Genomic DNA, 115,343 nt, shown 5'->3' on the forward strand with positions numbered 1-115,343 from the left:
CATTGGCGGCATTGTTCACACCCATTCGCGTCATGCAACCATCTGGGCGCAGGCGGGTCAGTCGATTCCGGCCACGGGTACCACCCATGCGGACTATTTCTACGGTTCGATTCCCTGCACACGGAAAATGACCGACGAAGAAATCAACGGCGAATATGAATGGGAAACCGGCAATGTGATCGTTGAAACCTTTGAGAAACAAGGTATTGACGCCGCGCAGATGCCTGGCGTGCTAGTGCACTCTCACGGTCCGTTTGCCTGGGGAAAAAATGCCGAAGATGCAGTGCATAACGCCATCGTGCTGGAAGAAGTCGCCTACATGGGGATCTTCTGTCGCCAGCTCGCGCCGCAATTGCCAGATATGCAACAAACCCTGTTAGATAAGCATTACCTGCGTAAACACGGTGCTAAAGCCTACTACGGGCAGTAACCTTTATATAAGCGCGTTTTGATCGTCGCGCGCTTTATTTCTACTCGGCTATATATTCAGCAAAAGCACTTTGATAAACACAGTTATTAGAAGAAACATACTCAATCACATTGTCATAATTCCCATGAGTTTCCTCTCCTTCCAGTGAATGGAAGAAAATATAATCTGTTATCGTTGACTGCCATTTCTGCCCACACAACAAATAATTAATTACCGTATCACGATGACCATTTCTTCTGTCATGCCCCTGCCAGTGAAAAAAAGCGTTTCCACTTTCAATTATTTCAGTCCGCCAAATTTGTCCGGTCCATGTTTTGTACTCAATATATTTGCTCACAGCTTTAATTACTGGGTTTGATAGCTGAGTATTAACAAATAGATAGTGCTGGTATCCAGGCAAAATTGCCTGAGTATAAACATTCATAAAAACTCCATCTCATCACTTTCCCGGATATGTATTAAGAAGCACCCGAACAGTAAGCTGAAAATAAATTATATCCCGAGATAAAAACCAAATTCTACAGAGAGATTCCCGACGAATTCGAACTGAAAATCCGTTTCTATTCGGCAATAAACACGATTAAATATATATTATATTTCAAACTCATATCCGGATGCTTCGAATAAAATCTTTACATCAACCATTAATAAACACAAATAAAAAAAGTAACTTTTCCTGAATCCGAGAAAGATGTAGCAAAAATAAATAAGCACAAATCCGAAAAACAGCAAACATCTGATAATGGACTTTATAATATCAATTCAATACATAACCCAGATGGACAATCGCCATTTAAAACAACAGCCACACCAATAAAATAGTTCACTGCAACTCGTCTTAGGCACGATATTCATATATTAAATACGAAGATAACCCAGGCTGACACAACACATTTTTTACTCAGAGACGCTTTTTACTCCAGCGGGTACCGCGTCTTACGCCGAATAACTGTACAAAATAACAGTACAATCATGTAAACCAGGCTATAATAGTGTCTGGCTTTTTGACGGATACACAGCGTGGCGCAGGCAGGCTTTATTCTAACCCGACACTGGCGGGACACTCCGCAGGGAACTGAGGTCTCATTCTGGCTGGCTACAGACGATGGGCCGCTGCAGGTCACGCTTGCGCCTCAGGAGTCAGTCGCGTTTATTCCCACCAGTCAGGTTCCTCGCGTCACGTCATTATTACGTACTGAAAACGGCTATCGCCTGACGCCTCTTCAGTTGCAAGACTTCCACCGCCAGCCCGTTTCCGGCCTGTATTGCCGCTCACATCGCCAGCTTATGCGGCTGGAAAAACTGCTGCGCGAAAACGCAGTCACCGTCTACGAAGCTGACGTACGGCCGCCGGAGCGGTATCTGATGGAGCGCTTTATCACCTCCCCTGTTTGGGTCGAAGGCGACAGACATGACGAAATGCTGGTTAATGCCCGCCTGAAGCCGAACCCTGACTATCGACCACCGCTAAAATGGGTATCGCTGGATATCGAAACCACGCGCCACGGCGAACTCTACTGCATCGGTCTTGAGGGCTGTGGGCAGCGTATTGTCTATATGCTCGGCCCGGCAAACGGTGACGCCTCTGCGCTGGATTTTGAACTTGAGTACGTTGCAAGTCGCCCGCAGTTGTTGGAAAAGCTTAATGACTGGATTGCCCGTCACGATCCTGATGTGATAATCGGCTGGAACGTCGTGCAATTCGATTTACGCGTCCTGCAAAAGCACGCCGAACGTTACCGCATTCCCCTGCGTTTTGGTCGTGACAATAGCGAGCTGGAGTGGCGCGAGCATGGCTTCAAAAACGGCGTGTTCTTCGCGCAGGCTAAAGGTCGCCTGATTATCGACGGCATTGAGGCGCTCAAATCCGCATTCTGGAATTTCTCGTCATTTTCGCTGGAGACGGTGTCGCAGGAGCTACTGGGCGAAGGGAAGTCAATTGATAATCCCTGGGACAGGATGGACGAAATCGATCGCCGGTTTGCCCAGGATAAGCCCGCGCTCGCCACCTACAATCTCAAAGACTGTGAGTTGGTCACGCGTATTTTTCATAAAACCGAGATCATGCCATTTCTGCTGGAGCGATCGACGGTCAACGGTCTGCCGGTCGACCGGCACGGTGGTTCAGTTGCCGCCTTCGGACATCTCTACCTGCCACGAATGCACCGGGCGGGTTATGTGGCACCGAACCTGGGTGAAGTCCCCGCGCACGCCAGCCCCGGTGGCTACGTGATGGACTCGCGCCCCGGCTTATACGACTCGGTACTGGTGCTGGATTACAAAAGCCTGTACCCCTCAATAATTCGTACTTTTCTAATCGATCCGGTGGGGCTTATCGAAGGAATGGCGCAGCCGGATCCGGAGCACAGCACCGAAGGGTTCCTTGACGCCTGGTTCTCACGTGAAAAGCACTGCCTGCCGGAAATCGTGACCCGGATCTGGCATGGTCGCAATGAAGCAAAACGCCGCGGCAATAAGCCGCTCTCGCAGGCGCTGAAAATCATCATGAACGCATTTTACGGCGTGCTGGGAACCACCGCCTGTCGCTTTTTCGACCCGAGACTGGCCTCGTCCATTACCATGCGCGGCCATGCGATCATGCGCCAGACCAAAGCGCTGATTGAAGCTCAGGGTTACGACGTTATCTATGGCGATACCGACTCGACCTTTGTCTGGCTGAAAAAGGCGCACTCAGAAGACGATGCCGCCCGGATTGGCCGTGAGCTGGTGAGCTATGTCAACGACTGGTGGGCGCAGTCGCTGAAACAACAAAAATTGACCAGCGCGCTGGAGCTGGAATTTGAAACCCATTTTTGTCGCTTTCTGATGCCGACCATTCGCGGTGCAGATACCGGCAGTAAAAAACGCTATGCAGGGATGATTCAGGACGGTGCTGAGCAACGTATGGTGTTTAAGGGACTGGAAACGGTACGAACCGACTGGACGCCGCTGGCCCAACAGTTTCAGCAGGAGCTATACCTGCGAATTTTTCGTAACGAACCTTATCAGGAGTTTGTTCGCGAGACTATTGACCGTCTGATGGCCGGTGAAATGGATGAACAACTGGTGTACCGCAAGCGCCTGCGCCGCCCGTTAAGCGAATACCAGCGAAATGTTCCACCACACGTGCGTGCCGCGCGACTCGCCGATGAGCAGAATGTAAAGCTGGGGCGTCCACCGCAGTATCAAAATCGCGGAACCATAAAATATGTCTGGACGGTCAATGGCCCAGAACCTGTTGATTATCAGCTATCTGTGCTCGATTACGAGCATTATCTGACACGCCAGATCCAACCCGTTGCCGAGGGAATTCTTCCCTTTATTGACGATAATTTTGCTACACTACTCACAGGGCAACTGGGGTTATTTTGACGCGTGACGAAACCGTCGCCATCCAGTACCATAGCGCCCTTTCCATTCCTGGACCCCAATACACTTGCTGCCACTTTACTCTGGCAGAGGGTGAGTATTGCCTGCAACTAAAGATATAGAGCCGAACATATATGCCTTTTACACTTGGTCAACGCTGGATCAGCGATACAGAAAGCGAATTGGGACTTGGTACCGTTGTCGCCATGGATGCGCGAACCGTCACATTACTTTTCTCATCGACGGGCGAAAACCGTCTGTATGCGCGCAGTGATTCCCCCGTGACCCGCGTGATGTTCAATCCAGGCGATACGATAACAAGCCATGAAGGCTGGCAACTGCATGTCGATGAAGTAAAAGAAGAAAACGGCCTGCTTGCCTATATCGGAACCCGCCTGGATACCGAAGAAACCGGTGTCATGCTGCGTGAAGTACTACTCGACAGCAAACTGGTATTCAGCAAACCACAAGATCGCCTGTTTGCCGGCCAGATTGACCGCATGGATCGCTTTGCTCTGCGCTATCGCGCGCGTAAATTTCAGAGCGAACAATACCGTATGCCGTGGAGTGGTTTGCGTGGTCAACGTACCAGCCTGATTCCTCACCAGCTGAACATTGCCCATGATGTTGGCCGTCGTCATGCCCCTCGCGTTTTACTGGCAGACGAAGTGGGTTTAGGTAAAACCATTGAAGCCGGTATGATCCTGCATCAACAGCTGCTGTCAGGCGCCGCAGAGCGCGTGCTGATCATCGTGCCGGAGACATTACAGCACCAGTGGCTGGTCGAAATGCTGCGTCGCTTCAACCTGCGTTTTGCACTGTTTGATGATGAGCGTTATGCAGAAGCGCAGCACGACGCCTACAACCCGTTTGAAACCGAACAACTGGTCATCTGCTCGCTGGACTTTGCCCGTCGCAGTAAACAGCGCCTGGAGCATCTGTGTGACGCCGAATGGGATCTGCTGATCGTCGATGAAGCGCATCACCTGGTGTGGAGCGAAGACGCGCCCAGCCGCGAATATATGGCCATTGAACAACTGGCAGAACGTGTGCCGGGCATCCTGCTGCTAACCGCTACACCGGAGCAGTTGGGCATGGAAAGTCACTTTGCTCGTCTGCGCCTGCTGGACCCCAGCCGTTTCCACGATTTCGCCCAGTTTGTTGAAGAGCAAAAAAATTATCGTCCGGTCGCCGACGCCGTCGCTATGTTACTGGCAGGCAACAAGCTGAGTAATAGTGAGCTGAACATGTTAGGCGACATGATTGGCGAGCAGGACATTGAACCGCTATTGCAGGCGGCAAACAGCGACAGCGAAGATGCCCAGAGCGCGCGTCAGGAGCTGGTTTCGATGCTGATGGACCGCCATGGCACCAGCCGCGTGCTGTTCCGTAACACCCGTAATGGTGTGAAAGGCTTCCCAAAACGCGAGCTGCACACCATCAAGCTGCCGCTGCCGACCCAATACCAGACGGCGATTAAAGTCTCCGGCATTATGGGTGCGCGTAAAAGCGCGGAAGACCGGGCGCGCGATATGCTCTACCCGGAACAGATTTATCAGGAATTCGAAGGCGATACCGGCACCTGGTGGAACTTTGACCCGCGCGTGGAATGGCTAATGGGCTATCTGACCAGCCACCGCTCGCAAAAAGTATTAGTTATCTGTGCAAAAGCCACCACCGCGCTTCAACTGGAGCAGGTCCTGCGCGAGCGAGAAGGTATCCGCGCTGCCGTGTTCCATGAAGGGATGTCGATCATTGAGCGTGACCGCGCCGCAGCCTGGTTTAGCGAAGAAGATAGCGGCGCTCAGGTAATGCTGTGTTCTGAAATCGGCTCCGAAGGGCGTAACTTCCAGTTCGCCAGCAATCTGGTGATGTTTGACCTGCCGTTCAACCCGGACCTGCTGGAACAGCGTATTGGCCGTCTGGACCGTATTGGTCAGGCACATGATATTCAGATCCACGTCCCGTACCTGGAAAAAACCGCGCAATCTGTCCTGGTGCGCTGGTACCACGAAGGTCTGGATGCGTTCGAACACACCTGCCCGACCGGCCGTACCATCTACGACACGGTCTATAACAATCTGATCGGCTACCTGGCTGAACCAGAAAATACCGATGGCTTTGACGATCTGATCAAAACCTGTCGCGAACAACATGACGCGCTGAAAGCTCAGCTGGAGCAAGGTCGTGATCGTCTGCTCGAGATCCACTCTAACGGCGGTGAAAAAGCGCTGGCACTGGCTGAGAGTATTGAAGAACAGGACGATGATACCAGCCTGATCGCCTTCGCCATGAACCTGTTTGATATCGTTGGTATTAATCAGGATGACCGTGGTGACAATTTGATCGTGCTGACACCGTCCGATCATATGCTGGTGCCAGATTTCCCTGGATTGCCGGAAGATGGCTGCACCATTACGTTTGAGCGTGATGTCGCTCTGTCGCGTGAAGACGCTCAGTTTATTACCTGGGAGCATCCGTTAATCCGTAATGGTCTGGATCTTATCCTCTCTGGCGACACCGGCAGCAGCACCATTTCATTGTTGAAAAACAAAGCATTGCCGGTCGGAACTCTGTTGGTTGAGCTGGTGTATGTGGTTGAAGCGCAAGCGCCGAAACAGCTGCAGCTGAACCGCTTCCTGCCGCCAACGCCGGTACGTATGCTGCTGGATAAAAACGGCAATAACCTCGCTGCACAGGTTGAGTTCGAAACCTTTAACCGTCAGCTCAGCGCCGTTAACCGCCACACCGGCAGTAAACTGGTCAACGCCGTGCAGCAGGACGTACATGCTATTCTGCAACTCGGTGAAGCACAGGTGGAAAAATCAGCCCGCGCGCTGATCGACGCGGCGCGTAAAGAAGCGGACGAAAAACTGACTGCGGAACTCTCCCGTCTGGAAGCGCTGCGTGCCGTTAACCCGAACATCCGTGATGACGAACTCAGCGCAATTGAAAGCAACCGTCAGCAGGTGATGGAAAGCCTGGATCAGGCGGGCTGGCGTCTGGATGCCCTGCGCCTGATCGTCGTGACGCATCAGTAACGGAGCCATACATGGGGATGGAAAACTACAATCCGCCGCAGGAACCCTGGTTGGTCATCCTGTATCAGGATGACCACATTATGGTGGTCAACAAGCCGAGCGGTTTATTGTCTGTGCCGGGTCGTCTGGATGAGCACAAAGACAGCGTGATGACGCGTATCCAGCGCGATTATCCGCAGGCTGAATCCGTCCATCGTCTGGATATGGCCACCAGCGGCGTGATTGTAGTCGCGCTAACCAAAGCGGCAGAGCGCGAGCTAAAACGCCAGTTTCGCGAGCGCGAACCGAAAAAACAGTATGTTGCACGCGTCTGGGGGCATCCCGCTCCGGCCGAGGGTCTGGTTGATTTACCGCTGATTTGCGACTGGCCGAACAGGCCAAAACAAAAAGTGTGTTATGAGACCGGGAAATCAGCGCAGACAGAGTATGAGGTGGTGGAGTTCGCGGCGGATAACACCGCCCGGGTCGTGCTTAAACCGATTACCGGACGCTCCCACCAGCTGCGTGTGCATATGCTGGCGTTAGGGCATCCAATCCTCGGCGATCGCTTCTATGCTCCGCCTGAAGCGCTGGCGTTGGCACCCCGCCTGCTGCTGCACGCCGAGATGCTAACCATCACGCATCCCGAATACGGCAACAGTATGACGTTTAAAGTCCCGGCGGATTTTTAAATTCTGAGCCAATTTATGCCGGGGGCGCTTCGCTTGCCCGGCCTACATTCATTACCGTAGGCCGGATAAAGCGCTAGCCGCATCCGGCATAATTATTATTTAAAGCCTTTTTGTTCTTTGATTAACTCGTAAGCCTTCTGGATTTCCTGCGCTTTTTGCTTCGCCATTTCCATCATCTCTGGCGGCAGACCTTTCGCGACCAGTTTGTCCGGATGGTGCTCGCTCATCAGCTTACGGTAAGCGCGCTTTATGGTAGTCGCATCATCGGTCGTTTTAACACCCAGCACATTACAGGCGTCTTCCAGCGTCGGGCCGCGTTGCGCCTGCTGCCAGCTACCGCCGCCAGACTGCTGCTGATATCCGCCGCCAAACTGTGCGCCGCCCTGCATCATGCGCAGGAACTGATCAAATTGGGTACGTGAGATCCCCAACTCTTCAGCAATCACATACAGCACTTCACGTTCGTTAGGATGTAACGACCCATCGGCAAATGCCGCTTGGATTTGAATTTCCAGAAACATGCGGATCAGATCGAATCGACCGAAACAGACGCTGCGAAACTGACGCATCTTTTCACGTAATGGATAATTATCCGATTTTCCTACCCGGAAGGCGTGTTGTGCAGCCGTTCGCGAATCACCGTGCAAATTCATCCGATCCATCAACTGGCTGGCGATATGAATATCGGCTTCCGTGACGCGACCTTTGGATTTGGTCAGATGTCCCATCACCTCAAAAGTGGTGGCAAAAAACAGCGCCTGGCGTTCACGTTGGTTGGCAAACCACGCCATTTTGCGCATGCGGGCTTTGTCGAACATGTGGCCAACTAACAGCCCCAGAACGACACCCCAGAAGCCGCCACCCATCATTAAGGCCACGGCTACACCAATTATCTTTCCCCAATACTGCATAGACTCCCCAAATCTTTATGCTCTCAGCCAGGCTATGTCCCACAATATAAGGTGCTTTTACCGATTTACGGCTGCGGTCAATTGTGGGACATCGCCTATAATTTGCATTATCATACCTGTCATTCAATGCCGTGCCTAACACCACGGATGCCTAAATGGGCAGGATTAACACTAGCGCAGTGAAGATGAGATAAGTTAGGCTGTGACCGTTTGTCACGCGCGACGCTACTGATGATGGAACAATAAATACAACGTATGAAAAAACGTATTCCCACTCTTCTGGCCACCATGATTGCCAGTGCCCTCTATAGCCATCAGGGCCTGGCAGCCGATCTCGCCTCACAGTGTATGCTGGGCGTGCCGAGCTATGACCGTCCTCTGGTACAGGGCGAGACTAATGAATTACCCGTCACCATCAATGCCGACAACGCTAAAGGGAATTATCCCGATGACGCGGTGTTTACCGGCAACGTGGACATCGCACAGGGTAACAGCCGCCTGCAGGCCGACGAAGTACAGCTTCATCAGAAGCAGGCTGAAGGCCAGCCGGAGCCAATACGTACCGTCGATGCGCTGGGCAATGTCCATTATGATGACAATCAGGTTATTCTGAAGGGGCCGAAGGGTTGGTCGAATCTGAATACCAAAGATACCAACATCTGGGAAGGTGATTACCAGATGGTGGGCCGTCAGGGACGCGGGAAAGCCGATCTGATGAAACAGCGTGGCGAAAACCGTTATACCATTCTGGAAAACGGTAGCTTTACCTCCTGTCTGCCAGGTTCCGATACCTGGAGCGTCGTCGGTAGCGAAGTGATCCACGACCGTGAAGAACAGGTCGCAGAGATCTGGAACGCCCGTTTTAAACTGGGTCCGGTTCCGGTCTTTTACAGTCCTTATTTACAGTTACCCGTCGGCGATAAGCGCCGTTCCGGTTTCCTGATCCCGAACGCAAAATATTCCACTAATAACTATTTTGAGTTCTACCTGCCATATTACTGGAACATTGCGCCCAACATGGACGCCACCATCACGCCACATTATATGCACCGTCGTGGCGGGATCATGTGGGAGAACGAATTCCGCTACCTGACGCAAGCAGGTGCGGGCCTGATGGAGTTCGACTATCTGAACTCCGATAAAGTGTATGAGGACGAACATCCGAAGGATGACAATTCACGTCGCTGGCTGTTTTACTGGCAACACTCTGGGGTGATGGACCAGGTGTGGCGTTTCAACGTTGACTATACCAAGGTCAGCGACACCAGCTACTTTAATGATTTCGATAACAAATACGGTTCCAGTACCGACGGCTACGCCACGCAAAAATTCAGCGTCGGCTACGCGGTACAGAACTTTGATGCCACAGTTTCGACCAAGCAGTTCCAGGTCTTCGACGCGCAAAACAGTAACAGCTACTCTGCGCAGCCGCAGTTAGATGTCAACTACTACCAGAATGACGTTGGTCCGTTTGATACCCGTATTTATGGTCAGGCGGTGCACTTCGTTAACACCAACGACAACATGCCGGAAGCGACGCGTGTTCACCTTGAACCGACCATCAATCTGCCATTGTCGAACAACTGGGGAAGTATCAATACCGAAGCAAAACTGCTGGCAACGCACTATCAGCAGACTAATCTGGATTGGTACAACAGCAACCCGCAGAACACCAAGCTCGATGATTCAGCTAACCGCGTCATGCCGCAGTTTAAAGTTGACGGCAAGATGGTGTTTGAGCGTGACATGCAAATGCTGGCGCCGGGTTATACCCAGACGCTGGAGCCGCGCGCGCAGTACCTGTACGTACCGTATCGCGACCAAAGTCATATCTATAACTATGACTCGTCCCTGCTGCAATCCGACTATAGCGGCCTGTTCCGTGACCGTACCTATGGCGGTCTGGACCGCATTGCCTCCGCCAACCAGGTCACGACTGGGGTCACATCTCGCGTTTATGATGACGCAGCCGTTGAACGTTTTAATATATCCGTGGGTCAAATCTACTATTTCACCGAGTCTCGCACCGGCGATGACAACATTAAATGGGAGAATGACGACAAAACGGGCTCACTGGTATGGGCGGGTGACACCTACTGGCGCATCTCCGATCGCTGGGGTTTACGCAGTGGGATCCAGTACGACACGCGTCTGGACAGTGTTGCAACCAGTAGCAGCAGTATCGAATACCGCCGCGACGAAAACCGTATGCTGCAGTTGAACTACCGTTATGCCAGCTCGGAGTATATCCAGGCTACTCTGCCGTCTTACTACTCTACGGCAGAGCAGTATAAAAACGGGATCTCACAGGTGGGCGCAGTGGCAAGCTTCCCAATCGCCGACCGTTGGTCGATTGTTGGCGCTTACTACTTCGATACCAACGTGAACAAAGAAGCAGATTCAATGCTGGGGCTGCAGTACAACTCCTGCTGTTACGCCATTCGCTTCGGTTACGAACGTAAGCTGAACGGCTGGGATAACACCCAGAAACACGCGATTTATGACAACACGATCGGCTTTAATATCGAACTGCGCGGCCTGAGCTCCAACTACGGTCTCGGCACCAACCAAATGTTGCGTTCAAACATTTTGCCGTATCAAAGCTCTTTATGATCTGATTGATTTACAACGTAATCCGCATCGCGGTTAATTGAAATGGAAAAAGTATGAAGAACTGGAAAACGCTGCTTCTCGGTATCGCCATGATCGCGAATACCAGTTTCGCTGCCCCACAGGTAGTCGATAAAGTCGCAGCCGTCGTCAATAACGGCGTCGTTCTCGAAAGCGACGTCGATGGCTTAATGCAGTCAGTAAAACTTAATGCGGGTCAGGCTGGTCAGCAGTTACCGGACGACGCCACGCTGCGTCATCAGATCCTGGAACGTTTGATCATGGATCAAATCCTCCTGCAAATGGGTCAGAAGATGGGTGTTAAAATCTCTGACGAGCAGTTGGATCAGGCTATTGCCAACATCGCCAAGCAGAACAACATGACGCTGGATCAGATGCGCAGTCGTCTGGCACAGGATGGTTTAAGCTATTCGACCTATCGTAGCCAGATCCGCAAAGAGATGACCATCTCTGAAGTTCGTAACAACGAAGTTCGCCGTCGCGTCACCATCCTGCCTCAGGAAGTGGATGCCCTGGCGCAACAGGTAGGCAACCAAAACGATGCCAGCACCGAACTGAACCTGAGCCACATTCTGATCCCATTACCGGAAAACCCAACTTCCGACCAGGTTAACGCGGCTGAAAGCCAGGCGCGCTCTGTTGTTGATGAAGCGCGTAACGGTAGTGATTTCGGCAAACTGGCTATTACTTATTCCGCTGACCAGCAGGCGCTGAAAGGCGGCCAGATGGGTTGGGGACGTATTCAGGAGCTGCCGGGTATCTTCGCCCAGGCGTTAAGCACTGCGAAAAAAGGCGATATCATCGGCCCAATTCGTTCAGGCGTCGGCTTCCACATCCTGAAAGTCAATGATATGCGTGGCCAAAGCCAGAGCATCTCCGTGACTGAAGTTCACGCCCGCCATATTCTACTTAAGCCGTCGCCGATCATGACCGATCAGCAGGCGCGTCTGAAGCTGGAACAAATCGCGGCAGATATTAAGAGCGGTAAAACTACCTTCGCGGCAGCCGCTAAAGAGTTTTCTCAGGATCCAGGCTCTGCCAACCAGGGCGGCGATCTGGGTTGGGCTGCAGCGGATATTTTCGACCCAGCTTTCCGCGATGCGCTGACCAAACTTCATAAAGGCCAAATGAGCGCCCCGGTGCACTCCTCTTTCGGTTGGCATCTGATCGAACTGCTGGACACGCGTAACGTTGATAAAACTGACGCGGCGCAGAAAGACAGAGCTTACCGTATGCTGATGAACCGTAAATTCTCGGAAGAAGCAGCAACCTGGATGCAGGAACAGCGCGCCAGCGCTTACGTTAAAGTTCTGAGCAACTAATGGCTCGTACTCAACGTGTTGTTATCACTCCCGGCGAACCCGCCGGGATTGGCCCGGACCTGGTGGTTCAGCTCGCCCAGCGCGATTGGCCTGTAGAACTCGTTGTCTGTGCGGATGCAGGACTTCTCAGTGACCGGGCAGCGATGCTCGGTTTACCGCTTTCACTCCTCCCCTACTCTCCAGATACCCCAGCCAGACCGCAATCAGCAGGCACATTGACGCTGTTACCGGTTGCGCTGCGGGCACCTGCTGTCGCGGGTCAGTTGGCGGTAGAAAACGGGCAATATGTAGTGGATACGCTGGCTCGCGCCTGCGATGGTTGTCTGCAAGGTGAGTTTGCGGCGTTGATCACCGGTCCGGTTCACAAGGGCGTAATCAATGACGCAGGCGTTCCGTTTACCGGGCATACCGAGTTTTTTGAAGAGCGCTCACAGGCAAAGAAAGTTGTTATGATGCTGGCGACCGAAGAGCTGCGCGTTGCCCTGGCAACCACGCATTTGCCGCTCAGAGCTGTTGCCGACGCCATTACGCCCGCCCTGCTTCAGGAAGTGATCGGCATTTTGCATCATGATTTACGCACTAAGTTCGGCATTGCCGATCCACATATTCTGGTGTGCGGTCTTAACCCGCATGCTGGTGAAGGCGGTCATATGGGAACGGAAGAGATAGACACCCTCATTCCGGTACTCGATGAACTGCGTGCGCAGGGGATGAAATTAAACGGCCCGCTGCCCGCAGATACGCTTTTTCAGCCCAAATATCTCGACCACGCGGATGCCGTGCTGGCAATGTACCACGATCAGGGTCTCCCCGTGCTAAAATACCAGGGATTTGGTCGCGGTGTGAATATCACGCTGGGCCTGCCCTTTATTCGCACATCCGTCGATCACGGCACCGCACTTGAACTCGCGGGCCATGGACAAGCAGATGTCGGCAGTTTTATTACGGCGCTTAATCTCGCCATCAAAATGATTGTTAATACCAATGAATAATCGAGTCCATCAGGGCCATTTAGCCCGTAAACGTTTCGGGCAGAACTTCCTCAACGATCAGTTTGTGATCGAAAGTATTGTCTCTGCTATCAACCCGCAGAAAGGTCAGGCTATGGTCGAAATCGGCCCAGGCCTGGCGGCATTGACCGAACCAGTAGGCGAACGTCTGGACAAGCTCACGGTCATTGAACTGGACCGCGATCTGGCAGCACGCTTACAGACACACCCGTTTTTAGGGCCTAAGCTGACGATTTATCAGCAAGATGCCATGACCATGAACTTCGGCGAACTGGCACAAACGATGGGACAGCCGCTACGTGTATTCGGCAACCTGCCGTACAACATCTCCACGCCGCTCATGTTCCATCTTTTTTCCTATACTGATGCCATTGCCGACATGCATTTCATGTTGCAAAAAGAGGTGGTCAATCGTCTGGTTGCAGGGCCAAACAGTAAAGCGTATGGTCGATTAAGCGTCATGGCGCAGTATTACTGCAATGTGATCCCGGTACTTGAAGTACCGCCTTCCGCATTTACGCCTGCGCCTAAAGTCGATTCCGCCGTAGTGCGTCTGGTCCCTCACGCGACGATGCCGTACCCGGTTAAAGATGTTCGTGTGCTGAGCCGTATTACCACCGAAGCGTTTAATCAGCGCCGTAAAACGGTACGTAACAGTCTCGGCAACCTATTTAGCGTTGAAGTACTGACAGAGCTGGGCGTTGATCCGGCGATGCGAGCGGAAAATATCTCTGTCGCGCAATACTGCCGGATGGCTAACTATCTGTCAGAAAACGCGCCATCGAAGGAGAGTTAAACATGATCAATTCGCCCCGAGTGTGCATTCAGGTACAAAGCGTCTACATTGAGGCGCAATCCTCACCTGATGATGAACGTTACGTTTTTGCTTACACCGTAACTATCCGCAATTTGGGGCGAGCGCCTGTGCAGCTGTTGGGGCGTTATTGGTTAATCACTAATGGTCATGGCCGCGAAACAGAAGTCCAGGGTGAAGGCGTGGTTGGCGTCCAGCCCCATATCGAACCCGGCGAAGAGTACCAGTATACCAGCGGTGCGGTGATTGAAACGCCGCTGGGCACCATGCAGGGTCACTACGAAATGATCGATGAACAAGGCATCGCCTTTACCATCGACATTCCCGTATTCCGACTCGCCGTTCCAACACTCATTCATTAAAACAATAACTATGGCGACATACCTTATTGGCGACGTTCACGGTTGTTACGATGAACTGGTAGCCTTGCTGCATCAGGTAGACTTTAATTCCAAAAAAGACACCCTATGGCTCACCGGCGATCTGGTCGCTCGTGGGCCGGGCTCGCTGGACGTTTTGCGCTACGTGAAATCACTGGGCGACAGCGTGCGGTTAGTATTGGGTAATCACGATTTACACCTGCTGGCCGTATTTGCTGGTATCAGTCGTAATAAACCTAAAGACAGGGTCACATCGCTGCTCGAAGCACCGGATGCCGACGAATTACTTAACTGGCTCCGCCGTCAACCGCTGTTGCAGGTAGACGAAGAGAAGAAGCTGGTGATGGCACATGCCGGTATCACCCCACAGTGGGACCTGCAGACGGCAAAAGACTGTGCTCGCGATGTTGAAGCCGTGTTGTCTAGCGACTCATATCCCTTCTTCCTTGATGCGATGTACGGCGACATGCCCAATAACTGGACCCCGGAACTGACCGGGCTGGCACGCCTGCGTTTTATTACCAACGCCTTTACCCGCATGCGTTACTGCTTCCCGAACGGTCAACTGGATATGTACAGCAAAGAGTCACCAGAAGACGCACCGGCCCCGCTGAAGCCATGGTTTGCCATTCCTGGACCTGTCAGTGAAGCGTACAGCATTGCATTCGGGCACTGGGCATCGCTGGAAGGCAAAGGCACACCAGAAGGTATTTACGCGCTGGATACGGGGTGTTGCTGGGGAGGCGATCTCACCTGTCTGCGCTGGGAAGACAAACAGTACTTTGTGCAGCCATCAAATCGCCATCTGAATCTGGATCCTGGCGAAGCGGTCAACGCCTGAGAGATTTATGCCTGATGGCGCTACGCTTATCAGGCCTACATCTGGCACAAGAGTAGGCCGGATAAGGCGTTTCGCCGCCATCCGGCACTTACAGGATTAACGGCGCTCCAGAATCTCGAAGCAGTAGCTGTGAGAGTTTTGCGCGTCGGCATCGTGGAATTCACTGAACACCGACTCCCAGTCATCCGGTTCGTAGTCCGGGAAATGCGTATCCCCTTCGACTTCAGCATCAATGTGCGTCAGATACAGCTTCTGCGCTTTTGGCAGGAACTGCTCATACACGCGCCCACCGCCAATCACCATAATCTCTGGTTCATCACCGCAGGCAGCAATGGCTTCATCAACAGACTTCACCCACTGCACACGATCGTCAGTGCCAGGCTTGCTGCTGATGACGATATTTTTACGCCCAGGTAACGGTCGCCCGATGGATTCCCAGGTGTGGCGTCCCATGACAACCGGCTTGTTTAAGGTATTACGTTTAAACCAGGCGAGATCGGCAGGGAGGTTCCACGGCATGGCGTTCTCCATACCGATGACGCGATCTACCGCTAACGCCGCAATCAGACTGATCATTGAATATTTCCCGGATACAAAAAAATTGTCGCCACTATACGGAAAGCGCAATCTTTCGTCGACTGGCGGAAAGAGGATGAACAGGAAAATTTTCCGTTCTGCTGGCGAACCGACCTATTTAAGGTGGTACGCCAGCATTACAGTAGTTCAAAAACAGCCAATTAGCAGTAAAGTTTGCAGAACATCACATTTTTTACCCTATGCTGACGGTTTCACTTCCGGCTCATCGGCGACGTCGCCCGTATGCTTACCTTCATCCGTGCCTTGCCAGCCATGGCGTTGAATTAACGATAAGTGCTGACGATCTTCCGCAATAATTTCACTCAGCATTGCGCTGGTGCGTTTATAAACGGCCGCGCGGGAAGTCGCGTCATTTTCCCCTTTCACCATCTCCTCGACCATCATGGTATTGAATCGGCGGAATACGTCGGCCCGCTCACGTGCCTCATAGCGCCCAAGCCCGAGACCCTCCAACGCCAGACGTCCGGTCTTCAGTGCACCTTCAAAGGTTTCGCGTTCCGGCATATCCACGCCCGCCTGGCGCAGGCGGATGTAATGATCCACATCGCGCGCACGAGCAATAATTTGCAGATGCGGGAAATGCTCTTTCACCATTTCGGTTAACTGCAGGCTGGTTTGCGGATCGTCAATGGCATTAATAATGACTTCAGCTTTCGCCGCCCCGGCAGACTCCAGCAGATCCATCCGGGTCGCATCGCCATAGAAAACCTTCATCCCGAATTTACGCAGCGTTTCGATATGGTCCGGGTCATGATCAAGAACCACCATTTTGACCCCACTCGACAACAACAGACGACCGGTTATCTGGCCAAATCGCCCAAATCCAGCGATGATCACCCGCGGTTGCTCCTCATCGATTTCATCGGCTTCCCGCTCTTCCGAAGTCGCCGATTTTTCCAGACGCGTCAAAATCACCAGCAAAATCGGCGTAGCCGCCATCGACAACGCCACCGCCAGCGTCAGCGATTTCGCCCAGTCAGGATCGAGCACATTTGCCATTTGCGCCGCGCCAAACACCACAAAGGCAAACTCACTGCCCTGCCCTAACAATACGGCAAACCAGCGACGCTGCTTGTTCGGTACCTGCAACGGTTTCGCTATCAACCACAGCATGACGGTTTTGATAACCAGGAAACCGACCAGCAAAATGATAATGCGCAAGGGATTATCAATCAGCGTACCAAAGTCGATAGACATCCCCACGCCAATGAAAAACAGTCCCAACAGCAATCCTTTAAATGGCTCAATGTCGCTTTCCAGCGCGTGGCGATACTCAGAGCTTGCCAGCAGCACCCCGGCCAGAAAGGCCCCCATCGCCATCGACAGGCCAACCTCTTCCAGGAGCAGACCGAAGCCAAACACGAGGAACAGCGCAACGGCACTGAATACTTCCCGCAGGCCCGAACGCGCAACAAAACGCAAGGCCGGACGTGTGACATAACGCCCCAATACCACCACCAATACCAGTGCGCCCGCTACCTTCAGGGCTGACAATGCAAACGCCCCAAGCGTAGTCGATGCGCCGCTCGCCGCCAGTAACGGGATCATCGCCACCAATGGAATAGCGGCGATATCCTGGAACAGCAGCACGGCAAACGCGCTGCGGCCCATTTGCGAAACCATCAGGTTGCGTTCATTCATTGCCTGCATAGCGATAGCCGTTGAGGAAAGCGCCAGCGTCATGCCGATCAGTTCCGCTACCTGCCAGCGCAGGCCAAGGAACATACAGAACAAACCAATTAAGCCGCCGCAAACCACCATCTGTAGCGCACCGCCGCCGAACACCGATGCCCGCAATTTCCACAAACGTTGCGGATCCAGCTCCAGACCGATGACAAACAGCATCAGTACCACACCGATCTCCGCAAAATGCAGGATGGATTCGGCGTCCGTCACCAGCCTCAGACCCCAGGGTCCGATAATGCATCCGGCGATGAGATACCCCAGTACCGACCCTAATCCCAGCCGTACGGCGATGGGTACAATCAGCGCCGCCGATCCGAGATAAATCAGCGCCTGTATCAGCGTATGGCTATCCATGGTGTGCCTCCTGCCATTCCATCAGACGCTGTTTGTAGTGACGCGCCTGCGCTTGCAGCGTTTCATCATCACAGATAAACGTACAGTGCATCGCAAACGGCGGCAGCCATTTGAGGCCGCAATAGAGCGCTGTTGCCTGTAAAGGCTGAGAAAGCACATCAAATCCGGGATGGGAGCCAATATCGAAGTGGTTTTCACCGCCGCCGGTCGTCACCGCCCACAGCAGTTGTTTACCGTGCAGCGCAGTACCACCATGGCCATACGCCCAGCCGTGCGAAAGGACTTTATCCATCCACAGCTTGAGTAATGGAGGTGTGCTGTACCACTGCATCGGATGCTGCCAGATGATCAAATCAGCGCGCGCCAGCGCATCCTGTTCAGCGGCAATATCGATATTGAAGTCGGGGTAGAGCTGGTATAGCGAGCGTATCTCCACGCCCTCCAGCGTCCTTGCCTGTTCAAGCATCCGCTTATTCGCATGCGAATGTTGCGGATAGGGATGCGCATAAATGATGAGAATCATGATTAGCCTGTGTCACTGCATTATTGTAATAACAGTGAGTTTAGTCACTTAATCCACAGGCTAACAGTCAATATTATTGAGTGGCTGAATGGAGAAAACTGAACTAGTTGTCCAGTTCGCTCATATCCTTAACCTGATCGCGGTTAATCTGTTCCGTCTTACCCGTCTGGGCATTTTTGTACGACACCAGACCAGTATCATCATCAACCTGCGGTTTGCCGTCAGTGACGATTGTTTTGCCATCGGTGGTTTTAACCGCCTGGTTTGAGGAACAACCGACCACGGTAAACAGTGCTGCTGCGGTAAAAATTGAGGTGATCAGGATATGTTTTTGCATGGTGTTCTCCCTGCTTTTCAGTTGTTTTCAGTGATATACCCAGTTAACTGTAGGCTAACTGACTGAGTTGCAGGGAAAATACAGAACACTCCTAATAGCCTGCCCTGGTCACGGGCTTACTGCGAATCGTCATTTGACTGGTTTGCGCCAGCGTCAGACCTCGCGTTTCCGGGGCGAAAGCGATGGACACAAGCAGGCCAATCAGCGAAATTCCTGCGCCCATCAGCATGACATTGCTGATACCGTATTTGGTGATGAATACCGGCAGCGCCCAGGTTGAAACAATAGTACCGATGCGGCTTAAGGACATAATCACTCCGACGGCAGACGCGCGAATGTCGGTAGGGAACAGTTCGTTTGGGTATAGCCACTGCAGGTTTCCCGGTCCCCCCGAGAAAAACGCGTACACGGCAAACGCCAGCACCACCAGCCACGCCCCCATATCAGGGATTAGCCCCAGTACAGCCAGCGCCAGCGTCATCATAATAAAACTGCCAATCAACAGCGGTCGGCGACCCGCGCTATTGAGCCAGAACATGGGCGGAATGCACCCCAGCATAAAGCACAGGCTTATCACCACATTGCCCAACGCGGCGCTTTTCCCGGCACCAAGCCCCAACAGTCCAACAATCTGCGGACCAAAGGTATAAATGGCGAACATCGGGATCACCTGACAGGTCCAGATAGCGGCAACAAACAGGACAAACGGGAAATGACGGCGGTTAAACAGCTGGAGAAAACGCGTCTCCTGCGGCGCCTCTTCGTCGAACACCACCGGTTCGCCGAACAGTTTGATCATCATCGCTTCACACTCTTTCACCCGACCTTTACGCAGTAGCCAGCGCGGCGATTCAGGAAGATCGAAGCGCCCAATCAGGATCAAAATACAGGGGATCACCGCGCTGCCCAGCATCCAGCGCCACCCTCCCTCAACATCATACAGCCAGTAACCGACCAGATCGGCACAGGTGGCGCCGACATACCACATCGCGGCGATAAAACCGATGGAGAAAGCGCGCTGGCGGGTATTGGAGAACTCGGTAATCATCGAGGTAGCAATCGGATAATCGGCACCAATCACAATGCCGATCAGCACGCGCATCACCAACAGCTCAACGGGCGAGGAAACAAACATAGTTGCTGCCGATATCACGCCAATGGCGATAATATCGATGATGAACATTTTGCGCCGCCCGATCTTATCGGAAATGTAGCCAAACAGCGACGTCCCCACAAACAGACCAGCGAGCGTGCCGGCGCCCAGCAGACCAATCCACTGTGCGTCCAGTTTCAATGCTGGCGTGAGCTGTTCCAGCGCCACGCCAATCATCACCAGCACATAACCATCCAGAAATGGCCCACCGCTTCCCCACAGCATTATCCGGCGGTGAATAGAGGTAAATTTGATGTCATCAAAGTTCCTGGGCTGCTGCATAGCGACTTCCTGTTTCAACACGGGCAAAGCGTCATCTATAGGCCGGATAAGGCGTTTACGCCCCCATCCGGCACTGGCGTCACATGATTGCCGGATGGCGACGCTAGCGCGTCTTATCCGGCCTACGGGTGCACAACCTCGTACTTATTAACCGTAGCGAAACTCCACGCCAAATGTCCCACGCGGGTATTCCCACTTTTCCAGCGCTGTATCGAGTCCGAGAATGCGGCACGTTCCGCACTCCAGACATCCGGCATAATCAAACCGTACGCTGCCGTCGTCCTGCTTTTTATACAGCCCCGCTGGACAGGCCTTAATCAGCACTTCCAGCGCCTGTTTATCAGGATCGGTTTTGAGAATGATATGTGGGCTGTCTTCATCGACATTGAACTTATTGACGCCCAGTTTGACGTCCACATTGACGGGAGATGTCATAATACGGTCACTCCTTTCAGGCCATCTTTCATCAGGTTGATGAAGCCCACTTTCTTCGCATGGCGCAGGATTTTTTTACGCATTGGCACTGGGGCGGAACCATCTACGGTGAACAGGTCGCGTGCGATACTGACCGCCATTTCGGGATAGGCGGTAAACATGCGCGGGTTATCAAGAAAAGCAGGAAGCTTCTGGTACATACGCATATCGCGCATCGGGCCATCGTCCAGATGCTGACGGTATTCACCCAGCGACTGCTTGCTAAAGTCGTCGCGCTTCATCGCTGAAAGCACCGTTTTCGCCGCCGCTTCGCCTGCGGAAATGGCGAGATCCATACCGCGAATGGTAAAGCCGAGGTTCATACACATTCCGGCAGCGTCACCGGCAATCAGCACACCGTCCCCCACCAGTTCTGGCTGCATATTCATACCGGCTTCAGGTACGACGTGCGCGGCATATTCCACCAGCTTGCCACCGGCGATCAGTGGGGCAACCGCCGGATGCTGTTTGAAATCTTCCAGCATTTGCGGGACCGATTTTTTCGCGTCTTTCAGGTGATGAAGGCCGCAGACCAGCCCCAGAGAAAGGGTCGTTTCATTCGTATAGAGAAAGCCACCACCCATCAATCCATCAGTTGGCGAACCGGCAAACAGGCAGGCTGCACCTTCGTTCCCCTGTAACTGGAAACGATCTTCAATTACCGATTTTGGCAGTTCGATCAGCTCTTTTACGCCGACGGCAACATGCGATGCCTCGACGCGCTTTGCCATACCCAGCTTTTCAGCCAGCAGAGAATTCACCCCGTCGGCGAGGATCACCACTTTGGCTTCCAGAATATCGCCGTCGGCTTCCACGCCCACGACTTTACCCTCGCGCTGCACAACGTTATCCACACGAATACCGGTGATGAGCTGGGCGCCCGCCTCCTCGGCCTGCTCCATCAGCCAGGCGTCAAATTTGCTACGTAAGACGGAATAAGAAACCTGCGACGATGCGGCCTCTTCACCATTGCAATAGTCGATGGTCATCGCCCCTTTGTCGGTCATAAAGGCGAGCTTTTCGTGGGTGATTATGCGTTCAATGGGGGCCTGCTCAGCAAAACCGGGAATGATGCGCTCCAGGCTATGCGCATACATGCGCCCACCGGTGACATTCTTCGCGCCAGCAGAATTGCCGCGCTCGATAACCAGCACCTGTGCACCTTCCCGAGCCAGCACCAGCGCCGCAACCGAACCAGCCAGACCTGCACCCACGATGATGGCATCAAAGATATCTTCGGACATACGTACTCCTGTCAGCGGCAGGATACCTTCGCATCCTGCCCGAATGGTTTAACGCGCTAAGGCAGCCGTCAGCGCAGGCAGGATCTTCAGCGCATCGCCAACAATGCCATAATCTGCATACTGGAAAATCGGCGCATTTTTGTCTTTGTTGATGGCGAAAATCGTCTGTGCGCCGTTGGCGCCGACCATATGTTGGATCTGCCCGGAGATCCCCACAGCCAGATACAGTTCAGGCTTAAGCATCAGGTTGGAGATGCCGACGTAGCGTTCATGCTCCATCCACTTCTCGTTTTCCGCCACCGGACGGGAACAGGCCAACTCAGCGCCAATCGTTTGGCACAGCGCTTCTGCCAGCGAGATATTTTCTTTGCTACCAATACCGCGTCCCACGCTGACCACCAGACGGGCTTTGTCGAGATCGACGCTGTTGCTCTGACGCGCCTGAGTTGCCGTACGGGTCACGACAATGGCCGGAGCCTGCCACTGGACGGTGTGCACCTCACCGCTGCGAGCGGTATCCGGTTGCTGCGCGTCAAACGTTCCGCTACTGAGAGTGATCACGGCAAACGGTGAAGCGATTGTTTCTGCTCCCATCGCCAGGCCGCCGTAGACCATATGTTTGACCGCCGCTTTTCCATCCTGCACCGCGACTGCGCTGGCGTCATTTGAGACTGCAGCCGACAAGCGAAAGCCCAGCTTTGCCGCTAACAGCTTGCCCCGACGTGTATTCGGCAGCAGCACCGCGCCGCCCTCGCTGCGCTGACGAATGGTCTGAGCCATCACATCGGCGTAGTCTTCAACCATACGGTCTTCTGGTTTGCCGCTGAGCAGCCAGACATGATCCGCGCCTAAATGACATGCCGTTGCGCTGTCCGCATCGCTGAGCACAAACGTGTTAACTTTTTCACCTAAAGCCTGCGCACCATTCATCAGTTCCGGCAGACGAGAAGGGGTATCGCTGAATACCCAGATACTGGAAAATTTGTTCATAACATCCCCTGATAATTAAATGATTTTGCGAAGATTCTCGACAAACGCGGCAATCTGTTCTTCACCGTCACCTTCAATTACAACGCGCTGACGCTCGCGCTGTTTCGGCGCAGCAACCTGTTGTGCGGAATACGCCTGCACGCTGTTCAGCCCAATGTCTGCAGGTGACCAAACCTGAACCGGTTTTTTCGCCGCGCCAAGAATGGCTTTCATGGAAGGGATTTGAGGGGTGTTGATGTCAGTAGAGACCGCGATAACCGCCGGAAGCGGGATACTCAGGGTTTCAACTTCATCTTCCAGTTCACGCTCTACCGTCAGAGTGTTGTCGGTAAGAGAGAGGATTTTGCTCACGCCGTTTATCGCCGGCACGTCCAGCATTTCGCCCACCAGCAGACCAACCTGCTGAGCATAAAGATCGGAAGAACCGTCGCCGCAAATAAGCAGATCAAAACCGGATTTTTGCACGGCGGCAGCCAGCGCAGTGGCAGTTTGTTGCGGCAGCGCCTGTTCAAATTGATCGTCAATGACAACAATCAGTTCATCAGGGCCACGGGAAAGCACATCTTTGCGCCCTTTTGCATTGGTCAGCGCTTTGCCTCCGACGCTCATGGCCACAACCTGAGCCTCTCCCAACTGCTGTTTTAACTGGCAAGCCGCTTCGATCGCATTCAGATCATATTGGCTGATTTTGCCATCTGCTTTGCTGAAATCGAGTGTTCCATCAGCATTATTAATCGCAATATCCTGCTCATCAGGTACGCATTTGTAGCAAGTAATTATCTTCATTGCATCTCCAGAAATCATGAAGGAAACGTATTTATATCGGCGGTGTTAAATACAGATATCACGCTCTTTAATTCGGAAATAAAACCTTAATCACCAATATTGAAAATGTCACACATTGAAACTCGTAACTTTCAATAGTGTTACATGCCTCACCAATATTGAAAGAATCACGTCAAATATGAAAATTTTCAATATTGTCTGCGGGTTCAACAATATTGAACGCCAGTCACTTAAAAAAGTTAAAAAATCAATATCAAAATCATGATTAATAAGGAAATTCTTTAGATTTCCAGACAAAATAACCAGCATAAAAAAGTGTGACACAGATAACAGAATAGCCGGAAATGAATACCCATTATGAGTTACTCACTGAGGCGCCCCAGAGGTTAAAAAGTCATCAACAAATCATTAATAATAAATAAACAAACGATCACATACGGGCACGCTAAATAAATTTCGTTTTCACACTGGAATTCACTTATGAAAAATGAAAAGAGAAAGTCGGGAATTGAACCGAAGGTTTTTTTTCCGCCATTAATAATTGTTGGGATACTTTGTTGGCTAACAGTAAGAGATCTTGATGCCGCTAACGTCGTTATTAATGCGGTATTCAGTTATGTCACCAACGTCTGGGGTTGGGCATTCGAATGGTATATGGTCGTCATGCTCTTCGGATGGTTCTGGTTAGTCTTTGGCCCGTATGCCAAAAAGAAATTAGGCGACGAAAAACCCGAGTTTAGTACCGCCAGCTGGATTTTTATGATGTTCGCCTCCTGTACATCCGCCGCGGTGCTGTTCTGGGGTTCCATCGAGATCTACTACTATATCTCTACCCCGCCGTTCGCTTTGGAGCCCAATTCCACGGGTGCGAAAGAGATCGGTCTGGCGTACAGCCTGTTCCACTGGGGGCCGTTGCCGTGGGCAACCTACAGCTTCCTTTCCGTGGCCTTCGCCTATTTCTTCTTTGTGCGCAAGATGGACGTCATCCGTCCCAGCTCCACGCTGGTACCGTTAGTGGGCGAAAAGCATGCGAAAGGGCTGTTCGGCACCATCGTTGATAACTTCTACCTGGTGGCACTGATCTTCGCGATGGGTACCAGCCTCGGTCTGGCGACGCCGCTGGTAACTGAGTGTATGCAATGGCTGTTCGGTATTCCGCATACGCTGCAATTAGATGCCATCATCATTACCTGCTGGATCATTCTGAACGCCATTTGCGTAGCCTGTGGCCTGCAAAAAGGAGTCAGAATCGCCAGCGACGTGCGTAGCTACCTGAGCTTCCTGATGCTGGGCTGGGTGTTTATCGTCAGCGGCGCCAGCTTCATCATGAACTACTTCACCGACTCGGTCGGCATGCTGCTGATGTATCTGCCGCGCATGTTGTTCTATACCGATGCCATCGGCAAAGGCGGATTCCCGCAGGGCTGGACTGTTTTCTACTGGGCGTGGTGGGTCATTTACGCCATCCAGATGAGTATCTTCCTGGCGCGTATTTCTCGTGGTCGTACCGTACGTGAACTGTGCTTTGGGATGGTGCTGGGCCTGACCGCTTCCACCTGGATCCTGTGGACAGTCCTTGGCAGCAACACGCTGCTGCTGATGGATAAAAACATTCTCAACATCCCGCAGCTGATTGAACAACACGGCGTGGCGCGCGCCATTATCGAAACCTGGGCCGCCTTGCCATTCAGCACCGCCACCATGTGGGGCTTCTTTATCCTCTGCTTTATTGCCACCGTCACGCTAATTAACGCCTGCTCCTACACCCTGGCGATGTCCACCTGTCGCGAAGTTCGCGATGGTGAAGAACCGCCGCTGTTGGTGCGTATCGGTTGGTCCGTTCTGGTCGGCGTCATCGGCATCGTTCTGCTGGCGCTGGGTGGGCTGAAGCCCATTCAGACCGCAATTATCGCCGGAGGATGTCCGCTGTTCTTCGTCAACATCATGGTGACGCTGTCCTTTATTAAAGACGCCAAAGTGCACTGGAAAGACAAGTAATTCTTATTAACCCAATTGATCAAGAGGCTGAAAGATGGATTTCAACTTAAATGACGAGCAGGAACTGTTTGTCGCCGGTATTCGTGAACTGATGGCCAGTGAGAACTGGGAAGCTTATTTTGCCGAGTGCGATCGCGACAGCGTCTACCCTGAGCGTTTTGTAAAAGCACTGGCGGATATGGGCATCGATAGCCTGTTGATCCCGGAAGAACACGGCGGGCTGGAAGCCGGTTTTGTCACCGTTGCCGCCGTCTGGATGGAACTCGGACGTCTTGGCGCACCAACCTATGTGCTGTACCAGTTACCGGGGGGTTTTAACACCTTCCTGCGTGAAGGGACTCAGGAACAAATCGATAAAATCATGGCGTTCCAGGGGACCGGTAAGCAGATGTGGAACTCGGCGATCACAGAACCGGGAGCGGGATCGGATGTTGGCAGTCTGAAAACCACTTATACACGCAAAAATGGTAAGGTTTATCTTAATGGCAGTAAGTGCTTTATCACCAGTAGCGCCTATACCCCGTACATCGTAGTGATGGCGAGAGATGGTGCATCGCCGGATAAACCTGTTTATACCGAGTGGTTTGTTGACATGAGCAAGGCGGGTATCAAGGTCAACAAACTGGAGAAACTCGGTCTGCGCATGGATAGCTGCTGTGAAATCACCTTTGATGACGTTGAACTGGACGAGAAAGACATGTTCGGTCGGGAAGGTAATGGCTTCAACCGCGTGAAAGAAGAGTTTGACCATGAACGCTTCCTCGTCGCACTGACCAACTACGGTACGGCAATGTGCGCTTTTGAAGACGCAGCGCGTTATGCCAACCAACGCGTACAGTTTGGCGAAACGATCGGCCGTTTCCAACTGATTCAGGAGAAGTTCGCGCACATGGCGATCAAACTGAACTCCATGAAAAACATGCTGCTGGAAGCCGCATGGAAAGCGGATAACGGCACTATTACCTCGGGCGACGCGGCCATGTGCAAATACTTCTGCGCCAACGCGGCATTTGAGGTGGTAGACACCGCCATGCAGGTGCTGGGTGGCGTGGGTATCGCGGGTAACCATCGCATCACGCGCTTCTGGCGTGACCTGCGCGTTGACCGTGTTTCTGGTGGTTCTGACGAAATGCAGATCCTGACGTTGGGTCGTGCGGTATTGAAGCAATACCGTTGATTCGTTCGTTTCGTAGGCCGGATAAGGTGTTTACGCCACCATCCGGCAATATGCCCGGTGGCGCTGCGCTTACCGGGCCTACAAAAAAATGCCAGGAGAAAAATGATGAATCATTTACCAATGCCATCCTTCGGCCCGCTTTCCGGGGTACGCGTTGTCTTTTCAGGGATCGAAATTGCCGGTCCGTTCGCCGGACAGATGTTCGCCGAATGGGGTGCTGAGGTTATCTGGATTGAAAACGTCGCATGGGCCGATACCATCCGCGTGCAACCTAACTATCCGCAGCTATCACGCCGTAATCTGCATGCCCTGTCGCTGAATATTTTCAAAGATGAAGGCCGGGAAGCATTTCTGAAGCTGATGGAAACCACCGATATTTTCATTGAAGCCAGTAAAGGCCCGGCCTTTGCCCGCCGCGGTATTACCGATGAAGTGCTGTGGGAACATAACCCGAAACTGGTTATCGCCCACCTTTCCGGCTTCGGCCAGTTTGGTACCGAGGAGTACACCAATCTTCCGGCGTATAACACCATCGCACAGGCGTTCAGTGGCTATCTGATCCAAAACGGTGACGTGGATCAGCCAATGCCAGCCTTTCCGTACACCGCCGATTACTTCTCCGGGATGACCGCGACGACAGCGGCGCTGGCGGCTCTGCACAAAGTCCGCGAAACGGGTAAAGGTGAAAGCATCGATATCGCCATGTACGAGGTGATGCTGCGCATGGGTCAGTATTTCATGATGGATTACTTCAACGGCGGCGAAATTTGCCCACGCATGACCAAAGGCAAAGACCCGTATTACGCTGGCTGCGGCCTGTATAAATGCGCCGATGGCTATATCGTCATGGAGCTGGTCGGCATCACGCAAATCAACGAGTGCTTCAAAGATATTGGCCTCGCCCACATTCTTGGCACACCGGAAGTACCGGAAGGCACCCAGCTTATCCATCGCGTGGAATGCCCTTACGGCCCGCTCGTGGAAGAGAAACTGGACGCGTGGCTGGCAACACACACCATCGCCGAAGTCCAGGCGCGTTTTGCTGAGCTGAATATCGCCTGCGCGAAGGTGCTGACCATTCCGGAACTGGAAGGCAACCCGCAGTACGTTGCCCGTGAATCCATTACTCAGTGGCAAACAATGGATGGCCGCACCTGCAAAGGGCCAAACATCATGCCGAAATTTAAAAACAACCCGGGGAAAATCTGGCGTGGCATGCCGTCACATGGCATGGATACTGCCGCCATTCTGAAAAAAATTGGTTATAGCGAAGCAGACATAAATGAGCTGGTCGGCAAAGGCCTGGCCAGAGTTGAGGAATAAACGCGACGCGCTGACCCGCGAGTGGGTTAGCGCTCACGCCTGATTTCAGTGGATAAAGCAATATGGATATCGTTGGCGGACAAAACTTACGTCAGATGTGGGACGACCTGGCCGGGGTGTACGGAGATAAAACGGCGTTAATTTTCGAATCCTGCGAAGGAGTCGTTCGGCAGTTTAGCTATGCCTCGCTCAATGAAGAGATTAACCGCACGGCAAACCTGTTCCATTCCTTAGGGATCCGCAAGGGCGATAAGGTCGCATTGCATCTGGATAACTGTCCGGAATTCATTTTTTGCTGGTTTGGGCTGGCAAAAATTGGCGCCATTATGGTACCGATTAATGCCCGCTTACTGGGCGAAGAAAGTGCCTGGATCCTGCAAAACAGCCAGGTAAGCCTGCTGGTCACCAGCGCCCAGTTTTATCCTATGTACCGCCAGATACGGCTGGAAAATACCACACCGCTTAATCATATCTGTCTGATTGGCGAACAGCTTCCGGTTGACGACGGCGTGAGCCACTTTACCCAACTGCAATCCCGCCAGTCGACTACGCTGTGTTATACGCCCGCGTTATCCACTGACGATACGGCGGAAATTCTGTTTACCTCAGGCACCACTTCACGGCCTAAAGGGGTGGTGATTACCCACTACAACTTGCGTTTTGCAGGCTACTACACTTCCTGGCAAATCGCTCTGCGCGATGATGACGTCTACATGACGGTGATGCCCGCTTTTCATATCGACTGTCAGTGTACCGCCGCAATGCCCGCATTCTCCGCTGGCAGCACCTTTGTGCTGCTAGAGAAGTACAGTGCCAGGGCGTTCTGGAATCAGGTGCATAGATATAAGGCGACGGTTACCGAATGCATTCCGATGATGATCAGAACGCTGATGGTACAACCTGCCGCGCCAACCGACAGACAGCATCACCTGCGCGAAGTAATGTTCTATCTCAATTTATCCGCACAGGAAAAAGACGCCTTTACCGAACGCTTTGGCGTCAGGCTGCTGACCTCCTACGGTATGACTGAAACCATCGTCGGTATTATCGGCGACCGTCCCGGTGACAAACGACGCTGGCCCTCCATTGGCCGCGTGGGATTTAGCTATGAAGCCGAAATCCGTGACGATCACAACCGTCCCCTGCCCGCCGGAGAAATTGGCGAAATCTGTATTAAAGGCGTGCCGGGCAAAACAATCTTCAAAGAGTACTATGCCCAGCCGGAGGCTACCGCCAAAGCGCTGGAACCTGAAGGCTGGTTACATACCGGAGATTCGGGCTATCAGGATGCGGATGGCTATTTTTATTTCGTCGACAGACGCTGCAACATGATTAAACGCGGCGGAGAAAATGTCTCCTGCGTCGAGCTGGAAAATATTATTTCTGCGCATCCGAAAATTCAGGACATTGTGGTTGTCGGTATTAAAGATTCAATCCGTGATGAAGCCATTAAAGCGTTTATCGTCCTTAATGAAGGTGAAACATTAAGCGAAGCCGAGTTCTTCAGCTTCTGCGAAAACAATATGGCGAAATTCAAGGTTCCCTCGTTTATGGAGATAAGAACCGACCTGCCGCGCAATTGTTCAGGAAAAATAATCAAAAAAAATCTGAAATAACCCTCCCGGTAGGAATTCCTCCTGCCGGGAAATCTATTTATCTGGAGATGAACTATGAGTGAATCATTACATCTGACCCGTAACGGCCCGATTCTGGAAATTACCCTCGACCGGCCTAAAGCCAATGCCATTGATGCCAAAACCAGCTTTGCCATGGGTGAAGCGTTTCTTAATTTTCGTGATGACCCGGAATTACGCGTAGCGATAATCACCGGCGGCGGTGAGAAATTCTTTTCTGCGGGCTGGGACTTAAAAGCGGCAGCTGAAGGTGAAGCGCCGGATGCCGATTTTGGCCCAGGCGGCTTTGCCGGTTTAACCGAAATTTTCGACCTCAATAAACCGGTCATCGCTGCGGTAAACGGCTATGCGTTTGGCGGTGGTTTTGAATTGGCGCTGGCGGCGGATTTTATCGTCTGCGCGGAAAATGCCAGCTTCGCGCTACCGGAAGCCAAGCTCGGGATCGTGCCTGACAGCGGCGGCGTTCTGCGTCTGCCGAAGCTACTGCCACCGGCTATCGTCAACGAAATGATGATGACCGGCAGACGAATGAGTGCCGAAGAAGCGCTGCGTTGGGGTATCGTCAACCGCGTTGTCAGCCAGAGCGAACTGATGGATAGCGCGCGCGAACTGGCGCAGCAGCTGGTGAATAGCGCCCCGCTGGCGATCGCCGCGCTGAAAGAGATTTATCGTGCGACCAGCGAAATGCCGGTAGAAGAAGGCTACCGCTACATCCGCAGCGGCGTGCTGAAGCACTATCCGTCAGTGCTGCACTCCGAAGATGCGCTTGAAGGACCGCAGGCGTTTGCAGAAAAACGCGATCCGGAGTGGAAAGGACGCTGATAACCGATGAGCTATTACGCCTTTGAAGGCCTGATTCCGGTAGTGCATCCAGAGGCGTATGTTCATCCCAGCGCCGTGTTGATTGGTGATGTAATCGTGGGGGCTGGCGTCTACGTCGGCCCGCATGCCTCACTGCGCGGTGACTATGGTCGCCTGATTCTGGAGGCAGGTTCTAACTTGCAGGATGGCTGCATCATGCACGGTTATTGCGACACTGACACCATCGTGCATGAGAATGGGCATATCGGCCATGGCGCAATCCTGCACGGTTGCGTGGTGGGCAGAGATGCGCTGATCGGCATGAACAGCGTCATTATGGACGGCACAGTGATTGGTGAAGAGAGCATTGTCGCCGCCATGAGCTTTGTCAAAGCCGGATTTCAGGGGGAGGCAAGGCAGATGCTGGTGGGCTCACCCGCTCGCGTATTGCGTGAAGTCACGGACCAGGAACTGCACTGGAAACGGTTAAACACCAAAGAGTATCAGGATCTTGCGGTCCGCTGCCGGGCAGGTTTACGCGAAACGCAGCCATTAACGCGGGTCGAAGAACACCGGCCGCGCCTGAAAGGCACGACGGACGTAAAACCCAAATCAGCACAGTAATTGATGCCGGATTCGCTCACGCTTATCCGGCCTACGCGTCAACCACCGTTTATGCAGCCATCAGGCAACTGACAATTAGCGACGCATACTCTTGGAGAGCATCATCTGCCATTTCTGCTCACGGTTGAGCTCTGTTGGGGGAACGGCAGACAGCCGCGGCGTTTTCGCCACACTCACCTTTTTTTCCTGCAAATTGTGGCTCAATCGGTTGTAGAGGTGAGAATCAATACTGATGACTTTTACCAGACGCTGGCACTGGCAGCCCCGGCCTGCAATCTGATTAGGGATCATCTTAACTTCACAAACAATTTCTCCCACTTCCGACAGAATATAAGAGAGCGTATTAATTGCTTTGCAGTGTTCAATATCAAAATGGCGGGAAATTTCTTTTGCGGTGATCCAACGATCTTCAGCCATCATCCAGTCAGCAATTAACAAATAAAGCGGTCTTTCAACATATTTTTCACACATAAGCACACCATTTCACAAATTAAAAATCTGGCTACGGCCTGTCCAAATTAATAAAAACTAAGCCATATTAAAATTGTGGATATAAAAGATAGTATGCGACTTGAATGTTGATTAGTGTGAGCAATATCGTGCTTATTACATTGAAAATGTGGTTATGAAACTGCATTTGGCCAGGAATGACCTTACGAGAGATAAAAAAAGGGTTTCTTTACAGAAACCCTTTCAAGATTATATTGCAGGTCCGATTAACGCAATTATCACCGGACTCTTTGTTTATGACTTTTTGATCTGCGCGTGCATTTCCTGCACCGAGGTCACCTTCTCAGTGGCATCGGCATTCAGCGCCATCGCCGTCGCGAAACCGCCGTTCAGGGTAGTGTCATAATGCACTTTGTACTGCAGGGCGCTACGGCGAATCAGCTTAGAGTCTTCAATCGCCTGACGACCTTCGGTGGTGTTGATGATGTAAGTGTACTCGCCATTCTTGATACGGTCCTGAATGTGCGGACGCCCTTCATGCACCTTGTTCACCAGACGTGGATTGATACCCGCTTCGCCCAACACAATCGCCGTGCCGTGCGTTGCATCCAGCTCAAAACCAAACTTCAGCAGTTTCGCCGCCAGGTCAACCACACGCTCTTTATCGCCTTCGCGAACGGAGAGCAGCGCACGCCCCTGTTTTTTCATGGTGGAGCTGCTGCCCAGCTGTGCCTTGGCGAACGCTTCCGCGAAGGTACGGCCCACGCCCATCACTTCCCCGGTAGAGCGCATTTCTGGCCCTAACAGCGGGTCAACGCCCGGGAATTTGTTGAACGGCAGCACCACTTCTTTTACTGAGTAGTACGGCGGGATAACTTCTTTGGTTACGCCCTGCTGTGCCAGTGTTTTCCCGGCCATCACGCGCGCCGCAACTTTCGCCAGCGGTACGCCAGTTGCCTTGGAGACGAACGGAACGGTACGCGCCGCACGCGGGTTCACTTCAATCAGGTAAACTTCGTTATTCTTCACCGCAAACTGAACGTTCATCAGACCGCGAACCTGCAGTTCGAAGGCCAGTTTCTGCACCTGCTGACGCATCACATCCTGAATTTCCTGGCTCAGGGTGTACGCTGGCAGTGAACATGCGGAGTCACCGGAGTGTACACCCGCCTGTTCGATGTGCTCCATGATGCCGCCAATCAGCACCATTTCGCCGTCGCAGATAGCGTCCACGTCCACTTCAACCGCATCGTCAAGGAAACGGTCCAGCAGTACCGGCGCATCGTTAGAAACGCTGACCGCAGTCTGGAAGTAGCGACGCAGGTCGGCTTCGTCGTAGACAATTTCCATCGCGCGGCCGCCGAGAACATACGACGGACGCACCACCAGCGGGTAGCCAATCTCTTTCGCCTTCTCAACAGCCTGTTCGATAGCCGTTACGGTAGCGTTCGCCGGTTGCTTCAGCTTCAGACGGTCAACCGCCTGCTGGAAACGCTCACGGTCTTCCGCGCGGTCGATGGCATCCGGGCTGGTGCCGATTACCGGTACACCTGCCGCTTCCAGCGCACGCGCCAGCTTCAGCGGGGTCTGGCCGCCGTACTGTACGATGACGCCTTTCGGCTTCTCAATGCGCACGATTTCCAGTACGTCTTCCAGCGTGACTGGCTCGAAGTACAGGCGGTCGGAAGTGTCGTAATCAGTAGAGACGGTTTCCGGGTTACAGTTGACCATGATGGTCTCGTAGCCGTCTTCACGCAGCGCCAGCGAAGCGTGTACGCAGCAGTAGTCGAACTCAATGCCCTGACCGATACGGTTTGGACCACCACCCAGCACCATGATTTTATCGCGGTCGACGGACGGATTCGCTTCACACTCATCTTCATAAGTGGAGTACATATAAGCGGTGTCGGTCGCGAATTCTGCCGCACAGGTATCCACGCGCTTGTAGACCGGGTGAAGGTTATATTGGTCACGCAGTTTGCGGATTTCCGCTTCGCGAACGCCGGCCAGTTTTGCCAGACGCGCATCAGCGAAGCCTTTGCGCTTCAGTACGCGCAGGAAGTCAGCGTCGAGGCCGTTGATGCCAAGGTCAATGACTTTTTCTTCCAGGCGCACCAGCTCTTCAATCTGCACCAAGAACCAGCGGTCGATGTTGGTCAGGTTGAACACACCATCGACGGACAGGCCAGCACGGAAGGCATCGGCGATGTACCAGATACGCTCAGCGCCAGCGTCTTTCAGTTCGCGACGGATTTTGGTCAGCGCTTCCGGGTCGTCCAGGCTGACTTTCGGGTCGAAGCCGGTCGCGCCCACTTCCAGACCGCGCAGCGCTTTCTGCAGCGATTCCTGCTGGGTGCGGCCGATCGCCATCACTTCACCAACAGATTTCATCTGCGTGGTCAGACGGTCATTAGCACCAACGAATTTCTCGAAGTTGAAGCGTGGAATTTTCGTCACAACGTAGTCGATGGACGGCTCAAACGAGGCCGGAGTACGGCCGCCGGTGATGTCGTTCATCAGTTCGTCGAGGGTGTAACCTACGGCCAGCTTGGCGGCGACTTTCGCAATCGGGAAGCCGGTAGCTTTGGACGCCAGCGCCGAGGAGCGGGATACGCGCGGGTTCATCTCGATGACAATCAGGCGACCGTTTTTCGGGTTTACCGCAAACTGGACGTTAGAACCGCCGGTTTCCACGCCGATTTCACGCAGTACCGCCATCGAGGCGTTACGCATGATTTGATATTCTTTGTCGGTCAGCGTCTGGGCAGGTGCTACGGTGATGGAGTCACCGGTATGGATGCCCATCGCGTCGAAGTTTTCGATGGAGCAGACGATGATGCAGTTGTCGTTTTTATCACGCACCACTTCCATCTCGTACTCTTTCCAGCCAATCAGCGATTCATCAATCAGCAGCTCGTTGGTTGGGGAAAGGTCCAGACCACGTTCGCAAATCTCTTCGAACTCTTCACGGTTATAAGCGATACCGCCGCCGGTGCCGCCCATGGTGAAGCTCGGTCGGATGATGCACGGGAAGCCCACTTCAGCAGCAACCGCCAGCGCTTCTTCCATGGTATGGGCGATGCCAGAGCGCGCGGTGTCGAGACCAATTTTCTTCATCGCGATATCAAAGCGACGACGGTCTTCTGCTTTATCAATCGCATCAGCCGTGGCACCAATCATGGTCACGCCGAACTCAGCCAGCACGCCCTGACGCTCCAGTTCCAGCGCACAGTTCAGCGCCGTCTGACCGCCCATGGTTGGCAGCACCGCATCCGGGCGCTCTTTCTCAATGATTTTGCGTACCACTTCCCAGTGAATCGGCTCGATGTAGGTGGCATCGGCCATTTCCGGGTCGGTCATGATGGTTGCCGGGTTGGAGTTCACCAGAATAACGCGGTAACCCTCTTCACGCAGGGCTTTACACGCCTGTGCGCCGGAATAGTCAAACTCACACGCCTGACCGATAACAATCGGACCCGCGCCCAGAATCAGGATACTTTTTATGTCTGTACGTTTTGGCATGGCTCTTTTACTCCTGATTATTTCGCGGACTGACGGTATTGCTCAATTAACTCGATAAAGTGGTCGAACAGCGGTGCAGCGTCGTGCGGCCCCGGACTCGCTTCAGGGTGCCCCTGGAAGCTGAATGCCGGTTTGTCGGTACGATGAATCCCCTGCAAAGTGCCGTCGAACAGTGACTTGTGGGTCACGCGCAGGTTGGCAGGCATGGAGGCTTCATCTACAGCAAAACCGTGGTTCTGCGCGGTGATCATCACGGTGTTGTTATCAATATCTTTTACCGGATGGTTGCCGCCGTGGTGGCCAAACTTCATCTTAATGGTCTTCGCACCGCTCGCCAGCGCCAACAGCTGATGGCCGAGGCAGATGCCAAATACCGGAATATCGGTTTCGAGGAATTTCTGAATCGCGGTAATCGCATAGTCGCACGGCGCCGGGTCGCCAGGGCCGTTGGACAGGAAGATACCGTCCGGATTCATCTTCAGAACGTCTTCTGCTGAGGTTTTCGCCGGTACAACCGTCAGGCGGCAACCGCGGTCCGCTAACATACGCAGAATGTTACGTTTAGCGCCGAAATCGTAAGCCACAACGTGGAACGGCAGTTCATCGGCAGATTTTGCTTCCGGCAGGTCACCCGCCAGCGTCCAGCTCCCCTGCGTCCAGCTATAAGGCTCCGCGGTGGTCACTTCTTTCGCCAGATCCATACCGTTCAGGCCAGGGAAAGCTTTTGCCTTCTCCAGTGCCAGCGCCGCATCCGGGTTATCGCCCGCGATGATGCAGCCGTTCTGTGCGCCCTTTTCACGCAGCAAACGCGTCAGCTTACGGGTATCGATATCAGCAATCGCCACAATGTTATGGCGCTTCAGGTAAGAAGAGAGGTCTTCGGTATCGCGGAAGTTGCTGGCAATCAGCGGCAGGTCGCGGATGACCAGTCCTTGCGCATGTACCTGTGAAGATTCTGCATCGGCTTCATTGGTGCCGACATTACCGATATGAGGATAAGTAAGAGTGACGATTTGGCGGGAATAGGAAGGATCAGTGAGGATTTCTTGATAACCGGTCATTGAAGTATTGAAAACGACTTCCCCAACCGCCGAACCTGTTGCCCCTATGGCCCGACCGTGAAACTGGGTTCCGTCTTCCAGAACCAATAGCGCTGACTTAATCAAAACACCCTCCAGAGAATATTCACTCACTTTATTTGCATATTAATTCATTAACACCTCATGAATCAATGCAAATTTGCTTACCTATGGATTTCTGGCAAACGGCGGCATTCTAGAGATAGCCCACGTAAAAGTCTACCCAAAAGGGTAATTTTTATTATTATTTTGCGCCACTGGGATAAATCACACGATTTAACAGGCAAAAAGATCAGCTAACTCGGGGTAGAAAACGCTTGCGGTAGGCAAAGAGTGTAAAAACAGAATACGGGAGAGAAAAAAGTGGACCATTTGGTCAAAATTTACATTGAGATAACATAAACACCCAATAAAATATATACAAACACTCATTTAAAAGAAAAAACACATTAAAAAGCGAAAAAATGAAAGGGCAATAAAATATTGCCCCATGTAATCAATTAATTATGATTACAATAACCACATCACGAAGGGTAGAAAAAGCTATAAATTACGTAAATCAAGCACATCTTTCATATCAAAAAGACCATTTGACTTTGATTTTAGCCAAATTGCCGATCTCACCGCGCCGTTAGCAAAAGTCATGCGGCTGGACGCTTTATGCGTGATCTCAATACGCTCGCCAATATCAGCAAACATCGCGGTATGCTCACCAACGATATCCCCCGCCCGCACCGTGGCAAAGCCGATCGTGCCCGGTACGCGCTCGCCGGTGTAACCTTCACGCGAATAGACTGCGCAGTCTTTCAGATCTTTATCCAGCGCCCCGGCAATCGCCTCGCCCATCGCCAGTGCAGTGCCTGACGGCGCATCAACTTTATGGCGGTGGTGGGCTTCAATAATCTCAATATCGGTGTAATCGCCCATCACTTTCGCCGCTTTCTCCAGCAGCTTAAGCATAACGTTCACGCCGACGCTAAAGTTCGCGGCGAAAACGATAGCAATCTCCTGCGCGGCATCACGAATAGCCTGTTTACCCGCGTCATCAAAGCCGGTGGTGCCAATCACCATCCCTTTACCGTGTTGGCGGCAAAACGCCAGATGCGTCAGCGTGCCTTCCGGGCGGGTAAAATCGATGAAAACATCGAAATCATCTTTCACCGCTTCAAGGCTACTTTGTACGGTAACGCCCGTTTTCCCGGCTCCCGCTAACTCTCCGGCATCGCTTCCTAATAAGGAGGAACCTTCGCGCTCCAGCGCCGCGCCCAGCTGTACGCCTTCCATGCCGAGAGTGGCCTGAATCAACTGACGCCCCATGCGTCCTCCGGCTCCCGCGATGGCAACGCGGATTTGTGCATCATGCATAGCTATTCTCTTTTGTTAATTTTACGTAAATCGTTTTCAGATTAACCAGCGCAACGCTGCGCCGCCAGCCGAAAACGTCGATAATTAGAATTTAATGATAAACAGGCAGAGATATCAGTAAAAGGCATGACGATCAGCTAAAACCACATGATTCTCTGACCACCAGCGCAGGCGGCAGAATAATACGTTTCGGTGGTTCGTCATTTCCCTGAATGCGACTGTAAAGCAGCTCCCCAGCCTTGCGACCAATCTCTTTTGCAGCCACCGACACAGTGGTGAGCGCAGGCTGTACCAGCGCCGCTTCGGTGATGTCGTCGAACCCCACCAGCGCAAAATCGCGCCCTGGTTCACGCCCCATTTTACGTAATGCCTGCATGACCCCAAGCGCCACGATATCCTGATAACAAACGGCAGCGGTAATTTGCGGGAAGCGCAGAAGAAGAGACTCCGCCGCTTTTGCGCCATCAATTTGGCTGGCCTGCGTCGCCACTATCCATTCCGGATTAGGCGATATTCTATGCTCCAGCAACGTGCTGGTGAATCCACCTATACGCTGCGCCCGGCTCCCGGAACTTGGGCTCCCCCCAATAAACGCAATATTCTTGTGCCCCATTTTGACTAAATGGGTGGTGGCCATTTGCGTACCGAGAAAGTTATCGGTGCCCACAAAATCAAAATCAGGATCGCTAAGGGGACGGACCACCATGATGGCGGGAATATTGCGCCGTTTCAGCGCTTCGAAGAAGGATGTCGGCGTTTCACGCGCCGCGCAGAGCACCATGCCGCAGGCATTATTGCGCATCAACGAGTCGACAAATTTTTGCTGCCGTTCTCCTGACTCTTCGCTGTTTGCCAGAAACAGCAGCAGGTCATGCCGCTCCATCTCATGGCTCAGCCCTGCCGTCATCTCACCGTAAAAAGGGTTAGTGATATCGTGTAACAACAATCCGACCTGATTACTGCTCCGGTTACGCAGGTTGGCGGCGGTTTGATTATAAACGTAGCCAGTATCGTCCAGCGCTTTGAGCACGCGGTCACGCGTGGCCTGAGAAATGCGTCCCCGGTTACGCAATACCATTGAAACGGTTGCCGTGGAGACTCCCGCGCGTTCCGCTACCTGCGCCAACGTGACTGTTGTCATGACTTCTCCTGAATTTATTGCAAAGGTTAATCGAATAACCGAAATCTTGTCTTTTTACGTGTGATTCACATCACGCTAACGTGCTTTTCACCGCGCTGGATCCTGAATATGGCGGGTTAATCGCGTTAACCACACTATGAAAATAAGGTTAATCGATTAATCTTAAATAAGCCAACACGGAGACAGAAAATGCGTACAACCTATAATAAATTCCCTGAGGTTAGCATTCAGGGCTATGACAACCACGCCTGGCAGGGTTGGTCGTCGATCCATTCAGTGATTAACACCAAAGTATCTGGCGCAGCCAAAACCGTATTGATCGTGGATTGCTATCCGGGCGTGCGGCTTGACGAGCTGGAGCAACAGCTCGTTACGACATTAGATGCCGCACTGGTGCTGAATATTGAATCCGCCCGCTGCGATGAGCAGGCCCTGCATGATTTACTGGCGCGTAACCTGACCGACGATCGCGTATTCGGCGTGCTTTCCTGTCATCACCTGGATGAATTTTTTGATAGCGACAAACTCAGCCAGCTCCGCCAACAGATTGATGCCATTAGTGAAGGGTTGGTCGTGGTATACGGCTCTGGCGCTGCATTGGCACACCCGGGTGACGTGCTGGTTTATGCTGACCTTCCGCGCTGGGAAATTCAGCAGCGCATGCGCCATGACGGGCTGGGTAACTGGGGGGCAAAAAACCAGGATGAAGATATTCTTCGTCGTTACAAACGTGCTTTTTTCATTGAATGGCGGGTCTTCGACAAACACAAAACGCCGTTACTCAAACGTGCCGATTATTTGCTCGATACCACGGTAAAAAATAGTCCCGCGATGGTCAGCGGCGACGCGCTACGCGCCGGTCTGCAACAAACCACCCAACAACCGTTTCGCGTTGCCCCTTTCTTTGACCCTGGCGTCTGGGGCGGGCAATGGATGAAACAACGCTTCGATCTCGATCCCTCAGCCCCCAATTACGCGTGGTGTTTTGATTGCGTGCCCGAGGAAAACAGCCTGTTACTGCGTTTTGGCAACGTGCGGATCGAGATCCCCTCTCAGGATCTGGTGCTGACCTGTCCCCGCCCACTGCTGGGCGAAAAAGTCCATGCGCGCTTTGGCGCGGAATTCCCGATCCGTTTTGACTTTCTTGACACTATTGGTGGCCAGAATTTGAGCTTTCAGGTTCATCCGCTTACCGAATACATTCAGCAGCAGTTTGGCATGCACTATACCCAGGATGAGAGCTATTACATCCTCGAAGCCGAGCCGGACGCCGTGGTGTATCTCGGCACCAAAACCGGGATCGCGCCGCAAGATATGCTCGACGATCTCCGGGCAGCGGGGCGTGGTGAAAAAACGTTTGATGATGAACGATTCGTGAACCAGATCCCTGCGCATAAACACGATCACTTCCTGATCCCCGCAGGAACCGTCCACTGTTCAGGAGCAGGCACCATGGTGCTGGAGATCAGCGCAACGCCGTATATTTTCACCTTCAAACTGTGGGACTGGGGTCGCTTAGGATTAGACGGCTTACCGCGTCCGGTGCATCTGGATCACGGCCAACAGGTTATTGACTGGCAGCGTGACACGCAATGGGTACACGACAATCTGGTCAACCGTATTGACCCCATCGCTGAAGGAGAAGGTTGGCGAGAAGAAAGAACCGGGATGCACGAACGCGAATTTATCGAAACGCGTCGCCACTGGTTTACGGCACCGGTCACTCACCATACCCATGGCAGCGTAAACGTCCTTAACCTTGTCGAAGGAGCTCAGGCCGTTGTCGAAAGCCCGAGCGGCGCGTTTGCCCCGTTTGTCGTCAACTATGCAGAGACCTTTATCATCCCAGCCGCCGTTGGAGAGTATCGCATTTCGCCGTTTGGCAAAGGCATCGGTCAACAGCTTGCCACGATTAAAGCCTGGGTCAGAGGATAAGCGCATGATTAACGTTATTGTTGCCACCCATGGTCCCCTGGCGGAAGCGCTTCTCGCCAGCGGTCGTATGGTTTACGGAGAATTACCGCATGTTTATCCCGTCACGCTGAGTGAACAGGCAGGTATCGAAGGGTTTAAGCAGACGTTTTCTCAGGTCCTCGCCAGAGCCGGGAAAGGCGCTGACGGCGTTCTGGTGCTGTGTGACATGCAAAGCGGTACCCCCTGGAATGTCGCCTGCCATCATGCGTTTTCTGCACAAACGGTTCCTCCTGTTGCCGTGGTAGCGGGAGTCAATTTCCCAATGTTGTTACAAAGCGAAGAGATCTGCCATTTAACGGACGTTCATGCCGCAGCCGTCGAGCTGTTGGCGTTGACGGTACCCACGCTGATTAAAGCCGTCCCGGTTTTATCCGTTCAGTCCGACGATTTTTAAAGGAAACCACTATGAGTATTTCTTTTGTACGTATCGATGACCGCGTAATCCATGGGCAGCTCGTGACACGTTGGGCCAAAGAGCTGCCCTGTGACGGAATTGTCGCTATAGACGACGCCGTCGCGGCCGACCCTCTGCTCTCTTCGGTGATGAAAGGTGCTGTGCAGGACACCAAAGTCTGGTTGTTTGATACGGCCACCGCAATTGAAAAACTGCCGAAAGTCATTGCCAGCGAGAAACGTTATTTCGTCATTGGCAAATCCCCCGTGACGCTCAAACGCATTGAAGAAGCTGGTATCAGCCTGAAAAATGCCAACGGCAAGATTAATGTGGGTCCAATGAGTGCTCGTGCTGATACCACCACCATCGGCCCGAATCAGTCGGTCAACGGGGATGAAATTGCCGCCTTTGACTGGCTGACACAGCATGGCCACCTGGTTGAGTTTCGCCTGGTGCCTGATGCCAGTTGCTACAGCTGGCAGGACGCACGTCAGAAGCTGAAATAAGGAGCGCACGATGATTATCGAAGCTACGTTGATTGGCATACTTTGCTATCTCGGCGCCCTTAGCAGCCCCTGGTTGCTGGGACTGACCGGCGGCTGGTACCTGATCACCCGCCCGCTGATTTCCGGAATGCTGGTCGGGATTATCCTCGGCGACATTAAAACCGGGATCATGATTGGCGTCGCGGTTCAGGCGGTGTATATCGCGATGGTTACACCCGGCGGTTCGATGCCCGCCGACCTCAACTTTGTGGCTTACCCGGCAATTGCTTTAGGGATCCTTTCCGGAAAAGGCCCCGAGGTCGCGGTCGCGCTGGCGGCAACTATCGGTATAGCCGGAACCATTTTGTTTAACGCGATGATGGTACTGAACTCCTTCTGGAATCACCGGGCAGATGTGGCGCTGGAACGGGGCGACGAACGCGGCATTTACCTGAACAGCGCCATCTGGCCACAGGTGACAAACTTTGTCCTGCGTTTTGTACCGACCTTTATTGCGGTTTACTTCGGGGCACAATACATCAGCGGCTTTATGGACAGTTTGCCGAAAATTGTTCTGTCGACGATGAACGTACTGGGCGGCATTTTACCTGCAGTCGGGATCGCGATTTTGCTCAAGCAGATCATCAAAAACTACACCATGCTGATCTACTTCCTCGTCGGTTTTGTCTGCATCGTCTTTTTAAAACTCAACATGGTCGCGCTGGTGATCGTCGGTTCGCTGCTGGCGTTGATCCATTACAACTACAAACCGGAACCGCCGCAGGCCGCGACTGCAAAGTCGGTAGATGATGATGAGGATGAATTCTGATGGAAGAACGTACACTTACGCGTAAAGATCTTCGCCGCTGCTGGCGCGCATGGATGATGCACAACTTGTCATCGATGAGCTTTGAGCGTCTGGAGTCTTTTGGCTTTTGCCTGAGTATGCTCCCGGTGGCGAAAAAGCTCTATCCCGACGCAACCCAACGTACAGAGATGCTGCGCCGCCACGCCTCGTTTTATAATACGGAACCCCAGATAGGCGCGATCGTAAATGGCATGGTGCTGGGGCTGGAAGAGAAAAAAGCGAACGGTGAGCCGATCGATGGCGAGACCATCAATACCTTGAAGGTTGGTCTGATGGGCCCTATTGCCGGGATCGGCGATTCAATGATCCCCGGCATGTTGATCCCTATCCTGCTCAGCATCGGCATGGCCCTGGCGGCCGGCGGTAATATTCTGGGGCCGCTGTTTTATACCGTTGCCTGGCTGGCTATCATAATTCCCGGCTCGTGGTTCCTGTTCCTGAAAGGCTACAAGATGGGTTCCGGCTCGGTGGAAATGCTGGTGAGTAGCAAGTCTGCCCGTCTGCGTGAAGCATTATCGCTGCTGGGCGTGTTTGTCATGGGGGGCGTGGCGGCAAGTTACGTTAAGCTTGGTACCGGGCTGGAATTTATTACCAAAGATGGGGTGAATATCCATGTTCAACAAATGCTGGACGGTATCTTCCCGCAGTTACTGCCGCTGATAGTGGTACTTGGCACCTGGTATCTGATGGCCAAGCGTGGTGTGTCGCCAGTGAAAGCGATGGTATTGCTGCTGGTCCTGGCGGCGCTTGGCGTCGCCACGGGCCTGTTTGCGGGGTAATACACAGAAAACGATACAACCGGGGCTATGCCCCGGCTCTTTATGGGTGAAAGTTTTGCCACAGCTCGGGATATTTGTCCGGGCGTGAGATAAATTGAAAGCGCGCCGGGTCCTCGATGAACTGCTGGTAAACAGGTGCAGAACTAATTGAGAACTCCGTATATTGTCGGGGCGTTACGGCCTGCAATCGTCCGGGAATGTAACGCGGATTATGCTGCCAGATAACGTTGTTTCCCTGCAGTAACGGGTACCACGCCAACCCTTTATGCGCACGCACGGCGTCGTACTCAAAACCATATTCACGATCGCACCACGCACCAAAGGTTAACGGGACATCCGGATCTGCGGATATGGTCGCATGCCCCCAGCCAGGTGGTACCAACACTTTCTCACCGGGTCCGGCAATTACAGCAAAACAGCGACCAGGGTCATCCTCAACATACTCCTGCATATAGATTATCGCTTTTCCCTGCCAGATTTCGTAAAGCTCCGGCGGGGACCAGCCGCTGTGCTGACTGATACGATGAATATGTCCCTGACTACGCACCGGCTCTTCCCCCAGTCGTCCCGCCGCATAAGTCACCACGCCAAATAACAGCATCCGCTTTTTCAACTCTTCGCGATCCTGCATTCGCGCCACATCCATCGCAATGGCATACACCTCTTGCGGCCCTTCACAGTGCGGATCGCGCAGCGAGGCGCGGATGTCATCGAGTTGACGAATTTCCGGCATCGGCCCGGTAACCTCATCCCCATAGCTAAAGCCAAGCGGGCGATGATGAACCGTCATATCGAGGCCGTAAGAATGCGCTAAGTCAGCCATTCTGTACCTCCTTCGCCTGAACCCGATTATTTTCCTCAAAGACTCTTATTCTGAAGCCCCTGGCGAGCGCCGCATAATCATGACCCGCAATCCCCGGCCATACGGCGAGCGCCGACAGTACCTCTTCCCCGGTGTTGATTAACCGGTGCGCGGTAAAGCCGGGGATAATGTGGATGGATCCGGCGAATACCTTTTCCAGCCTCGTGTCGCCCTGTTCGGTTTGCAACAGCAGCAAACCAGCGCCACGCAGACCGAAATAGACTTCCCCCTGTTCGCGGCGCTCATGGAAATGCCCGCGGGTCATAAAATACTCGCAGCCGACCCGGCCAGGATAAAGATGGGTAACGCCGGTGTAGAGTTCACCTTCAGCGGAAGACGTATCCAGCATCTCAACGTCATACACGACCTGCTCACCAGCCAATTGCTGACGGGCGTTTTCATCGGCAAAAACGTCAGTAAGATCCTGAATACGGGTAGATTTGCGCAATAACGGGCCATCGGCCAAAGCGCCGCTTGCCCACGCCACCTGCGGTGGCTGGATAAAAGAAAGGTTCATATGTGTCTCCGGCCCGAGGAGAACAACAGGATCAGATTAGCAGATTAATCGATTAACCTGCTAATTCTGTCTGCATATTGCGGGCCGGATCACAGCCTCAAGGGGCCAGTGCAAGCACCTCTGCCACCCACTGCTGGAAACCTTCAACGTTCAGACCCAGCGCAACCTGCGCATTTGCTGGATGCCCCAGACGTCCTTCGATATCCACCACCGTCGTACCTGAGGTATATTCGCCCTGGGTTTCAACCGCCACGAAACACGACTGCAGGGTAAACAGTTCCGGGCGCACCAGCCAGGCAATGGCACACAGATCGTGCATTCGCAGCCCCGTATTCATACTGCCGCTACGGTAATGGCTAAACAGCGCGTACAGCATTTTTCCCGTCTGGTTAAGCTGGGGGAGCGTCGCCAGATAGTCCGGGGCGAGCATGGCCTGGTTAGTAACATCCAGCCCACACATCACAATATCCAGCCCGCTCTGGAAGACTTTTGCGGCAGCCTCGGGATCGATAGCAATATTAAACTCGGCGTTGGGTGTGAAGTTCCCGCGCCCGGCAGAGCCGCCCATAATCACCAGACGGTGAATGTTGAATACGCATTCAGGATAATGGGTCAGCAGCAGCGCAATGTTGGTCAGCGGGCCAATTGCCACCAGCGTCACGGGCTGCGGGGCATGCATCAGCGCATCGCGAATCGCCTGGAAGGCGGGTTTTGCCATCGCCTGGCGGTCGTGTTCGACAAATTCATACCCTTCCATACCGGACTCGCCGTGCACGGAAGCGGCATCACGCAGCGGCCGCACCAGCGGCATCGATGCTCCCTGCGCCAGTGGAACATCCGCATTCCAGAAGTGCAGCAGTTGCAACGCATTACGGGTGGTTTTTTCCACCGACACATTGCCTGCTACCGTGGTCATCAGTTGCAGATCCAGCTCAGGGGCAAACAGCGCGGCGGCAATGGCGGCGGCATCATCAATGCCGGGATCGGTATCAAGAATGATCGGTAAGCGCATGGTTTCTCCATAAAAAATGCCAGACGTTAAGTCTGGCATCTTCTCATAATCGTAACCGGAAAGACTTACTCTACTTCACGAACATCCACACGCAGCTCTTTCGGCACTTCGAAAACGATGTTCTCTTCGCGGCCTTCCAGCGGAATAGCTTCCCCACCGCCAAGCTCCTGCAGGCGAGCAATCACGTTTTGCACCAGGATATCCGGCGCCGAGGCTCCGGCCGTCACGCCTACGCACTTCGCCTCTTTCACCCACGCTTCCTGGATGTCGGTCGCATCGTCAATCAAATACGCCGCTTTCCCCATTCGCTGTGCCAGTTCAGCCAGACGGTTGGAGTTAGAGGAGTTCTTCGAGCCGACCACCAGCACAACATCAGCCAGTTCCGCCAGCGCGCGAACCGCTTCCTGACGGTTGGTGGTGGCATAACAGATATCGTCTTTACGCGGTCCGACAATTTTCGGGAAGCGTTGACGCAAAGCATCAATAACGTCAGAAGTATCGTCAACGGAGAGCGTGGTCTGCGTCATGAAGGATAATTTGCCTTCATTTTTCACATTCAGTTTCAGCACATCATCTGGTGATTCAACCAGATACATTCCGCCTTGCGGGTTGCTGTACTGGCCCATCGTGCCTTCGACTTCCGGGTGTCCGGCGTGACCAATCAGAATGGATTCTTCGCCACGACGGCTGGCGCGGGCAACTTCCATATGCACTTTCGTGACTAGCGGACAGGTTGCATCAAAAACCGTGAGGTCGCGGCCTTTGGCTTCGTTACGCACCGCCTGAGACACGCCATGAGCGGAGAAAATCAGGATCGCGCCATCCGGCACTTCGCTGATTTGCTCGATAAAAATAGCGCCGCGCTCGCGCAGGCTATCCACCACATAACGGTTATGTACCACTTCATGACGGACATAAATCGGTGCGCCGTAAATAGCCAACGCGTTTTCGACAATGCTGATAGCGCGGTCTACGCCAGCGCAAAAACCGCGCGGGTTGGCCAACAGGATCTGCATTTTACGCCTCCAGTGCCGGTTCGACTTCCAGCACTTCAATATCAAAATGAACGGTATGCCCAGCCAGCGGATGGTTGAAATCAACCGTGATCGAGTCACCGTTGATTTCACGGATCACGCCAGGCATCTCACTGCCGTCCATTGCGGTAAAGAGCATGATAGCGCCAATTTCTGGCTCGCCCGCGTCCATAAATTCCCGACGCGAGAAATACTGAATTAAGTCCGGACTTGATACGCCAAAGGCGGCATCCGGCTCCAGAGCAAAGGTGGTTTTATCGCCTTCTTTTAGCCCCAGCAGGTGTTGCTCCAGTCCTTCAGACAGAGAACCGTCGCCCAGGCGAAACAGCGCAGGCTTGCCGTTATTGCGGGTTGACTCTGCGGTGGAGCCATCGTCGAGCTTAAGGGTGAAGTGCACCAGCACCGCACTGTTACTCTGTACTGATTTAGACATGCAGGTTGCTCTTTAAAATTGCTGCCGCCTGTCTGCCCGGTGGCGCTACGCTTACCGGGCCTACAAGGATCGCAGTAAATTGTAGGCCGGATTAGCATAGCGCCATCCGGCATTTTTTTATGCGGCTTTTTTCTCTTTCGACGGCAGGAAGCCTTCGAGAACAATCAATGCCGCCCCGATACAGATAGCTGTATCGGCCAGATTGAAGGTCGCGAAATGCCAGTCGCCGACGTAAAAGTCAATCATATCAACCACGAAACCGTGCCACAGGCGGTCAAACAAGTTGCCCAGCGCACCGCCAATGATTAACGCATACGCGATGTTGTTCAGCTTCTGCGTCGCCTTCGAGCGATACATCATCACCATAAGGATGACGCAAATACCGATGGCGATACCGGCAAAGAACCAACGTTGCCAGCCGCCGCTGTCAGCTAAGAAGCTAAACGCCGCACCATAGTTACGCGCGTAGTGCAGATTAAGCGACGGAAACAGCGACACCGTATCCCCCAGAGCAAAGTTCTGGAGGATCAGGTACTTGCTGCCTAAATCGATAATCAGCACGACTACCACCAGCCACAGCCAGCGTAGTCCTGTTGAACAAAGAGGCTTACTCATCAGGCAAACTTACGTTGTTCGCCATCACCGGCGATGTTGCTGACACAGCGTCCGCAGATATCTGCATGTTCCGCCACCTGACCGACGTCGGTAGTGTAATGCCAGCAGCGCGGGCATTTCTCACCTTCGGCTTTGCTCAGTACGATTTTCAGACCTTTGAGCAGTTCGCTCTGCTGAGCATCAGCAGGAGCAGCCGCATAATCCGCAACCGTCGCACCAGAGGTCAGCAGTACAAAACGCAACTCTTCGCCCAGCGCGGTCAGTTTCGCCGCCAGCTCAGGTTCAGCGTACAGGGTCACTGCCGCTTCCAGAGAACCGCCGACTTTCTTATCCGCACGCGCCTGCTCGATAACCTTGTTCACTTCGCCGCGCACTTTCAGCAGCTCGTCCCAGTATGCATCGTTCATCGCTTCGGTTTCACCTAAGCCAAACAGACCTTCGTACCATTCACCGGTAAAGACGTACTTCTCACGATCGCCCGGCAGGTAGCCCCAGATTTCATCGGCGGTGAAGGACATGATCGGCGCCATCCAACGAACCAGCGCTTCTGCAATATGGAACAGCGCAGTCTGGCAGCTACGACGCGCCACGCTGTCCGCTTTCGCGGTGTACTGACGGTCTTTGATGATGTCGAGGTAGAACGAACCCATTTCTACGGAGCAGAAGCGCATCAGGCGCTGTACCACTTCGTGGAAGTCATAGGCTTCATAGGCTTTCAGGATTTCGTCCTGCGCCGCTTGCGCACAACCTACCGCCCAACGATCCAGCACCACCATCTCTTCCGGTTTCACCATGTCTTTAACCGGATCGAACCCGTTCAGGTTCGCCAGCAGGAAGCGCGCGGTGTTACGGATACGACGATAGCTGTCGGCAGCACGTTTCAGGATTTCGTCAGAAACGGCCATTTCGCCAGTATAGTCGGTAGAAGCAACCCACAGACGCAGAATATCCGCGCCCAGTTTGTTCATCACGTCCTGCGGAGAAACGGTGTTACCGATAGATTTGGACATCTTACGGCCCTGACCATCAACGGTGAAACCGTGGGTCAGTACCTGGCGATAAGGTGCTTTGCCTTTCATGGCGGTGGAGATCATCAAGGAAGACATGAACCAGCCACGGTGCTGGTCAGAACCTTCCAGATACATATCTGCCGCATGGCCCGCAAACTCAGGACGCACATCCACGACGGATGAGTGGGTTGAACCGGAGTCGAACCACACGTCCAGCGTATCCGGGACTTTGACATACTGGTCAGCTTCGTCGCCGAGGATATCTTTCGGATCGAGATCCCACCACGCCTGGATGCCGTCAACTTCAACGCGTTTAGCCACTTCTTCCATCAGTTCGATAGCGCGCGGATGCAGCTCTTCGGTGTCTTTGTGAACAAACAGAGACATCGGCACACCCCACGTACGCTGACGGGAGATACACCAGTCAGGACGGTTGGCAACCATCGATTCAATACGCGCCTGGCCCCAGTCCGGGATCCACTGTACGCCTTTGATCTCTTTCAGCGACTGCGCGCGCAGACCTTTCTGATCCATGCTGACGAACCACTGCGGGGTCGCACGGAAGATGATCGGTGACTTGTGACGCCAGCAGCATGGGTAGCTGTGCTGCATCTTCTCAACGTGCAGCAGCGCGCCTTTTTCGCTCAGCAGCGCAACGATTTTGTCGTTGGCTTTAAAAACGTTTACACCGTCCAGATCCGGATAGGTACCCGCCAGGTATGCGCCGTCCGGGCCAACCGGGTTAGCGATTTCCAGACCGTATTTCTGGCTGATGACGTAGTCATCCGGACCGTGACCGCCAGCGGTATGGACCGCACCGGTACCCGCGTCCAGCGTAACGTGATCGCCAAGGATAGCCGGCACGTCAAAGCCCATAAACGGATGGGTAAAGCGCAGCAGTTCCAGCTCAGCGCCTTTCACGGTGCCGAGAATGGTGTATTCAGCCGCGCCAATACGCTGCATGACGCTTTCAACCAGATCTTTCGCCAGAATCACAGCCTGGCCGTCAATCTGCACCAGCGCATAGTCAAAATCAGGTGCCAGAGAGATTGCGCGGTTCGCCGGTAACGTCCACGGGGTAGTGGTCCAAATAACCAGAGAGATCGGGCCGTTGACGTCAGAAACGCCAAACTTCGCTTTCACCGCATCCTGATCGGCAGCGTGGAACGCCACGTCGATGGACGGGGAGGTTTTGTCATAATACTCAACTTCCGCTTCCGCCAGCGCGGAACGGCAGTCAACGCACCAGTGTACCGGCTTCGCACCTTTGTGCAGGTGACCGTTGCCGATGATTTTACCCAGCGCACGAATGATGTTGGCTTCAGTTTTGAAGTCCATGGTCAGGTACGGATGCGACCAGTCGCCCAGTACGCCAAGACGGATAAAGTCTTTACGCTGACCATCAACCTGGGTCGCTGCGTATTCACGGCACTTGGCGCGGAACTCAGCAGCGGTGAACTTCTCGCCCGGCTTGCCGTATTCCTGCTCTACTTTCAGCTCGATCGGCAGACCGTGGCAGTCCCAGCCCGGAACGTACGGCGAGTCATAGCCCGTGAGTCCTTTGGACTTCACGATAATGTCTTTCAGAATCTTATTAACCGAGTGACCAATATGAATGCTGCCATTCGCATAAGGAGGGCCATCATGCAGAATGAAGGTTTTTTTGCCTTTTTTGGCCGCACGAATGATGCCGTACAGGTCATCATCAGTCCAACGCGCCAGCATTCCCGGTTCGCGCTTGGCGAGATCGCCGCGCATCGGGAACCCTGTTTCCGGCAAATTCAGGGTTGATTTATAGTCACTCATCAGATTCTCGGTTCCGTATTTAAAACTCGTATAGGCATTAAGCCGGTTTTGTTAGCCCAAAAAATTCACGGGCAGTCAACTCATCACGCGCAATCTGCGCTTTTAGTTCATCCAGCGAGGCAAATCGCTGTTCGCTGCGTATTTTTTTACGCAGTACTACATCTATATGGCGACCATACAGGTCCATTACAACGTCCAATAGATGCACTTCCAACTGCTGGCGTACGCCTGCTACCGTCGGGCGGGTGCCGATGTTGGCGACGCCGGGCAACGGTTTGTCACCCAGTCCCATCACTTCAACCGCATAAACACCTTTCACCGGAGAAACCTGACGACGAAGCGGTAAGTTTGCCGTCGGAAAACCGATGGTGCGCCCTAACTCATCACCGTGAACGACGCGTCCTGAGATAGTAAAAGGATGCCCAAGCAGGCTTTCGGCCAGTTGCAGGTTATCTTCGGCCAGCGCCTGACGTACTGCGGTGCTGCTGATACGCACACCGCCTTCACAGAAGGTTTGGGTGCTGGTGATATCAAAACCATACTCAGCGCCCGCTTCCTGTAATAACAAGAAATCGCCCGCACGGCTAGCGCCAAAGCGGAAATCATCGCCAACGGCAAGAAATTGTACACCAAGGCGCTTCACCAGCAGGTCGCTGATGAAGGTCTGCGCCGTTAATGCGGCGAAACGCCTGTCAAAACGCACACACAGCACGTAGTCCACACCGCATTCGGCCAGATAACGCAGTTTTTCCCGCAGGCGGGTAAGGCGCGCAGGTGACTTGTCCGTCGCAAACAGTTCCAGCGGCTGTGGCTCGAAAATCATTACCACCACCGGTAAATTGCGTTTGCGCCCTTCTTCCCGTAAGCCTTGCAGCAATGCACGGTGGCCACGGTGCACACCGTCGAAATTACCAATAGTCAGCACACACCCATGCGGGGCCTGGCTGAGATTATGTATGCCTCGTATCAGCTTCATGTCTGGCTCAAAACAGTGAAAATCGTGAAAGTATACCCTGTACCGCGGTCAAGGTTAACCGGCGATTGTTTCTACGAAACAGAAAGAGGATGGTTTTCATTGTTATGAAACAAATTGACGCCCTTCACGGGCACACCAATGCAATTTTTCTCGTCGAAAAGCTGTATTCACGCCACGCAAGCTGGTAGAATCCTGCGCCATCACTACGCAACGAGTGCTGGAATTTAAACGGCGCTTATTTGCACAAATCCATTGACAAAAGAAGGCTAAAAGGGCATATTCCTCGGCCTTTGAATTGTCCATATAGAACACATTTGGGAGTTGGACCTTGGCTAATATCAAATCAGCTAAGAAGCGCGCCGTTCAGTCTGAAAAGGCCCGCAAGCACAACGCTAGCCGTCGCTCTATGATGCGTACTTTCATCAAGAAAGTATACGCAGCTATCGAAGCTGGCGACAAAGCTACTGCACTGAAAGCATTTAACGAAATGCAACCAATCGTGGACCGTCAGGCTGCTAAAGGTCTGATCCACAAAAACAAAGCTGCACGTCATAAAGCAAACCTGACTGCACAGATCAACAAACTGGCTTAATCGCCTGCTTGTTGACGCTTTGTGAAAAAACCCGCGAAAGCGGGTTTTTTTATGCCTGCTATCTGGCGTTTTTCTCTTCAACCACTGATGTTGTTCTCACTCGCCCACGCTCTTCCTGACCAGCCTGTTTTTTCAGCTATCCCTCCCTTAGTTAGTCGCGTCGCGTAATACTTGAAAGTTATTTTCTTTCACTGTTTTCCTTTTTTTATTTCATTATTAAAAAACTGTGACCACCTTAGCAAATAGAAACATCGCTCATTCAAAAACGAATAAACGCAATCCTGATGTAAGATTTGATAATTGATTGCTGCGGTAGGGTCAACTACTTTCCATGTACACCTTACTCACTCATTTTAATCTGAGGTTAAATTCAGTAACGACATAAAAAATAATATTTAAAACTTGCTTGGAAAGTAAAAGTTGTTTTTCTGGGCGTATCGCACCAATATCGGAGTTATTATTATGAGTTCTGTTATTGAGGATACCCAGTCTTGCGGGTCAGCATCATTATCTTTACTACAGCGTATTAGCTACGGCTCTTTGGATGTGGCAGGTAATCTACTGTACTGTTTCGGCTCAACCTACATCTTATATTTCTACACTGACGTTGCGGGTATTAGTCTCGCCGTAGCAGGTGTCATCCTGCTGTTGGCGCGTATCGTAGATGGTATAGATGCCCCAATCTGGGGGATCATTATCGATAAAACACGTTCACGTTACGGTAAATGTCGTCCCTGGTTCTTATGGCTGCCGCTGCCTTTTGGTGTATTCAGCGCGCTGTCATTTTGGTCTCCAGATATCAGCATGACAGGAAAAGCCATATATGCAGCAATATCCTACATGATTGCCAGCATTTTATTTACCGGACTCAATACACCGCTCAGCGCAATATTACCTCTAATGACTCTGTCCCCTAAGGAACGGCTGGTATTAAATTCCTGGAGAATGACCGGGGGACAAATTGGGGTTTTATTAATGAATGCCACAGCATTACCCCTGGTTGCATTTTTAGGCAACGGAAATGATCATGCCGGATTTATTTACACGGCAATTCTGTTTGCTGCGATATCCTGTTCGCTAACGCTTTTCGCCTTTAAAAATATCCGCGAAATGGATGCGGATAAAATACAGCAAGAACCCAAACTGCCGATGAAAAAAAGTTTCACGGCAATGAAAGGTAACTGGCCATGGATCCTGATGGTGCTGGCCAATCTGATCTTCTGGATTGCCCTGCAACAGCGGTCCACAACCATTGTTTATTATCTGACCTACAACCTCGATCGCAAAGACCTGGTTCCGCTGATTAACAGTCTGGCGACGATTCAGATCCTGTTCATCATCGCCATCCCTTTCTTTAGCAAATTCCTGGCTAAAACCTGGATATGGGTAGGAGGCTTGCTGGTCGCCACGTTCGGCGGCGTCTTGATGTGGCTGGCGGCGGACAACATACCTTTCCTCATCGCGGCCTGGGTGCTCGGCAATATCGGTAGCGGAATCGCCTGCTCAATGCCGTTTGCCATGTTGGGCTTTGCCGTCGACTTCGGTGCCTGGAAAACGGGCATCAAGGCCACGGGCATTCTTATCGCCTTCGGCAGTACTTTCTGCATCAAGATGGGCAGTGGTCTGGGTACCGCTTTCGCCGCCTGGATCATGAACAGTTTTGGCTATGTCCCGAACCATGCCCAAAGCGCTGCGGGCCTGGAAGGCATTACCTGGGCCTTTATCTGGGCGCCCGCCCTACTCTTCGCACTCGCGGCGATCCCGCTACTTTTCTTCCGTAAGTACGAAGCAATGGAAGAGACGATTCGCCACGATCTGGAAACCATCACCCAATAACTTTCTTAATCTTTACCCTCAAAATATGGGAGGCACCACCATGCCATTTGTGCAACATGACCCGCGTCGTCTGGTCTGGCAGCAAAACGATCGCTATTTGTGGATTGAACCCTGGGGCGAGAACAGCCTGCGCGTACGCAGTGGTCGTCATCTGCCGGTAATGAGAAATGAAGACTGGGCATTGACTGAGCCAGTCGCAGAAAGCCACTGCCACATCGATTATGAACACCACCAGGCGACACTGACCAACGGCAAAATTATCGCTATCGTCAATCAAAAAGGACAAGTTACCTTTTACCGTCATCCACACAAACCCCTGTTGCAGGAGTTCTGGCGCCTGCGGGGCGAAATTGGCGAGGATGAATCTTCTCACGGCCAGTACGTCAGCGCACTCAACCTTGAGGGACGCGAATTCCGCCCTATTCAGGGTGGGAAATATTCACTTAAAGCCCGCTTCGAAGCCACCGAAGGGGAAAAAATTTACGGGATGGGCCAATATCAGCAGGCCAATCTGGATCTCAAAGGATGCGTGCTCGAACTGGCCCAACGCAACTCTCAGGCCTCGGTGCCCTTTATGCTCTCAAGCCTGGGCTACGGATTTTTATGGAACAATCCGGCGGTCGGCCGCGTGACATTCGCCCACAACGTGACCGAGTGGGAAGCTCAAATCAGCGAGCAGCTGGACTACTGGATCACCGCTGGCGATACCCCGGCAGAAATTAGCCGGGCGTATGCGCTCGCCACGGGCACGCCGCCGATGATGCCGGATTACGCCATGGGCTTCTGGCAGTGCAAGTTACGTTATCGCACTCAGGAGGAGTTGCTCGCCGTCGCCCGCGAGTACAAACGGCGCAATCTCCCCATCTCGGTAATCGTGATCGATTTCTTCCACTGGCCAAATCAGGGGGACTGGATGTTCGACTCGCGGGACTGGCCCGATCCCGATGCCATGATCGCCGAGCTAAAATCGCTGGGTATTGAGCTAATGGTCTCCGTCTGGCCAACTGTGGATAGCCGAACCGAGAGCTATCGGGAGATGCGCGAAAACGGCTGGCTGGTGCAAACAGAGCGCGGATTGCCAATTAATATGGATTTCCTCGGCAATACCACTTTCTTTGATGCCACCCATCCCGACGCTCGCGACTACGTATGGGGTAAAGCAAAACGCAACTATTACGATAAAGGCGTGAAGCTCTTCTGGCTAGACGAAGCCGAGCCGGAGTTCAGCGTTTACGACTACGATAATTATCGCTACCACGCCGGACCGGTGCTGGAAGTGGGCAATATCTACCCGCGAATGTACGCCAAAACCTTTTTTGACGGCATGAAAGCCGATGGCGAAGACCAGGTGATCAACCTGCTACGCTGCGCCTGGGCCGGAAGTCAGAAATACGGCGCGCTGGTCTGGTCAGGTGATATCCACTCATCGTTTCGTTCTCTGCGCAATCAGTTTGCCGCCGGGATGAACATGGGTATTGCAGGTATCCCGTGGTGGACAACAGATATTGGCGGCTTTCATGGCGGCAATATTCACGACCCACACTTTCATGAGTTGCTGATTCGCTGGTTCCAGTGGGGCGTGTTTAGCCCAGTGATGCGCCTGCACGGCAACCGCGATCCGCAGATTTTACCAGAACATCCTTACCGTGACGGTATTGCCCAGTGTCCGACCGGGGCGGCAAACGAAGTGTGGAGCTATGGTGAAGAGGTGTGCGAAGTGTTGACCGGCTGTCTGACGTTGCGAGAAAAGTTAAGGCCGTACATCAAAGCGGTGATGGCGGAAACACACGAACGCAATGCCCCGGTTATGCGCACCCTGTTTTTTGAATTCCCAGAACAGACAAGGAGTTGGGAGATTACCGACCAGTACTGTTTTGGCCCCGACCTGCTGGTTGCGCCCGTCATGCTTGAAGGTATGCGCGAGCGTGACGTTTGGCTACCGGAAGGTGAAACATGGACGGATCTTGCAACCGGCGAGAGCTATCAGGGAGGACAAACGCTGCGCTATGACGCTCCCCTGAACAGAATTCCGGTATTTATCCGCGAAGGCGGGCAGTATCGTAATATGTTGAAACTGTAGTCACAGTCCGGCTGCGGTTAGTACACCGCAGCCGGCAACATGAAGGCGTTTAGACCTGTGGCGACTTGAACAGTGCTGAGTAGTCCGTATTGCAAATACGCTGCACCGCCGGATGCTGGATCATCCTTTCAGCAAATATGGCGTGATACTCCTCCATCACATTCTCTACGCGTCCAATTTCAACAATAGAATCATCGGCATAGAAATTGTGTGAATACAGCGTAGGTGCAACGAAAATGGCATTATGCGTTGCGCCAAACGCTTTCATCAGCGCAGCGTCATCAAACTCGCCGAGGATTTCGACATTCAATCCTTGTGAGTTGATCCAATTCAGCAGCTTACGACCGAGCATTGAACGACGTCCAGGGATCAGTAATCGACGCTCCTCAAGGCAGGCCGGGAAGGGTTTTTCAGGCAACGGTTTGGTGCACCAAAAACTCACGCTGCATTCGCCTATCCGCACTGAGAACAGCCCTTCCTGCTGCGTAGAGTCGATCGGGCAGTCGGAGATAATCATATCCAGCTTATGCTGACTGAGTTGATCCAACAGCATCTCATGTGTTGACTCAAAACAACGCAGATGGATTTGTTCATCTTCAACCACAGCGGCATCAAGCACGCTACTGACCAGCTGCTTCGATAGCGCATCCGCCACGCCGACATCAAACAGTAAATTAGACTCTTTGCGGTAGTTCACGATATCCAGCATTTCCTGGCTTAAGGTGAACATCTTATCCGCATAACGAAAAACCAATTCGCCTAACTCACTAGGCTCCAGTCCACGCCCCTTGCGCTTGAACAGCTTTCCCTGCAAACGTTCCTCAAGCGCTTTAATCTGTCCGGTAATGGTTTGCGGCGTCAGATAAAGCGCTTCTGCAGCGCCAACCACCGAACCTTCTTTATAGACATGCCAAAAGTAGTACAGGTGGTTGTAGTTTATATGAGACATACTCACTCCCTGAAAATTGTCACAAAAGGGTTATCCCGTCAGGCTGACGCGTTCAACCGGGTGCGTAACCAGCAGTAACCTATTACCGCCGACAGCAAGGAACCGATCAGGATCCCCAGTTTCGCCCAGTTAATCAGCTCAGGATCGACGTTCCCAAACGCCAGGCTGGCGATAAAAATCGACATCGTAAAGCCAATGCCGCATAGAATGCCGACCGCCATAATCTGCTGGAAATTCGTTCCCTCTGGCAATTGCGCCACCTTAAGGCGTAACGCCAGCCAGCAAAACAGGCTGATACCCAGCGGTTTGCCGATCAACAGGCCGGCAATGATCCCCAGCGGTAACACCGAGGTCAGTCCATCAATAGTAACGCCCTGCAGTGAAACGCCCGCGTTGGCGAAGGCAAACAGTGGCAGGATCAGGTATGCCACCCATGGATGCAGAACATGCTCCAGTCGCTTCGCCGGTGAACGCCCGTGTTTTTCCTTTAACGGAATGAAGAAACCGACGATCACGCCAGCCAGCGTCGCATGCACGCCGGACTTCAGTACCGCAGTCCATAGCACCACGCCCACCAGAATATAAATCCCGGTACGTCTCACACCACACAGATTCAAGGCCGCCAGAACGAGGATCGCACACGCGGCAACGCCCAGCGACAGCAGCGAGAGATCGCTGGTGTAGAACAGTGCGATGATTACGATAGCGCCGAGGTCATCAATAATCGCCAGCGCCATCAGGAATATTTTCAACGCCAGCGGAACGCGGCTGCCCAACAACGCCAGCACACCTAACGCAAAAGCGATGTCCGTTGCCGCCGGGATCGCCCACCCTTCACGGGTGATGGGATCGGCATAGTTGAATGCCAGGTACAGCAGCGCCGGGACAATCATGCCCCCGATAGCGGCAATGATCGGAAATGCTGCCTGACGCAGGCTGGCCAGCGAGCCTTGCATCAACTCACGCTTCACCTCCAGACCAATCAACAGGAAGAACACCGCCATCAACGCGTCGTTGATCCACAGCAGCATATTTTTGTTGATCTCAAGCGCGCCAACCCGCAGTTGAACGGGCGTTTCCAAAAAGGCGTGGTACCATCCACTGGTTACCCCGATGTTTGCCATCAGCATAGCGACCACGGCAGCGATGATCAGAATGATGCCCCCCGAGGCGTCACTACTAAAAAAACGATGCAGATGTTTCACTTTTATTCTCTCTATTGGGTGAATACTTCGTAAATACTATCTTACACCCTCAAAAAGCTCGTTAAAATTAGATTATTTGTGATTGATAGATCGGTTTTTACGATCTATTCAGATAAAGTCGATAAAGATTTTCCAAGCGGAAAACAGAAATAAAAAAGCCTGAGGCTTTTCAGTCCCAGGCTTTTTATTCGAGATAAAACGGCGAATTAGCGAGTCAGATCGTCAAAGAACTTCTTCACACCGTCGAAGAAACTTTTGGAGCGCGGACTGTTTTGTTCACCCGTCGGGCCGCCAAAGCTGTCCTGCAAATCTTTCAGCAGTTGCTTCTGCTTGTCGTTCAGGCCAACCGGGGTTTCCACTACCACGCGGCACAGCAGGTCTCCCTGAGCGCCACCGCGTACAGACTTGACGCCCTTTCCACGCATGCGGAAAAGTTTGCCAGTTTGCGTTTCGCCCGGAATTTTTAGCTTCACGCGACCGTCCAGCGTCGGGACTTCAATCTCGCCGCCCAGAGCAGCCATCGCAAAGTTAATCGGCACTTCGCAGTAGAGGTTATTGCCTTCACGTTCGAAAATTGGGTGTTGTTTTACCTGCACCTGAACGTACAAATCACCTGCTGGCGCGCCATGCTCACCGGCTTCGCCTTCACCAGACAAACGGATACGGTCGCCGGTATCAACCCCAGCCGGGATTTTAACAGACAGCGTTTTGCTCTTCTCAACGCGACCATGCCCGTGGCATTTGTTGCACGGATCTTTGATCAGCGTACCGCGGCCCTGACAGTGTGGACAGGTCTGCTGTACGGCAAAAAAGCCCTGACGCATCTGTACCTGACCAGAACCGTGACAGGTTGGACAGGTCTGCGGCTGAGTGCCCGCCTTCGCGCCGCTACCGTGGCAGACGTCACACTCTTCCAGAGTCGGAATACGGATCTCTTTGGTGACGCCACGCACGGCTTCTTCCAGAGTGAGATCCATGTTGTAACGTAAATCAGCACCACGTGAGGCGCGCTGACGACCACGACCGCCGCCAAAGATATCGCCAAACACGTCACCAAAGATATCGCTGAAGTCAGCCCCGCCGCCAAAACCGCCGCCGCCCATGCCGCCTTGCTCAAACGCAGCATGACCGTACTGATCGTAGGCCGCACGTTTTTGCGCATCGGTCAGGATCTCGTACGCTTCTTTGATCTCTTTAAACTTGGCTTCGGCCTCTTTATCACCCTGGTTGCGGTCCGGGTGATATTTCATGGCCAGGCGCTTGTAGGCCTTTTTGATTTCACGCTCTTCCGCTGATTTGGAAACGCCTAAAATCTCGTAATAGTCTTGCTTAGCCATCTCTTTTTATCTGCCCCTAACATGCGTGCACGGGCGGAGAGGAAACCTCTTCGCCCGTGCCAGTAATTACCCGTTCAAAGGGCGATTATTTTTTGTCTTTCACTTCTTCAAACTCGGCGTCGACAACGTCGTCATCTTTCGCGTTATTTGCAGAAGCATCAGCGCCTGCTGCACCAGCCTGTTGCTGTGCGTGCTGCTGCTGAGCGATTTCCATCAGTTTCTGGGAAACCTGTGCCAGCGCCTGCATTTTCGCTTCGATATCCGCTTTGTCTTCACCTTTCAGAGAAGTTTCCAGCGCGGTCAGTGCAGACTCGATGGCAGTTTTGTCGTCAGCCGGCAGTTTGTCGCCTGCTTCTTCAACCTGCTTGCGAGTGCTGTGCAGCAGATGGTCACCCTGGTTACGGGTCTGAACCAGCTCTTCAAACTTACGGTCAGATTCTGCGTTCGCTTCTGCTTCGCGAACCATTTTCTGAATTTCTTCTTCGTTCAGACCAGAAGAAGCCTTGATGGTGATCTTCTGCTCTTTACCGCTGTTTTTGTCTTTCGCGGAAACGTGCAGGATACCGTCGGCATCGATGTCAAAAGTAACTTCGATCTGCGGCATACCGCGCGGAGCCGGGCTGATACCATCCAGGTTAAACTGACCCAGATCTTTGTTATCAGCAGCACGTTTACGTTCACCCTGCAGCACATGGATGGTTACCGCAGACTGGTTGTCTTCAGCGGTAGAGAACACCTGGCTGTGCTTGGTCGGGATAGTGGTGTTTTTCGCGATCAGCGGAGTCATTACGCCACCCATGGTTTCGATACCCAGAGACAGCGGGGTAACGTCCAGCAGCAGCACGTCTTTAACATCACCGGTCAATACACCACCCTGAACAGCAGCACCGATTGCTACGGCTTCGTCCGGGTTAACGTCTTTACGCGGTTCTTTACCGAAGAACTCAGCGACTTTCTTCTGCACCATCGGCATACGCGTCTGACCACCAACGAGGATAACGTCGTTGATATCAGATACGGACAGGCCAGCATCCTGCAGAGCAACTTTCAGCGGCTCGATAGAACGGTTAACCAGGTCTTCAACCAGGCTTTCCAGTTTCGCACGGGTCACTTTGATGTTCATGTGTTTCGGACCGGTCGCGTCTGCAGTGATGTACGGCAGGTTCACGTCGGTCTGCTGAGCGGAAGACAGCTCGATCTTCGCTTTCTCAGCGGCTTCTTTCAGACGCTGCATCGCCAGCGGGTCATTACGCAGGTCGATACCCTGATCTTTCTTAAACTCGTCAACCAGGTAGTTGATCATACGGCTGTCGAAGTCTTCACCACCCAGGTGGGTATCACCGTTGGTTGCCAGAACTTCGAAGGTTTTTTCGCCGTCAACTTCGTCGATTTCGATAATAGAGATATCGAAAGTACCACCACCGAGGTCATATACCGCGATAGTACGGTTGCCGACTTCTTTATCCAGACCGTAAGCCAGCGCAGCTGCGGTTGGTTCGTTGATGATACGTTTTACTTCCAGACCTGCGATACGACCGGCGTCTTTAGTTGCCTGACGCTGAGCATCGTTAAAGTATGCAGGTACGGTGATAACTGCTTCAGTTACCGGCTCACCCAGGTAATCTTCAGCCGTTTTCTTCATTTTTTTCAGCACTTCAGCAGAAATCTGCGGCGGTGCCAGTTTCTGACCTTTTACGTCAATCCATGCATCACCGTTGTCAGCACCGATGATTTTGTACGGCATGATGGCTTCATCACGCTGTACTTCTTCGTCCTGGAAGCGGCGGCCAATCAGGCGTTTAATCGCAAACAGGGTGTTTTGCGGGTTTGTCACTGCCTGACGTTTAGCCGGCTGACCAACCAGAGTTTCACCATCCTGGGTATAAGCAATGATAGAAGGCGTGGTGCGATCGCCCTCGGCGTTCTCCAGCACACGTGCAGTAGTGCCATCCATAATCGCTACACAAGAGTTGGTAGTACCCAGGTCGATACCAATAATTTTACCCATCTAAACGTCTCCACTAAAAATTCGGTCATCATGTGGTTGTGAATCTGTAATAAGGGCGAAACGTGCGGTTTCAACTACCCTGAATCGTTTTTTTTCAGACTCACCACTGCGGTTGCTTACAAGATGGGGTCGTAACCCACGTCATCAAGGGGGGCATGAAAATTTTTTTTAGCCTTGTGGCAATAAAATCGCAGAAAAAAGGCTAAAAGATTAAAAAATGAATAGTCTCAAATCAAAATTAATTCATAAAACAGATAAATTCAGCACAGCCATTCACATAAAAATTGTAATAAAAAGAAAAGATTACAAGCATGAATCATGATTCTGACAGCGGTAAGATGGTCTGAAACGACACACTTTTACAGCCGTCAAAGAGAAATTCCATGAAATCCGTATTAACCCTTTCCGCCAGCCTGCTTATGGGCCTGCTGCTGAGCAGCGCCGCACACGCTAACGATCATAAAGTCCTCGGAGTGATCGCCATGCCTCGTAATGAAACCAACGATCTAACGCTGAAACTTCCTGTTTGCCGCGTGGTGAAACGCATTCAACTTACGGCCGATCATGGTGATTTACAGCTCAGTGGTGCATCGGTTTATTTCAAAGCTGCCCGCATGTCCAGCCAGAGTCTGAACGTGCCTTCCTCCATCAAAGAAGGGCAAACGACCAATTGGATCAACATCAATAGCGACAACGACAATAAGCGCTGCGTGAAAAAAATTACCTTCTCCGGCCATACGGTGAACTCTTCTGATATGGCGACGCTGAAAATCATCGGCGACGACTAATTCCCCATACTTTTATTCAAAAGCCATAGAAACATGAATGTCACCTATTTGAATGACGACGATCTCGATTTTCTTCAGCATTGCAGTGAGGAGCAGCTCGCCAATATTACCCGCCTGCTTACACATAATGAAAAGGGGAAAGCCCGTCTGTCGAGCGTTCTCAACCACAACGATTTATTTAAATCGATGGAAGGACATCCGGAACAGCACCGCCGCAACTGGCAACTGATTGCTGGCGAACTGCAGCATTATGGGGGCGACAGCATTGCCAATAAACTCCGTGGACATGGAAAACTGTATCGGGCGATTTTGCTGGACGTTTCGAAGCGTCTGAAGATTAAAGCTGATAAAGAGATGTCCACGTTCGAAATTGAACAGTCTCTGCTGGAGCACTTTTTACGCAACGCCTGGCAAAAAATGGATGCCGGACAAAAGCAGGAATTTCTGCAGGCTGTCGATGCAAAAGTTTCTGAACTGGAAGAACTGCTACCGTTATTATTGAAGGATCGTCACCTGGCAAAAGGCGTCTCTCACCTGCTCTCCGGCCAGTTAACCAAAATTCTGCGAACCCACGCCGCCGTCAGCGTAATCGGGCACGGATTACTGCGCGGAGCCGGACTTGGCGGCCCGGTAGGTGCGGCTTTAAACGGGGTTAAAGCGGTGAGCGGCAGCGCTTATCGGGTGACGATCCCGGCTGTACTCCACATTGCCTGCCTGCGCAGAATGCTCAACCACACACAAGCGTGATGCCCATCACAGGGAAAATAATTCGTTTTCCCTTCGTTAGATCATAGACAGTGCCCTCTCCCCTGATTATTATGCCGCGCCCCGAAGACAGTGATCGTTATTTGGGGAAACTATTTCACCATTCAATCAATGATGATTTTGAGGAATTATGGGCAACACTAAGTTGGCTAATCCGGCACCGCTGGGCCTGATGGGCTTTGGCATGACCACCATTCTGCTTAACCTGCATAACGCGGGTTTCTTCGCTTTAGACGTTATTATTCTGGCGATGGGCATTTTCTACGGCGGTATCGCGCAAATTTTTGCCGGTCTTCTGGAATATAAAAAAGGCAACACCTTCGGTTTAACCGCCTTTACCTCCTACGGTTCGTTCTGGCTGACGCTGGTTGCGATTCTGCTGATGCCGAAAATGGGCCTCGCGGATGCAACCAATGGTCAGTTCCTGGGCGCTTACCTGGGTCTGTGGGGCGTGTTCACTCTGTTCATGTTCTTCGGTACGCTGAAAGCCGCGCGCATGCTGCAGTTCGTGTTCCTGAGCCTGACAGTGCTGTTCGCCCTGCTGGCCGTTGGCAACATTGCAGGTAACGAAGCAATCATTCACGTAGCGGGTTGGGTTGGCTTAGTGTGTGGCGCAAGCGCCATTTACCTGGCGATGGGTGAAGTGCTGAACGAACAGTTTGGCCGTACCATCCTGCCGATTGGTGAAGCGCACTAATCTGACAATATCCCCCCTGACGGGGGGATATTCCTTACAAACGCTGTAACTCTCCCTGTACGCTCGTATCGCGATGATAAATATCCTGTCGCAGCCAAATTCCCAAACCTAACCCCACCAGCGATAACGCCAGCACATACCAGGCCGGAGCCATTGGCGACACGCCCATTAACATCGTCACGGCGATTGGCGTCAGACCACCAAAAATGGCATATGAGACGTTATAGGAAAAGGAAATACCGGTAAAACGGACTTCCGCCGGAAACGCCCGCACCATGACATAAGGCACGGCGCCGACTACGCCAACGCATAATCCCACCAGCCCGTATAACAGGAACAAGTGCTGAGGATGGCTGCCGGTCAGGTGATAGAAAAACCAGCTCGAACAGGCCAGCAGCAGGCTGCCGACAATAAAGGTTTTGCTGGCGCCGACCCGGTCGACAATAAATCCGGCCAGCAGACAGCCGACGCACAGCATAATGGTAGCGACACTGTTGGCCTGTAACGTTAGCGCGGGTGCAAAGCCATACTGCTTCTGCAACCAGACTGGTGACATCAGGATCACCACCACAATCCCGGCCGATAACAGCCAGGTCAGCAGCATTGAAATAACCACCGCTTTTTTATGCTTACTCACCACCGACTTCACCGGTAGCTCTTGCGCAAGTGCTTTACGCTGCTGCATTTCGAGGAAGATGGGCGTTTCCTGCAACCAGCGACGCAGGTACATCGCCACCAGCCCAAAAACGCCCCCCAGCAGGAACGGGATACGCCAGCCGTAGTCATGCACCGCCTGTTGCATCAGGTTGGTATTCACCAGCGTCGCAACCACCGACCCCAACAGAATCCCCACCGTCAGCCCGGCGGTCAGCGTGCCACAGGCAATGCCGATGCGGCGCTCCGGTACATGCTCCGCCACGAACACCCACGCGCCCGGCACTTCTCCGCCGATGGCAGCGCCTTGCAAAATGCGCATCAGCAGTAACAACAGCGGTGCGAGGATCCCCATTGAGGCGTAGGTAGGCAAAAGACCAATCGCCAGCGTCGGTATCGCCATCAGCAAAATGCTCAGGGTGAACATTTTCTTACGCCCGACCAGATCGCCAAAGTGCGCCATGATAATGCCACCCAGCGGACGCGCCAGATATCCGGCGGCAAAAATGCCGAAGGTTTGCACCTGACGTAGCCACTCAGGAATGTCTGCCGGAAAGAAGAGTTCACCAACAACAGCGGCAAAGAAGACGAAGATAATGAAATCATAAAACTCAAGCGCACCGCCGAGGGCAGCAAGCGTAAGAGTTTTATAATCCTGGCGATTCAGCGGTCGAGTGTGTTGTGACATAGCAAACCATCAGTCAGTGGAGTTATTGAATCTGTCTGTCGATATATGTAAAGCAAAAATTACTATATCGTAAACAATTCAACACTCCACTGTGATTGGCACTTATGTCACGATCGGGCTACTTTCAGGCGTTTGTATCGCGAATTGCGCTTTTAGGACGAAAAGATGCTACAACAGCCGGTGCGGTTTCCACATACGGCCCATCCAGCAACTGTATACAATACGGTACACTTGCAAAAATACCCGGTACGATAACCTTACCGTCGGCATCTTTCACGCCTTCCAGCGTTTCTTTGATCGATTTCGGCTGCCCAGGCAGATTCAGGATCAACGCCTGTTTGCGAATCACACCGACCTGGCGGGAGAGAATAGCCGTTGGCACAAAGTGCAGACTTATCTGGCGCATCTGTTCGCCAAAGCCTGGCATCTGGCGGTCAGCGACGGCAAGCGTAGCATCGGGGGTCACGTCGCGACGTGCCGGGCCCGTTCCGCCGGTAGTCAGCACCAGATGACAGCTCATTTCATCCACCAGCTCGCATAAGGTCTGTTCGATGATCGCCTGTTCATCCGGGATCAGTCGCGTTTGCACCTCAAAAGGGGTGGTAAGGGCAGATGCCAGCCACTCTTCAAGGGCCGGGATACCTTTATCCTGGTAAACGCCGCTGGAAGCACGGTCAGAAATGGAAACCAGGCCAATGCGTAAAGTATTCATGATTATTCCGTTTAAACAGTCTCGTTAAACAGAATGATACACTGCGAAAGGAAGGACAGACAGGTTTCAGAAGAGGTAGCGTGACCCATATCAGGGCCACGCTTAAATGATTACAGCAGATCGCCGATCATTTTTTCCAGTTTACCCTGGTCTACAGCAAACTTACGGATACCGTCCGCCAGTTTATCTACAGCCATCGGATCCTGGTTGTGCTGCCACAGGAACTCAGCTTCGGTGATGCGTGCAGGACGCGCTTTCACTTCGCCGGAGAAGGACAGTTTACGTTCGATAGCGCCTTCGCTTTCCGCCAGCTCTTTCAGCAGTGCCGGAGCAATCGTCAGACGATCGCAGCCTGCCAGCTCAATGATTTCGCCGATGTTACGGAAGCTCGCCCCCATCACCACGGTTTCGTAACCGTGCTGTTTGTAGTACTCGTAGATTTCCGTTACGGAAACCACACCCGGATCTTCTGCCGGTGCATACTCTTTCTTGTCAGTGTTGGCTTTGTACCAGTCAAGAATACGACCAACGAACGGAGAAATCAGGTATACGCCAGCTTCTGCACATGCACGTGCCTGCGCGAAGGAGAACAGCAGAGTCAGGTTACAGTTGATGCCTTCTTTTTCCAGCTGCTCAGCGGCACGGATGCCCTGCCAGGTTGAAGCCAGTTTAATCAGAATGCGATCGTTGCTGATCCCAGCGTCGTTGTACATCTTGATCAGACGTTTTGCTTTCGCGATGGACGCGTCGGTGTCGTAAGACAGACGAGCGTCAACTTCAGTAGAGATACGACCCGGGACCAGTTTCAGGATCTCCAGACCGATATTTACTGCCAGTTTGTCGGTCGCGTCGACGATCTGCTGTGCGCGGTCGTTGCTCTGCTGCTTAGCCCAGGCTACAGCGTCATCAATCAGCTTGCGGTATTCTGGGATCTGCGCTGCGTTAAGAATGAGAGAAGGGTTAGTTGTGGCATCCTGAGGCTGATACAGCTTCATTGCCGCGATGTCTCCGGTGTCGGCCACTACTGTGGTGAACTGACGAAGGGAGGTCAATTTGTCCGTCATGATAGCGATTCTCTTTAAACAGCTTGTTAGGGGGATGTAACCGATCTTCCCTGATGATAGCACGACGCACTCTCAGCGCAACCGCCTGGATTGTCCGACCCGCTGCTCAGCCCTGATTACGCATCTCAAAGCCTGTGATGCGCAATTGCGGGATATAACGATTGTTATGATAAACTCCCGCAATCACTCTCATGACAAGGTATATACTGGTCGATTATTGGTAGCGCTTACACGGAAATCTTCGCGCTTACCGGCATCAACAAGAGGGATGTTAATGCCTGATTTTTTCTCATTTATTAATGAAATACTCTGGGGATCGGTGATGATCTACCTCCTGCTTGGCGCAGGATGTTGGTTCACCTGGCGTACAGGGTTCGTGCAGTTCCGCTACATTCGCCAGTTTGGCACAAGTCTTAAAAACAGCATTAGCCCGCAGCCGGGCGGTTTAACTTCCTTTCAGGCTCTGTGCACCAGCCTTGCCGCGCGTATCGGTAGCGGGAACCTGGCCGGCGTAGCGTTGGCGATCGCCGCTGGCGGCCCTGGAGCCATTTTCTGGATGTGGGTCTCAGCGGTCATTGGTATGGCAACGTCATTCGCCGAGTGCTCACTTGCCCAACTGTATAAAGAACGCGATAGCAAAGGACAGTTCCGCGGTGGTCCTGCGTGGTATATGGCACGTGGTCTGGGCATGCGCTGGATGGGCGTCCTTTTTGCCATCTTTTTACTGATTGCCTATGGACTGATTTTTAACAGCGTTCAGGCGAACTCGGTCTCTCGTGCGTTGACCTTTGCTTTTGACATCCCTCCCCTCTTCTCCGGTATCGCACTGGCAATAGTGTCATTACTGGTCATCGTCGGCGGTATTAAAGGCGTCGCACGCCTGATGCAATGGTTCGTTCCGATGATGGCACTGCTGTGGGTTGGAAGTAGCATCATCATCTGTCTGTGGCATATCGGGCAGCTTCCCGACATTATCGTCACCATTATAAAAAGCGCCTTTGGCTGGCAGGAAGCAGCAGCGGGTGCGGCCGGATATACGCTAAGCCAGGCTATTGCCAACGGTTTTCAGCGCGGCATGTTTTCTAACGAAGCCGGAATGGGATCTACGCCGAATGCAGCCGCATCGGCCGCCTCCTGGCCACCGCATCCTGCGGCACAAGGCATTGTGCAAATGATTGGGGTATTAGGCGACACTCTCGTGGTCTGTACGGCTAGCGCGATGATTATTCTGTTGGCAGGCAATGGCACCAGTTATGTCCCCATGGAAGGCATCCAGTTACTTCAAAAAGCAATGGTAACGCTGACGGGAGAATGGGGAGCCGGATTCGTGGCTTTTATTGTGATTCTGTTTGCCTTTAGCTCGATCGTCGCCAACTACATCTATGCGGAGAACAATCTCGTCTTTCTGAAACTGGACAATATGCGCGTCATCTGGCTATTGCGAATCGCTACCATTAGCACCATTATCGGCGGAACGTTTGTCAGCTTCCCGCTGGTCTGGCAGTTGGCCGATATCATTATGGCTTGTATGGCCATTACTAACCTGACAGCGATTCTGCTGCTTTCTCCGGTTGTCCATACCATCGCCAGCGACTATCTGCGCCAGCGTAAACTCGGGGTGCGCCCGGAATTCGATCCGCACCGTTATCCTGATATCAGACAACAGCTTGCCCCCGAAAGCTGGGATGAAACGCCGCGCGAATAGCGCGGCAATCGCAACCATCGATCAATTCAGTCGTTTTTTTTGCTAAAGTCGCAGTAAATTTCCTGCAAGGACTGGATATGCTGATTCTGATTTCACCTGCAAAAACGCTCGACTACCAAAGTCCGCTGGCAACAACACGCCATACGCTACCCGAACTGCTGGATCACTCTCAGCAGCTTATCCATGTGGCGCGCCAGCTCTCTGCGCCGCAGATTGGCAAGCTGATGGGAATTAGCGACAAACTGGCGGATTTGAATGCCACGCGTTTCCATGACTGGCAGCCTGACTTCACGCCGGACAATGCGCGCCAGGCCATTCTGGCATTTAAGGGCGACGTGTATACCGGGCTGCAGGCTGAAACCTTCAGCGAGGCGGATTTCGACTTCGCTCAGCAGCATTTAAGGATGTTGTCCGGACTGTACGGCGTTCTACGTCCACTGGATTTGATGCAGCCTTATCGTCTGGAGATGGGCATTCGTTTGGCCAATGCGAAGGGTAAAGATCTCTACCAGTTCTGGGGAGATATCATCACCGATAAACTTAATGAAGCACTTGAAGCACAAGGCGACAGCGTGGTGATTAACCTCGCTTCGGATGAGTATTTTAAATCTGTGAAGCCGAAAAAGCTCAATGCCGAGCTGATTAAACCAGTCTTCCTCGACGAGAAAAACGGCAAGTTCAAAGTCATCAGCTTTTATGCCAAGAAAGCGCGCGGCCTGATGAGCCGCTACATCATTGAGAACCGCTTAACGCAGCCGGAACAGCTGACCGCATTTAACAGCGAAGGCTATTTCTTTGATGAAGAAGCGTCAGGAAACGGCGAACTGGTGTTTAAACGCCACGAGCAATAATTTACATGCCGGATGACGGCTAACGCCTTATCCGGCCTACAGGTTTTGTAGGCCCGCTAAGCAAAGCGCCAGCGGGCACAACCATTACCCGCGGGTCATCATCAGCTTACGCAGTTGCGCAAAATCAGCAGGCAGGTGATGAGAAAGCAGCGGCAAGTCCGCGCGTTCCGCCAGCTCTTTTGGCAACGCCAGCGTCAGATCAAGAATCTCTTCAACGCTTTCTTTAAACTTCGCCGGATGCGCAGTACCAAGGAACAGGCCGTACTCGCCAGGGTTCAGTTGGTCACGCAGCGCACGGTAAGCCACCGCCGCATGCGGTTCTGAGGTGTAGCCTATCTCATGTAACTCACGCATGGTGTCCTGAGTCGTGGCATCATCAACGGCGGCATAACCCAGCTCATTCAGACGCCAGATTTTACGGCGGAACAGTTCTTCCACGCGCGGCCAGTTGTTCGGCTGGCTGACATCCATCGCATTCGATAACGTCGCCTGAGTCGCTTTCGGCGCCCACTCACCTTCAGCAAGGAAACGCGGAACCGTATCGTTAACGTTAGTCGCCGCGATAAAACGCTTCACCGGCAAGCCCAGTGATTTCGCCAGCAGCCCGGCGGTCAGATCGCCAAAGTTACCGCTGGGAACAGAAATCACCAGCTGATTCCGCGCCTCTTGCGGTAGCTGAGCCACAGCCTCAAAGTAGTAACAGATTTGCGCCAGCAAACGGCTGATGTTAATTGAATTAGCCGAGTTCAGTCCCAGAGCCACCTTCAGCTCTTCGTCATCAAACGCCTGTTTCACCAGCGCCTGGCAGGCATCAAAATCGCCATCAATCGCTACAGTTTCAATGTTACCGCCCAGCGTACAGAACAGTTTTTCCTGTAATGGGCTGATCTTGCCGTTCGGGTAGAGGATCACCACGCGCACATTTTTCAGGCCATAAAAGGCATGTGCAACCGCCGCGCCGGTATCACCTGAGGTCGCCGTCAGAATGGTTACCGGCTTGTCGCCGCTGATGTGCGTCAGCATTTGCGCCATAAAGCGCCCGCCAAAGTCTTTAAATGCAAGCGTAGGGCCGTGGAACAGTTCCAGACAGCCGACATCTGCGGCAACCTGAGCAACCGGTGCCGGAAAAGCAAATGCAGCACGCACGCGTTTTTCCAGAATTTCCTGAGGGATCTCATCACCAATAAATGCGGACAGGATCTTCGCGCTGCGGCTAACGAAGTCCTGGTTCAGCATCTCATCCACTTCTGTCAGATTGAATTCCGGTAGATCGTGCGGAAAAAACAATCCCTGATTCTTGCCAAGCCCTTGCGTGACGGCCTGCGCAAAGCTGACCTGCTCGTTATGATCTTTCAGATTATACAGTTTCATTGATTATCCCAGTACCCGTGCGCCCGCCGTGTCCAGCCGGCAAATATGAACAAAGCCTTCCTGATTTTGCAGGTAATTTTTACTCAGCCAATCTGCTACGCGCTGCGCCGTATCCGGCTTATCGCACAAGGCGAACAGCGTCGGCCCTGACCCGGAGATCCCGCTGGCCAGCGCGCCAATTTCTGTTACCGCCTGACGCGCCTGACTAAAGCCTGGCAGCAAGCGGGTACGATACGGCTCAGCAATGACGTCCTTCATCAGCTTCGCGGCAAGCCCAGGCTGACGGGAATAGCAGGCATGGATAAATCCAGCCAGATGTCGCCCGTGGGCGATACAGTCCTGACGGCGATACTGCGCAGGTAGAATCGCCCGCGCTTCTGCCGTCGACACTTTAATCCCCGGATACGCCAGTACCCATAGCCACTCATCAAAGCCTGGCACCTGCTGGCTGATAATGCCGTTTTCTTCGATCATTAACTGCATGCCGCCCAAAAAGCACGGGGCAACATTATCGTAATGAATACTGCCGGAGATACGCCCTTCCAGCTCGCCCATTATCGCCAACAGGCGCGTATCGTTGAGCGGCTTACCGCAGTGTTCGTTCATAGCGACTAACGCCGCCACGACGGAACAGGCGCTGGAGCCTAACCCGGAGCCAATCGGCATATTTTTTTCCAGCGTCATCGCCACCGGAACCGTTTTACCCAGCTCCTGGCAGAATCGCTCCCAACACTGATAGACAATATTTTCGCGCGGCTCTGACGGCAGCTTGTTGGCAAAGCGCCCAAGGTTGTTCAGGCTGAACTGATCAGCCGCCTCAACGGACACCACATCGCCCAACAGCGAACCGTCCACCGGAGTTACCGCCGCACCGAGCACATCAAACCCGACGCTCATATTGGCACTGGAAGCCGGGGCATAAACTCTCACCATGTCAGACTCCTAACTTCCATGAAAGGGTGCGTAGCAGGTCGGCAAAGACGCCCGCTGCCGTCACGTCGTTACCCGCGCCATATCCGCGCAGAACCAACGGTAACGGCTGATAGTAGTGGCTATAGAATGCCAGCGCGTTCTCACCGTTTTTCACTTTAAACAGCGGATCGTTGCCGTCTACTGCATCAATTTTCACGCGACAAACGCCGTCCTCTTCGATATTGCCAACATAACGCAATACTTTTCCCTCATCACGGGCTTTCGCCACGCGCGCGGCAAAGACGTCATCCAGCTGTGGCAATTTCGCCATAAACGCGGATACATCACCGGAATCATCAAACTCTTTTGGCAGAACTGGCTCAATGACCACGTCTGAAAGCTCCAGCTCACGACCTGTCTCACGGGCGAGGATCAGCAGCTTACGTGCCACATCCATGCCGGAAAGATCGTCACGCGGATCGGGCTCGGTATAGCCCATCTCACGCGCCATGGTGGTGGCTTGCGAGAAGCTCATGCCTTCATCCAGCTTGCCGAAAATAAACGACAGCGAGCCGGAAAGAATACCGGAGAAACGCTGTAATTCATCACCTGCGCTGAGCAGGTTTTGCAGGTTTTCAATTACCGGCAAGCCTGCGCCCACGTTGGTGTCGTAGAGGAATTTACGCCGGGACTTCGCGGCGGCAAAACGCAGCTGATGGTAGTAATCCATCGACGAGGTGTTGGCCTTTTTGTTCGGCGTAACCACATGGAAGCCTTCGCGCAGGAAATCAGCATACTGATCCGCCACCGCCTGGCTTGACGTACAGTCGACAATCACCGGATTAAGCAGATGATATTCTTTCACCAGGCGAATTAAGCGCCCAAGGTTGAATGGCTCTTTCGCGCTTTCCAGCTCCGCCTGCCAGTTTTCCAGATTCAAACCATGGACGTTGGTCAGCAGAGCCTTCGAATTCGCCACGCCGCACACGCGCAGATCGATATGCTTCTTTTTGAGCCAGGTTTGCTGACGTTTAAGCTGCTCCAGTAGCGCACCGCCCACCCCGCCTACGCCAATCACAAACACTTCAATCACCTGGTCGGTGTTGAACAGCATTTGATGGGTCACGCGAACGCCGGTGGTCGCGTCGTCGTTGTTCACCACCACTGAAATAGAACGCTCAGACGAACCCTGGGCGATCGCCACGATATTGATGTTCGCGCGAGCCAATGCGGCAAAGAATTTCGCCGAAATGCCACGCAGAGTACGCATACCATCGCCAACAACAGAGATGATAGCCAGACGCTCAGTCACCGCCAGCGGCTCCAGCAGGCCTTCTTTCAGTTCGAGGTAGAATTCATCCTGCATGGCGCGTTGCGCACGCGCGCAGTCGCCCTGCGGGACGCAGAAGCTGATGCTGTATTCGGAAGAGGATTGGGTGATCAGCACTACCGAAATGCCCGCACGCGACATTGCGGCAAAAACGCGTGCCGCCATACCCACCATGCCTTTCATTCCTGGGCCAGAAACGCTAAACATCGCCATGTTATTGAGATTAGAAATACCTTTTACCGGCAAATCGTCGTCATCACTGCTGGCGCCAATCAACGTGCCAGGCGCTTGTGGATTGCCGGTATTTTTAATCAGGCAAGGGATCTGGAACTGGGCAATAGGGGTAATGGTGCGCGGGTGCAGCACTTTGGCGCCGAAGTAAGAAAGCTCCATCGCTTCCTGATAAGACATCGACTTCAGCAGTCGGGCGTCGGGTACCTGACGCGGATCGCAAGTATATACGCCGTCAACATCGGTCCAGATCTCACAACAATCCGCGCGCAAACAGGCAGCCAGTACGGCGGCAGAGTAGTCGGAGCCATTACGCCCCAGCACCACTAACTCACCTTTCTCATTCCCGGCGGTAAATCCGGCCATCAAAATCATGTGGTCCGCAGGAATACGGCTGGCGGCAATGCGGCGCGTAGATTCGGCGATATCAACGGTAGATTCGAGGTAATGGCCGACTGCCAGCAATTTCTCCACCGGATCGATGACCGTCACGTTGTGCCCGCGCGCTTCCAGCAGGCCTGCCATGATGGCGATCGACATTTTTTCGCCACGGCAGATAAGCGCGGCATTGATGCTGTCCGGGCACTGTCCCAACAGGCTGATGCCATGCAGGACGTGTTTAATCTGGGCAAACTCTTGTTCAACAAAGGCTTTGAGCGGGGCCAACGGAAAACCCGGCTGCGCGGCGGCCAAACCCACCAATAGCTCAGAGAAAATACGTTCGGCGTCGCTGATATTGGCTAAAGCATCCTGACCACCGATGGTCTTCTCAATCATCGCCACCAGATGGTTGGTAATTTTTGCGGGGGCAGAGAGCACGGTCGCGACCTGCCCCTGTCTGGCATTGCTTTCCAGAATATCGGCAACCCGCAGAAAGCGCTCTGCATTTGCCACTGATGTACCGCCGAACTTCAACACTCGCATGGTTTACCTCATTGCCTTTGGTCGAAAAAAAAGCCCGCACTGTTTAGGTGCGGGCTTTTTCTTGTGTTTCCTGTACGCGTCAGCCCGCACCGTTACCTGTGGTAATGGTGATGGTTGTGGTAATAGTGATGCTGATGCGTTTCATGATGTTGTGTGCTCTGTAATTATTATCTGTCTGTCTTGTATTCTTTTAGGGTTAAAGTATCTGCTGACCTAAGTCAATAAATTTTTAAATTGATCACATTCCGAAACTTGTTCATGAGCGACTGCTTGCCCTTTTACTTTCAACCAATACAGCATGTCTCGCCCACTTGAAACCAGAGTAAAACACTGCACAACAAACATTGATCAAAACTTTATTTTGTTAGATTTTTTTCTATATCATGTAAAAAACGGTGCAACATTGCCGTGTCTCGCTGCTCTAACAGACCCATTCGCTGTTGCAGCCAGTCCGTCAACTTAATGTCGTCAGAAACGTTCAGCGTGGCTAATAAACGCAAAACACGTTCGCGCAATGCCTGTAGCTGATGCTCATCCGTCATCTCAATGTTTCTGGCCGGTTGTTGTATTAAACCTGCTAATTGATAGCAATACACCATCACTGCCTGCCCCAAATTGAGTGATGGATAGTCAGCCACCATCGGTACCCCGGTGAGGACATCCGCCAGAGCCAATTCTTCGTTGGTCAGCCCCGAATCTTCACGACCAAAAACCAGCGCGGCGTGATCCATCCACGTTGATTTTTCCTGCAACAGGGGAACCAGTTCGACCGGCGTAGCGTAATAATGAAACTTCGCGCGGCTGCGCGCCGTGGTCGCGACGGTAAAATCCACGTCGTGAAGCGCCTCGGCTAACGTTGGAAAAACGTTAATATTATCAATAATATCACCCGAGCCATGCGCAACCCATCGCGTGGCAGGTTCCAGGTGGGCCTCGCTGTCAACGATCCGCAACTGGGTGAATCCCATGGTCTTCATCGCACGGGCTGCCGCACCAATATTTTCCGCTCTGGCGGGGGCAACCAGAATAATTGTTAAACGCATTTCGATACTCTTTTGGCCTGTGTGCAGGTAATAATGTGACGTGCATCAACATATTACGCAGCGCGAATTTACATATTTTTAACAGAAATCACTGAAAAAGCATTTCGCATCCGGTAAAAAATGCTAAACTATTTCCAGGCTGAACTATTGCCTTTTATGTTAACAAAAGTTGCATATCCTTCTGTTTATCCATGATAATTTAATTTAAAATGGATCGCATTGGTTGGATTCATTACATTTATTAATTAGCGCGTGCAACTAGTTGTAATATTGCAATTTTGTGATGAAAGCAAACATTTGGATACGTTGATTTCATCAAACTGTTAACGTGCTACAATTGAACTTGATATATGTCAACGAAGCGTAGTTTTATTGGGTGTCCGGCATGTCTTAGCCTGTTATGTTGCTGTTAAAATGGTTAGGATGACAGCCGTTTTTGACACTGTCGGGTCCAGAGGGAAACTACCCACGACCAAGCTAATGATGTTGTTGACGTTGATGGAAAGTGCATCAAGAACGCAATTACGTACTTTAGTCATGTTACGCCGATCATGTTAATTTACGGCATGCATCAGGCAGGTCAGGGACTTTTGTACTTCCTGTTTCGATTTAGTTGGCAATTTAGGTAGCAAACATGCAGACCCCGCACATTCTTATCGTTGAAGACGAGTTAGTAACACGCAACACGTTGAAAAGCATTTTCGAAGCAGAAGGCTATGATGTATTCGAAGCGACAGATGGCGCGGAAATGCATCAGATTCTCTCTGAATATGACATCAACCTTGTGATTATGGATATCAATCTGCCTGGGAAAAATGGCCTCCTGTTAGCGCGCGAACTCCGCGAACAAGCTAACGTTGCGCTGATGTTCCTGACGGGCCGTGATAACGAAGTCGATAAAATTCTCGGCCTCGAAATCGGCGCAGACGATTACATCACCAAGCCGTTTAACCCGCGCGAACTGACTATCCGTGCTCGTAACCTGCTGTCGCGTACCATGAACCTGGGTACCGTCAGCGAAGAACGCCGTAGCGTCGAGAGCTACAAGTTCAATGGCTGGGAGCTGGACATCAACAGCCGCTCTCTGATTGGTCCTGATGGCGAGCAGTATAAACTGCCACGCAGCGAATTCCGCGCCATGCTTCACTTCTGTGAGAATCCGGGCAAAATCCAGTCTCGCGCAGAACTGCTGAAAAAAATGACCGGTCGCGAACTGAAGCCGCATGACCGTACCGTTGACGTGACTATCCGCCGCATTCGTAAACATTTCGAATCAACGCCGGATACGCCAGAAATCATCGCCACCATTCACGGGGAAGGCTACCGTTTCTGCGGCGACCTGCAGGATTAATTCGATCCTCACAGGTAAAAAAACGGCGCAATATGCGCCGTTTTTCATTTCACCACAACCCTATTTCCATAAGCGAAACTCGTCACTCTGCGCAGGCTGAGACTCCGGAATTTCTGTCGGCTTTGGTTTTGGCTGTGCCAGCGAGTGCCAGTCAAGATGACGCGTCAGGAACATCACGCCACACAACGCGACCAACAGCACGCCGGTTCCCAGCAGTAAAGAGCTGTCCTGTGAACGGAGCAACACCCACATCACACCATCCAGCCCCAGCAGCGCTACGGTGAACAAAATACTCTTAAGCCAACCCTGTAATATCGCCTGCAGATACACACCGTTCATCAACGCCCCCACCAGACTCGCCGTAATCCACGCGGCGGTAAAACCAATATGTTCTGACAACGCCAGCAGCAACAGATAAAACATCACCAGCGATAATCCCACCAGCAGGTACTGCATCGGGTGCAGTCGAAGGCTGGTCATGCTTTCAAGAACAAAGAAAGACATAAAGGTCACCACAATCAGCAAAATGGCATATTTTGTCGCCCTGTCCGTCAGTTGGTATTGATCCGCAGGCGTGGCGACAGCGACGCTAAATGCAGGCATTCCCTCCCAGCCAATCTTTTCGCCATCAAAGCGTTCGCCGAGGTTATTGGCAAACCAACTGCTTTGCCACTGTGCATTGAATCCAGACTCACTGATTTCGCGCTTAGCCGGAAGAAAATCCCCAAGAAAGTTGGGATGCGACCAATTGCTGGTTAAGGTCATTTCACTGTTACGGCCAACCGGAACAACGGAGAAATCTCCTGTTCCGCTCAAATTCAGCGACAGCGTCATGCTCAGGTTTTGCTCCGCCCAGCTCGCGTCGGGTAACGGAATGTGGATCCCCTGCGCACGTCCATCCAACCCCGTCCCCGGCTCAACCGCCAGCGACGTTCCATTGACCTGCGGCGCTTGCACCACACCAATCCCGCGCGCATCCCCCACTCCAACCACGATAAATGGTTTGCCGACGCTGACGTTGGGATGGTTTAAATCACGCAAACGTTCAGCGTTAAACTCGGCCTTCACCGAGAGGTCATTGTGCCAGACCTGGCCCTCATAAATACCGATTTTACGCGCTTCAACGTTCTGACTCCCCTCAACCACCAACGACTCCGGCAGCCAGAAATGGATATAGCTTCGCTTACGCTGGATCTCTTTGCCATCCTCCAGCGAGGTATAAAGCTCTGTCACCGGAATGGCTATCAACGGGCCGACCATCTTTTGCGGTCCGCTGGTGCTCTGGCGGATTGCATCTTCAACGTCATTGCGATAATCCGATCGCTCTACGATTATCTGCCTGACCATTGTCAGGGGAATTAACAACAGCAGCATGGCGCCACCCAGAGTGACGATTTTCCAGAACAGGGGTGATTTCAACATAGCGTTCTCCTTTGCAATATCAGCAAGGTAGAACAGCTATGTGCGGAGAATTTGAAGTTATGTGAAGTGACGATGAAGCGTAAACGAAGCTTGTGCACCGCCTTCTGGTCGGTTAGATAATGTCACCGCGCCTTCATGCAGTCGTGCAACTTCACTGACAAACGCCAGCCCCAAACCGCTGCTCTTGTGTCCATTCTCGCGGGGCAGCGAGTAGAAGCGCTCAAAAATACGCGGCAACGCAAAGTCAGGGATCCCGCTACCGCTGTCGGTAACCTGCAACGTGACCCGATCCTCGTGCTGATGTGCACTCAGAACAATCGTCCCGTCCTGTGGCGTAAAGTCGATAGCGTTGTCGAGTAAATTCCCCAATGCCTGCTCCAGTAACGCGGGATCGGCTGCGACGCTAAGCGATGAAGGCAGAATGGTCAGCGTGATGTTTTTTGCCGCCAGCTGCACGCTACGCGCCTCTTTAAGCTGAGCAAACAGCGCATCTACCGCCACTGGCGTCAACGTAATGTCCTGCCGATTCTCCAGTCGCGCCTGACGTAACAAGGTTTCAACCAGCGCCTGCATGCGCGCATTTTGCGTCAGAATATTATCGGTAAAGCGCGCTACCACGTTTGGCGGCGGACCTTCGCGCAGTATCTCCGCCGCGCCACGAATGGCCGCCAGCGGGCTTTTCAGCTCATGGGTTAACGCGTAGACATACTGCTCAATGTAGTTCTTGCCTTCGAGCTTCAGACGCATACTTTCCAGCGCCTGCGCCAGTTTGCGTAACTCGCTACTGCCTAAATCAGGCAGTGGGACGGGGCGATTCTCAGTAACGGAATCGGCATAACGCGCCAGCCGGGCAATGGAGCGGTTTATCCACCATACCATCCCGAAGCCAATCACCAGGGCAATACCCAGCAATACGGCGCTGGCCCACAGCATTCGCCGTTCACTGCGTTTAATCACCGGCGCCATCGCTGCATTTGGTTTGCCGACACTGAGCACACCGATAATACGACCACCGTCTACAATCGGCGCGGCAACGTACATCACCGAGCTTTCCGGATCATCCGGGTTTTGCGGCGTACTACGAGCGCCATACTGCCCACGTAACGTTAACCACACGTCGTTCCAGCGGGAGTAGTCCTGACCGACGGCCTGGTTAGCTGAATCAAACACCACCTTGCCCTGCGCGTCCGTCATGTAGACATGGTATTCATTACGTACTTTGTTAATGCCGCTGATATTGGCGCGGAATGGGCGGTTATGCAGTTGCGAAAAGGCCTGCGCCAGCTTGCCGTTGGCGGGGGTGTCAGAGAGTAAGTCATCACGCGCCAGCGCAGCCAGCAGCGTGGCGGTATCAATCAATGAGCCTTCAGTCGCTCGACGGACGCCTGGCTTAATTTCCTGCACAAAGATCGACAGAACGAACCAGGCAGCGACGGCAACAATCAGAAAATAGCCGAGCAGCAAACGCATGCCAATGCGCATCAGACGCTCCTCAGGCTGTATCCCATACCGCGATGCGTATTGATGGGGGAAAGCTCTGGGTTGATGGCCCGCAGCTTGGCGCGCAGCGTTTTGATGTGGGTATCGACCGTTCTGTCAAAGGTATCCTGCGCATCGGCCCAGACTAAATCCATCAGTTGTTGGCGGGAGTAAATACGTCCCGGCGACATCAGGAATGTTTTCAGCAGCAGGAATTCATAGCGCGTCAGGTTCAACGGCATGCCGAACCAGGTAATCTGCGCGGCCAGCTCATTAAGTTCAAAATCCCCACAGCGCGTTGTCAATGAAGGCGTGGAGAATTTTTGCACCCGCCGCAGCAGCGTACGCACACGAGCGCACACTTCACGCGGCGAGAAAGGCTTGGCAACATAGTCATCCGCGCCAATTTCCAGCCCCAACAGGCGATCCACTTCATCGCTGCGTGCGGTCAGAAACAGGATCGGCAACGCCGGGTGGCGTTCAAGTAAACGTCGGCACAGTTCAAAACCGCTTATATCCGGTAGCCCAACATCCAGAATGATGGCATCAGGGCATTGCTGGCGAGATTTCTCCAGCACGGGAAATCCGCGCTCAAACGCCTCTACGCTAAACCCCTCTTGCTGCAGCATGTAGATAAGCGTATCAGCGATTCCCTGCTCATCCTCAACCAACCAGATCAACGGCTGTTGCATTGTGCTTCCTTGTTATTGTCGCCACGGCATGATGGGTACCGCGCTAATGGCATTTTTGGGCGATCCATCGACGACTTTATCTGAATAAGCCAGATAGGCCAGCGCATTACGTTTCGCATCGTAAAAACGCACGACCTGTAAAGATTTAAACACCAGCGAGGTACGTTTTTTAAATACCACTTCGCCCTGAGCTTTACCGTTCTTGATTCTGTCGCTCAGTTCTACCGGCCCAACCTGCTGGCAGGAAATGGCGGCATCGGAGGTATCTTCCGCCAGCCCCAGACCACCTTTGATGCCGCCAGTCTTCGCCCGACTCACGTAGCAGGTCACGTTGGTAACATCCGGATCGTCAAACGCTTCGACCACAATTTTATGATCCGGGCCGAACATTTTGAACACCGTATCGACAGATCCAATCTGCTCCGCATGGGCAACCTGCGCCAACATCAGCAGAATTGAAGAAATAACTAAGCTCTTATATTTCATATTGTTACCATTTTTAAAAGTTACTCTGTGCAATTATTCGACATTCTAAGATAAAACGTATACAGATCACAGGATTACAATAATCACGCTTTCGTATGTCCGAAAAAAGCATTTATGAGCAAAAAAAACACTGAATGCTAAAACAGCAAAAAATGCTATTATCCTCATACCTGACGTCAGGTACTCGTTGTTGAAAGGATGAGGATATTTTATGGATCAGGCTGGCATTATTCGCGACCTATTAATCTGGCTGGAAGGTCATCTGGATCAGCCTTTGTCGCTTGACAATGTGGCGGCAAAAGCGGGCTATTCCAAGTGGCACCTGCAGAGAATGTTTAAGGACGTGACGGGCCATGCTATTGGCGCCTATATCCGCGCCCGTCGTTTATCGAAATCTGCAGTGGCGCTGCGCCTGACTGCGCGCCCAATTTTGGATATTGCGCTGCAATATCGCTTCGACTCTCAACAAACCTTTACTCGCGCGTTCAAGAAACAGTTTTCCCAAACGCCTGCGCTGTATCGTCGCTCCCCGGAATGGAGTGCGTTTGGTATTCGCCCGCCAATGCGCCTGGGTGAATTTGCGATGCCTGCGCACGAGTTTGTCACCCTGGAAGATACGCAACTACTCGGCACCACGCAAAGCTATTCCTGCTCGCTGGAACAGATTTCAGATTTCCGTCATGAAATGCGTATTCAGTTCTGGCGCGACTTCCTCAGTCAGGCTCCTGCGATCCCGCCAGTCCTGTACGGGCTTAACGAAACACGTCCGAGCATTGAAAAAGATGACGAGCAGGAAGTGTTTTACACCACTGCACTGACGCCGGAACAGGCCAATGGCTATGTGCCGTCGGCGCAGCCTATCCTGTTACAGGGTGGCGAGTACGTGATGTTTACCTACGAAGGGCTGGGAACCGGCGTGCAAGAGTTTATCCTGACGGTTTACGGCACATGCATGCCAATGCTGAACCTGACGCGCCGTAAAGGACAGGATATCGAGCGATACTACCCGGCAGAAGATGCCAAAGCGGGGGATCGCCCGATCAACCTGCGCTGCGAATTCCTGATTCCGATTCGCCGCTAGCGCTGTAGTTCATCCAACGCAGGGGCGTCCAGATGTGAGATGTCCCCTGCCGTTTCAACGACCCATCCCGGCGCCAGCCATAAGCTTTCCTGGTAATCAACGCGAGAAATAGAACAGTTGCGCAGACGCAAGCGACGTTCAGCCCATGCCGGTAATCCAAGAATTGTACTCACCAGGCAACCCAGCGCGATACCGTGACTGACCAGCAGCGGACGACTTCCCGGCGGCAATTCCAGACAGGATGCCAGCGCTGCGTTGACGCGATCGCTCAATTCCTGCATCGATTCCCCTTCCGGGATACGACCATCCACCGTACCGTTCACCAACTGGCGACGCCAGCCCTCTTCCTCCGGCGTCAGCGTATCGATGTGACGTTTTTCCAGCACACCCATATTTAGCTCGCGCAGACGGGAGTCATAGGTGATATCACAGCCACAGGCCTGGGCGATGATTTCTGCAGTGCGTCGTGTACGACCAAGATCGCTACTGATGACATGCGTAATACCAAACGAGCGAGCGCGTTCACCCACCTGCATGGCTTGCTGTTCACCTTTAGCGGTTAGTGGGCTGTCTGACTGGCCTTGAATACGTCGCTCGGCGTTCCACTGCGTTTCGCCATGGCGAACAAGGTATACCTGTAACATGCTTTTTTTCCGTTATACTGCGATGCGATGAATTTTCAAACTGAGCTTAATTATGCACAAGGTTATCTCTGCGACCACCAATCCTGCCAAAATTCAGGCAATTCTGCGGGCATTTGAAGAGATTTTCGGGGAAGGATCCTGCCATATTGAACCCGTCGCCGTCGAGAGTGGCGTGCCGGAACAACCTTTCGGAAACCAGGAAACGCGCACTGGCGCACGAAATCGCGTTGATAACGCTCGCCGCCAGCACCCACAGGCTGATTTCTGGGTCGCCATTGAAGCAGGAATTGACGACGATGCCACCTTCAGTTGGGTGGTGATTGATAACGGCATCCAGCGCGGTGAAGCCCGTTCAGCCACGCTGCCATTGCCTACTGTCATTCTCGACAGAGTCCGCAAAGGTGAAGCACTCGGCCCGGTGATGTCGGACTATACAGGTATTGATGAGATTGGCCGTAAAGAGGGCGCAATCGGCGTCTTTACCGCGGGTAAGCTGACGCGCTCGAGCGTCTACCACCAGGCGGTGATTCTGGCGCTCAGCCCGTTTCATAACGCGGTATATTTATAGCATTGTGCCGGTTGTTCAATCGTAGGCCGGATAAGGCAAAGCCACATCCGGCGGATCAATTTTTCCCGAGCAACACCTGTTCCAGCCACTGACGCAGATCCACCGGTGCGGATTTGAGGCTGTTCGACCCTCGCGTAATAGTAGCAATCCCCGCCCCGAGCTCGTTTTTAAGCTCACGCTGGCTCATCTCACCGCGCAGCAGCTCTTCAATGATACGCACACGCGTGCCCAACGCTTCACGCTCATCCGGCGTTAACATCAAATTGAGCAGTGGCAGGTGTAAATCTTGTTCGTAGGCGTGTTTAAGCAGATCGACAAAACGTAACCACTCCTGGTGACGTTGTTCTGCCATCTCTGCTGAATAGGGTGATTGCTGAGTCATAAGATATCGCCATCGTTGCGGGGGAAGCGTGCTTGCCTCCCCCTTTTGTACTCTTTAACGAGTACGATAGCATAACACAATCGACACGATCAGTAACGACGTTGCCATTCTGCGTCGCTCATCAACTCCGGTTTATCACCGAGGAAATAGCGATAGTACGCATCGTAAGCCAGCACGTTCTTCACATAACCACGCGTCTCTGAGAATGGAATGCTCTCGACAAACGCGACGGCATCAATGCGGCCAGCGCTATTGCCAAGCCAGGTGCGAACGCGTCCCGGACCGGCGTTATAGGCTGCTGACGCAAAGATGCGGTTATTGCCAAATTGCTGATACACGTACTGCAAATAGCTGGTTCCGATGTTGATGTTGGTATCAGGATCCAATAGCTGGCTCGGACTGCTGTAACCTGGAATCGAGAACATTTTCACCGTATGCGTCGCCGTACCCGGCATAATCTGCATCAGCCCGCTTGCGCCAACCGGTGATTTCACTTTCGGGTTCCAGGCGCTTTCCTGACGCGCTATCGCCATCGCATAGCTTGGCTGAATATCCTTGCCGCTGGTGTAACGGGTAAAAAGATCTTTATAGGCCAATGGGAAGCGCTCTTCCAGATGATCCCACAGTTTTCCGGCGATCGTCGCCTGAACGCTTAGATCCCACCAGTGATTATTGAACGCGTAACGCGCCAACTGAGCCTGCTCGGACTTGGTACGGCTGGTGACCAGATTAGCCCATTCACTGCGCGCAGTATTATCCATGTTCCAGTACATTAGCTCGCGTACGCGTGCCATTTCCGGGCCCTGAGTCAGCGCAGAATCAACGTTCGCTGGTGCTTTATCCACTTTCAGCTCGTACTCTTCGCCCAGGCGCTGTGCCGCCACCATCGGATAGAAACCGCGCTGCTGCATGAGTTGGTGCAGGATCTCTTTGGCTTCCGCATCGCGTCCGCGCTCCAGCAGCAGATCCGCTTGCCAGTAGCGCCACTCATCTTTTTCTTTGGCTTCCATTGGCAGACGCGCCAGCCAGGTATTCAGGCCACGACGATCGCCGGTTCCCAGCGCCATGCGCACCCGGCGCTCCACAAGCGAGGTGGAGTTGGAGCGCATAATCGCATCATCACGCCATTTGGCCTGCTCGTCGGTAACGTCATTGCCCATCAGACGCCAGGCGACAATGTCGCGCAGCTCCTGGGTTTGCTCGTCATTAAGCTGTTGCGCCTGCACCAGGGAAGGGATCATCAGGCGGGCATTCTCCACATCCTGACGCGCCACGCTGGCAAAGGCGACCGCCGCCATCTGTCGGGTGAAATCCGTTGCGCCGGTGGTGCGAGCAAAGGTCATTACCGAATTCGGATCGTTGGCCAGCGCGATGATCGCTGAAGCAATGGTTTGGTATTGCGCGGGCATCTGTCCGGCCAACGCCGTGACCAGTCCGGTATTCCCGGCTTTCATCGCCAGACGAATACGTTCCAGATACGCCAGCGGATCCTGAGTGCCTGAGGCACGCCATACGCCGAATAATTTGTCACAGGCGTTCGGCTGACTTTTTCCGCTCAGCCACAGTTCTTTCGCCCCCTGCCAGGCTTCTTCAGTTTGCCCGGTACTCCATTTCGCGAAGTAATAGTTACATTGCGCTTCGGTGGTGCCCGGTTTTTCCGGACTGAACGCCAGCAGCCCACGCCAGTCTTCGCGGCGCGCCAGTTCATTCACGAAACGAGATTGCAGAGTACGCGCCGGGGGCAGCGTCGGGTTGGCGCGCACAAAATTGGTGACGGTAATGGTGGGCTGATTCATCAGATCGTCAGTGATCTGGCGATATTCCAGATAAGGATACAGAGGATAGTTCTTCAGGCCAGGCATCATCTGCTCTACGACATCCATCTGTCGGTTATCCCAGGCCTGCTTAATTTGCGCATAGCGATTGCGCTGCTCATCCAGGGAATCCGCTCGCGCTACTTGACTGACCGTCAGCAGACATACGCTGGCAGCCAGCAGGCGCCAGGTAAATTGTTTGGCTTTGTCCACAAGCTCTTCCTCTTCTCATGTTACGTCTGTGCAGCATCATGCCGCTTAATTCATTCATGCTAACCAGACATTGCAGAATGCGCCACGTCACGGACACTTTTTTACTTTTGTTGCGAGTGGGATCTGCTGGCTGGGATTGGACAATGAAAAAGGCTACACTTCGCCTTTGATAACTATTTACCAATAATTAGCCCTAAATAATTCAAGTTGCAGCAAGGCGGCGAGGAAGTGAATCCCCTGAGCGTACAAAAGTACGTGACTGGGGTGAACGACACAGCCAACGCATCTGCGGCTTGAAGTATGACGGGATAAACATAGAGGCGAGTCCAACGTGGCCCAATTCGTTTATACCATGCATCGTGTCGGCAAGGTCGTTCCGCCGAAACGTCATATTCTTAAAAACATCTCACTGAGCTTCTTCCCTGGCGCCAAAATCGGTGTTCTCGGTCTGAACGGCGCGGGTAAATCTACCCTGCTGCGCATCATGGCTGGCATTGATACCGAAATTGAAGGTGAAGCTCGCCCGCAGCCAGGCATTAAAATCGGTTACCTGCCGCAGGAACCAAAACTGAACCCGGAACATACCGTTCGTGAATCCGTGGAAGAAGCGGTTGCCGAAGTGGTTAACGCGCTGAAAGGTCTGGATGAAGTGTACGCCAAGTACGCCGAACCGGACGCTGACTTCGATAAGCTGGCCGCGCAACAGGGCAAGTTTGAAGAGATCATTCAGGCGCACGACGGTCATAACCTGAACGTGCAGCTTGAGCGTGCCGCTGACGCTCTGCGTCTGCCGGACTGGGATGCCAAAATTGAAAATCTTTCCGGTGGTGAACGCCGCCGCGTCGCGCTGTGCCGCCTGCTGCTGGAAAAACCAGACATGCTGCTGCTCGACGAACCGACTAACCACCTGGACGCCGAATCCGTCGCGTGGCTGGAACGCTTCCTGCACGACTTCGAAGGTACCGTAGTGGCAATTACCCACGACCGTTACTTCCTCGACAACGTTGCCGGCTGGATCCTGGAGCTGGACCGTGGTGAAGGTATTCCATGGGAAGGTAACTACTCTTCCTGGCTGGAGCAGAAAGATCAGCGTCTGGCCCAGGAAGCCTCTCAGGAAGCGGCTCGCCGTAAATCCATTGAGAAAGAGCTGGAGTGGGTTCGTCAGGGCGCGAAAGGCCGTCAGTCTAAGGGCAAAGCCCGTCTGGCACGCTTTGAAGAGCTGAATAACACCGAATACCAGAAACGTAACGAAACCAACGAACTGTTTATCCCACCTGGACCACGTCTGGGCGATAAAGTCGTTGAAGTCACTAATCTGCGTAAATCTTACGGCGATCGCGTGCTGATCGACGACCTGAGCTTCTCGGTACCGAAAGGCGCTATCGTCGGCATCATCGGTCCGAACGGTGCGGGTAAATCAACCCTGTTCCGTATGATGTCCGGCCAGGAACAGCCTGACAGCGGCACCATCACGCTGGGTGAAACCGTCAAACTGGCCTCCGTTGACCAGTTCCGTGACGCAATGGATAACAGCAAAACCGTGTGGGAAGAAGTGTCCGGCGGGCTGGATATCATGAAGATCGGCAACACCGAAATGCCAAGCCGTGCCTATGTGGGCCGCTTCAACTTCAAAGGTGTGGATCAGGGTAAACGCGTCGGCGAGCTGTCCGGCGGTGAGCGTGGTCGTCTGCACCTGGCGAAGCTGCTGCAGGTTGGCGGCAACATGCTGCTGCTCGATGAACCAACCAACGACCTGGATATCGAAACCCTGCGCGCGCTGGAAAACGCCCTGCTGGAGTTCCCGGGTTGCGCGATGGTTATCTCGCACGACCGTTGGTTCCTTGACCGTATCGCGACCCACATCCTGGATTATCAGGATGAGGGTAAGGTTGAGTTCTTCGAAGGTAACTTTACCGAATACGAAGAGTACAAGAAACGCACGCTGGGCGCCGATGCGCTGGAGCCGAAGCGTATTAAGTACAAGCGTATTTCTAAGTAATTAGCGTTAAGTGCCGGATGGCGGCCTCATGCCACATCCGGCCTACGAGGTTAGTGCGACTTGTAGGCCGGATAAGCGCAGCGCATCCGGCATTAAAACCTACCTCTGCTCGCCCATCAACTCTTTCACCAGCTCCACGCAGCGCAGGAAGCGGCCGTCGTAGTCAGGCTCCTGAACGTGCACAAAATTGATATTGTTTTCCTGCAACATCTCGACCAGCAGCGTCTGAAACGCTTTTCTGTCAACCGAACTTCCAAGGCTGCGCAAGCCATCCGCTACCCACGGGGTGTTGTTTTCCAGCAGGATAACCAGGTCGAAGCGATACTCGTCAATCAGCGCTTGCACAAACGGGTGTTCACGCCCTTCATACTTTTTGCAGAAAGCCTGAGTGGTCACGAAATCGGTGTCGATGAACGCCACTTTATTGGCGTACTTAACAGCAAAATCAATGTATTGCGCTTGTCCCAGGGCGATTTTATCGTAATCAGAATACTGTAACGCCATCTCATCGCCGCCCAAATGGGAGAAGACGTAATCACGCCCATATTCCCACGCACTGGTGGTGTTAAAGATGTTGGCGAGCTTGTTCACCAGCGTCGATTTACCGCTCGACTCCCCGCCGAGGATCGCCACGGTGCGCACGAAAAATGGCTTCACTTCGGTCGGAATATACTCCCAGTAGCGAAACGGGTTTTCACGGATTTGCCCGCCGCTGATGCTCATAAACGTCCGCTTGGGATCCACCAGCACGGTTTCGATCCCCAGATGTTCGAGATACTGCGGGGCATCTGATTCTTCAGAGGTGTAAATCCAGTTTGGCTGGATCCCTTTCTCCTGCATAAACGTTTTGATCCCGTTGCTCCACACGTCCCAACCGTGTGGATACGGCTCCATGCCCTCTTCGTTGAAGGCATGAATACGGATATTTTTCTGATACTTAAAGGTTTGCAGCAGCCAGCGTAGACGATCGGGCACCGTAGGCTGTTGCGACATGGCACTGTCTTCAAACAGACTGCGATCGCGCGTGTCGTCATAGCCCATGATGATATGCAGTTCATCAACCTGACTACAGGCGCGCTGGATAAGGTAGATATGGCCGGTATGCAGCGGATAAAACTTACCAAATACCACACCGATATTTTTCTGCTGGCGCGGAAACTCCAGTCCGAGAAAACGGTGCAACGCCTCCAGCTTTTGCGCGCTGGGGCTTTTAATTTTGGCATTCAGAAGCTGGCTTAGATATCCCTTGGTCATGCCACTGGCATCTGCCACCTGTTGCAGGGTACAACCCTTTTTCTTAATGGCGGTTTTCAGATAATCAAATGACACAAGAGCCTCCTGCTGGAAAAATCGCGTAACACTGCCTGATGGCGCATCGCTTATCAGGCCTACAAATTCAGTACGTACGGGTATTTGATTATAGGTCGTCAAACACGCTTAACGCATCCGCAAGCTTCTTAACGCCAAAGACCTGCATCCCTTCCGGTACTTTTTTCGGTACGTTAGCGGCAGGAACAATCGCCCGGCGAAAACCGTGTTTCGCCGCTTCCGAAATACGCTCCTGCCCGCTGGGTACCGGACGGATTTCGCCTGCCAACCCCACTTCGCCAAAGACCACTAAGTCCTGTGGCAGTGGCCTGTCGCGCAGGCTGGAGACCATTGCCAGCAGCAACGCCAGGTCGGCGCTGGTTTCGGTGACTTTTACGCCGCCGACTACGTTAACGAACACGTCCTGATCCGCCATCTGCAAGCCACCGTGACGATGCAGCACCGCCAGTAGAATCGCCAGACGGTTCTGTTCCAGACCGACCGCCACGCGACGCGGGTTCGCCATCATTGAGTGATCGACCAGCGCCTGAATCTCGACCAGCAGCGGGCGCGTGCCTTCCCAGACTACCATCACCGAACTACCGGAAGTGACTTCATCGCCACGGCTTAAGAAAATAGCAGACGGGTTGCTGACTTCACGTAGCCCCTGTTCCGTCATGGCAAAGACGCCCAACTCATTCACCGCGCCAAAGCGGTTTTTATGGCTACGCAGTGTACGGAAGCGGGAATCGGCGTCGCCGTCGAGCAACACCGAGCAGTCAATACAGTGCTCCAGTACCTTCGGCCCGGCCAGCGAGCCATCTTTGGTGACGTGGCCGACCATCACAATCGCCACGCCGCGCGTTTTAGCAAAGCGCGTCAGGTAAGCAGCGGTTTCACGCACCTGCGCCACGCTGCCCGGCGAAGACTGAATATCCGCCATGTGCATCACCTGAATGGAGTCGATCACCATCAGCTTCGGCTGTTCTTCTTCAGCAATCAGGCAAATTTGTTCGATACTGGTTTCCGACAGCATGTTCAGGTTCGCCGTCGGCAGGCCAAGCCGATGCGCGCGCATCGCCACCTGTTGCAGCGACTCTTCGCCGGTGACGTACAGGGTTTTCATCTGCTCGGCGAGCCTGCACAGCGTTTGCAACAGCAGCGTTGATTTGCCCGCGCCAGGGTTACCGCCAATCAGTATGGCGCTGCCGGGCACCACACCACCGCCGAGCACGCGGTCAAACTCTTTAAATCCGGTAGAAAAACGCGGCAGTTCCTCAAGGCTGATGTCAGAGAGCTTCTGCACTTTTGCAACGCCCGCATTTCCGGCGTAGCCGCTGAGTCGCTCGTTGCGCGCCACCGTTGGCGATGCGGCAAGGCGCACCTCGGTAATGGTATTCCAGGCCTGACAGGCGCTGCATTGCCCCTGCCAGCGCGGGTAATCGGCCCCGCATTCATTACAAACAAAGGCGCGTTTAGGAGCTTTTGCCACGTTTTACCTCATTATTTCTGATTCATACTGCCAGAGAGAATGCAGAACACGCCCATCAGGTCAGCGTGACGGATAGTAATCTCCGTCTTTTCATTCACTTTGGGTTTCGCATGATACGCAATGCCCAGCCCGGCCGTTTTGATCATCGGCAGATCGTTGGCACCGTCGCCGATCGCCACCGTCTGCGCCATCGGGATCTCATATTCTTGCGCCAGGCGGGTCAGAGTACTGGCTTTGTACTGCGCATCGACGATATCGCCGATCACGTTGCCAGTAAATTTACCGTCCATGATCTCCAGCTCATTCGCCACAGCTGCCGTCAGGCGCAGCTTGTTACGCAGATAATCGGCAAAGAAAGTAAACCCGCCGGAAGCGATAGCCACTTTCCAGCCAAGCGTTTCCAGTTTTAACACCAACTGAGTCAGGCCTGGCATTAGCGGCAATGTTTCGCGCACCTGGTGCAGAATATTGGCATCAGCGCCCTTCAGCGTCGCCACGCGGCTGCGCAGGCTGGCGGTAAAGTCCAGCTCGCCGCGCATTGCGCGTTCGGTGACTTCGGCAACCATCTCGCCGGTTCCGGCCAGTTTAGCAATTTCATCAATGCATTCGATCTGGATAGCCGTTGAATCCATGTCCATCACCAGCAAACCCGGCGTGCGCAGATGCGGAATTTTACCCAGCGGCGCAACATCCAGTTTGGCGTCATGCGCCAGTTTTGCCGCACGCGGCGTTAACGAGCCCGCCAGACGAATTACCTGATAATCCTCAACGCACCACGCCGCCACGATCACCATCGCTGCGCCCAGTTTACTCTGGTATTGCGTTAACCGTTGTTTATCCAGCCCACGACCGTACAGCAGCCAGCCACTGCGGCCCGCGTGGTAATCCAGCGGCATCACTTCATCACCGCTTAAAGAGAGGGGCAGACCTGGCCACAGAGAGACATCTTCAGGTAGATCGCACCAGGTAATGTTAGGCATTAAAGCTCCTGTAAAATCGTTCGGGTCGGAATCATCAGGGGAAAATAACGCATGAGGCTACCCTGTAACCAGCGCTTCTGGCAACATTAAGTCTCAAATTTTCAGCAGGTGGAATATGGCTCGCACAAAACTGAAATTCCGACTTCATCGTGCAGTGATTGTATTGTCCTGCCTTGCGCTGCTCGTCGCGCTGATGCAGGGGGCTTCCTGGTTTAGTCAAAGCCACCAGCAGCAGCGTAATCCGCAGCTCGAAGAGCTGGCCCGCACGCTAGCCCGTCAGGTCTCGCTGAACGTCGCCCCGCTGATGCGTACTGAAACGCCGGATGAAAAGCGTATTAAGGCGGTGCTCACGCAGTTGACGGAGAGTAGCCGTATTCTGGACGCAGGCGTGTACGACGAACAGGGAGACCTGATTACGCGCACCGGTGAGAGCGTCAATGTTCGTGACCGTCTGGCGCTCGACGGCAAAAAAGCCGGGGGCTATTTTAACCAGCAGATTGTCGAACCCATTCAGGGAAAAAATGGTCCGCTGGGCTATCTGCGACTGACGCTGGATACCCACACTCTTGCCACTGAAGCCAAGCAGGTGGATAACACCACCAACATCTTACGCCTGATGCTGCTACTGTCACTGGCAATCGGTGTAGTGCTGACCCGCACCTTATTGCAAGGTAAGCGTACCCGCTGGCAGCAATCTCCTTTCCTTCTCACTGCCAACAAACCGGTGCAGGAAGAAGACAACGAGAAGATAGAATAAAAGCTGTAAAAACTGTAAAACAGAAGGGAAATCAACCATGACAACACTACGCCTGCTTATCTCAGACTCTTACGATCCGTGGTTTAACCTCGCGGTCGAAGAATGCATTTTTCGCCAGATGCCCGCCACGCAGCGCGTTCTGTTCTTGTGGCGTAACGCCGATACGGTGGTAATTGGCCGGGCGCAAAACCCGTGGAAAGAGTGTAATACACGCCGCATGGAAGAAGACAACGTGCGGCTCGCCAGGCGCAGCAGCGGTGGCGGCGCGGTGTTCCATGACTTAGGCAATACCTGCTTTACCTTTATGGCTGGTAAGCCGGAATATGACAAAACCATCTCCACCGCGATCGTCCTCAATGCGCTGAATTCGCTGGGCGTAGAAGCTGATGCCTCCGGGCGTAACGATCTGGTGGTGAAAACGCCGGACGGCGATCGCAAAGTTTCCGGCTCTGCTTATCGGGAAACGAAAGATCGCGGATTCCACCACGGCACGCTGCTGTTGAATGCCGATCTCAGCCGCCTGGCAAACTATCTCAATCCCGATAAAAAGAAACTTGCCGCCAAAGGCATCACTTCGGTTCGCTCGCGCGTAGCGAATTTGACCGAGCTGTTACCGGGCATCACTCATCAACAGGTCTGTCAGGCCATCACGGAAGCCTTTTTCGCCCATTATGGCGAACGCGTGGAGGCAGAAATTATTTCCCCGGATAACACACCGGATCTCCCCAATTTTGCCGAAACATTTGCCCGCCAGAGCAGTTGGGAGTGGAATTTTGGCCAGGCGCCTGCTTTTTCACATTTACTGGACGAACGTTTCACCTGGGGCGGCGTTGAGCTGCATTTCGACGTCGAAAAAGGCGTGATTACCCGCACCCAAGTCTACACCGATAGCCTCAATCCTGCGCCGCTGGAAGTACTGGCGGAACGACTACAGGGCTGCCAGTATCGCGCCGATATTTTACAGCAGACTTGTGAAGCGCTGCTTGCGGAGTATCCAGATCAGGAAAGCGAGTTGCGTGAGCTGGCTGCTTGGGTAGCGAAGGCCGTGCGTTAAGCGATTAGTAGCGAATTGCCGGATGGCGACTGCGCCTTATCCGGCCTACAAGACCGCTCCCGTAGGCCTGATAAGCGAAGCGCCATCAGGCATTAATAGTGGCATTCCCGTAGGCCCGGCCAGCGCAGCGCCTCCGGGCCACAACAAAACTTACTCTTTATCGCCCAGCAGAACGGATTCCAGTGCGATTTTGATCATGTCGTTGAAGGTCGTCTGACGCTCAGCGGCAGTGGTCTGCTCGTGGGTACGGATATGGTCGGATACGGTGCAGATGGTCAGCGCTTTCGCACCGAATTCCGCCGCCACGCCGTAGATACCCGCCGCTTCCATTTCCACGCCCAGCACGCCGTATTTTTCCATCACGTCGAACATTTCACCGTCCGGAGAGTAGAACAGGTCAGCGGAGAACAAGTTGCCCACACGAGCGTCTACACCCAGCGCTTTTGCCGCATCAACTGCGTTACGCACCATGTCGAAGTCAGCGATAGCTGCAAAGTCATGATCTTTAAAACGGATACGGTTAACTTTGGAGTCGGTGCAAGCGCCCATACCGATAACCACGTCACGCAGTTTAACGTCCATACGCACAGCGCCGCAGGAGCCTACGCGAATGATTTTCTTCACGCCGAAGTCGGTGATCAGCTCTTTGGTGTAGATGGAGCAGGACGGGATACCCATACCGTGGCCCATTACGGAAATCTTACGGCCTTTGTAAGTACCGGTGAAGCCTAACATGCCGCGAACGTTGTTCACTTCACGAACATCTTCGAGGAAAGTTTCAGCAATATGCTTTGCACGCAGCGGGTCGCCCGGCATCAATACAACGTCAGCGAAATCACCCATTTCTGCATTAATATGTGGAGTTGCCATCTTCAGTTCCTTTTATATTGTTGTTTTTGCCGGGTGGCGGCTGCACCTTACCCGGCCTACAAAACCGTAGGCCCGGTAAGCAAAGCGCCACCGGGCAATTGCATCAGAGCATATTTTTACCGTAGTCCATCGGCGACGTACCAAAGTAGCTCGCCAGCGTCTGACCGATATCCGCGAAGGTTTCACGGTGACCTAAAGAACCAGGTTTCACTTTCGGGCCGTAAACCAGTACCGGAATGTGTTCACGGGTATGGTCAGTGCCGGTCCAGCTTGGGTCGCAGCCGTGGTCAGCGGTCAGGATCAGAATGTCATCTTCACCCACCAGCTCCATCAGCTCAGGCAGACGGCGGTCGAACAGTTCCAGGCCCGCAGCATAACCGGCGATATCGCGACGATGTCCCCAGGAAGAGTCGAAATCAACGAAGTTGGTGAAGACAATGGTCTTATCACCGGCTTCTTTCATCTCTTTGATGGTGGCGTCGAACAGCGCGTCCAGACCGGTGGCTTTCACTTTTTTGGTGATGCCGCAGTTAGCGTAGATATCCGCGATTTTACCGACGGAAACCACGTGACCGTCTTTCTCGTCGACCAGTTTCTGCAACACGGTCGGTGCTGGCGGCTCAACGGCCAGGTCGTGACGGTTACCGGTACGCTGGAAGTTACCGGCTTTATCACCGATAAACGGACGGGCGATAACACGACCGATGTTGTAACCACCTTCGGTCAGCTCTTCACGGGCGATTTCGCACAGCTCATAGAGCTTATCCAGGCCAAAAGTCTCTTCGTGGCAGGCAATCTGGAACACGGAGTCAGCGGAGGTATAGAAAATCGGCTTGCCGGTTTTCATATGCTCTTCACCCAGTTGATCCAGGATCACGGTACCAGAAGAGTGGCAGTTGCCGAGGTAGCCCGGCAGGTTGGCACGTTTTACCAGTTTATCCAGCAGTTCTTGCGGGAAGCTGTTTTCATGATCGGAGAAATATCCCCAGTCAAACAGAACCGGAACACCCGCGATTTCCCAGTGGCCAGACGGCGTGTCTTTCCCGGAAGAAAGTTCATGCGCCCATGCGTAGGCACCAATCACTTCCGCGTTGCCGTCCATGCCAGCAGCAATTTTACCAGTAGAACCTTCGTGAGCTTTCACCAGGCCCAGACGGGTCAGGTTAGGCAGATTCAGTGGACCTTTGCGACCATTGTCAGCTTCACCTTTCGCACAGGCTTCTGCAATGTGTCCCATAGTGTCTGAACCTACGTCGCCAAAGCGATCCGCATCTTCAGTCGCACCAATACCAAAGGAGTCCAGCACCATAATAAATGCACGTTTCATCTTGTTCTCCATACATCTGCGCCGCAAAAAAGCGATCAGATCAGTATACAGTTATTCGGTAATACGACGATAGACTGTCGGTGTAATTTCTGGCGCTTTATCGTCAAGGCTAATTGCCGCTTTGACCGCTTTCGCCGCTTCCTGCCAGCTGGCTTCGTCTTTGGCGTGGATCACCGCCAGTGGGCGCTGTCCGTCTACGCTGTCGCCCAGACGCGCCATATCGCTAAAGCCAACGCTGTAATCAATGGTGTCCGATGCCTGACGACGACCGCCACCCATGGAAACAACCGCCATTCCCAGCGCACGGGTATCCATCGCGCTGACAAAGCCTTCGGTATCAGCATATACCGCTTTGCTGAGCATTGCCGTCGGCAGGTACTTCGCATAATTTTCGACGAAATCGGTCGGGCCTTTTTGCGCCGCCACCATGCGACCAAAAATCTCTGCTGCTTTGCCGTTATCCAGCACCGTCTGCAATTTCGCACGGGCTTCGGCGTCATCTTTCGCCAGGTTGCCGGAGATCAGCATTTCCACGCACAGCGCCATGGTGACGTCTAACAGACGTGGATTGCGGTATTCACCGGTCAGGAACTGCACCGCTTCGCGGACTTCGACCGCGTTACCTGCGCTGGAGGCCAACACCTGGTTCATATCAGTTAACAGCGCGGTGGTACGTACACCCGCACCGTTTGCCACGCCGACAATCGCTTCAGCAAGGGCTTCAGAAAGCTCGTAGGTCGGCATAAAAGCACCGCTGCCCACTTTCACATCCATCACCAGCGCATCCAGCCCTTCCGCCAGTTTTTTCGCCAGAATGGAACCGGTAATCAGCGGGATGGAATCCACCGTCGCGGTAATATCGCGGGTGGCATAAAAACGTTTATCCGCCGGTGCGAGCGAGCTGGTTTGCCCAATAATCGCCACACCCACGTCTTTAATAATTTCACGGAAACGCGCGTCGTCCGGGAAGATGTCAAATCCAGGAATCGCTTCCAGTTTATCGAGCGTACCGCCGGTATGCCCCAGGCCACGCCCGGAGATCATCGGAATATAGCCGCCGCACGCAGCAACCATCGGGCCTAACATCAGTGACGTTACGTCACCTACACCGCCGGTAGAGTGTTTATCCACAATCGGGCCGTTCAACTGCAGGCTTTTCCAGTCCAGCACGGTTCCTGAATCACGCATTGCCATGGTCAGCGAAACACGCTCAGGCATGGTCATATCGTGGAAAAAAATGGTCATCGCCAGGGCGGCGATTTGCCCTTCAGAAATGGTATTGTCGCGAATGCCATTGATAAAGAAACGAATTTCTTCATCGCTCAGCGTATGACCATCACGTTTTTTACGAATAATTTCTTGTGCGAGAAACACGGTAACCCCCAGGGGAAAAGAGTAGAAGGCCGTTGTAAGCCGGGTAAGCAACGCGCCACCCGGCAGTCGTCTTAACGCCGGATGGCGGCTGCGCCTTATCCGGCCTACGGGCTTAGTAGCTGCTTGCGCTCTTGCCGTCGCCGTGACCCAGCGCTTTCAGCAAGCTAGCCAGCAGGCTGGATGCGCCAAAACGGTAGTGACGAGAATCAGCCCAGTCAGCGCCAAACAGTTCATCGGCAATCGCCAGGAACTGCTGTGCATCTTCTGCAGTACGCACGCCGCCAGCCGGTTTGAAACCTACAGTTTTAGAAACACCCATGTCACGGATCACTTCCATCATGATGCGTGCGCTTTCCGGCGTCGCATTGACCGGCACTTTACCGGTAGACGTTTTGATGAAATCAGCACCGGCTTTGATGGAGATTTCAGACGCTTTGCGAATCAGTGCTTCTTCTTTCAGCTCACCGGTTTCGATGATCACTTTCAGCAGCACGTTTGCCGCCGCACACGCGTCTTTGCAAGCTTTAACCAGATCAAAACCAATCTGCTCGTTACCGGCGATCAGCGCACGGTACGGGAACACCACGTCAACTTCATCGGCACCGTAGGCGATCGCCGCGCGGGTTTCCGCCAGCGCAATCTCGATGTCGTCGTTGCCGTGCGGGAAGTTGGTGACGGTTGCAATGCGGATATCCGGCGTACCCTGCTCTTTCAGAGTCTTACGCGCAATAGGGATGAAACGCGGATAGATACAGATTGCGGCAGTGTTGCCAACCGGGGTCTTCGCCTGATGACACAGCGCGATCACTTTTTCATTGGTGTCGTCGTCATTCAGGGTGGTCAGGTCCATCAGTTTCAGTGCACGCAGGCTGCTTGCTGTTAAATCGGTCATAACATTCTCCAACGGCATCGCCGTATAAAATTTCACCTTGCGAGTTTGTTAGTATTCTAACATCCGCTCGCTATTACACTTCGATATACATCACAGTTAATGAAAACCACATACAGATTTGCATTACTCTAATGAGATCTACTTCAAATAAATTACCTTTTCTAAAGGGATGCCGTGGCATCAGGCGCATCCGGATCAAAGGTTGTGGCGGCGTTGCTTTCTACAATGGCGTTACACCTTCGGGACAAAAAGGAATCAACGATGCCCACTTCAAGCGAACTCGCGCTGCAACAGCGTTGCCAACAAATCGTGACCAGCCCGGTGCTCAGCCCTGAGCAGAAACGCCACTTTCTGGCGCTGGAAGCTGAAAACGCGCTGCCTTATCCGCAACTACCTGCACAGGCACGTCAGGCGCTGGATGATGGGGTAATCTGCGATATGTACGAAGGTCATGCCCCGTTCAAACCGCGCTACGTTTTACCCGATTACGCGCGTTTTCTGGCCAATGGTTCATCGTGGCTGGAGCTGGAAGGCGCCAGCGATCTTGATGATGCGTTATCCTTACTCACCATCCTGTACCACCACGTTCCGTCAGTGACGTCGATGCCGGTTTATCTCGGCCAGCTCGATGCGCTGCTGCAACCGTATGTTAGAATTCTAACACAAGAAGAGATCGATATTCGAATAAAACGTTTCTGGCGTTATCTCGACAGAACCCTGCCAGACGCGTTTATGCATGCCAATATCGGCCCCGCCGATACTCCAGTTACCCGTGCAATTTTACGCGCAGATGCAGAGTTAAAGCAGGTTTCGCCTAATCTGACATTCATTTATGACCCGCAAATCACACCTGACGATCTGCTGCTCAGCGTGGCGAAAAATATCTGCGAGTGCAGTAAGCCGCATATTTCCAATGGCCCTGAAAATGATAAAATTTTCACAAAATGTCAGTATGGCGTCGTCAGCTGTTACAACTCTTTGCCGCTCGCCGGGGGTGGTAGCACGCTGGTCAGGCTTAATCTGAAAGCCATCGCAGAGCGCAGCGCCTCTGTCGATGACTTCTTTACGCGCACCCTACCGCACTATTGCCAACAGCAAATCGCCATCATTGATTCACGATGTGAATTCCTTTATGAAAAATCACATTTCTTTGAGAATAGCTTCCTCGTGCAGGAAGGGTTGATTGATCCCGAACGTTTTGTGCCTATGTTCGGCATGTATGGTCTGGCGGAGGCGGTGAATCTACTGTGCGATAAGGCGGGACAAAATGCGCGCTACGGAAAAGATGAGTTCGCCAATCAGCTTGGCTATCGCATCAGCGCCCAATTGGCGGAGTTTGTCGAAAGCACCCCGGTGAAATATGGCTGGAAGCAGCGCGCGATGCTGCATGCACAGTCGGGGATCAGTTCTGACATCGGCACCACACCGGGTGCACGCCTGCCTTACGGCGATGAACCAGACCCGATCACTCATCTGCAAACCGTCGCGCCACATCACGCGTTTTATCACGCCGGGATCAGCGACATTCTCACGCTGGATGAAACCATCAAGCGCAATCCTCAGGCGCTGGTGCAGCTGTGCCTCGGCGCATTTAAAGCCGGGATGCGTGAGTTTACCGCCAACGTGAGCGGCAACGATCTGGTTCGCGTTACGGGTTACATGGTGCGTCTGTCGGATCTGGAAAAATATCGCGCCGAAGGTTCTCGCACCAACACCACCTGGCTTGGCGAAGAAGCAGCGCGTAATACACGCATTCTGGAACGACAACCTCGCGTGATTAGCCATGAACAGCAGATGCGCTTCGGTAAGTAAGATTATCCCTTTCTCCTGCGTCGACGGGCCGGGCAGTCGCCTGGCTCTGTTTCTGCAGGGATGTAATCTGCGCTGTAAAAATTGCCACAATCCGTGGACGATGGGACGCTGCAACGACTGCGGGGAGTGTGTGCTGCATTGCCCGCATGAGGCGCTGAGCCTGAGCGCGGGGAAAGTGTGGTGGCAGTCCGATTTGTGTCAGCAGTGTGACACCTGCCTTCATATGTGCCCCCAGCAGGCCACGCCGATGGCGCAGACCATGAGCGTTGATGAGGTGCTGCAGCATATTCGCAAGGCAGCACTGTTTATTGAGGGAATTACGGTCAGCGGCGGCGAAGCGACAACCCAGCTACCGTTTATTGTGGCGCTGTTTCGTGCGATCAAAACCGATCCGCAACTGCAATACCTGACCTGTATGGTCGACAGCAATGGCATGCTGAGCGAAACCGGCTGGCAGAAGCTGCTGCCGGTGTGCGACGGCGTAATGCTGGATTTAAAAGCCTGGGACAGCACGTGTCATCGTCAGTTGACCGGTCGCGATAACACGCTGATTAAACAAAGCATTACCTTTCTGTCCGGGCAAGGGAAACTTGCGGAACTGCGCCTGCTGGTTATCCCTATCCCTGGTCAGGTGGATTATCTACAGCATATTGATGCGCTGGCGGCGTTTATCAGAGGTTCAGGTGACGTGCCGGTACGGCTGAATGCCTTTCATGCGCACGGGGTGTATGGCGAAGCGAAGGACTGGCCGGGCGCCACGCCGGAGGATGTGGAACACCTGGCGCAAAGATTGCGCGAACGCGGGGTGGATAATTTGATTTTCCCGGCGCTGTACCTGTGATGGCCGGATGCGATGCAATAGCGCCGCATCCGGAATTCAAAAATCAAACAACGCCGTGGTATTACGATACAGCGCGTCAGCGATCACGTCCGCAGGTTCCGGGCGCAGTTCGCATAAGACGTCAAAGACTCTGACTACCTGCTCCGGGCGATTAGGCTGCCCCTGAAAGCCGTTGAGCGGCATATCCGGCGCGTCGGTTTCCAGCAACAGCGACTCCAGTGGCAGCTGCGCCATTACCTCGCGGGTTTTACTGGCACGCGGATAGGTAATGGTGCCGCCCACGCCAATTTTGTATCCCAGTTGCACAAAGCGTTCGGCCTGCTGCACGCTCCCGGAAAACCCATGCACCACGCCTGTTCGTGGCAAAGCATGGCGTTTAAGGTACATCGCCAGCTTGTCATGCGTGCGTCGCGAATGCAGGATCACCGGCAGTTCGTACCGCTTCGCCAGCTTAAGTTGCGCTTCCAGCACCCGCTCTTGCTTGTCGAATTGCGGAACGTCGCGATACAGATCCAATCCAATCTCACCTACCGCCACCAGCTTTTGTGGGCGCTTATCCAGCACCTGTTGCAACTGGTCCAGGCAGTCATCACTATGTTGTTCAATAACAATGGGATGTAGACCAAGCGCGGCAAATAATGGAGGATAATTTTCCGCTAACGCCAGTACACGGGAAAAATTCGCCGCCTGGGTGGCCGGAACGATAATGCTCTGTACACCAACCTCCGCCGCGCGCTGAATGCTGGCAGGTTCATCGCCGGTAAACGGCGGGAAATCAAAGTGACAGTGCGTATCGATAAAACGATAACTCACGCCAAATCCTCATTATTAAACGTTGTATCGTTGGCCTGAGGCGCATTGGCCACCACCGGCGCGTGGGCATCGTTGGCCACCGGCGCGGGAGGAACCACCACCGGTCCCGGCACCACAATCTTCGGCGTCTGACGAGGCAGCGGCACGTTTTTCCCCAGCAGTTTGCCGACGGTAGCGAGGAAGTAACGACCGCACAGGCGTCCGGTTTTGTAGTCTTCCCGCAAGGCCGGAATACGGCTTCCCAACGCCATGCTATGGAGCGGTTTGGGAGGGTAGATCTCAAAGATACGCAGCTTGCCCGGCGGTTTCTCAATAAAGCTCTGAATCGCGCGATAGGTGGCTTCATGGTGCTGCACCAGATTCAACAGTGGTTGCAGGCTGCTTTCGCCCAGCCAGCGTTCCATACGCTTGAACCACTGCGGGGTGTAATACATTTGCGAAGGCACAGTGCGGATAACCACCAGCGTTTTCGCCCCCTGCTTCGCCGCTTCCTGCACGGGAATGGCGTCGCTGACGCCCCCATCCAGGTAATTCACGCCGTCCAGCACAACCCCTGTGCGGTAGAACCCGGGAATCGCGCTGGAGGCACGAATAAGATCGAGCCAGTTTTGCCGGTTCGGCGAAAAATAGCCCGGCGTGTAGTCATCACCCCGACAGGCGCACATATAAAACGCTTTCCCCGCGGCAAACAAGCGCTCAGCGTTGTCCATCGCCAGCGGCATTTGGGACGAGGTCGAATCCACCAGCCAGTCGAGATCGATTAAGTTTCCCCCGCGCACAAAGCGCACCGGGTCAAAAAACTCACGTCGGGTAGTGTAACGCATGATGACTTTACGACCGTAACCGGGCTGGTTACAGAGATAAGCTGAAAGGTTTTGCGCACCAGCGGACGTCCCGTAGAAGAGATCAAAGGGATTGAACTGCGCGCGCATGAATTCATCCAGTACGCCTGCGGTGAAGATGCCTCTTTGTCCCCCGCCCTCGCACACCAGCGCCATACTGCCTGGTTGAAACGGACGTAACGATAACGGCGCGATATTACCGAGCGTGACGGGTATTCTCTGCCCCACCTCTGCCTTCCTGTTGTTTTTGTAATAGGACAACAAAGTAACGCAAATTGCCTGCAGCTAAAACCGTAAAAGCCAGTCCGCTGGACTGGCTCAGTAGCAAGTTATCTTTACGGTTTACGTACTAGGGTCGTTTACGCCCGGTAAACAGGCTGACCAGAAACAGAATGATACCCACCACAAAAACAATTTTCGCTGCGCCTGCAGCGGTACCCGCCAGTCCACCAAAACCCAGTGCAGCGGCAATTAACGCGATAACCAGAAATATGATGCCCCATCGAAACATATGCTTCTCCTTTACCATAGTTAATTTCACCGCTTGATATGAGCGCTCAGGCTACCCATCGGCGATATTTTCAGTGTGGTGCACAATACGCCTCCCGACAAACGTCAGGAGGGCGAATTAAGTCTAATTAGTGAGTTTTGAGATCGTTTTTGACGCTTTTCACGCCATCAATCGCTTTGGCGATGCTCTCAGCGCGATCGCTTTGAGCTTGTGAATCGACAGAGCCTGAAAGTTGCACAACGCCATCGGTGGTCTCAACTTTCACCTTGCGTGAAGGGACAATATCATCGGCCAGCAGCTTCGCTTTTACTTCACTGGTGATTGCCGTATCGCCCGCATAGCCTTTAACGGAGGTTTCTTTACTATCACGCACGTGCAGTTTGTCGCTAACGGAGGTCACACCCTCAACGCCTTTCGCCACTTTCACCGCTTCTTCAGCCTGCGCCTGGCTTTCAACAAAGCCGCTTAGCGTTACTACTTTCTGATCGGTCTTGACGGAAATATCGGTGCTCTTAATGCTATCGTGGTCCACCAGCGCGGCTTTTACTTTCGCGGTGATGGTGCTGTCATCCATGAAATTACCGACTTTGTTCATAGAGCTATCGACTTTCTGCCCCGCACTTTCGACGCCGGATTGCGCTTTATCCATCGTGGCGTTTTCTGCATAAGCAGAACCCGTTGCAACAGCGGAGGTCAGCATCACGGCCAGCAGCGTTTTAGAAATCTTAAGTCCTGTCATTGTCATCGATGTATTCCTGTATGTTTTGCTAAAAGCCAGGCTCTGCCGTTACACGGCCTGAACCAGCAACTAATTTTGTAAGTGGAATAAATATCAGCAATAGAAGCTGCAACAGGCAGCCTAAAAAGCATTAAACGCCGATATTTATGTCATCACATTGTTAAATATAGTTCAGGATTTCGTGATCGCTGCCCGAGTTGACTAAAAAACAGGCAAACAAAAGAAAAACGCGAGGTTTTAAGAACATTCCGCAAGGGATTTAAAAGACAGGAAAAGTTGCAGGGCACGGCGGATACCGTGCCCTGGAAGGTCGATTAGTGTTCGCGTGTTTTACGGAACTGAACGTCCGGGTAACGTTCCTGGGTGAGATTCAGGTTAACCATGGTTGGCGCGATATAGGTGAGGTTATCGCCGCCATCCAGCGCCAGCTGAATTTCGTTCTTACGCTTAAATTCTTCGAATTTCTTCACGTCAGAACATTCTACCCAGCGCGCAGTCGCCACGTTGACGGATTCATAAATCGCTTCAACGTTGTACTCACTCTTCAGACGTGAAACCACCACGTCAAACTGCAGCACACCCACCGCACCGACGATCAGATCGTTGTTGGCGATCGGACGGAATACCTGCACTGCACCCTCTTCTGACAGCTGAACCAGCCCTTTCAGCAGCTGTTTCTGCTTCAATGGATCCTTCAGGCGAATACGACGGAACAGCTCCGGCGCGAAGTTCGGAATACCGGTGAACTTCATCATTTCGCCCTGGGTAAAGGTATCGCCGATCTGGATAGTGCCGTGGTTATGCAGGCCGAGAATATCGCCCGGATACGCTTCTTCCACATGAGAACGGTCACCGGCCATAAAGGTGAGTGCGTCGGAGATCACCACGTCTTTACCAATGCGCACCTGGCGCATTTTCATGCCTTTCTCATACTTGCCGGATACCACACGCATGAACGCCACACGGTCACGGTGTTTCGGGTCCATGTTGGCCTGAATTTTAAACACGAAACCGGTGAACTTCTCTTCTGAGGCTTCGACGACGCGGGTGTCGGTTTTACGCGGCATCGGCGCAGGCGCCCACTCCACTAAGCCATCCAGCATATGGTCAACGCCGAAGTTACCCAACGCGGTACCGAAGAAGACCGGGGTGATTTCGCCCGCAAGGAACAACTCATGGTCGAACTCGTTGGACGCGCCCTGCACCAGCTCCAGCTCGTCGCGCAGCTGCTGCGCCAGGTCTTCACCCACGGCAGTATCAAGTTCCGGGTTGTTAAGACCTTTAACAACACGCACTTCCTGAATGGTGTGGCCTTTACCGGTCTGATACAGGTAAGTTTCATCTTTATAAAGGTGATAGACACCTTTGAACAACTTACCGCAGCCAATCGGCCAGGTGATCGGCGCACAGCCGATTTTCAGTTCGTTCTCAACTTCATCCAGCAGCTCCATCGGATCGCGGATGTCACGGTCGAGTTTGTTCATAAAGGTCAGGATCGGCGTATCGCGCAGACGGGTAACTTCCATCAGCTTACGGGTACGATCTTCAACGCCTTTTGCAGCATCGATAACCATCAGGCAGCAGTCCACCGCCGTCAGAGTACGATAGGTATCTTCGGAGAAGTCTTCGTGCCCCGGGGTGTCCAGCAGGTTCACCAGGCAGTCATGATACGGAAACTGCATCACAGAGGTGGTAATGGAGATACCACGTTGCTTTTCCATTTCCATCCAGTCAGATTTTGCATGCTGGCTGGAGCCACGGCCTTTTACCGTACCGGCGGTCTGAATGGCCTGTCCGAATAACAGTACCTTTTCAGTAATTGTCGTTTTACCGGCATCCGGGTGAGAAATAATGGCAAAAGTGCGGCGTTTGGCCACCTCTTGCAAATAAGGAGACAACGTCATAGTCAAATCTTCTTAGGTAAGCACGGCAACGGGCCGGGCAAGTTGAATACGAAAAATTGCGGCTATTTTACCCATCAACGGGGGGGAGGCAATCAGTGTTTACACAGGAGCTGCTCCAGTTCGCTTAATGACGCTACGGTCCAGGTCGGCTGAATGCCCGCTGGCTGCTCGCGGTGGTGCGTATTTAGCCAGCAGGTGGATAGCCCGGCGTTAATGCCGCCAAGAATATCGGACTCTGCGGTGTCACCCACCATTAGCACGCGAGAACGGTCAGGATTGCCCGCCTGCTCCAGCGCATGGTCAAAAATACGGGAATCAGGTTTTGCCACCCCAACCTGCTCAGAAATCACCAGCAGGTCGAAATAATCGCGCAGCCCCGTCCGCTCAAGGCGGATTTGCTGCAACGCGGTAAAGCCGTTAGTAATGATGCCGATTTTCGCTTTATCACGAATCGCATTGAGCAGAGAAACCGCCCCCGGCAACGGCGAGCAGATCTCCGCCATCGCATTGATGAATGCATCATTAAGCTGGCCCGGTTCAACCTTCAGGCGTTCGGCCCAGCTCTGAAAACGGGCATGCTGAAGTTGTAATGAGGTAATCGCGCCGTTTTGATAATCCACCCACAGCGGTTTATTCACGGCCTGGTAGTCCTGAAAATCTTCAGCGGTAAAGGTAATGCTATAGTCGAGAAACATCCGCTGTAAGCCGGTAAACGAGTCAAATGTAAACAGCGTTTCGTCGGCATCAAAGAAAATCCAGTCCCACTTCTTCATCATTACACCTTGTCTTACATGCTGATTGGCAACGCCATGATGATGGCGTCTTCGTGACCATCGGCCGTTGGATAATAATTGCGACGGATCGTCGCCTCGTTAAAGCCTAAGCTTTCGTACAATGCGATAGCGGCCGCATTCGAGGCGCGCACTTCAAGCCACAGCGTCAAAATGCCACGCTTTTCCAGCTCATCGATCAAATACTCCAACAGCTCACGCCCCAGCCCACGACGCTGAAAGTCAGGATCGACGGCAATATTGAACAGCGTAGCTTCATCCAGCACGACCTGCGTAATCGCAAAAGCCGCCATCACGTCATCCACTCTCAACTGAAAATTGAGGTAGCGATCGCCCTGGTTGCTGGCAAATGTTTTTTCACTCCACGGAAAAGCGTGGGCGCGTTTTTCAATATGAAATGCTGCGGGTAAATCAGTCGGTTCGAGGGAAGAAATCGTGTTCATATGCGCAGATTTGTTGCCATAACGCGGCGCGTGCCGCTGGGTTTTCCCGTAATTCATTAAACGCAGGACTCTCGACCTGAGCGCCCTCCAGCAGCAGCGGCTCTTCGGTTCCCAGCCGCCAGCTATTACAGCGACTGCCTTGCGGCAGCATGGCGACACGGTCAGGCGTCAGTTGTAAAACCTGATCCGGGCTGACGGTTAATGCGCGTAAAATATCGCTCATCAATGGTTCGGTTAGCTCGGGTAACTGTGCAGCAACCATCACCAAACGGACATGCGCAGGAATGGAAATCGCGATCTCGCCCTGCAGTGCGCCAGGACGACGCAACGACCATTGCGTAATGCCCAGTTGCTGTAACTGCCAGTCTCGTCGGGATGTCATAGCGAAACACTCCTGTCTATCAGGGGCGCAAATATAGCAAATTTGTCGAATCCGTGCCATCAAACAACTATAATCCCCCGCTGTACAATTTAAGGAGCATTCCATGTCTGCTTTTACCCCGGCAAGTGAAGTCTTGCTGCGCCACAGTGATGATTTCGAACAAAGCCGTATTCTGTTTGCCGGTGATTTGCAGGATGACCTGCCTGCCCATTTTGAAAGCGCCGCCAGCCGAGCGCACACTCAGCAACTTCACCACTGGCAGGTGCTTAACCGCCAGATGGGCGACAACGTCCGCTTCAGCCTCATCGCGCAGGCCGATGACGTTGCCGATAGCGATACGCTGATCTACTACTGGCCGAAGAATAAGCCGGAAGCCCAGTTCCAGTTGATGAACATTCTGTCGCTGTTACCGGTTGGCACCGATATTTTTGTTGTCGGTGAGAATCGCAGCGGCGTACGTAGCGCAGAGCAGATGCTGGCCGAATACGCACCGTTAAACAAAGTCGACAGCGCACGTCGCTGTGGCCTGTACCACGGTCGTCTGGAAAAACAGCCGGTCTTTGATGCAGAAAAATACTGGGATGAATACCAGACAGAAAATCTGACCATCAAAACGCTGCCGGGCGTCTTCAGCCGTGACGGCCTGGATGTTGGCAGCCAACTGCTGCTCTCCACGCTGACGCCGCACACCAAAGGCAAAGTGCTGGATGTCGGCTGTGGCGCAGGCGTTCTCTCCGTCGCCTTAGCCAGCCACTCGCCAAAAGTGCGCTTAACCCTGTGCGATGTTAGCGCCGCCGCCGTTGAAGCCAGCCGTGCAACGCTTGCAGCCAATGGCATTGAAGGTGACGTCATCGCCAGTAACGTCTTTTCTGACGTAACGGGCCGATTTGATATGATCATCTCCAACCCACCGTTCCACGACGGAATGCAGACCAGCCTTGATGCCGCGCAAACGCTGATTCGCGGCGCCGTGCGTCATCTGAACAGTGGCGGTGAACTGCGTATCGTGGCAAACGCCTTCCTGCCTTATCCGAAGGTTCTGGATGAAGTGTTTGGCTTCCACGAAGTTATCGCGCAGACCGGGCGCTTCAAGGTCTATCGCACCATCATGACGCGCCAGGCGAAAAAAGCCTAACCGCTGTAGGCCAGATAAGGCGTTTACGCCGCCATCTGGCGTGACACCGAGCAACGCCGGATGGCGCTATCGCTTATCCGGCCTGCATAAAACGCCAAAGCCGAAGAAACGCCTTTTTTTTCGGCAATCACGTTAAGTTCGATAATTAACAGTTGACGCCCTGCATAAAATCTCTAGAATTCGCCTCCGTGGTAACGATACTTTTTGAGTGTCGATGGTATGCGAAGGTGGCGGAATTGGTAGACGCGCTAGCTTCAGGTGTTAGTGTCCTTTCGGACGTGGGGGTTCAAGTCCCCCCCCTCGCACCATAATCCACGTTGATATTGCTCGCACTGGGCGAAGGTGGCGGAATTGGTAGACGCGCTAGCTTCAGGTGTTAGTGTCCTTAGGATGTGGGGGTTCGAGTCCCCCCCCTCGCACCAACGAGGCGATATCAAACAAATAAGATGACTGTGCGAAGGTGGCGGAATTGGTAGACGCGCTAGCTTCAGGTGTTAGTGTCCTTAGGATGTGGGGGTTCGAGTCCCCCCCCTCGCACCAATTATCTTATTTCCCTCTCGATTTCCTTCTCTAGTTTTGTTCATCCCTGATTCCAGTTCATTATTACCAGAACAATGCCACCAATCAGCGCCGCGCATGAAGGTAACAAAACAAAGTGCCGTAAACGCTTGTGGTACAACATGAGCGAAGTCAGTAGTAATCCTAATACAATCATCACCTTCCATACGTAGACCGACAGCTCGCTATATGCCATCCCGGCAATCAGCATTCCCGGCAGCAGAACACCCCATCCACTGCCCAGCGTACGTTGCAACATGATTCCACCTATGACACTGATAATGATAACCAATATCATATGATAAAATTTCTCATTTGTCAGCCGTGAAGCACTATCAATTATATGAGTTTTACTTAACGATTGATGACATGAATAACCCAAGGTGATAAATTGCTCACCGGTTAGCTCTTCAACTAAAAACAATAAAAACCTCTGCGAATGATACCCCGTTCGTTATTTGTTTTATTTACCAACACACCTTCGTACATTGCAGATAACTAACAATATTTACCTATGACAGTACAATCCTGGCGAACTCTGCGCACCAAAAAATACCAACTCTCTTTACGACTGTTTCTGCTGCTCAACGCAGTCTCCGCGCTGTTTACGCTTTTTTTCCCACTGTTTGCGGTCAAAGCCTTATCAGTATCGGCGTTGCTGATACTGGTGATGAGTACACTGCTGCTGGTATGGCATGGGAAATACGCAGATAAAAGAATTAATCTCCCTTTTATTTCAATCGTTTTTGGCTTGTTATGGGCGTTACACATATTATTGAAATATAATGCTTTAGGTCAGAATGATTATTATTTCCTGTTAATAGCGCTTCTCAGCGTACTGTTTATTGGCTCTATCGCTTTTGCCAATAATATCATCGCGTTTACGCTCCACTCACTCCCCTCCGTCGCCGTTTGTTTATGGCTTAACGGCAGCGAGCATGGTTTGCGGATTTTCTATTTTATGGCGCTGCCTATGGCAGGTATCGCCATCCAGCATGTGATACAAAAGCGCTACGATGGGTTCGCTCAGCAACTGATGTACAAACTGCTGGAAGAACGAGAAACCCTGAACGGGCTCAGCATGCTCGACCCGCTAACCGGTTTGTATAATCGCCGGGGGCTGCAACACCGGCTCGATACGCTGTTGGCCCTAAGTAATTCGAGACACTTCGTTCTGCTGCTGGATATCGACCATTTCAAATCCTATAACGATCATTACGGACATATGATGGGCGACCAGGCGTTGATCCGTGTTTCTGCCGCCATCCGAGACTCCGTCCGCTCCAGGGATGTGGTGGCGCGTTTTGGCGGTGAAGAGTTTATGATTTTGCTGACCGCAGTCGATCCACAGCAGGCCCAGGCTGCCGCCGAACGTATCCGCCAGAAAGTGTACGACCTTAAAATCCCTCACATGTTTAATGAGAGCGTGGCAACCAACGTAACCGTCAGTATCGGCATTGCACCTCTGGTCGAACAGGATATTGATGCTGCTATTGCCAAAGCGGATAAAGCCCTTTACGAGGCCAAGAATCTTGGGCGTAACAATACTCTGGTCAGCGATGAGCTACGGGTAAACTGCCCTTCTACCTGAGTTTTCTGTGCGGTGCCACCCGAGATGGCGACAAAGATCTTGCTATCGCTTAACACCAATTATAGGATTAGCAATCATTATCATTAAGATTAACATCCTTATATCGACATGGCTTATCGTTCCGCACCGATCGTTGAAGATGTCATCTGGCGTAGCCATCTCCCCTCAGAGATGCCCTCGCTGGCTGCTGCCGTACGCGCAACGATAGCCAAAACTCGCGAGCACTTGCTGGACTTCATTCGTCTTGACGAAACGCCTGTGCCAGGTGCAATGACGCTGCATGAATGGACGCAACCGACGACGCTAAGTTCATTGCTCGCTGTTTATTCAGACCATATCTATCGCAACCAGCCCACGCTGCCCCGCGAAAATAAGCCCCTGATATCTCTTTGGGCGCAATGGTATATCGGCCTGATGATGCCTCCGTTAATGGTGGCCCTGCTGACGCAAAAAGAGGCTATAGACGTCTCTCCTGAACACATGCACGTAGAATTCCACGAAACGGGCCGAGCAGCCTGCTTCTGGATCGATGTCCATCAGGATCATCTGGCTACAGCCCTGTCTCCTCAACAACGCATGGAAACGCTGATTCTCTCAGCGCTAACGCCGGTTGTGCAGGCGCTGGAAGCAACGGGTGAGATCAACGCAAAGCTTATCTGGAGCAACACCGGATACTTAATTCACTGGTATTTAACGGAAATGAAGCCGTTGTTAGGTGAAGAACTGCTGACCACGCTGCGCCAGACCTGCTTTTTTGAGAAACAACTTTCCTGCGGTCAGGATAATCCTCTATGGCGTACCGTTGTTCCGCGTGAAGGGCTGTTAGTGCGCAGAACCTGCTGCCAACGCTATCGCCTGCCTGACGTTCAGCAATGCGGAGACTGCACGCTGAAGTAAGCGAGGAGCCGTAGCCCCTCGCCAGATATTTATGCAACCTGCTGGTTTTCCTCTTCCATACGCTGCGCTTCTTCTTTTTCCTGCGCTAATAACTGCTTTTCGTAGACCTTAAAGAACGGGAAGTAGATAACGGCCGATACCAGCGCCAACAGCACCACCAGGATAGCCGCACGATAATCCCAACCTAACGCCCATGCGGCGCCAACCGGTGCCGGGGCCGTCCAGGGAACCACTGAAATTACCCGCCCAATTAAATCCAGTTTCATCGCCGCCCACGCCAGTACCGCATTCACCATCGGAGCCAGCAGGAAGGGGATAAAAAACACCGGGTTCATGACAATCGGCGTACCGAATATCACCGGTTCGTTAATATTAAAAATGCTGGGGACCACGCTCAGACGCCCAATCGAGCGTAGATGAGCGGAACGACTCCGCAGATAGCAAATCACCAACCCCATCGTCGCGCCGGAACCACCAACCACAATGAAGAATGTCCAGAACGCTTCCATAAAGATATGCGGCAACGGCGCACCCTGCGCCAGCGCCGACTGGTTCATCCCGAGATTGGTGAGCCAGAACATTTGCAGCATTCCCGACACAATAGCCGCGCCGTGAATACCGGCAAACCACAGCAGATGGCCGATCAATACCGCCAGCAGGATCGCCGGGAGAGAATCTGCAGCCGACACCAGTGGTTTGAAAATGGCCATAATGGCCTGCGGGATCAGCATGTCAAACTGCGACTGTATCACCAGGCTTAGCGGGTACAACGTTAGCACCACCACCAGCACCGGGATCAGCAGATCGAAAGAGTTTTTGATCATCGGAGGCACCTGATCGGGTAAACGGATGCCAATGTTGTGCGCCTTCAGGAAGCGCATCATTTCAACGCAGTAAATGGCTACCAGGATGGCGGTGAAAATCCCCGTTCCTCCCAGACTATCAACCGGCATCGTGCCTTTGGTTTTTGGCGCGGCAATCAGCAAAAAAGCCATGATTGATAGCATCGCACACATAAACGGATCTAACTGATACGACTTCACATAGTGCTTGCCCAGGTTATAAGCAATAGCCGCACATATGTAGACCGACATGATCCCCATCGTCATATCAAACGGTGTGAGGATTTGGCCTTCAAACTGTTTTGCCAAATCCAGCCACGCACGGGCGAATCCCCAGGTGGTATCCGGAGAAAACGGCGGATAGGCAAAAACCAGCAGAAAAGAGCCTACAATCATAAAAGGCATCGCCGAAATAAAACCGTCACGAATAGCCATGACATGACGTTGTGAAGAGATGCGCCCGGCAACAGGGCTAACATAGTTTTCAACAAAGCGGAAAATCACGTTAAACACAGCATGGTTAGTAGACATAGCCGTTCTCCCGTTGTGCAAAACCTTGCAACCGTGTTGGCATCAACACCACCACGTAAATCCCATTACCACTTTTCGCAACCGTGCCGGGGGGAACACCAGCACTACCGCTATTCGAGTTAAGTTTCATAGATGGCTCTTATTATGTGATACAGAGGAAGTGACAACTTCAGTATTAATCGTCATTTCAGCATTCTGCAACCGGTTACTGTAACCGGTTTCTTTGATTGTGAAGACGATCGAAAAACTGCTAATGTTGCTATATTGTTACAATAAAATATTTACAGTGCGGTTGCCCCTATGACAAATTACATCCTGCATGTTTTCTGCTGTGAAGGGTTATCTGTAAGCGATAGGGAGAGAAGAATGAGTTTGCAATCAGTACGTCAATTCCTGGCGCAACATGCACCAGATATTGAGATTATCGAATTAGATCAGAGCACAGCAACCGTTGATCTGGCAGCAAAAGCCCATAACGTTGAACCTGGCCAGATAGCGAAAACACTTTCGCTAAAGGTGAAGAACGACATCATCCTGGTCGTGGCAAAAGGTGATGCCCGACTGGATAATAAAAAGCTAAAGAGTACGTTCGGTGCCAAAGCCCGTATGTTGAGTAGTGATGAGGTCGTGAGCGCGACGGGGCATCCCGTTGGCGGCGTTTGCCCCTTCGGATTAGAAACACCGATTTCAGTGTACTGTGATGTTTCTCTGAAGCACTACGCTGAAGTGTTGCCTGCCGCAGGTGCCATCCACAGCGCGGTTCGCATCACGCCTGAGAGGATGGCTGAACTGACTTCTGCCACCTGGGTTGACGTGTGTCAGTAATGCTTCACGCGCCAAATCGGCGACCAAACCCGGCACAAAGCACGTCAACGTTGCCTGTCACGAAGCCGCCTGCATAAAAGGCGCTGGCTCGCCAGCACGCAGGTACAGCAGGATATCGGCAGCATCCAGTAACCCGGCATCTGAGCTTACTCCCAGTTTGGACATCACATTAAATTTGTGTGCCCGAATGGTTTTAATGTTCCGTTCAAGCTGAGCGGCAATCTGTGGCATCGAATAGCCATTTGACATAAAGCGCAGTATTTCTCGTTCTGTCGGACTGAGCATGCGGCTTTGATTAATATACCAATGGTTTTTCGTGCTTTCGGTTCCTCGGCTTGGGCTGCTTAACGCCGTTAATAAAGCGTCCTGTAGCACCGTTAACGAAGAAGCTTTACTCACAACGCCATCCAGCGGCAAGGGGGACAAGGAGCCAATTAAACGCGCTTCAGCGTCATCATCGGCAATCACCACGCGGCGAATCCGTGGAAAATTTATCGCCAGTTCCGTTAAATAGGCCAACCCAGCTCTGCGATCGCTTCTGATTGCAGAGAGAGAAAAAATAACTGCCGAAAACGACATCTTTAACATTGCCTGACTAAAAGTGGGCCGGCTAGAAAAGAGATGAAGTTTATATTGGTCATCTGGCATGGTATTAAATAAACTATTAATACCTACACTGCTCATTGTACACTTTTCTACCAGTGCAACGTTTCTTTTGATGACTCTGCTTTCCATTCCGTGGTTTCTCCATAAACTGAAGGTAAATTAAGTTCTCGCGATCCTTGAGAACTATTTATCCAGGCATACATTTCTGCATTGCTATTTATCGACAAGCGACGCATAGCGCTATTCTTTTGGGCACTGATTGTTTTATTGCTTTTCTTCAGCAACATCGCAATCTGATTAATTCCCCAGCCTTTCCCAAGGAGGCGCAGCACTTTCCTTTCAGAGAGAGTGAGGACTATTGAGCGCGCGCTATGATCTAACAATTGCGGCATGGCAGGTGGAGAAAGTAGTGTCTTACTTATTCTTTCTGCTCGCGCATTTCCTGCGTGAATGACGCTCACTAAACTTTCTATCGGCTCTGCATCAGAGAGCAGCGAACTGACAGGACACATCAGTAGCTCAATAGCCAAAGGATAAAAAATACGAGAGACGAGAAAGACCCAGTGAATATCACGGTATTGAGATAATAAAGAATAATATTGTTCGCAGACTGAACGAGGATAATTGCAGTCTCCAGTTAAATCAGCAATCACCAAATCAGCGTACCGTAGTTGTAATAATGTTAGCTCTTCAACAGAACGACAGTATGTGAGTTCGTAATCGGCAAACTGCGCCTGTATTATACCTTTAAGCCCGGTCTGTATAATCGGTGATTTACTAATAATAATTGCGTTTTTGCAGCGTCCTTGCAACATATCCCCTCCACACTCACCAGTCCGTAATCGTACTTAATTCAGTTCTCCCGAATAAATTAATAGCCATTAATTCACGGGAAAATACTCCGAACAATAAACGGGGTGAATTGCTTATCCTTGGCGTTTATTAAAATAAAAGTATTGGCACTACAATCCAGATAAAGCCAAACTGTCAAGCTATTATTACATGATTACGCATAAATACGTTATTTGTAAAATTAAAATAACTACAATAGATCGTTAGCATGGCTTATGTATTTGCCATCCGGGTAAATAACGCTACATTACAGTCATGCGCCCTCTCATACCTCGGCGAGTGGGAAGTGTTAATATGCCATAACCGTATCGTCGGTGTCTTTTTTCGACACAAAGATTGATCTTAGCCAGAGCCAGCGGGCTCATGCTTCATGATAAAAGTAAACATTCGTCACTCAAAGAGATCCTTTTCAGTCAGAGCGAACCATGCAAACAGAGCAGTCGTCACAGCGAACGGTTACACGGTTATGTATTCAATGCGGTCTTTTTTTACTTCAGCATGGGGCAGAAAGCGCGCTGGTTGACGAGCTATCCACCCGCCTCGGGCTGGCGCTTGGCATGGATAGTGTAGAAAGCGCTATCTCCTCTAACGCTATCGTCCTGACCACCATTAAAGACGGGCAATGCCTGACATCAACGCGAAAAAATCAGGATCGCGGCATTAATATGCACGTCGTGACGGAAGTGCAGCACATTGTCATTTTGGCGGAACATAAACTGCTGGATGTTAAAGGCGTAGAGAAACGCTTTAGCCAGATTAAACCACTGCGCTATCCA

106 protein-coding genes, 3 tRNA genes, 1 pseudogene and 1 other annotated feature (2 of these 111 running past the window's edge) are annotated in these 115,343 nt (G+C 52.8%); of the genes and pseudogenes, 45 read left to right on the forward strand and 65 right to left on the reverse strand.

The features are described from left to right. Positions 1–430, forward strand: partial view of an L-ribulose-5-phosphate 4-epimerase gene (gene araD / locus SK34_RS19185; RefSeq protein ID WP_003018841.1) — the 3' portion only. The gene continues 266 nt to the left of window position 1, outside the view; only the last 430 of its 696 coding nucleotides appear in the window; the start codon falls outside the window, past its left edge; it ends in the stop codon at positions 428–430. A gap of 40 nt (positions 431–470) precedes the next feature. Here the strand turns inward: araD and SK34_RS19190 are convergent, their stop codons facing one another. Next, positions 471–854 carry a DUF4751 family protein gene (locus SK34_RS19190; RefSeq protein WP_048233916.1) on the reverse strand — a complete coding sequence of 128 codons (384 nt, stop codon included), beginning with the start codon at positions 852–854 and terminating at the stop codon, positions 471–473. Positions 855–1,450: 596 nt separating this feature from the next. On the opposite strand from SK34_RS19190, the gene polB reads away from it, so the two are divergent. From polB to rluA, 3 genes are all read left to right on the forward strand, one after another. After that, positions 1,451–3,802 (forward strand): DNA polymerase II, encoded by a 2,352-nt coding sequence (polB, locus tag SK34_RS19195; RefSeq protein WP_048233918.1) that lies wholly within the window; start codon positions 1,451–1,453, stop codon positions 3,800–3,802. A gap of 131 nt (positions 3,803–3,933) precedes the next feature. Beyond that, positions 3,934–6,840, forward strand: coding sequence for an RNA polymerase-associated protein RapA (gene rapA, locus SK34_RS19200; protein ID WP_003837386.1), 2,907 nt, complete (start codon positions 3,934–3,936; stop codon positions 6,838–6,840). Positions 6,841–6,851: 11 nt separating this feature from the next. After that, positions 6,852–7,511 carry a bifunctional tRNA pseudouridine(32) synthase/23S rRNA pseudouridine(746) synthase RluA gene (gene rluA / locus SK34_RS19205; RefSeq protein WP_008786174.1) on the forward strand — a complete coding sequence of 220 codons (660 nt, stop codon included), beginning with the start codon at positions 6,852–6,854 and terminating at the stop codon, positions 7,509–7,511. 95 nt (positions 7,512–7,606) lie between these two features. On the opposite strand, the gene djlA is transcribed toward rluA, so the two are convergent. Then, positions 7,607–8,422 (reverse strand): co-chaperone DjlA, encoded by an 816-nt coding sequence (djlA, locus tag SK34_RS19210; RefSeq protein WP_003837382.1) that lies wholly within the window; start codon positions 8,420–8,422, stop codon positions 7,607–7,609. A 255-nt stretch (positions 8,423–8,677) separates the two neighbouring features. Between djlA and lptD the strand changes: the two genes are divergently transcribed. From lptD to apaH, 6 genes are read left to right on the forward strand one after another with little or no spacing between them, the layout of a single operon-like run. After that, entirely contained in the window at positions 8,678–11,035 is a 2,358-nt protein-coding gene (gene lptD / locus SK34_RS19215) for an LPS assembly protein LptD (RefSeq protein WP_016149536.1), read from the forward strand. 53 nt (positions 11,036–11,088) lie between these two features. After that, positions 11,089–12,375 carry a peptidylprolyl isomerase SurA gene (gene surA, locus SK34_RS19220; protein ID WP_003018860.1) on the forward strand — a complete coding sequence of 429 codons (1,287 nt, stop codon included), beginning with the start codon at positions 11,089–11,091 and terminating at the stop codon, positions 12,373–12,375. Continuing rightward, positions 12,375–13,367 (forward strand): 4-hydroxythreonine-4-phosphate dehydrogenase PdxA, encoded by a 993-nt coding sequence (gene pdxA / locus SK34_RS19225; protein ID WP_003837378.1) that lies wholly within the window; start codon positions 12,375–12,377, stop codon positions 13,365–13,367. Before surA ends, pdxA begins: the two co-directional genes overlap by 1 nt. Then, entirely contained in the window at positions 13,360–14,181 is an 822-nt protein-coding gene (rsmA, locus tag SK34_RS19230) for a 16S rRNA (adenine(1518)-N(6)/adenine(1519)-N(6))-dimethyltransferase RsmA (RefSeq protein ID WP_003018865.1), read from the forward strand. The genes pdxA and rsmA overlap by 8 nt, the downstream gene beginning before the upstream one ends. 2 nt (positions 14,182–14,183) lie before the next feature. After that, positions 14,184–14,561 (forward strand): Co2+/Mg2+ efflux protein ApaG, encoded by a 378-nt coding sequence (gene apaG / locus SK34_RS19235; protein WP_003018867.1) that lies wholly within the window; start codon positions 14,184–14,186, stop codon positions 14,559–14,561. A gap of 10 nt (positions 14,562–14,571) precedes the next feature. After that, a complete protein-coding gene (apaH, locus tag SK34_RS19240) occupies positions 14,572–15,420 on the forward strand; it encodes a bis(5'-nucleosyl)-tetraphosphatase (symmetrical) ApaH (protein WP_003018869.1) in 849 nt (282 codons plus the stop codon). A 96-nt stretch (positions 15,421–15,516) separates the two neighbouring features. On the opposite strand, the gene folA is transcribed toward apaH, so the two are convergent. The 9 genes from folA to SK34_RS19285 form a co-directional block, all read right to left on the reverse strand. Then, positions 15,517–15,996 carry a type 3 dihydrofolate reductase gene (folA, locus tag SK34_RS19245; RefSeq protein ID WP_003018873.1) on the reverse strand — a complete coding sequence of 160 codons (480 nt, stop codon included), beginning with the start codon at positions 15,994–15,996 and terminating at the stop codon, positions 15,517–15,519. A gap of 198 nt (positions 15,997–16,194) precedes the next feature. Beyond that, positions 16,195–18,057: a glutathione-regulated potassium-efflux system protein KefC gene (gene kefC / locus SK34_RS19250; RefSeq protein WP_003018875.1), complete on the reverse strand. Its 1,863-nt coding sequence runs from the start codon at positions 18,055–18,057 to the stop codon at positions 16,195–16,197. Then, the gene (gene kefF / locus SK34_RS19255; RefSeq protein WP_003018878.1) at positions 18,050–18,580 is read right to left on the reverse strand and encodes a glutathione-regulated potassium-efflux system oxidoreductase KefF; all 531 of its coding nucleotides are present in this window, start codon (positions 18,578–18,580) and stop codon (positions 18,050–18,052) included. Before kefF ends, kefC begins: the two co-directional genes overlap by 8 nt. A gap of 103 nt (positions 18,581–18,683) precedes the next feature. Then, positions 18,684–18,917 carry a YgdI/YgdR family lipoprotein gene (locus SK34_RS19260; protein ID WP_003837373.1) on the reverse strand — a complete coding sequence of 78 codons (234 nt, stop codon included), beginning with the start codon at positions 18,915–18,917 and terminating at the stop codon, positions 18,684–18,686. A 91-nt stretch (positions 18,918–19,008) separates the two neighbouring features. Beyond that, positions 19,009–20,352, reverse strand: coding sequence for an MFS transporter (locus SK34_RS19265; RefSeq protein ID WP_048233920.1), 1,344 nt, complete (start codon positions 20,350–20,352; stop codon positions 19,009–19,011). A 147-nt stretch (positions 20,353–20,499) separates the two neighbouring features. After that, complete coding sequence (gene fixX, locus SK34_RS19270) at positions 20,500–20,787, reverse strand: ferredoxin-like protein FixX (protein ID WP_000203736.1); 288 nt, start codon at positions 20,785–20,787, stop codon at positions 20,500–20,502. Next, the gene (locus SK34_RS19275) at positions 20,784–22,070 is read right to left on the reverse strand and encodes an FAD-dependent oxidoreductase (protein WP_003018887.1); all 1,287 of its coding nucleotides are present in this window, start codon (positions 22,068–22,070) and stop codon (positions 20,784–20,786) included. Before SK34_RS19275 ends, fixX begins: the two co-directional genes overlap by 4 nt. A 48-nt stretch (positions 22,071–22,118) precedes the next feature. Then, complete coding sequence (locus SK34_RS19280) at positions 22,119–23,060, reverse strand: electron transfer flavoprotein subunit alpha/FixB family protein (RefSeq protein WP_048233922.1); 942 nt, start codon at positions 23,058–23,060, stop codon at positions 22,119–22,121. A gap of 15 nt (positions 23,061–23,075) precedes the next feature. Continuing rightward, complete coding sequence (locus SK34_RS19285) at positions 23,076–23,846, reverse strand: electron transfer flavoprotein FixA (protein WP_048233923.1); 771 nt, start codon at positions 23,844–23,846, stop codon at positions 23,076–23,078. 480 nt (positions 23,847–24,326) lie between these two features. On the opposite strand from SK34_RS19285, the gene caiT reads away from it, so the two are divergent. The 6 genes from caiT (at position 24,327) to caiE (ending at position 31,403) form a co-directional block, all read left to right on the forward strand. Next, positions 24,327–25,844 (forward strand): L-carnitine/gamma-butyrobetaine antiporter, encoded by a 1,518-nt coding sequence (gene caiT / locus SK34_RS19290; protein ID WP_003018896.1) that lies wholly within the window; start codon positions 24,327–24,329, stop codon positions 25,842–25,844. A gap of 34 nt (positions 25,845–25,878) precedes the next feature. After that, entirely contained in the window at positions 25,879–27,021 is a 1,143-nt protein-coding gene (gene caiA, locus SK34_RS19295; protein ID WP_003018898.1) for a crotonobetainyl-CoA dehydrogenase, read from the forward strand. Between the two features lie 105 nt (positions 27,022–27,126). Further along, positions 27,127–28,344: an L-carnitine CoA-transferase gene (caiB, locus tag SK34_RS19300; protein WP_048233925.1), complete on the forward strand. Its 1,218-nt coding sequence runs from the start codon at positions 27,127–27,129 to the stop codon at positions 28,342–28,344. Between the two features lie 62 nt (positions 28,345–28,406). Beyond that, positions 28,407–29,960: a crotonobetaine/carnitine-CoA ligase gene (gene caiC, locus SK34_RS19305; RefSeq protein WP_003845685.1), complete on the forward strand. Its 1,554-nt coding sequence runs from the start codon at positions 28,407–28,409 to the stop codon at positions 29,958–29,960. A 54-nt stretch (positions 29,961–30,014) separates the two neighbouring features. Then, positions 30,015–30,800: a crotonobetainyl-CoA hydratase gene (gene caiD, locus SK34_RS19310; RefSeq protein WP_048233926.1), complete on the forward strand. Its 786-nt coding sequence runs from the start codon at positions 30,015–30,017 to the stop codon at positions 30,798–30,800. Between the two features lie 6 nt (positions 30,801–30,806). Beyond that, entirely contained in the window at positions 30,807–31,403 is a 597-nt protein-coding gene (caiE, locus tag SK34_RS19315) for a carnitine operon protein CaiE (RefSeq protein WP_048233928.1), read from the forward strand. A gap of 75 nt (positions 31,404–31,478) precedes the next feature. Here caiE and caiF read toward each other — a convergent pair whose 3' ends face one another. The 5 genes from caiF to SK34_RS19340 all read right to left on the reverse strand — a co-directional run bounded on the left by caiF (position 31,479) and on the right by SK34_RS19340 (position 38,960). Further along, on the reverse strand, positions 31,479–31,874 hold the full coding sequence (gene caiF / locus SK34_RS19320) for a carnitine metabolism transcriptional regulator CaiF (protein WP_003018912.1): 396 nt from the start codon (positions 31,872–31,874) through the stop codon (positions 31,479–31,481). A 273-nt stretch (positions 31,875–32,147) separates the two neighbouring features. Next, entirely contained in the window at positions 32,148–35,375 is a 3,228-nt protein-coding gene (gene carB / locus SK34_RS19325; protein WP_048233929.1) for a carbamoyl-phosphate synthase large subunit, read from the reverse strand. 17 nt (positions 35,376–35,392) lie between these two features. Then, the gene (gene carA / locus SK34_RS19330; protein WP_003018918.1) at positions 35,393–36,541 is read right to left on the reverse strand and encodes a glutamine-hydrolyzing carbamoyl-phosphate synthase small subunit; all 1,149 of its coding nucleotides are present in this window, start codon (positions 36,539–36,541) and stop codon (positions 35,393–35,395) included. A gap of 456 nt (positions 36,542–36,997) precedes the next feature. Then, entirely contained in the window at positions 36,998–37,819 is an 822-nt protein-coding gene (dapB, locus tag SK34_RS19335) for a 4-hydroxy-tetrahydrodipicolinate reductase (protein ID WP_003018920.1), read from the reverse strand. A 133-nt stretch (positions 37,820–37,952) separates the two neighbouring features. Continuing rightward, a complete protein-coding gene (locus SK34_RS19340; RefSeq protein WP_003837354.1) occupies positions 37,953–38,960 on the reverse strand; it encodes a LacI family DNA-binding transcriptional regulator in 1,008 nt (335 codons plus the stop codon). 189 nt (positions 38,961–39,149) lie between these two features. Here SK34_RS19340 and SK34_RS19345 point away from each other — a divergent pair, with 189 nt between their 5' ends. Genes SK34_RS19345 through SK34_RS19365 form a run of 5 tightly spaced genes read left to right on the forward strand, consistent with a single transcriptional unit; the run spans position 39,150 to position 43,460 of the window. Beyond that, the gene (locus tag SK34_RS19345; protein WP_048233932.1) at positions 39,150–40,895 is read left to right on the forward strand and encodes a class I mannose-6-phosphate isomerase; all 1,746 of its coding nucleotides are present in this window, start codon (positions 39,150–39,152) and stop codon (positions 40,893–40,895) included. 4 nt (positions 40,896–40,899) lie between these two features. After that, on the forward strand, positions 40,900–41,328 hold the full coding sequence (locus SK34_RS19350) for a PTS sugar transporter subunit IIA (protein ID WP_003837351.1): 429 nt from the start codon (positions 40,900–40,902) through the stop codon (positions 41,326–41,328). An 11-nt stretch (positions 41,329–41,339) separates the two neighbouring features. Next, positions 41,340–41,834 (forward strand): PTS sugar transporter subunit IIB, encoded by a 495-nt coding sequence (locus SK34_RS19355; RefSeq protein ID WP_003837349.1) that lies wholly within the window; start codon positions 41,340–41,342, stop codon positions 41,832–41,834. Between the two features lie 10 nt (positions 41,835–41,844). Then, positions 41,845–42,642 carry a PTS mannose/fructose/sorbose/N-acetylgalactosamine transporter subunit IIC gene (locus tag SK34_RS19360; RefSeq protein ID WP_003837348.1) on the forward strand — a complete coding sequence of 266 codons (798 nt, stop codon included), beginning with the start codon at positions 41,845–41,847 and terminating at the stop codon, positions 42,640–42,642. Beyond that, positions 42,642–43,460, forward strand: coding sequence for a PTS system mannose/fructose/sorbose family transporter subunit IID (locus tag SK34_RS19365; RefSeq protein ID WP_003837346.1), 819 nt, complete (start codon positions 42,642–42,644; stop codon positions 43,458–43,460). The genes SK34_RS19360 and SK34_RS19365 overlap by 1 nt, the downstream gene beginning before the upstream one ends. A gap of 40 nt (positions 43,461–43,500) precedes the next feature. Here the strand turns inward: SK34_RS19365 and SK34_RS19370 are convergent, their stop codons facing one another. The 9 genes and pseudogenes from SK34_RS19370 to SK34_RS25020 form a co-directional block, all read right to left on the reverse strand. Further along, positions 43,501–44,283, reverse strand: coding sequence for a glucose-6-phosphate isomerase family protein (locus SK34_RS19370; protein WP_048233933.1), 783 nt, complete (start codon positions 44,281–44,283; stop codon positions 43,501–43,503). Further along, positions 44,276–44,839, reverse strand: a complete 564-nt coding sequence (locus tag SK34_RS19375) for a glucose-6-phosphate isomerase family protein (protein WP_003837342.1) — start codon at positions 44,837–44,839, stop codon at positions 44,276–44,278. Before SK34_RS19375 ends, SK34_RS19370 begins: the two co-directional genes overlap by 8 nt. Positions 44,840–44,936: 97 nt before the next feature. Then, positions 44,937–45,851 (reverse strand): ribonucleoside hydrolase RihC, encoded by a 915-nt coding sequence (gene rihC, locus SK34_RS19380; RefSeq protein WP_048233935.1) that lies wholly within the window; start codon positions 45,849–45,851, stop codon positions 44,937–44,939. Positions 45,852–45,916: 65 nt separating this feature from the next. Then, positions 45,917–46,867, reverse strand: coding sequence for a 4-hydroxy-3-methylbut-2-enyl diphosphate reductase (gene ispH, locus SK34_RS19385; RefSeq protein ID WP_003837339.1), 951 nt, complete (start codon positions 46,865–46,867; stop codon positions 45,917–45,919). Between the two features lies 1 nt (position 46,868). Further along, on the reverse strand, positions 46,869–47,318 hold the full coding sequence (gene fkpB, locus SK34_RS19390; protein ID WP_003018929.1) for an FKBP-type peptidyl-prolyl cis-trans isomerase: 450 nt from the start codon (positions 47,316–47,318) through the stop codon (positions 46,869–46,871). Between the two features lie 117 nt (positions 47,319–47,435). Further along, positions 47,436–47,933 (reverse strand): signal peptidase II, encoded by a 498-nt coding sequence (gene lspA, locus SK34_RS19395; protein ID WP_003018932.1) that lies wholly within the window; start codon positions 47,931–47,933, stop codon positions 47,436–47,438. Then, a complete protein-coding gene (gene ileS / locus SK34_RS19400) occupies positions 47,933–50,749 on the reverse strand; it encodes an isoleucine--tRNA ligase (protein WP_016149528.1) in 2,817 nt (938 codons plus the stop codon). Before ileS ends, lspA begins: the two co-directional genes overlap by 1 nt. Positions 50,750–50,786: 37 nt before the next feature. Next, positions 50,787–51,725, reverse strand: coding sequence for a bifunctional riboflavin kinase/FAD synthetase (gene ribF, locus SK34_RS19405; RefSeq protein WP_003837336.1), 939 nt, complete (start codon positions 51,723–51,725; stop codon positions 50,787–50,789). 7 nt (positions 51,726–51,732) lie between these two features. After that, positions 51,733–51,936: pseudogene (locus tag SK34_RS25020) on the reverse strand (DUF2575 domain-containing protein). A gap of 117 nt (positions 51,937–52,053) precedes the next feature. Between SK34_RS25020 and rpsT the strand changes: the two are divergent. The 3 genes from rpsT to SK34_RS19420 all read left to right on the forward strand — a co-directional run bounded on the left by rpsT (position 52,054) and on the right by SK34_RS19420 (position 56,233). Then, a complete protein-coding gene (rpsT, locus tag SK34_RS19410; protein ID WP_003018940.1) occupies positions 52,054–52,317 on the forward strand; it encodes a 30S ribosomal protein S20 in 264 nt (87 codons plus the stop codon). Between the two features lie 462 nt (positions 52,318–52,779). Further along, entirely contained in the window at positions 52,780–54,153 is a 1,374-nt protein-coding gene (locus SK34_RS19415) for an MFS transporter (RefSeq protein ID WP_003837335.1), read from the forward strand. Positions 54,154–54,193: 40 nt separating this feature from the next. Continuing rightward, positions 54,194–56,233, forward strand: coding sequence for a glycoside hydrolase family 31 protein (locus SK34_RS19420; protein WP_046670913.1), 2,040 nt, complete (start codon positions 54,194–54,196; stop codon positions 56,231–56,233). A 49-nt stretch (positions 56,234–56,282) separates the two neighbouring features. Here the strand turns inward: SK34_RS19420 and nhaR are convergent, their stop codons facing one another. The 4 genes from nhaR to dnaK all read right to left on the reverse strand — a co-directional run bounded on the left by nhaR (position 56,283) and on the right by dnaK (position 61,732). After that, a complete protein-coding gene (gene nhaR, locus SK34_RS19425) occupies positions 56,283–57,182 on the reverse strand; it encodes a transcriptional activator NhaR (protein WP_003837333.1) in 900 nt (299 codons plus the stop codon). Between the two features lie 38 nt (positions 57,183–57,220). Further along, a complete protein-coding gene (gene nhaA / locus SK34_RS19430) occupies positions 57,221–58,387 on the reverse strand; it encodes a Na+/H+ antiporter NhaA (protein ID WP_003018952.1) in 1,167 nt (388 codons plus the stop codon). A gap of 206 nt (positions 58,388–58,593) precedes the next feature. Next, on the reverse strand, positions 58,594–59,724 hold the full coding sequence (gene dnaJ, locus SK34_RS19435; RefSeq protein WP_048233936.1) for a molecular chaperone DnaJ: 1,131 nt from the start codon (positions 59,722–59,724) through the stop codon (positions 58,594–58,596). Between the two features lie 85 nt (positions 59,725–59,809). Next, the gene (gene dnaK, locus SK34_RS19440) at positions 59,810–61,732 is read right to left on the reverse strand and encodes a molecular chaperone DnaK (protein WP_003018959.1); all 1,923 of its coding nucleotides are present in this window, start codon (positions 61,730–61,732) and stop codon (positions 59,810–59,812) included. A 383-nt stretch (positions 61,733–62,115) separates the two neighbouring features. On the opposite strand from dnaK, the gene SK34_RS19445 reads away from it, so the two are divergent. From SK34_RS19445 to satP, 3 genes are all read left to right on the forward strand, one after another. Then, positions 62,116–62,520: a DUF2541 family protein gene (locus SK34_RS19445; protein ID WP_003018965.1), complete on the forward strand. Its 405-nt coding sequence runs from the start codon at positions 62,116–62,118 to the stop codon at positions 62,518–62,520. Between the two features lie 33 nt (positions 62,521–62,553). Further along, on the forward strand, positions 62,554–63,267 hold the full coding sequence (msyB, locus tag SK34_RS19450) for an acidic protein MsyB (RefSeq protein ID WP_003845650.1): 714 nt from the start codon (positions 62,554–62,556) through the stop codon (positions 63,265–63,267). A gap of 148 nt (positions 63,268–63,415) precedes the next feature. Further along, positions 63,416–63,982, forward strand: coding sequence for an acetate uptake transporter (gene satP / locus SK34_RS19455; RefSeq protein ID WP_003018969.1), 567 nt, complete (start codon positions 63,416–63,418; stop codon positions 63,980–63,982). A 34-nt stretch (positions 63,983–64,016) separates the two neighbouring features. Here the strand turns inward: satP and SK34_RS19460 are convergent, their stop codons facing one another. The 3 genes from SK34_RS19460 to tal all read right to left on the reverse strand — a co-directional run bounded on the left by SK34_RS19460 (position 64,017) and on the right by tal (position 67,100). Continuing rightward, positions 64,017–65,324 (reverse strand): MFS transporter, encoded by a 1,308-nt coding sequence (locus SK34_RS19460; protein ID WP_048233938.1) that lies wholly within the window; start codon positions 65,322–65,324, stop codon positions 64,017–64,019. A 124-nt stretch (positions 65,325–65,448) separates the two neighbouring features. Beyond that, positions 65,449–66,036 carry a molybdopterin adenylyltransferase gene (gene mog, locus SK34_RS19465; RefSeq protein ID WP_048233939.1) on the reverse strand — a complete coding sequence of 196 codons (588 nt, stop codon included), beginning with the start codon at positions 66,034–66,036 and terminating at the stop codon, positions 65,449–65,451. A 110-nt stretch (positions 66,037–66,146) separates the two neighbouring features. Beyond that, positions 66,147–67,100 carry a transaldolase gene (tal, locus tag SK34_RS19470; RefSeq protein WP_003018974.1) on the reverse strand — a complete coding sequence of 318 codons (954 nt, stop codon included), beginning with the start codon at positions 67,098–67,100 and terminating at the stop codon, positions 66,147–66,149. Positions 67,101–67,374: 274 nt separating this feature from the next. On the opposite strand from tal, the gene SK34_RS19475 reads away from it, so the two are divergent. Next, complete coding sequence (locus SK34_RS19475) at positions 67,375–68,805, forward strand: alanine/glycine:cation symporter family protein (protein ID WP_048233940.1); 1,431 nt, start codon at positions 67,375–67,377, stop codon at positions 68,803–68,805. A 77-nt stretch (positions 68,806–68,882) separates the two neighbouring features. Beyond that, positions 68,883–69,656, forward strand: coding sequence for a peroxide stress protein YaaA (yaaA, locus tag SK34_RS19480; protein ID WP_003018978.1), 774 nt, complete (start codon positions 68,883–68,885; stop codon positions 69,654–69,656). Positions 69,657–69,740: 84 nt separating this feature from the next. On the opposite strand, the gene thrC is transcribed toward yaaA, so the two are convergent. The 6 genes from thrC to yjjY all read right to left on the reverse strand — a co-directional run bounded on the left by thrC (position 69,741) and on the right by yjjY (position 76,006). Then, positions 69,741–71,027: a threonine synthase gene (gene thrC, locus SK34_RS19485; protein WP_016149524.1), complete on the reverse strand. Its 1,287-nt coding sequence runs from the start codon at positions 71,025–71,027 to the stop codon at positions 69,741–69,743. A 3-nt stretch (positions 71,028–71,030) separates the two neighbouring features. Next, the gene (gene thrB / locus SK34_RS19490; RefSeq protein WP_003018982.1) at positions 71,031–71,960 is read right to left on the reverse strand and encodes a homoserine kinase; all 930 of its coding nucleotides are present in this window, start codon (positions 71,958–71,960) and stop codon (positions 71,031–71,033) included. Position 71,961: 1 nt separating this feature from the next. Then, entirely contained in the window at positions 71,962–74,424 is a 2,463-nt protein-coding gene (gene thrA, locus SK34_RS19495) for a bifunctional aspartate kinase/homoserine dehydrogenase I (protein ID WP_048233942.1), read from the reverse strand. Positions 74,425–74,447: 23 nt separating this feature from the next. Then, positions 74,448–74,574, reverse strand: a sequence feature (Thr leader region). After that, positions 74,504–74,569 (reverse strand): thr operon leader peptide, encoded by a 66-nt coding sequence (thrL, locus tag SK34_RS24235; RefSeq protein ID WP_032337689.1) that lies wholly within the window; start codon positions 74,567–74,569, stop codon positions 74,504–74,506. It overlaps the preceding feature by 66 nt. 206 nt (positions 74,575–74,780) lie before the next feature. After that, positions 74,781–75,467, reverse strand: coding sequence for a tRNA/rRNA methyltransferase (locus SK34_RS19500; protein ID WP_003018988.1), 687 nt, complete (start codon positions 75,465–75,467; stop codon positions 74,781–74,783). 398 nt (positions 75,468–75,865) lie between these two features. Then, on the reverse strand, positions 75,866–76,006 hold the full coding sequence (yjjY, locus tag SK34_RS24745) for a YjjY family protein (protein ID WP_042998021.1): 141 nt from the start codon (positions 76,004–76,006) through the stop codon (positions 75,866–75,868). Positions 76,007–76,101: 95 nt separating this feature from the next. On the opposite strand from yjjY, the gene arcA reads away from it, so the two are divergent. Beyond that, entirely contained in the window at positions 76,102–76,818 is a 717-nt protein-coding gene (gene arcA, locus SK34_RS19505; protein WP_001194359.1) for a two-component system response regulator ArcA, read from the forward strand. Between the two features lie 60 nt (positions 76,819–76,878). On the opposite strand, the gene creD is transcribed toward arcA, so the two are convergent. The 4 genes from creD to creA are packed head-to-tail and all read right to left on the reverse strand — an operon-like array spanning position 76,879 to position 80,897. Then, positions 76,879–78,240: a cell envelope integrity protein CreD gene (gene creD / locus SK34_RS19510; protein WP_048233944.1), complete on the reverse strand. Its 1,362-nt coding sequence runs from the start codon at positions 78,238–78,240 to the stop codon at positions 76,879–76,881. A gap of 57 nt (positions 78,241–78,297) precedes the next feature. Beyond that, positions 78,298–79,722, reverse strand: a complete 1,425-nt coding sequence (creC, locus tag SK34_RS19515; protein ID WP_048233945.1) for a two-component system sensor histidine kinase CreC — start codon at positions 79,720–79,722, stop codon at positions 78,298–78,300. Beyond that, positions 79,722–80,411, reverse strand: a complete 690-nt coding sequence (gene creB / locus SK34_RS19520) for a two-component system response regulator CreB (protein ID WP_016149520.1) — start codon at positions 80,409–80,411, stop codon at positions 79,722–79,724. Before creB ends, creC begins: the two co-directional genes overlap by 1 nt. Before the next feature lie 12 nt (positions 80,412–80,423). Continuing rightward, a complete protein-coding gene (creA, locus tag SK34_RS19525; RefSeq protein ID WP_003018998.1) occupies positions 80,424–80,897 on the reverse strand; it encodes a protein CreA in 474 nt (157 codons plus the stop codon). 211 nt (positions 80,898–81,108) lie between these two features. Between creA and robA the strand changes: the two genes are divergently transcribed. Beyond that, positions 81,109–81,978, forward strand: a complete 870-nt coding sequence (gene robA, locus SK34_RS19530; protein WP_003837295.1) for an MDR efflux pump AcrAB transcriptional activator RobA — start codon at positions 81,109–81,111, stop codon at positions 81,976–81,978. Here the strand turns inward: robA and gpmB are convergent. Then, the gene (gene gpmB / locus SK34_RS19535; RefSeq protein ID WP_003019006.1) at positions 81,975–82,622 is read right to left on the reverse strand and encodes a 2,3-diphosphoglycerate-dependent phosphoglycerate mutase GpmB; all 648 of its coding nucleotides are present in this window, start codon (positions 82,620–82,622) and stop codon (positions 81,975–81,977) included. The two genes, robA and gpmB, sit on opposite strands and share 4 nt — an antisense overlap. 52 nt (positions 82,623–82,674) lie before the next feature. Between gpmB and yjjX the strand changes: the two genes are divergently transcribed. Next, positions 82,675–83,190 (forward strand): inosine/xanthosine triphosphatase, encoded by a 516-nt coding sequence (gene yjjX, locus SK34_RS19540; RefSeq protein WP_003019009.1) that lies wholly within the window; start codon positions 82,675–82,677, stop codon positions 83,188–83,190. Positions 83,191–83,245: 55 nt separating this feature from the next. Here the strand turns inward: yjjX and trpR are convergent, their stop codons facing one another. Then, positions 83,246–83,572 (reverse strand): trp operon repressor, encoded by a 327-nt coding sequence (gene trpR / locus SK34_RS19545; RefSeq protein ID WP_003837292.1) that lies wholly within the window; start codon positions 83,570–83,572, stop codon positions 83,246–83,248. An 89-nt stretch (positions 83,573–83,661) separates the two neighbouring features. After that, positions 83,662–85,599: a murein transglycosylase gene (sltY, locus tag SK34_RS19550; RefSeq protein WP_003019016.1), complete on the reverse strand. Its 1,938-nt coding sequence runs from the start codon at positions 85,597–85,599 to the stop codon at positions 83,662–83,664. A 331-nt stretch (positions 85,600–85,930) separates the two neighbouring features. Between sltY and ettA the strand changes: the two genes are divergently transcribed. Beyond that, positions 85,931–87,598, forward strand: coding sequence for an energy-dependent translational throttle protein EttA (gene ettA / locus SK34_RS19555; RefSeq protein ID WP_003845630.1), 1,668 nt, complete (start codon positions 85,931–85,933; stop codon positions 87,596–87,598). Between the two features lie 99 nt (positions 87,599–87,697). On the opposite strand, the gene nadR is transcribed toward ettA, so the two are convergent. From nadR to serB, 3 genes are all read right to left on the reverse strand, one after another. After that, entirely contained in the window at positions 87,698–88,927 is a 1,230-nt protein-coding gene (gene nadR / locus SK34_RS19560; RefSeq protein WP_003019021.1) for a multifunctional transcriptional regulator/nicotinamide-nucleotide adenylyltransferase/ribosylnicotinamide kinase NadR, read from the reverse strand. Positions 88,928–89,015: 88 nt separating this feature from the next. Further along, positions 89,016–90,398 (reverse strand): DNA repair protein RadA, encoded by a 1,383-nt coding sequence (gene radA, locus SK34_RS19565; RefSeq protein WP_001728171.1) that lies wholly within the window; start codon positions 90,396–90,398, stop codon positions 89,016–89,018. A gap of 11 nt (positions 90,399–90,409) precedes the next feature. Beyond that, on the reverse strand, positions 90,410–91,378 hold the full coding sequence (gene serB / locus SK34_RS19570) for a phosphoserine phosphatase (RefSeq protein ID WP_003019027.1): 969 nt from the start codon (positions 91,376–91,378) through the stop codon (positions 90,410–90,412). Positions 91,379–91,493: 115 nt separating this feature from the next. Between serB and SK34_RS19575 the strand changes: the two genes are divergently transcribed. Together SK34_RS19575 and lplA are read left to right on the forward strand one after the other, a co-directional pair. Next, positions 91,494–92,135: a YtjB family periplasmic protein gene (locus SK34_RS19575; RefSeq protein WP_003837287.1), complete on the forward strand. Its 642-nt coding sequence runs from the start codon at positions 91,494–91,496 to the stop codon at positions 92,133–92,135. Between the two features lie 37 nt (positions 92,136–92,172). Next, positions 92,173–93,189 carry a lipoate--protein ligase gene (gene lplA, locus SK34_RS19580; RefSeq protein ID WP_003845628.1) on the forward strand — a complete coding sequence of 339 codons (1,017 nt, stop codon included), beginning with the start codon at positions 92,173–92,175 and terminating at the stop codon, positions 93,187–93,189. 150 nt (positions 93,190–93,339) lie between these two features. On the opposite strand, the gene deoD is transcribed toward lplA, so the two are convergent. The 4 genes from deoD to deoC all read right to left on the reverse strand — a co-directional run bounded on the left by deoD (position 93,340) and on the right by deoC (position 97,652). Beyond that, positions 93,340–94,059 carry a purine-nucleoside phosphorylase gene (gene deoD, locus SK34_RS19585; protein WP_000224864.1) on the reverse strand — a complete coding sequence of 240 codons (720 nt, stop codon included), beginning with the start codon at positions 94,057–94,059 and terminating at the stop codon, positions 93,340–93,342. A 103-nt stretch (positions 94,060–94,162) separates the two neighbouring features. Next, positions 94,163–95,386, reverse strand: coding sequence for a phosphopentomutase (deoB, locus tag SK34_RS19590; RefSeq protein WP_003019037.1), 1,224 nt, complete (start codon positions 95,384–95,386; stop codon positions 94,163–94,165). A gap of 51 nt (positions 95,387–95,437) precedes the next feature. Next, on the reverse strand, positions 95,438–96,760 hold the full coding sequence (gene deoA / locus SK34_RS19595; protein WP_003019040.1) for a thymidine phosphorylase: 1,323 nt from the start codon (positions 96,758–96,760) through the stop codon (positions 95,438–95,440). Positions 96,761–96,872: 112 nt separating this feature from the next. Beyond that, positions 96,873–97,652: a deoxyribose-phosphate aldolase gene (gene deoC / locus SK34_RS19600; RefSeq protein ID WP_003019042.1), complete on the reverse strand. Its 780-nt coding sequence runs from the start codon at positions 97,650–97,652 to the stop codon at positions 96,873–96,875. Between the two features lie 261 nt (positions 97,653–97,913). Here deoC and SK34_RS19605 point away from each other — a divergent pair, with 261 nt between their 5' ends. Together SK34_RS19605 and SK34_RS19610 are read left to right on the forward strand one after the other, a co-directional pair. After that, entirely contained in the window at positions 97,914–99,464 is a 1,551-nt protein-coding gene (locus tag SK34_RS19605) for a YjjI family glycine radical enzyme (protein WP_048233947.1), read from the forward strand. Continuing rightward, positions 99,436–100,305: a YjjW family glycine radical enzyme activase gene (locus tag SK34_RS19610; protein WP_048233949.1), complete on the forward strand. Its 870-nt coding sequence runs from the start codon at positions 99,436–99,438 to the stop codon at positions 100,303–100,305. The genes SK34_RS19605 and SK34_RS19610 overlap by 29 nt, the downstream gene beginning before the upstream one ends. Before the next feature lie 36 nt (positions 100,306–100,341). Here the strand turns inward: SK34_RS19610 and SK34_RS19615 are convergent, their stop codons facing one another. The 8 genes from SK34_RS19615 to holD form a co-directional block, all read right to left on the reverse strand. Next, on the reverse strand, positions 100,342–101,118 hold the full coding sequence (locus SK34_RS19615; protein WP_048233950.1) for a metal-dependent hydrolase: 777 nt from the start codon (positions 101,116–101,118) through the stop codon (positions 100,342–100,344). Continuing rightward, the gene (locus SK34_RS19620) at positions 101,115–102,188 is read right to left on the reverse strand and encodes a patatin-like phospholipase family protein (RefSeq protein WP_003837277.1); all 1,074 of its coding nucleotides are present in this window, start codon (positions 102,186–102,188) and stop codon (positions 101,115–101,117) included. Before SK34_RS19620 ends, SK34_RS19615 begins: the two co-directional genes overlap by 4 nt. A 121-nt stretch (positions 102,189–102,309) precedes the next feature. Further along, a complete protein-coding gene (locus tag SK34_RS24245) occupies positions 102,310–102,471 on the reverse strand; it encodes a DUF1328 domain-containing protein (protein ID WP_003019081.1) in 162 nt (53 codons plus the stop codon). A gap of 127 nt (positions 102,472–102,598) precedes the next feature. Continuing rightward, positions 102,599–103,216 carry a molecular chaperone OsmY gene (osmY, locus tag SK34_RS19625; RefSeq protein ID WP_048216855.1) on the reverse strand — a complete coding sequence of 206 codons (618 nt, stop codon included), beginning with the start codon at positions 103,214–103,216 and terminating at the stop codon, positions 102,599–102,601. A gap of 308 nt (positions 103,217–103,524) precedes the next feature. Further along, entirely contained in the window at positions 103,525–105,114 is a 1,590-nt protein-coding gene (prfC, locus tag SK34_RS19630; RefSeq protein ID WP_003019086.1) for a peptide chain release factor 3, read from the reverse strand. Positions 105,115–105,206: 92 nt separating this feature from the next. Further along, a complete protein-coding gene (yjjG, locus tag SK34_RS19635; protein WP_003019088.1) occupies positions 105,207–105,887 on the reverse strand; it encodes a pyrimidine 5'-nucleotidase in 681 nt (226 codons plus the stop codon). A 14-nt stretch (positions 105,888–105,901) separates the two neighbouring features. Then, complete coding sequence (rimI, locus tag SK34_RS19640) at positions 105,902–106,348, reverse strand: ribosomal protein S18-alanine N-acetyltransferase (RefSeq protein ID WP_048219765.1); 447 nt, start codon at positions 106,346–106,348, stop codon at positions 105,902–105,904. Further along, positions 106,317–106,730 carry a DNA polymerase III subunit psi gene (gene holD, locus SK34_RS19645; RefSeq protein ID WP_003019094.1) on the reverse strand — a complete coding sequence of 138 codons (414 nt, stop codon included), beginning with the start codon at positions 106,728–106,730 and terminating at the stop codon, positions 106,317–106,319. Before holD ends, rimI begins: the two co-directional genes overlap by 32 nt. A 103-nt stretch (positions 106,731–106,833) precedes the next feature. Here holD and rsmC point away from each other — a divergent pair, with 103 nt between their 5' ends. The 4 genes from rsmC to SK34_RS19665 all read left to right on the forward strand — a co-directional run bounded on the left by rsmC (position 106,834) and on the right by SK34_RS19665 (position 108,405). Beyond that, a complete protein-coding gene (gene rsmC / locus SK34_RS19650) occupies positions 106,834–107,865 on the forward strand; it encodes a 16S rRNA (guanine(1207)-N(2))-methyltransferase RsmC (RefSeq protein ID WP_003837251.1) in 1,032 nt (343 codons plus the stop codon). A 221-nt stretch (positions 107,866–108,086) separates the two neighbouring features. Further along, positions 108,087–108,173, forward strand: a tRNA-Leu gene (locus SK34_RS19655). Between the two features lie 28 nt (positions 108,174–108,201). Further along, a tRNA-Leu gene (locus SK34_RS19660) sits at positions 108,202–108,287 on the forward strand. A gap of 32 nt (positions 108,288–108,319) precedes the next feature. Next, positions 108,320–108,405 (forward strand) — tRNA-Leu (locus SK34_RS19665). 40 nt (positions 108,406–108,445) lie between these two features. Here SK34_RS19665 and SK34_RS19670 read toward each other — a convergent pair. Further along, positions 108,446–108,682, reverse strand: a complete 237-nt coding sequence (locus tag SK34_RS19670; protein WP_072144002.1) for a DUF1435 domain-containing protein — start codon at positions 108,680–108,682, stop codon at positions 108,446–108,448. A 255-nt stretch (positions 108,683–108,937) separates the two neighbouring features. On the opposite strand from SK34_RS19670, the gene SK34_RS19675 reads away from it, so the two are divergent. Then, entirely contained in the window at positions 108,938–110,014 is a 1,077-nt protein-coding gene (locus tag SK34_RS19675; RefSeq protein WP_003845616.1) for a GGDEF domain-containing protein, read from the forward strand. A gap of 108 nt (positions 110,015–110,122) precedes the next feature. Further along, a complete protein-coding gene (gene fhuF / locus SK34_RS19680) occupies positions 110,123–110,911 on the forward strand; it encodes a siderophore-iron reductase FhuF (protein WP_003837247.1) in 789 nt (262 codons plus the stop codon). Positions 110,912–110,940: 29 nt separating this feature from the next. Here the strand turns inward: fhuF and SK34_RS19685 are convergent, their stop codons facing one another. Together SK34_RS19685 and SK34_RS24880 are read right to left on the reverse strand one after the other, a co-directional pair. Continuing rightward, entirely contained in the window at positions 110,941–112,284 is a 1,344-nt protein-coding gene (locus SK34_RS19685) for a PTS sugar transporter subunit IIC (protein ID WP_003845615.1), read from the reverse strand. Continuing rightward, entirely contained in the window at positions 112,274–112,414 is a 141-nt protein-coding gene (locus SK34_RS24880; RefSeq protein WP_016149511.1) for a hypothetical protein, read from the reverse strand. The genes SK34_RS19685 and SK34_RS24880 overlap by 11 nt, the downstream gene beginning before the upstream one ends. 236 nt (positions 112,415–112,650) lie before the next feature. Here SK34_RS24880 and SK34_RS19690 point away from each other — a divergent pair, with 236 nt between their 5' ends. After that, the gene (locus tag SK34_RS19690; protein WP_003019114.1) at positions 112,651–113,109 is read left to right on the forward strand and encodes a YbaK/EbsC family protein; all 459 of its coding nucleotides are present in this window, start codon (positions 112,651–112,653) and stop codon (positions 113,107–113,109) included. A gap of 57 nt (positions 113,110–113,166) precedes the next feature. Here SK34_RS19690 and bglJ read toward each other — a convergent pair whose 3' ends face one another. After that, complete coding sequence (gene bglJ, locus SK34_RS19695; RefSeq protein WP_048233952.1) at positions 113,167–113,844, reverse strand: DNA-binding transcriptional activator BglJ; 678 nt, start codon at positions 113,842–113,844, stop codon at positions 113,167–113,169. Next, positions 113,805–114,530, reverse strand: a complete 726-nt coding sequence (locus SK34_RS19700; RefSeq protein ID WP_003019119.1) for a helix-turn-helix transcriptional regulator — start codon at positions 114,528–114,530, stop codon at positions 113,805–113,807. The genes bglJ and SK34_RS19700 overlap by 40 nt, the downstream gene beginning before the upstream one ends. A 462-nt stretch (positions 114,531–114,992) precedes the next feature. On the opposite strand from SK34_RS19700, the gene SK34_RS19705 reads away from it, so the two are divergent. Beyond that, positions 114,993–115,343 carry the start of a threonine/serine exporter family protein gene (locus tag SK34_RS19705; protein WP_003019122.1) on the forward strand. The gene runs 426 nt beyond the window's last position, so only the first 351 of its 777 coding nucleotides appear in the window; its start codon is at positions 114,993–114,995; its stop codon lies beyond the right edge, outside the window.

Source organism: Citrobacter sp. MGH104, from assembly GCF_001034485.1.
Lineage (GTDB): Bacteria > Pseudomonadota > Gammaproteobacteria > Enterobacterales > Enterobacteriaceae > Citrobacter > Citrobacter freundii.

Excerpts from the sequence above, each read along its gene's own strand:
- SK34_RS19190 (WP_048233916.1), bottom strand. The coding sequence starts at position 854 with ATGAATGTTTATACTCAGGCAATTTTGCCTGGATACCAGCACTATCTA.
- rapA (WP_003837386.1), top strand. The coding sequence starts at position 3,934 with ATGCCTTTTACACTTGGTCAACGCTGGATCAGCGATACAGAAAGCGAA.
- rluA (WP_008786174.1), top strand. The coding sequence starts at position 6,852 with ATGGGGATGGAAAACTACAATCCGCCGCAGGAACCCTGGTTGGTCATC.
- djlA (WP_003837382.1), bottom strand. The coding sequence starts at position 8,422 with ATGCAGTATTGGGGAAAGATAATTGGTGTAGCCGTGGCCTTAATGATG.
- lptD (WP_016149536.1), top strand. The coding sequence starts at position 8,678 with ATGAAAAAACGTATTCCCACTCTTCTGGCCACCATGATTGCCAGTGCC.
- surA (WP_003018860.1), top strand. The coding sequence starts at position 11,089 with ATGAAGAACTGGAAAACGCTGCTTCTCGGTATCGCCATGATCGCGAAT.
- pdxA (WP_003837378.1), top strand. The coding sequence starts at position 12,375 with ATGGCTCGTACTCAACGTGTTGTTATCACTCCCGGCGAACCCGCCGGG.
- rsmA (WP_003018865.1), top strand. The coding sequence starts at position 13,360 with ATGAATAATCGAGTCCATCAGGGCCATTTAGCCCGTAAACGTTTCGGG.
- apaG (WP_003018867.1), top strand. The coding sequence starts at position 14,184 with ATGATCAATTCGCCCCGAGTGTGCATTCAGGTACAAAGCGTCTACATT.
- apaH (WP_003018869.1), top strand. The coding sequence starts at position 14,572 with ATGGCGACATACCTTATTGGCGACGTTCACGGTTGTTACGATGAACTG.
- folA (WP_003018873.1), bottom strand. The coding sequence starts at position 15,996 with ATGATCAGTCTGATTGCGGCGTTAGCGGTAGATCGCGTCATCGGTATG.
- kefC (WP_003018875.1), bottom strand. The coding sequence starts at position 18,057 with ATGGATAGCCATACGCTGATACAGGCGCTGATTTATCTCGGATCGGCG.
- kefF (WP_003018878.1), bottom strand. The coding sequence starts at position 18,580 with ATGATTCTCATCATTTATGCGCATCCCTATCCGCAACATTCGCATGCG.
- SK34_RS19260 (WP_003837373.1), bottom strand. The coding sequence starts at position 18,917 with ATGCAAAAACATATCCTGATCACCTCAATTTTTACCGCAGCAGCACTG.
- SK34_RS19265 (WP_048233920.1), bottom strand. The coding sequence starts at position 20,352 with ATGCAGCAGCCCAGGAACTTTGATGACATCAAATTTACCTCTATTCAC.
- fixX (WP_000203736.1), bottom strand. The coding sequence starts at position 20,787 with ATGACATCTCCCGTCAATGTGGACGTCAAACTGGGCGTCAATAAGTTC.
- SK34_RS19275 (WP_003018887.1), bottom strand. The coding sequence starts at position 22,070 with ATGTCCGAAGATATCTTTGATGCCATCATCGTGGGTGCAGGTCTGGCT.
- SK34_RS19280 (WP_048233922.1), bottom strand. The coding sequence starts at position 23,060 with ATGAACAAATTTTCCAGTATCTGGGTATTCAGCGATACCCCTTCTCGT.
- SK34_RS19285 (WP_048233923.1), bottom strand. The coding sequence starts at position 23,846 with ATGAAGATAATTACTTGCTACAAATGCGTACCTGATGAGCAGGATATT.
- caiT (WP_003018896.1), top strand. The coding sequence starts at position 24,327 with ATGAAAAATGAAAAGAGAAAGTCGGGAATTGAACCGAAGGTTTTTTTT.
- caiA (WP_003018898.1), top strand. The coding sequence starts at position 25,879 with ATGGATTTCAACTTAAATGACGAGCAGGAACTGTTTGTCGCCGGTATT.
- caiB (WP_048233925.1), top strand. The coding sequence starts at position 27,127 with ATGAATCATTTACCAATGCCATCCTTCGGCCCGCTTTCCGGGGTACGC.
- caiC (WP_003845685.1), top strand. The coding sequence starts at position 28,407 with ATGGATATCGTTGGCGGACAAAACTTACGTCAGATGTGGGACGACCTG.
- caiD (WP_048233926.1), top strand. The coding sequence starts at position 30,015 with ATGAGTGAATCATTACATCTGACCCGTAACGGCCCGATTCTGGAAATT.
- caiE (WP_048233928.1), top strand. The coding sequence starts at position 30,807 with ATGAGCTATTACGCCTTTGAAGGCCTGATTCCGGTAGTGCATCCAGAG.
- caiF (WP_003018912.1), bottom strand. The coding sequence starts at position 31,874 with ATGTGTGAAAAATATGTTGAAAGACCGCTTTATTTGTTAATTGCTGAC.
- carB (WP_048233929.1), bottom strand. The coding sequence starts at position 35,375 with ATGCCAAAACGTACAGACATAAAAAGTATCCTGATTCTGGGCGCGGGT.
- dapB (WP_003018920.1), bottom strand. The coding sequence starts at position 37,819 with ATGCATGATGCACAAATCCGCGTTGCCATCGCGGGAGCCGGAGGACGC.
- SK34_RS19340 (WP_003837354.1), bottom strand. The coding sequence starts at position 38,960 with ATGACAACAGTCACGTTGGCGCAGGTAGCGGAACGCGCGGGAGTCTCC.
- SK34_RS19345 (WP_048233932.1), top strand. The coding sequence starts at position 39,150 with ATGCGTACAACCTATAATAAATTCCCTGAGGTTAGCATTCAGGGCTAT.
- SK34_RS19350 (WP_003837351.1), top strand. The coding sequence starts at position 40,900 with ATGATTAACGTTATTGTTGCCACCCATGGTCCCCTGGCGGAAGCGCTT.
- SK34_RS19355 (WP_003837349.1), top strand. The coding sequence starts at position 41,340 with ATGAGTATTTCTTTTGTACGTATCGATGACCGCGTAATCCATGGGCAG.
- SK34_RS19360 (WP_003837348.1), top strand. The coding sequence starts at position 41,845 with ATGATTATCGAAGCTACGTTGATTGGCATACTTTGCTATCTCGGCGCC.
- SK34_RS19365 (WP_003837346.1), top strand. The coding sequence starts at position 42,642 with ATGGAAGAACGTACACTTACGCGTAAAGATCTTCGCCGCTGCTGGCGC.
- SK34_RS19370 (WP_048233933.1), bottom strand. The coding sequence starts at position 44,283 with ATGGCTGACTTAGCGCATTCTTACGGCCTCGATATGACGGTTCATCAT.
- SK34_RS19375 (WP_003837342.1), bottom strand. The coding sequence starts at position 44,839 with ATGAACCTTTCTTTTATCCAGCCACCGCAGGTGGCGTGGGCAAGCGGC.
- rihC (WP_048233935.1), bottom strand. The coding sequence starts at position 45,851 with ATGCGCTTACCGATCATTCTTGATACCGATCCCGGCATTGATGATGCC.
- ispH (WP_003837339.1), bottom strand. The coding sequence starts at position 46,867 with ATGCAGATCCTGTTGGCCAACCCGCGCGGTTTTTGCGCTGGCGTAGAC.
- fkpB (WP_003018929.1), bottom strand. The coding sequence starts at position 47,318 with ATGTCTAAATCAGTACAGAGTAACAGTGCGGTGCTGGTGCACTTCACC.
- lspA (WP_003018932.1), bottom strand. The coding sequence starts at position 47,933 with ATGAGTAAGCCTCTTTGTTCAACAGGACTACGCTGGCTGTGGCTGGTG.
- ileS (WP_016149528.1), bottom strand. The coding sequence starts at position 50,749 with ATGAGTGACTATAAATCAACCCTGAATTTGCCGGAAACAGGGTTCCCG.
- ribF (WP_003837336.1), bottom strand. The coding sequence starts at position 51,725 with ATGAAGCTGATACGAGGCATACATAATCTCAGCCAGGCCCCGCATGGG.
- SK34_RS19415 (WP_003837335.1), top strand. The coding sequence starts at position 52,780 with ATGAGTTCTGTTATTGAGGATACCCAGTCTTGCGGGTCAGCATCATTA.
- SK34_RS19420 (WP_046670913.1), top strand. The coding sequence starts at position 54,194 with ATGCCATTTGTGCAACATGACCCGCGTCGTCTGGTCTGGCAGCAAAAC.
- nhaR (WP_003837333.1), bottom strand. The coding sequence starts at position 57,182 with ATGTCTCATATAAACTACAACCACCTGTACTACTTTTGGCATGTCTAT.
- dnaJ (WP_048233936.1), bottom strand. The coding sequence starts at position 59,724 with ATGGCTAAGCAAGACTATTACGAGATTTTAGGCGTTTCCAAATCAGCG.
- dnaK (WP_003018959.1), bottom strand. The coding sequence starts at position 61,732 with ATGGGTAAAATTATTGGTATCGACCTGGGTACTACCAACTCTTGTGTA.
- SK34_RS19445 (WP_003018965.1), top strand. The coding sequence starts at position 62,116 with ATGAAATCCGTATTAACCCTTTCCGCCAGCCTGCTTATGGGCCTGCTG.
- msyB (WP_003845650.1), top strand. The coding sequence starts at position 62,554 with ATGAATGTCACCTATTTGAATGACGACGATCTCGATTTTCTTCAGCAT.
- satP (WP_003018969.1), top strand. The coding sequence starts at position 63,416 with ATGGGCAACACTAAGTTGGCTAATCCGGCACCGCTGGGCCTGATGGGC.
- SK34_RS19460 (WP_048233938.1), bottom strand. The coding sequence starts at position 65,324 with ATGTCACAACACACTCGACCGCTGAATCGCCAGGATTATAAAACTCTT.
- mog (WP_048233939.1), bottom strand. The coding sequence starts at position 66,036 with ATGAATACTTTACGCATTGGCCTGGTTTCCATTTCTGACCGTGCTTCC.
- tal (WP_003018974.1), bottom strand. The coding sequence starts at position 67,100 with ATGACGGACAAATTGACCTCCCTTCGTCAGTTCACCACAGTAGTGGCC.
- SK34_RS19475 (WP_048233940.1), top strand. The coding sequence starts at position 67,375 with ATGCCTGATTTTTTCTCATTTATTAATGAAATACTCTGGGGATCGGTG.
- yaaA (WP_003018978.1), top strand. The coding sequence starts at position 68,883 with ATGCTGATTCTGATTTCACCTGCAAAAACGCTCGACTACCAAAGTCCG.
- thrC (WP_016149524.1), bottom strand. The coding sequence starts at position 71,027 with ATGAAACTGTATAATCTGAAAGATCATAACGAGCAGGTCAGCTTTGCG.
- thrB (WP_003018982.1), bottom strand. The coding sequence starts at position 71,960 with ATGGTGAGAGTTTATGCCCCGGCTTCCAGTGCCAATATGAGCGTCGGG.
- thrA (WP_048233942.1), bottom strand. The coding sequence starts at position 74,424 with ATGCGAGTGTTGAAGTTCGGCGGTACATCAGTGGCAAATGCAGAGCGC.
- SK34_RS19500 (WP_003018988.1), bottom strand. The coding sequence starts at position 75,467 with ATGCGTTTAACAATTATTCTGGTTGCCCCCGCCAGAGCGGAAAATATT.
- yjjY (WP_042998021.1), bottom strand. The coding sequence starts at position 76,006 with ATGACTAAAGTACGTAATTGCGTTCTTGATGCACTTTCCATCAACGTC.
- arcA (WP_001194359.1), top strand. The coding sequence starts at position 76,102 with ATGCAGACCCCGCACATTCTTATCGTTGAAGACGAGTTAGTAACACGC.
- creD (WP_048233944.1), bottom strand. The coding sequence starts at position 78,240 with ATGTTGAAATCACCCCTGTTCTGGAAAATCGTCACTCTGGGTGGCGCC.
- creC (WP_048233945.1), bottom strand. The coding sequence starts at position 79,722 with ATGCGCATTGGCATGCGTTTGCTGCTCGGCTATTTTCTGATTGTTGCC.
- creB (WP_016149520.1), bottom strand. The coding sequence starts at position 80,411 with ATGCAACAGCCGTTGATCTGGTTGGTTGAGGATGAGCAGGGAATCGCT.
- creA (WP_003018998.1), bottom strand. The coding sequence starts at position 80,897 with ATGAAATATAAGAGCTTAGTTATTTCTTCAATTCTGCTGATGTTGGCG.
- robA (WP_003837295.1), top strand. The coding sequence starts at position 81,109 with ATGGATCAGGCTGGCATTATTCGCGACCTATTAATCTGGCTGGAAGGT.
- gpmB (WP_003019006.1), bottom strand. The coding sequence starts at position 82,622 with ATGTTACAGGTATACCTTGTTCGCCATGGCGAAACGCAGTGGAACGCC.
- yjjX (WP_003019009.1), top strand. The coding sequence starts at position 82,675 with ATGCACAAGGTTATCTCTGCGACCACCAATCCTGCCAAAATTCAGGCA.
- trpR (WP_003837292.1), bottom strand. The coding sequence starts at position 83,572 with ATGACTCAGCAATCACCCTATTCAGCAGAGATGGCAGAACAACGTCAC.
- serB (WP_003019027.1), bottom strand. The coding sequence starts at position 91,378 with ATGCCTAACATTACCTGGTGCGATCTACCTGAAGATGTCTCTCTGTGG.
- SK34_RS19575 (WP_003837287.1), top strand. The coding sequence starts at position 91,494 with ATGGCTCGCACAAAACTGAAATTCCGACTTCATCGTGCAGTGATTGTA.
- lplA (WP_003845628.1), top strand. The coding sequence starts at position 92,173 with ATGACAACACTACGCCTGCTTATCTCAGACTCTTACGATCCGTGGTTT.
- deoD (WP_000224864.1), bottom strand. The coding sequence starts at position 94,059 with ATGGCAACTCCACATATTAATGCAGAAATGGGTGATTTCGCTGACGTT.
- deoB (WP_003019037.1), bottom strand. The coding sequence starts at position 95,386 with ATGAAACGTGCATTTATTATGGTGCTGGACTCCTTTGGTATTGGTGCG.
- deoC (WP_003019042.1), bottom strand. The coding sequence starts at position 97,652 with ATGACCGATTTAACAGCAAGCAGCCTGCGTGCACTGAAACTGATGGAC.
- SK34_RS19605 (WP_048233947.1), top strand. The coding sequence starts at position 97,914 with ATGCCCACTTCAAGCGAACTCGCGCTGCAACAGCGTTGCCAACAAATC.
- SK34_RS19610 (WP_048233949.1), top strand. The coding sequence starts at position 99,436 with ATGAACAGCAGATGCGCTTCGGTAAGTAAGATTATCCCTTTCTCCTGC.
- SK34_RS24245 (WP_003019081.1), bottom strand. The coding sequence starts at position 102,471 with ATGTTTCGATGGGGCATCATATTTCTGGTTATCGCGTTAATTGCCGCT.
- osmY (WP_048216855.1), bottom strand. The coding sequence starts at position 103,216 with ATGACAATGACAGGACTTAAGATTTCTAAAACGCTGCTGGCCGTGATG.
- prfC (WP_003019086.1), bottom strand. The coding sequence starts at position 105,114 with ATGACGTTGTCTCCTTATTTGCAAGAGGTGGCCAAACGCCGCACTTTT.
- yjjG (WP_003019088.1), bottom strand. The coding sequence starts at position 105,887 with ATGAAGAAGTGGGACTGGATTTTCTTTGATGCCGACGAAACGCTGTTT.
- rimI (WP_048219765.1), bottom strand. The coding sequence starts at position 106,348 with ATGAACACGATTTCTTCCCTCGAACCGACTGATTTACCCGCAGCATTT.
- holD (WP_003019094.1), bottom strand. The coding sequence starts at position 106,730 with ATGACATCCCGACGAGACTGGCAGTTACAGCAACTGGGCATTACGCAA.
- rsmC (WP_003837251.1), top strand. The coding sequence starts at position 106,834 with ATGTCTGCTTTTACCCCGGCAAGTGAAGTCTTGCTGCGCCACAGTGAT.
- SK34_RS19670 (WP_072144002.1), bottom strand. The coding sequence starts at position 108,682 with ATGTTGCAACGTACGCTGGGCAGTGGATGGGGTGTTCTGCTGCCGGGA.
- SK34_RS19675 (WP_003845616.1), top strand. The coding sequence starts at position 108,938 with ATGACAGTACAATCCTGGCGAACTCTGCGCACCAAAAAATACCAACTC.
- fhuF (WP_003837247.1), top strand. The coding sequence starts at position 110,123 with ATGGCTTATCGTTCCGCACCGATCGTTGAAGATGTCATCTGGCGTAGC.
- SK34_RS19685 (WP_003845615.1), bottom strand. The coding sequence starts at position 112,284 with ATGTCTACTAACCATGCTGTGTTTAACGTGATTTTCCGCTTTGTTGAA.
- SK34_RS24880 (WP_016149511.1), bottom strand. The coding sequence starts at position 112,414 with ATGAAACTTAACTCGAATAGCGGTAGTGCTGGTGTTCCCCCCGGCACG.
- SK34_RS19690 (WP_003019114.1), top strand. The coding sequence starts at position 112,651 with ATGAGTTTGCAATCAGTACGTCAATTCCTGGCGCAACATGCACCAGAT.
- bglJ (WP_048233952.1), bottom strand. The coding sequence starts at position 113,844 with ATGGAAAGCAGAGTCATCAAAAGAAACGTTGCACTGGTAGAAAAGTGT.
- SK34_RS19700 (WP_003019119.1), bottom strand. The coding sequence starts at position 114,530 with ATGTTGCAAGGACGCTGCAAAAACGCAATTATTATTAGTAAATCACCG.